Here is a 114,664-nt window from a genome sequence, read left to right as displayed (position 1 = left end):
CTGCTGGAGCCGCTGCCCGTCACCGGCAGCTACCACTGGGTCTTCGCCGTCGCCGACGGCGGGCTCTCCACCCCGGCCGTGTTCCGCGAGTGCGACCGCCTCCGCGAGGAGGCCGGGCTCGGCGCCACCGACACCGACATCCCCACCCCCGACGCCTCCCCGGCCCTCCTCGCCGCCCTCACCACCGGCGACCCGAAGGCCCTCGCCGAGACGCTCACCAACGACCTCCAGCCCGCCGCCCTCTCGCTGCGCCCCGCCCTCGCCGCGACCCTCGCCGCCGGCACGGCCGCCGGAGCCGTCGGCGCCCTGGTCTCCGGCTCCGGCCCGACCTGCGCCTTCCTCACCGACAGCGCCGAGGCCGCCGCCGCCCTGGCCGCCGCCCTCGAAGCCTCCGGCACCTGCCGCACGGCCCACCCGACGTACGGGCCCGTCCCGGGGGCCGCCGTCCTGCCTGGCTAGGCGCACTACTCTTGGGAGGTCGGGGCACTCCCCGAAGAGTCGATCCCAGGAGCGCTGCTGCAGTGGCCGTCAATCTCGCCACCATCGAGTCCGTCACGAAGATCTACGGCACTCGTGCCCTCCTGGACGGTGTCAGCCTCGGTGTCAGCGAGGGGGACCGGATCGGGGTGGTCGGGCGGAACGGCGACGGGAAGACCACGCTGATCCGGATGCTCGCCAAGCTGGAGGAGCCGGACAGCGGCCGGATCACGCACTCCGGCGGCCTCCAGATGGCCGTGCTGACCCAGCACGACTCGCTCGACCCGAAGGCGACCATCCGGCACGAGGTGATCGCCGACCGCGAGGACCACCAGTGGCTCGGCGACAGCCGGATCCGCGACATCATCCAGGGCCTGTTCGGCGGTCTCGACCTGCCCGGGTTCGACAAGGGTCTGGACACCGTGATCGGCCCGCTCTCCGGTGGCGAGCGCCGCCGGATCGCGCTGGCCCAGCTGCTGCTCGGCGAGCACGACCTGATCGTGCTCGACGAGCCCACCAACCACCTCGACGTCGAGGGCATCGCCTGGCTGGCCCAGCACCTCCAGCGCCGCCGCTCCGCGCTCGTCTGCGTCACCCACGACCGGTGGTTCCTCGACCAGGTCGCCAGCCGGATGTGGGACGTCCAGCGCGGCGAGGTGCACGAGTACGAGGGCGGCTACTCCGACTACGTCTTCGCCCGCGCCGAGCGCTCCCGGATCGAGGCCACGGAGGAGAGCAAGCGGCAGAACCTGGCCCGCAAGGAGCTCGCCTGGCTGCGCCGCGGCGCCCCCGCCCGGACTTCCAAGCCGCGCTACCGGATCGAGGCCGCCAACGCCCTGATCGCGGACGTGCCGGAGCCGCGCGACAAGAGCGAGCTGATGAAGTTCGCCAACGCCCGCCTGGGCCGCACCGTCTTCGAGCTGGAGGGCGTCACGGTCAAGGCCGGCCCGAAGCTGCTCCTGGAGAACCTCACCTGGAACCTCGGCCCCGGCGACCGGATCGGCCTGCTCGGCGTCAACGGCGCGGGCAAGACCTCGCTGTTGCGGGCCATGCAGGCCGCGTACGCGACCGACGGCGACGTGCAGCCGGCCTCCGGCGTGATCAAGGTCGGCAAGACCGTCCGGCTGGCGTACCTCTCCCAGGAGATCGCCGAGCTGGACCCGACGACCCGGGTGCTCCAGGCCGTCGAGCAGATCCGCGGCCGGGTCGACCTCGGCAAGGGCCGCGAGATGAGCGCGGGCCAGCTCTGCGAGCAGTTCGGCTTCACCAAGGACAAGCAGTGGACGCCGGTCGGCGACCTCTCCGGTGGTGAGCGCCGCCGGCTCCAGCTGCTGCGGCTGCTGATGGACGAGCCGAACGTGCTCTTCCTCGACGAGCCCACCAACGACCTGGACATCGAGACGCTCAACCAGCTGGAGGACCTGCTCGACGGCTGGCCGGGCTCGATGGTCGTGATCAGCCACGACCGGTTCTTCATCGAGCGCACCACGGACACCGTGCACGCCCTGCTCGGCGACCAGCGCCTGCGGATGCTGCCGAACGGCGTCGACGAGTACCTGGAGCGCCGGGCGCGGATGGTCGAGGCGGCGGTGCCCGCCTCGGCGACCCTGCCGGTGAAGCCGGTCGGTGACACCCGGGCGCTGAAGAAGGAGATGCAGAAGGTCGAGCGGCAGATCGCCAAGCTCGACCAGCAGGAGGCCAAGCTGCACAGCCAGCTCGCCGAGCACGCCGCCGACTTCTCCAGGATTGCGGAGCTGGACGCCCAGCTGCGCAAGGTCAGGGAGGAGAAGGAGGGGCTGGAGCTCGCCTGGATGGAGCTCGCCGAGCAGGCCGAGTAGCAGCTCCCGGCGTGCGCAGGGGGGAGCGCGGCTCCCTCCTTCGCGCCTGGTTCACCCGGGTGCGGGCTGTCGGGGCGGGGCGGTGGGTCAGCAGGCTGGGGGCATGAATGATGCTTCGGGTGCTGATCCTTCGACCACTGACGGCCCGTCGGGCGGGGCGCTGCGCAGGGTGGCGCTGGCCGCGTTCATCGGCACGGCGATCGAGTTCTACGACTTCTTCATCTACGGCACGGCAGCCGCTCTGGTCTTCGGGCGGGTGTTCTTCCCCGGGCTCGGGGCGGCGGGGGCGCTGCTGGCGGCGTTCTCGGTGTACGCGGTGGCGTTCCTGGCCCGGCCGGCGGGGGCGCTGCTGTTCGGGCACTTCGGTGACCGGCTGGGGCGGCGGTCGATGCTGGTGGTGTCGCTGCTGCTGATGGGTGTGTCGACGGCTGCGGTGGGGGTGCTGCCGGGGTTCGCGGCCTGGGGGTGGTGGGCGCCGGTGGCGCTGGTGGTGCTGCGGGCCTGCCAGGGGGTCGGGCTGGGCGGGGAGTGGGGCGGTGCGGCGCTGCTGATCGCCGAGCACGCGCCGCCGGGGCGTAGGGGAAGGTACGGGGCGTACCTGCAACTGGGGCCGTGCGCCGGGTTCCTGGTCGCGACGGGGGTGTTCCTCGGGCTGTCGGAGGGGCTCAGCGAGGCGGCGTTCCTGGGGTGGGGGTGGCGGGTGCCGTTCCTGGCGTCGACGGCGCTGGTGGCCGTCGGGCTGTTCGTCCGGCTGCGGATCGAGGAGAGCCCGCTGTTCGAGGGGCGGCCCGAGCCGGTCCGGGTGCCGGCCGTCACGGTGTTGCGGGAGCACGGGCGGGCGGTGGCGTTGGGCGGCGGCTCGATCATGGTGGGGTACGCGCTGTTCTACCTGACCACCACCTACGCGCTGGCGTACGCGACCACCGCGCTTGGGCTGCCGCGCTCGCTGGTGCTGGGCCTGCTGCTGGCCGGTGCGGTGCCGCAGGGGCTGGCGGCCTGGTGGACGGCCGGGTGCAGCGACCGCCTGGGGCGCCGCAGGGTGCTGCAACTCGCGGGCGCCGCCGCCGTGTTCTGGTCGTTGCTGCTGTTCCCGCTGCTGGAGACGGGGCGGCCGTCGCTGGTGGCACTCGGCATCGGCGGGGCGATGGCGGTGCTCGGCTGCCTCTTCGGCCCGATCGCCGCGTACCTGCCGGAGCTCTTCCCGACCCAGGTCCGGTACACGGGCGTGGCGTTGACGTACAACCTCGGCGGCGTGGTCGGCGGGGCGACGGCACCGCTGGTGGCGACCAGGCTGACGGCCGCGTACGGGACGGCCCAGCCGGTGGGCTGGTACCTGGCCGGGATCGGCCTGGTCTCGCTGCTCTGCCTGTGGGCGCTGCCGGAGACGCGGGGCAGCGATCTGGCCCTCGTGGCGGCTTAGGGCTGTCGGCGGGGGCCGATTTCACGTTCCGGCGGATGACCATGTAATGTCTTCCTCGTTCGACCGGTTCGCCCCTATAGCTCAGTCGGTAGAGCGTCTCCATGGTAAGGAGAAGGTCTGCGGTTCGATTCCGCATGGGGGCTCCACGGTATGTAGAAGGTCCTCGCCGGACGGCGAGGGCCTTCTTCGTTTTTCCGGTCCCGTTCGAGCGACCTGCCGCCCGCTACCTGGCGCCGGGGGCCGTGATGCGCTGTGATGGTGCGTCAACGGGGAGTGGAGGGCGCCGTGGGCGTTCGGCTCGTGGTGGTCGACGACCACCGGTTACTGGCTGAGGCTCTGGCGTCGGCCCTCCAGCAGCGCGGTCACCGGGTGGTCGGGCTGGGCTCTCCCGCGCGCGCGGTCTGCGAGGTGGTCGCCGGGCGGCGCCCCGAGGTCTGCCTGCTCGGGGTGGACGGCCCCGGCGGGCCGGACGCCTTCGACCCGGTACGGCGGCTGCGCCGGGAGCGCCCCGAGGTCGCGGTGGTGGTGCTCGGCCCGGCGGACGAACCCGGGCGGGCGGCCGCGGCGTTCGCGGCGGGGGCGGCGGGCTACGTCCGCAGTGACGAGCGGATCGAGGTGGTCGAGCGGGCCATCACCCGCGTCCGGGCGGGCGAGGCGGCGGTGGCCGTGGAGGTGCTCCAGCAGGCGTTCGACCGGCTGTTGAGACCGGTGGTCGAGCAGGACGGCGAGGCGCTGCGGCTGCTGCGGATGCTGACGCACCGTGAGGTGCAGGTGCTGGTGCGGATAGCCGAGGGCGAGGACACCACCGCCATCGCCGCCGGGATGGGGATCGCCCCGAGTACGGCCCGTACCCATGTCCAGCGGGTCCTGATGAAGCTCGGTGCCCGGACGCGGTTGGAGGCCGCCGCCGTCGCGGCCCGGACGGGGCTGTTGGAGCGCGTCGACCTCCGCTGAGGGTCCACAGAAGGTGCCACCGGGAGTGCCGCTGGGGCCGCCGTCGAGGCCTCGGTGCTGTCATGTTCGGCCATGGTGTTGACCTGTGGTGGATTCTGTTTGATTATGTTCCCGCTGGTAGACACGGAAGGCGGAGGGCGTGAAGAAGACCACGACCAAGCTCGCGGACGGCCGCGAGCTGATCTACTACGACGCGGACGAATCAGCGGTCCGCGACGCCGCCGATCCGCGACCACTGGAGACACCCGGCGCGCTGTCCGAGATCCGGCGGGACGCCGCCACGGGGGACTGGGTCACCATCGCCGCCCACCGGCAGGCCAGGACCTACCACCCGCCGGCCGACGAGTGCCCGCTCTGCCCCTCCCGCGAGGGCCGGACGAGCGAAGTCCCGGCGGCCGACTACGACGTCGTCGTCTTCGAGAACCGCTTCCCCTCGCTCTCGTCCCTCTCGGCGGACGCCGTCGGTCACATCACCGGCAGCCCCGCCCCGGACCCGGCCGCTCTTCGGGTCCGCGAGCCGGGCGTCGGCCGCTGCGAGGTGGTCTGCTTCACGGCCGAGCACGACACCTCCTTCGCCGGCCTCGGCGAGGCGAAGGCCCGGCTCGTCCTGGAGGCCTGGGCGGACCGCACCGCCGAACTCTCCACGCTCCCCGGCGTGCAGCAGGTGTTCTGCTTCGAGAACCGGGGCGCCGAGATCGGCGTCACCCTCGCCCACCCGCACGGCCAGATCTACGCCTTCCCGTTCATCGCGCCGCGCACGGCCAAGATGATCGCCGCCGCCGCCGACCACCGGAGGCGCACCGGCCGCAACCTCTTCGAGGACCTGCTCGACTCCGAACGCGCCGACCCCGAACGGGTGGTGCTGGCCGGGGAGCACTGGACGGCCTTCGTCCCGTACGCCGCCCGCTGGCCCTACGAGGTGCACCTCTACCCCAACCGCAGGGTCGCCGACCTGACCCGGCTCACCGAGGCCGAGCGCGCCGAGTTCGCCCCGGTCTATCTCGAACTGCTCCGCCGCTTCGACCGCCTCTTCGGGCCGGACGCCTCGCCGACCCCCTACATCGCCGCCTGGCACCAGGCGCCGGTGCTCGGCGGGGAGGAGCTGGCACTGCATCTGGAGCTGTTCACGATCCGACGTACGGTAGGCAAGCTCAAGTTCCTGGCCGGGGTCGAATCCGGCATGGACGCGTTCGTCAACGATGTGTCGCCCGAGGCGGCGGCGCAGCGCCTGCGGGAGGTCGCATCATGAGTAAGTTCCTGGTCACGGGTGGTGCCGGTTACGTCGGCAGTGTGGTCGCCGCACACCTGCTGGAGGCGGGACACCAGGTCACCGTGCTGGACGACCTCTCGACCGGCTTCCGCAAGGCCGTGCCCGCCGGGGCCGAGTTCGTGCAGGGCCGCATCCAGGACGCCGCCGACGTGCTCGACGGCAGCTACGAGGGCGTGCTGCACTTCGCCGCCTCCTCGCAGGTCGGCGAGTCCGTCGCCGACCCGGAGAAGTACTGGCGCAACAACGTCGCCGGCTCGCTCGAGCTCGTCGCCGCGATGCGCAAGGCCGACGTCCGCAAGCTGGTCTTCTCCTCCACCGCCGCCGTCTACGGCGAGCCCGAGCTGGTGCCGATCGCCGAGACCGCCCGCACCGCGCCGACCAGCGCCTACGGCTCCACCAAGCTCGCCGTCGACCACCTGATCACCAGTGAGGCGATCGCGCACGGCCTGGCCGCCGTCTCGCTGCGCTACTTCAACGTCGCGGGGGCGTACCGGAGCACCTCCGGCGTCACGTACGGCGAGCGGCACGAGCCCGAGTCGCACATCATCCCGCTGGTCTTCCAGGCCGCGCTGGGGCAGCGCCCGCACATCTCCGTCTACGGCGACGACTACCCGACCGAGGACGGCACCTGCATCCGCGACTACATCCACGTCGCGGACCTCGCCGAGGCCCACCTGCTGGCGCTGGGCGCCGCCAAGCCGGGCGAGCACCTGATCTGCAACCTCGGCAACGGCAGCGGCTTCTCCGTCCGCCAGGTCATCGAGTCCGTCCGCCGGGTCACCGGCCGGGAGATCACCGTCGTCACCACCGGGCGCCGCCCGGGTGACCCCGCCACCCTCGTCGCCTCCGCCCAGCGCGCCCACGACGCGCTGGGCTGGCGCCCCAGCCGCCCGGAGCTCGACGACATCGTCGCCGACGCCTGGCAGTTCACCCTGGAGAACCACGTTGACTGATCTGCCGGCCGTCTTCCGGTCCGCGTACGGCGCCGCCCCGACCGGGGTCTGGGCGGCGCCCGGCCGCGTCAACCTGATCGGTGAACACACCGACTACAACGACGGCTTCGTCCTCCCGCTGGCGATCCCGTACACCGCCAGGGCCGCCGCCCGGCGGCGCGACGACGGCGTGCTCCGGCTGCACAGCGAGCAGGGCGACGGCGCCGTCACCGAACTGCGGGTCGACGAGCTCGCCCCCGGCACCGTCACCGGCTGGGCCCAGTACCCGGCCGGGGTCGTCTGGGCGCTGCGCGAGGCCGGGCACGAGGTGGGCGGCGCGGACTTCTGCTTCGACAGCGACGTGCCCGTCGGCGCCGGGCTCTCCTCTTCCGCCGCGCTCGAGTGCGTGGTCGCGGCGGCCTACCGCGACCTGTACGACCTCCGGCTGGACGCCGCCGAGTTGGCACTGCTCGCGCAGCGGGCCGAGAACGCCTTCGCCGGGGTGCCCTGCGGCGTGATGGACCAGATGGCCTCGACGGCCTGCGCCGAGGGCGGCGCGCTCTTCCTGGACACCCGCGACCTCTCCAGCCGTCAGGTGCCGCTCGACCTCGCCGGTCAGGGCCTGCGGCTGCTGGTCATCGACACCCGGGTCAAGCACGACCTCGGCGACGGCGCGTACGCCGAACTGCGGGCCGGCTGCGAGCGGGCCGCCGCACTGCTCGGGCTGCCCGCCCTGCGCGACCTCGACCTGGCCGGCCTCCCCGCCGCACTCGACCGGCTTCCCGCCGAACTCCGGCCGCTGGTACGGCACGTGGTGACGGAGAACCTCCGGGTCGAGCAGGCCGTCGCCCACCTCGACGCGGGCGAGCTGGCCGCCATCGGCCCCATCCTGACCGCCGGGCACGCCTCGCTGCGCGACGACTACCGGGTCTCGTGCCCGGAGACCGACCTCGCGGCATCAGCCGCCGTCGAGGCAGGCGCGCTGGGAGCCCGGATGACCGGCGGTGGTTTCGGCGGGTCCGTCCTCGCCCTGGTGGAGGCCGAGGCCCTCCCCCAGGTCGCCGCCGCCGTCACCACCGCCTTCGCCCAGGCCGGCTACGCGACCCCCCGCACCTTCCCCGTCACCCCGGCCGCAGGTGCCCGTCGGCTGGCCTGACAGGACCCGCGCCCTCGCGGTTTGGTCAACTCCCCTGCCGGGCAGGCCCGCAGGCCGTACGCTGAAGCGGTACCGCCTGACCAGGGGGGAAGAGACGATGGGTCGGATTCGCGTCCTGGTGGTGGACAGCCACCGGATCTTTGCCGAGGCGCTCGCGGCGGCCCTCGCCGCCGAACCGGACATCGAGGTCGGTGCGGCGGGCAGTGCGGCCGCCGCCGAGCGGGCCCTGGAGCGTGCGCACGCCGAACACCGGCCGTTCCAGGTCGCGCTGATCGACGCCGATCTCGCCCCCGGCAGCCCGCCGGTGGCCCGCCGTCCGGTGGCGGCCGTCGCTGCCGTGCCGGCCGTCCCGGTGCAGCGGCAGCCCCCGACCGCCGGGCCGGCGCGGCCCCAGCCGCCGGTCGACGGCATCGCGCTGCTCGGGCGGGCCTGCCGGACGTACCCGGAGCTGCGGGCCGTCGTGCTCGCCGCCGAGGACGAACCCCGCCGGGCCGTCCGGGCGTTGCAGGCGGGCGCCTGCGGCTGGGTCGCCAAGGACAGCTCGCTGAGCTGCCTGCTGGGTGTCGTCCGGGGGGTGCTGCGGGAGGAGACTCATCTGCCGCCGGTGCTGCTCACCGGTGTCGTACGGGAGCTGACGGCCGCCCGGCGGGACCGGACGGAGAGCGAGCGACTGGTCGAGACCCTCACCCCGCGCGAGGAGGAGGTGCTCCGCTGCATGGTCGCCGGTCTCGGCCGGCAGGCGGTCGCCGAGCGGCTCTACCTCTCGCCGCACACCGTCCGCACCCACATGCAGAACGTGCTGGGCAAGTTGGGCGTCCACTCCACCCTCGCAGCCGTCGCCGTGGCCCGCCGGGCCGGCGTGAGCCCGCAAGCCTAGAGGGCCCGGAAGGCCCGGTAACTCGCCTGTACGAAACGGTTGTCGAGGCGCGGCCCGGTGTTGGTCAGGGCGGCCAGTGCGGTGCCGAGCTGGGGGCAGAAGGCGACGAAGGCGGTGCAGCCACGGGTGGCGCCCGCATGGAAGAGGAGATCCCGGCCGGGCAGCGGTCGCAGGTTCCAGACCAGGCAGAGCCGGTCCGTCGAGTGCGGTTTGACCAGCCGTGGCCGTTGGACGTCGCGCAGGGCGGCGGCCAGCGGGGTGCCTGCCGGGTCGAGGTGGGCGGTCAGATAGCGGAGCAGGTCGCGGGCGGTGGAGCGGACGGCTCCGGCGCCGGGCAGGGCGGGGACCTGCCAGGGCGGCATCGGGCGCCCGTGCCGGTGCCCGACGGCCTCGCCGGGCTCGCACCCCGTACCGGTGAGCCCGAGCGGCCCGCAGACCCGGGCGGTGAGCAGCTCCGGGTAGGTGGCTCCGGCCCGTTCGGCGAGCAGCTGCCCGAGCAGGCCGACGCCGTAGTTGGAGTACCGCAGGTGGCGGCCGGGCGGCCGCACCCGGGTGCGGTCGAGCGCCCGCCGCAACTCCTCGGCGGAGTACGCCGCGTACGGGTTGCTGTGCCAGGCGGGCAGGGCCGTGCGGAGCAGGCCGGGCGGCAGCCGGGGGAGCCCGGAGGTGTGGGTGGCCAGCTGCAGCAGGCTGACGGGCGTACCGGAGACGGTGACGGTGTCCTCGGGGCGGGCTTCGCCCAGGGCGGTCTGCTCGGCGAGCAGCAGGGCGGTGAACGTCTTGCTCACCGAGCCGAGTTCGAAGCCGGTGTCCGGGGTCACGGGCGGGCCGGCCCGGCCTGCCGTGCGGCCGTGGCAGAGCAGTCGGGTGCCTCCCGGGCCGGTCAGGGCGAGGGCGAGGGCCGCCTCGGGGGGCACGGTGCGGACGAGGGCCGCGAGGTGTCCGTTCACCGGAGGGCGCGGGCCAGGGTGAGGGTGCCGGCCAGCACGGTGACCACGGCGGTGTGCTCGTGGTCCTTGAAGGCCCGCGCCGGGTCCTCGTCGACCGGGTCCTGGTCGCGCGGCAGCAGGCCGTCCGGGCGCTGGGCGGCGGCGAGGCACTCCCAGCCCTGGGCGTCGCAGACCGGCTCGGGCAGGCAGGCGTCGACGATCAGCAGCTCGCCGAGCAGGTCCCACTGGCCGGTCTCCTGCCAGATGTCGACCCAGACCGGCAGCCAGGCCGCCAGGTAGTCCCGCAGCGGCTCGGGCAGCCGCTCGGGCAGGGCGCCCCAGTCGGTGAGGTGGAAGACCGTGTGGGTGACGTCGTAGCCGGTCATCCAGTCGATCGCCCACGGCTCGGGCCGGGCGCCGAGCCAGGTCGCCGCCGCGAGCGCCGCCCAGTCGGGCCGGTGCGCCAGCCCGGTCACCGAGCGGGCGTTGGCGACGGCCAGCCGCCGGTTGGGCACCGTCTCGACGGCGTGGGCGGCGCGCAGCCCGTCCAGGCCGCCGAGCAGCTCCAACAGGGCCGGGTGGCGGTACCCGGCCCGGTGGAAGTGCGCGTAGGTCTCCAGCGGGTCGCTGAGCAGCATGTGCCGGAACTGCCGCTCGTAGAGAAGGTCGCCGCCGCGCAGCTGCTGCCAGCCGAAGTCGAGCATCGTGCGGGCCCGCTCCCGCTCGGTGGGCCCGGAGACGGGCTCGCGCAGCACGAGCGTGGCGGCGAGGGCGCACTCGCCGATCGGCTTGTACGCGTTGTTGGGGTCGCCGAGGTCGATCCCGGCGTCCGGCGGGAGGGTGCCGTAGCCGCGCTGGTGGGCGGCGTGCAGCCACTCCAGCGAGCGGCCGGCCAGCCGGTGGGCGGTGGCGAGCACGGCGGGGTTCACGCGGCGGCCAGCCGTCGGGCGATGGCGAGGTCCAGGGCGCTGCGGGCGGTGCCGTCGCCGGTCAGGGCGAGGTGGCGCAGCAGCGGTGCGAGCTCCAGCGCGGGTGGGGTGCCGGTGCTCTGCAGCCAGGCGAGCCAGCGGGTGAGGCGGGTGGCGGTGCGGTGGTCGCGCCGCAGCACGGCGCGGGTGGTGCCGCGGGCGAGCGTGAGCGCGTGCTCCCGGGCGCGGGCGTGCACCTCGCCCTCCAGCGTCGGCAGGGCGAGCGAGCAGAGCTGGGACATCCGGACGGACCAGCGCTGCCAGCCGTCCTCGGCCGGGTCGGGCGCGGGCGGCGGCTCCGGTACGGGGACGGGGTGCCCGGCGCGGGCGAGCAACTCGGCGGTGGCGCGGTCGCGCCAGGTCAGGGCGGTGGGCTCGGCCGGGGCGAACAGGCGCAGCGCCTCGGCGGCGCGGGCGGCGGTCTCCGGCCGGGTGGGGCGGCCGGTGAGCAGGCCGGGGGCGAAGAGGTCGGGGCCGAGGATGCGGTCGGCGGCGACCAGCGCGCGGGGCTCCGGGGGCTCCCCGCCGGGGGGAGCCGCGCCCCCGGCGCCGGTCAGGGCGTCGAGGGCGCGGCCTGCCGCCCACTCGGTCGCGGCAGCGAACTCCTGCTGGGGCGAGGCTTCGGCGAACGGCATGGGTTCGGCTACTTCCTTCCGAGCCGACGCGGGGTCAGTGCCGCTCCTCCTTGGGCTCCTTCGGGGAGAGCAGCAGGCCGAGCAGCAGTGCGCCGACGGCCTCGGGACGGAACAGGGGTGCGTCGCTGACCGCCGACTCCTCCTCGGAGATCAGCGCAGCCACGGCGGCGAGTTCGGGCGTCGTCGCGTGGCGGGGAGCGAGGGCCACCCTCCTGGGCAGCATGGTCTGGGCAAGCATCGGATACGCCTCCTAGGGAAGGACGGACGTCATCGTCGGGTCGACAATGCCCTTCTGACCACGCTAGGGGGCGCACTCTCCGGCCCGCATCTGAGCCGTCGGGCAAGCGGGCGCACAACCGGGTCTCGTGCAATGGGCCAGCCCCTGCTGTGGTTGCCCTGAGCTGCCTGTCGGCGTTAAGCCTGGCCTGCCTGGTCAAAGGGGGCGACGAGCTGTCGCAGCAGGGCGGCGAGGTCGGTCTGCTGGCCGGTGGTGAGCTCGGCGAGGAGGGCGCGCTCGTGGGTGAGGAGGCCGGCCAGGGCCTGGTCGGCGCGGTCGCGGCCGTCGTCGGTGAGGCGGACGAGGACGCCGCGGCGGTCGTCCGGGTCGGGGAGGCGCTTGACCAGGCCCTTGCCGGTGAGGCGGTCGATCCGGTTGGTCATGGTGCCGGAGGTGACCAGCGTCTGGGTGAGGAGCTGGCCGGGGGAGAGCTGGTACGGGGAGCCGGCCCGGCGGAGGGCGGTCAGCACGTCGAACTCCCACGGCTCCAGGCCGTGCTCGGCGAAGGCGGTGCGGCGGGCGCGGTCGAGGTGGCGGGCGAGCCGGCTGACCCGGCTGAGCACCTCGAGCGGTTGCACGTCGAGGTCGGGGCGCTCGCGGCGCCATGCTGCGACCAGACGGTCGACCTCGTCCTCCATGTGGATCAGTGTATCGGGGGATGTGTCGATATGAAGCCTCTTGACGTCAAGAAAAACCGGGGGTGAACTACCGGCCCCCGGTGCCCCCGCCCGGCCGCGTCACTGCTGCCGCTCGCCGACCAGCCGGGGGTGCCGCTCCATGCCCTCCAGCCCGTGCCAGGCGAGGTTGACCAGGTGGGCGGCGACCTCGGCCTTCCCGGGCTTACGGACCTCCAGCCACCACTGCCCGGTCAGTGCGACCATCCCGACCAGCATCTGCGAGTACATCGGCGCGAGCCGGGCGTCGAAGCCGCGGGCCTTGAACTCCAGGCCGAGGATGTCCTCCACCTGCGTCGCGATGTCGCTGATCAGCGAGGCGAAGGTGCCGGTCGACTGGGCGACGGGGGAGTCCCGGACGAGGATCTTGAAGCCGTCCGTGGAGGTGTCGATGTAGTCCATCAACGCGAACGCGGCCTGCTCCAGCAGCTCCCGGGAGTGCCCGCCGGTCAGTGCGCCGGTGACCATGTCGAGCAGCAGCTGCATCTCGCGGTCGACGACCACCGCGTAGAGGCCCTCCTTGCCGCCGAAGTGCTCGTACACCACGGGCTTGGAGACGCCCGCGCGTTCGGCGATCTCCTCGACGGAGGTGCCGTCGTAGCCGCGTTCGGCGAAGACCGAGCGGCCGATGTCGAGCAGCTGCTCGCGCCGCTGCTTGCCGGTCATCCGGACCCTGCCGCCCTTGGCGGGGCGGGCCGGGGCAGCGGATCGCGGGCGGGGAGCCGGAGTGTCCGCGGCTCCCGCCCGTGCGGTCCGGTGGCCGTCTGCGGTGTCTCCGTTGCTCCCGTTCACCCCTACATCATGCTGCAGTGGCGGGCTTGTCCCCCACCGCTCCCCCGGCCGTCTGCCGGGGGAGGCCCTCTCGCGGCGGGGCGGCTTCGCCGCGCGCGCCGCGTCGCGACCTGGGCCGCCCTCGCTCATGCGGTGCGGCGGGCGGAGATCCGTGCGGCGTCCGGCCAACGGGCGTCGTTCGCCCAGCCGGCCAGTTCGAACCAGCGGATCAGCCGGGCGGAGGAGTCGACCTGGCCGCGCAGCACGCCGTGCCGGGCCGAGGTCGGGTCGGCGTGGTGCAGGTTGTGCCAGGACTCGCCGCAGGACAGCACCGCCAGCCACCAGACGTTGCCGGAGCGGTCGCGGGACTTGAACGGGCGCTCACCGATGGCGTGGCAGATCGAGTTGATCGACCAGGTCACGTGGTGCAGCAGGGCGACCCGGACGAGGGAGCCCCAGAAGAAGGCCGTCAGGGCGCCGTGCCAGGACATCGAGACCAGCCCGCCGACCAGCGGCGGCAGCAGCATCGAGATCAGCGTCCAGAGCCAGAAGAGCCGGGAGATGCCCCTTATGGCGCGGTCCTTGACCAGGTCGGGCGCGTACTTCGCCTGGGAGGTCTGCTCCTCGTCGAAGAGCCAGCCCATGTGGGCCCACCAGAGGCCCTTGAGCAGGGCGGGCACGCTCTCGCCGTAGCGCCAGGGGGAGTGCGGGTCGCCCTCCTTGTCGCTGAACCGGTGGTGCTTGCGATGGTCGGCCACCCAGCGCACCAGCGGGCCCTCGACGGCGAGGCTGCCCGCCACGGCGAGCGCGAGCGTCAGCGGCCGGTTGGCCTTGAACGAGCCGTGGGTGAAGAACCGGTGGTAGCCGACGGTGATGCCGTGGCAGGTGACGAAATACATCACCAGCGCGATCGTCAGATCGACCCAGCCGAGCCCCCAGCCCCAGGCCGCCGGCACGGCGGCGAGCAGAGCGGTGAACGGGATGCCGATGAAGAGCCCGAGGGCGATGCGCTCGGCCAGCCCCTGCTTCTCGCCGCCTCTGGTGGCGGAGATCTGGGAGAGCCGGAGGTCGGGGGCATCGACCTCGGGCGGCGCTTCGCTTGCCTGGATGGTCATGGCGGCGGTCCTCTTGAGGGCGGAGGGCGGACGGGCCGCCCGAGGAGCGGAGGGACTTACGTGTCCGTAACTTACGGCATCGTAGGTACTGCCGCCGCGCAAGGGAAGAGACCGTGTCGCCCAACGGGTCCCGGAATGGTGGTGGAGCTGCGGCGCCGCAACCCGTAGGCTGTGCCGAGAAACCGCCTGAGGCGTGTGCCGGCGGCCGGTTTGATGCTCGATCCGCCGTGGTGTAATGGCAGCACTGGGCCCTTTGGAGGCCTCTGTCTGGGTTCGAATCCTAGCGGCGGAGCTCATCCACCCCCAGTGATCGGTTCGGGTACGGCGCCGCTGCGCCGGTATTGTCGGGCCCAGCTCGGCGGGCTGTGCGGAGGGCCACCGGCCTGGGGCCCGGTCGGGCCGACTCCCTTACCCCAGGAACGACCGAGGAGCCTCCCGCGTGAGTGCCAACAACCCCGCTGCCGTGATCGTGCTCGCCGCTGGCGGCGGGACTCGGATGAAGTCCAAGCGCCTCCCCAAGGTCCTGCACGAGGTCTGCGGGCGCTCGCTGGTGGGGCACGCGGTCGCCGCTGCCCAGGAGTTGACGCCGCAGCAGCTGGTCGTGGTGGTCGGCCACATGCGTGAGCAGGTGCAGGCCCACCTCGCCGAGCGGTACGAGGGCGTCCGCACCGTCGTGCAGGAGGAACAGAACGGCACCGGGCACGCCGTCCGGATCGCCCTCACCGCGCTGGCCGCCGACGGCGTCGAGCTGGACGGCACCGTGGTGATCACCACCGGTGACGCGCCGCTGCTGACCGGCGGCACCCTCGCCGCGCTGGTCGCCGCCCACGCCGAGCAGGGCAACGGCGTCACCGTGCTGACGGCCGTCGTGCCGGACGCCTTCGGCTACGGCCGCATCCTGCGCGACGAGGCCGACAGCGTCGCGGCGATCGTCGAGGAGAAGGACGCCACCGAGGCGCAGCGCGCCATCGCCGAGATCAACTCCGGCGTCTTCGCCTTCGACGCCAAGCTGCTCGCCGAGGCGCTCGGCCGGGTCGGCACCGACAACGTGCAGGGCGAGGAGTACCTGACCGACACGCTCGCCATCCTGCGCACCGCCGGGCACCGCGTCGGCGCGGTCGTCGCGGGCGACTTCCGCGACATCGTCGGCATCAACGACCGGGTGCAGCTCGCCGAGGCCCGCCGGATGCTGAACGCCCGGCTGGTCGAGCGGGCGATGCGCGAGGGCGTCACCGTCGTCGACCCGGCGTCCACCTGGCTGGACGTCCAGGTCACGTACGAGCCGGACGCGGTGGTGCACCCCGGCACCCAGCTGCGCGGCACCACCCACCTCGGCGAGGGCTGCGAGGTCGGTCCGGGCACCACGCTGACCGACACGTCCGTCGGCGCGGACGCCAAGGTGAGCTACACCACCGCCTTCAGTGCCGAGATCGGCGAGCTGGCCTCCGTCGGCCCGTACGCCTACCTGCGGCCGGGGGCCAAGCTGGCCCGCAAGGCGAAGGTCGGCACGTACGTGGAGATCAAGAACTCCGAGCTGGGCGAGGGCGCCAAGGTGCCGCACCTCTCCTACATCGGGGACGCGACCATCGGGGAGGGCAGCAACATCGGTGCGGCGTCCGTCACAGTGAACTACGACGGCCAGCAGAAGTTCCGCACCACCATCGGGGCGCACTGCCGCACCGGCTCCGACAACATGTTCATCGCCCCGGTGACGATCGGGGACGGCGCCTACACGGCCGCCGGATCGGTCATCATCAGCGATGTTCCGGCCGGATCGCTGGGTGTGGCGCGGGCGCAGCAGCGCAACGTGGCCGGCTGGGTGCAGCGCAAGCGGCCCGGTTCGGCGTCGGCGCAGGCGGCCGAGGCGGCAGGGGCCGGGGAGGTCTGAACGGCCTAGCGAGGACCACCGGAGGTGTCCCCACCGGGGACGCTTCCGGGCCGGGCGCGTAACCTGGAGTACATACGTGCGCCATTGGGCTCTGCCCCGCGTCTGGGCGTACCTCCAATCCCCCGTTGACCACCGGCTCGGGCCACGCCCGGGTGCGGCGCGGCGGGTTCATGTGCGTCAGCAATACGAGGAGACGGTGCAGTGAGCGGGATCACGACGTCGGGTGAGAAGAAGCTGAAGCTCTTCTCCGGCCGTGCCCACCCCGAGCTGGCGAAGGAGGTGGCCGCTGCGCTCGGCACCGAACTCGTCCCGACCAAGGCCTACGACTTCGCCAACGGCGAGATCTACGTCCGCTTCCTGGACTCCGCGCGCGGTGCGGACTGCTTCGTCATGCAGAGCCACACGGCTCCGATCAATCAGTGGATCATGGAGCAGCTGATCATGATCGATGCTCTGAAGCGGGCCTCCGCCCGGAGCATCACCGCGATCCTGCCGTTCTACGGCTACGCCCGTCAGGACAAGAAGCACCTGGGCCGCGAGCCGATCTCGGCCCGCCTGGTCGCCGACCTGCTGGCCCAGGCCGGTGCCGACCGGATCATGGCCGTGGACCTGCACACCGCGCAGATCCAGGGCTTCTTCTCCGGCCCGGTGGACCACCTGTTCGCGCTGCCGATGCTCTGCGACTACGTCGGCGAGCGGGTCGACCGCTCGAAGCTGACGATCGTCTCGCCGGACGCCGGCCGGGTGAAGGTCGCCGACCAGTGGTGCGACCGCCTCGACGCCCCGCTGGCGATCATCCACAAGCGCCGCGACACCAGCCAGGCCAACACCATCCTGTCGGCCGAGGTCGTCGGTGACGTCAAGGGCCGGGTCTGCGTCCTGGTCGACGACATGATCGACACCGCCGGCACGATCTGTGCCGCCGCCGACGCGCTCTTCGAGAACGGCGCCTCGGACGTCATCGTGGCCGCCACCCACGGTGTCCTCTCCGGCCCGGCCGCCGACCGCCTGAAGAACTCCCGGGTCAGCGAGTTCGTCTTCACCAACACCCTGCCGACCCCGGCCTCGCTCCAGCTCGACAAGGTCACCACCCTGTCGATCGCCCCGTCGATCGCCGCCGCGATCCGCGAGGTCTTCGAGGAGGGCTCGGTCACGAGCCTCTTCGAGGGCGTGCACTGAGCCGAGTAGCTCATCGATCGGCCCCGGTGCGGCACACGCACCGGGGCCGATTTCTTGGTTGACGGGGCGTGCGGTTAGACTCGTGAGACTGCTCGGCGAGGGATGCCGTGCGCCTTTTCCGGGCGCCCGCCTCCGTGATCGACGCGCTGCCGCAGCCGACTTCGGCTGTCCGCAGTTCCGTCTGCCGCCGAGCGACCCCCGAACGTACTTGAGGGTGTGGTCCCGGCGGTTTTTTGTCGCCTGCACCCCGCGCCAGATTCTTACGAGGAGTGCAGTCGTGTCCGAGATCCGCCTTGCCGCTGAGACCCGCACCGAGTTCGGCAAGGGTGCCGCCCGTCGCGCCCGCGTCGCCGGCCTCGTCCCCGCCGTCGTGTACGGCCACGGCCACACCCCGGTCCACCTGAACCTGCCCGGCCACGCCCTGATGATGGCGCTGAAGACCCCGAACGCCCTGCTGGTCGTCCCGATCGAGGGCAAGGACGAGTACGTCCTGCCGAAGGCCGTCCAGCGTGCGGCCATCAAGCGCAACATCGAGCACGTCGACCTGCTGCTGGTGAAGCGCGGCGAGAAGGTCACCGTCGAGATCCCGGTCCTGACCGAGGGCGAGCTCGCCCCGGGCGGCAACCTGCTCGAGCACGTGCTGAACACCCTCCCGGTCGAGGCCGAGGCCACCCACCTGCCCGAGTCGGTCACCGTCTCGGTCCAGGGCCTGGAGGCCGGTGCCTCCGTCCTCGCCAAGGACATCACCCTCCCGGCCGGCACCACCCTGGCCGTCGACGGCGACACCGTCGTGCTCCAGGTCATCGGCGCCCAGGCCTCGCAGGCCGACGCCGACGCCGAGGCCGCTGCTGACGCCGCCTCCGCCTGAGCATCACGCACTGCTTGAACCGCTGCCCCGGCCCCTCCCGTTGCGGAGAGGCCGGGGCAGCGGTGTGTCCGGGATGATGAGGGGACTCGCGAGTTGAGGAGCGCTTGAGATGAGCGGCGAAGAGTACACAGGGCCCTGGCTGGTCGTCGGGCTCGGCAACCCGGGTGAGGGCTACGCCCGCAACCGGCACAACATCGGCTTCATGGTGGTCGACCTGCTGGCGCAGCGGATCGGCTCCAAGTTCAAGGCCCACAAGAGCCGGGCGCAGATCGCCGAGGGCCGGCTCGCCGGGCAGCGGGTGGTGCTGGCGAAGCCGATGACCTTCATGAACCTCTCGGGCGGCCCGACCACCGGGCTGCGCGACTTCTACAAGGCCCCGACCGCCTCGATCGTCGCCGTCCACGACGAGTTGGACATCGACTACGCCGCCCTGCGGCTGAAGCTCGGCGGCGGCGACAACGGGCACAACGGCCTCAAGTCGATCACCAAGTCGCTCGGCCCGGACTACCACCGGGTGCGCTGCGGGGTCGGCCGCCCGCCGGGGCGGATGGAGGTCGCCGACTTCGTGCTGAAGGACTTCTCCTCGACCGAGCGCAAGGAGCTGGACTGGTTCGTCGACCGGGCGGCCGACGCCGTCGAGGCGCTGCTGACCGACGGGCTGGAGCGAGCCCAGAGCACGTACAACTCCTGACCTTCCGTCAGCTGTCAACCCCCCCCGACCACAACAGTCGTACAACGCTTGGGCCCTGGCGCTGAATCCGTATGGGAACGACCGGCCGGATCCGCTACGGTCTTGCCCGTACACGCAGGGTTGAGGGGCTCGGGCTGGGGGTAGGAGACGTGATTCGGTCACAGCGTGTCCAGGTGGGACGGCTGATCGGCGGCACGGTGTTGCTGGCCTCCGCCGCCGTGCTGGGCGCACCCGCGGCGCAGGCCGCGACGCCGACCAGCTCGCCGGAGCCCGCCGCCGCACAGCTGAAGCCGCCGACGAGTCAGATCGGCGGCTCCGCCGGGCTCTACGCCGTGGGCGGCGGCCTGGTGGTCGTCGCGGGCGGCGCGGCGACCTGGCTCCGGCGGCGCCGCAGCGGGCGCTTGACGGCGCATTAGGCACCTGGTGAGCCACAGACAAGGGCGCGGGGCAAGAGCCCCGCGCCCCTGGTGGTTCCAGGGCTGAGGTCAGCCCGTGTTGCGGAGGCCGGCGGCGATGCCGTTGACGGTCAGGAGCAGGGCGCGGGCTCGCAGCGGGTCCTCCGGGCGGCCCTGGGCGACCAGCTCGCGCTGGCTGCGGAGCAGGGCGACCTGGAGGTAGGAGATCGGGTCGAGGTAGGCGTCGCGGACCACGAAGGTCTGCTTCAGGATCGGGTTGGACTCCAGCAGGGTGCTCTCACCGGTGAGGCGCAGCACCTCCTTGACGGTGCGGTCGTGCTCGGCGGTGATCTGGTCGAAGACGTGGTGCAGGTCGGCGGGGACGAGCTGCTCGACGTAGTGCCGGGCGATCCGCAGGTCGGTCTTGGCCAGCGTCATGGCGACGTTGGACAGGAAGTTCTGGAAGAAGTGCCACTCGCCGTGCATCTCGTCCAGCACGTCGCCGAGACCGGCCTCGCGGGCGGCGGCCAGGCCGGAGCCGACGCCGTACCAGCCGGGGACGATCTGCCGGGACTGCGTCCAGCCGAAGACCCACGGGATGGCCCGCAGGCCGTCCAGGCCCGCGCCGGAGTCCGGCCGCCGCGACGGGCGGGAGCCCAGGTGCAGCGAGGCCAGCTGGTCGACGGGGGTCGCGGCGAAGAAGTACTTCGGCAGGTCCTCCTGCTCGACCAGCGCGCGGTAGGAGGTGTGCGCGGCTGCGGAGACCTGGTCCATCGCCGCGTCCCAGCGGGCCAGCTCCTCGGGGGCCTGGCGCGGTGAGGTGTGCAGGGCGGAGGCGGCCAGCGTCGCGGAGACGGTGAGCTCCAGGTTCTCCCGGGCCAGCGAGGGGATCAGGTACTTGTCGGAGATCACCTCGCCCTGCTCGGTGACCTTGATCTCGCCTTCCAGGGTGCCCCAGGGCTGGGCGAGGATCGCCTCGTGCGAGGGGCCGCCGCCGCGCCCGACGGTGCCGCCGCGGCCGTGGAAGAGCCGCAGCCGGATGCCGTACCGGTGGGCGACGTCGCGCAGCCGGCGCTGGGCCCGGTGGATCTCCCACTGGGAGGTGGTGATGCCGCCGAACTTGGACGAGTCGGAGTAACCCAGCATCACTTCCTGGACGTCGCCCCGGAGGGAGACGAGCAGGCGGTAGGAGGGGTCGGAGAGCATCTCGTCCAGGATGCGGTCGGCCTCCTGGAGCTCGTCCGTGGTCTCCAGCAGCGGGACGATGCCGATCTTGGCGATGCCCGCGTGCAGATCGATCAGCCCGGCCTCGCGGGCCAGCACGGTCGCGGCGAAGACGTCGTCGGCGCCCTGGCACATCGAGATGATGTAGCTCTCGACGATCTCGTCGCCGAACCGCTCGAAGCCCTCACGGATGGTGTTGAAGACGCCCAGCGTCTTCGTCCCGGCGGCGTCCAGCGGCGCCGGGGTGGGGGCCAGCGGGCGGCGCGAGCGCAGCTCCTTGGCGAGCAGCTTCTGGCGGTACTCGCGCGGCATGTCCGAGTAGCGCCACGCCTCCTCGCCGAGCCGGTCGAAGAGCTGGCCGAGCGCGTGGTGGTGCGCCTCGGCGTGCTCGCGGACGTCCATCGTGGCCAGCTGGAGGCCGAACGCCTCGACGGTGCGGATCGCGCGGGCCAGGCGGCCGTCGGCGATCAGCTCGCCCCGGTGGGCGCGCAGCGAGTCCTGGACGAGCTTCAGGTCGGCGATCAGCTCACGGGTGCCGAGGTAGTCGCGGCCCTCGACGTGCTGGGTGCCGGTGGCCAGCCGCTCGCGGGTGTTCTCCAGCTTCAGCCGGACGCAGGTCGCCTTCAGCCGGTACGGCTCCTCGGCGTTCATCCGCTTGTAGCGCGGGCTCAGCTCGGGCAGCACCTTGAGGTCGGCGTCCAGCGACTCCAGCAGCTCGGCGGAGGCGCCGGCGAGGCGGACGGAGGTGGAGAGCGAACTCCGCAGGTCGTCCACGGCCGCCAGGGCGTCCTTGATGCCGTACTCGTGCTGGAGGTTGAGGACGTCCCAGGTGACCTGCGGGGTGACGTTCGGGTTGCCGTCGCGGTCGCCGCCGATCCAGGTGCCGAAGGTCAGCGGGCGGACGCCGTCGGGCAGCGTCAGGCCGACCCGGGCCAGCTCCTCGTGCAGCTCCTCCAGCACCTCGGGGACGGCCTCGCGGTACAGCTCGTCCAGGTAGTAGACGGCGTTGCGGGCCTCGTCGGTGGGCTCCGGGCGGGCGATCCGCAGCTCGTCGGTCTGCCAGAGCAGGTCGATCACCTCGGCGAGGCGGCGGTCGGCCTGACGCTTCGCCGAGTTGTGGCGGATCGGGTCGGTGGTGGAGAGGCCGGACGCGACGTGCTCGCGGTGGATGCGCTCGAGGAGTTCACCCACCCGGCGGAGCTTGTTCAGCACGCTGCGGCGGGCCGCCTCGGTCGGGTGCGCGGTGAAGACCGGGCGGACGGCGAGGTTGGCCAGGGTGTTGGCCAGGTGCTTCGGGTCCGCGTCGGCGAGCTGGTCGGCGGTCTGCGCCAGCAGCGAGCCCTCGCGGGCCCGGCGGCCGGCGAACTCGCGGCCGCGGTGCACCTGCTCGGTGACGTTCGCCAGGTGGAAGTAGGTGGAGAAGGCCCGGACGAGCTTGGCCGCCGTCTCGAGGTCGATCTCGGCGAGCAGCTGGGCCGTCGCCTCGCCGTCGGTGCGGCTGAGCAGGCGGACCTGCTCGACCAGCCCCAGCAGTGAGGGGCCCTCCTGACGTACCAGGGTCTCGCCGAGCAGGTCGCCGAGCCGGCGGATGTCCGCGCGCAGGGCGGCGTTCGCGGCTTCGGGGTCTGCGGTGATCGGGCTGGGGCTGTCCGCCGGAGTGGGGACCGGAGCGGTCACGGCTGGCTCCCTGAGATGGTGGGGTTCGGCAACGGCTCTCGTCACCGAGAGTGGTGGTGACGTGTGCGGACCGCGCTGTCCGACGCCCCCAGCATAGGTGGCACGGGGTGCCGTGACGGAGACCTGGCCGGATGCCGGACAGGCGCCGAAGGTATTGCCGGTAAGTCGCTGGGAGAGAGCAAACTGTCCCGCCTAGGCTGTGCCCCATGAGCAAGTCGCCTGAGGGGGGCGGGCCGGGCCGGTCACTGTGGTGGTGGGCGCGGCGCCGTAGCGCGGTGCTGGACGTGGGGTTGGCGGCCTTGGCCGCTCTGGAGTGCGCGGTCGGCGCGTACGCGGTCGTGGGGGACCGGCTGCACTGGGGGATACCGGTCGCTCTGACGGCGGCCGGGCTGGGCGCGTTGGCCGGGGCCACGCTGATCGTCCGGCGGCGCTGGCCGCTGGTGCCGGCGGTGACGGCGCTGGTCTTCGTCCCCGGGCTGTTCGGGGTCGTCCTGCTGGTCGTGTCGCTCTACAGCTTGGCGGCGACCTGGGAGTGGCCCACCCGGCGCTGGCGGGTGGTCGGGCTCTCGGTGCTGGCCTTCGTCGAGGCCCTGGGCATGCTGCTGATCAACTTCCTGAGCACCCGGGTGCCGCCCGGCGAGGCGACGCCGCCGGTGTGGGTCTTCCTGCTGCTGTCGGTGATGGTCGCCGTCGGCGTGACCGTGCCGCCCGTGGTCACCGGCCTGTACGTCGGCGCCCGGCGGCGGCTGATCGAGTCGCTCAAGGACCGCGCCCACGGCCTGGAGACCGAGCTCGACCTGCTCGCCGAGCAGGCCCAGGAGCGGGCCCGCCGGGCCCGGCTGGAGGAGCGGACCCGGATCGCCCGCGAGATGCACGACGTCGTCGCCCACCGGGTCAGCCTGATGGTGGTGCACGCCGGGGCATTGGAGCGGATCGTCGACCGCGACCCGGACAAGGCCCGGCAGAGCGCCCAGCTGATGGGCGAGGTCGGGCGGCAGGCCCTGAACGAGCTGCGGGAGATCCTCGGCGTGCTGCGGATGTCCGAGGAGACCGTCGAGCTGGCCCCCGGCCTGGCCGGGCTGCCGGGGCTGGTCGCGCAGTCGGAGGCGGCCGGGATGCGGGTGACGCTGACCGTCCGGGGCGAGTGCCGGGCGTTCGTGCCGGAGGCCGAGCAGACGGCGTACCGGGTCGTGCAGGAGGGCCTGACCAACGCACACAAGCACGCGGGCGGGGCGAAGGTCTGCGTGCTGCTCGCGTACGTGCCCAACGGCGTCCGGGTGCTGGTCGCCAACGACTGCCCCGGCGGCGGCGCAGCCGTCCGCCTGCCGAGCGGCGGCAACGGGCTGCTCGGCATGCGGGAGCGGGTGCTCGCCCTCGGCGGCACCTTCGCCGCAGGAGCCGACGGCGACGGGGGCTTCCGCGTCGAGGCCGTCCTGCCGTCCCGGCTGGCGCTGCACGAGAGCTGACGCACCTGGGGATGCCCAGCAGGGGCCTCGCGCCCCTGCTGTGGTTGCTCTGGGCTGTCAGGGAGTGCGGAGGCGGTCCGGGGTGAGGCCGAGGACGAGGGTGGCGACGGCCTGGTCGGTGGTGTGGCCGAGGAAGTACTCGCCGGTGTGGTCGAGGCTGTAGACGCGGGCCTCCTCGTCCACGGCCAGGAGGGCCTGGCCGTAGAGCTCCTCGCCGAGCGGGGCGACTCGGGAGCCGAGGGCGCGGCCGAGGTCGGCGAGGGTGCGGGCCTGGTGGAGGCCGCAGCGCGGGTCGAGGAGGAAGGGGGTGCGGGCCAGGTGCTGGCCGGCTCCGGAGAGGTCGAAGGAGAGGCCGCCGAACTCGGCCCAGGCCTCGATCGCGGCGGGGAAGACGGCGTGCTGCACGCCCGCCGCGTCGCCGTGCGCGACCAATTCGTCGGCCCACTCCTCGGCCTGGCGGATCTGCCAGCGGCCGGGGTGCCAGCCGGCCTGCTTGAGGGCGGCGGCGACATCGGCCGGGAACCGGGGCTTGGTGCGGGGCGCTGAGACGGCGGGCGGATTCAGGACGTACTCCGAGGGTGGTGGCAGGGCGGTGGCCGGGCGCTCAGCGGGTGGCAGGGCCGACGGCGACGCTCGTGACGTTCAGGTGGTCGAGCAGCGGCCCGCAGGAGCGGCACGGCGGCGCGTGCGTACCGTGCGCCGGATCGCCCTCCTCGCGGATGCGGACGGTGGTCAGCCGGGAGCCCTTGAGCGACTTGCGGGCCTCCTGGATGGTCAGCGGCTTGCGGACGGCACGCTTGGAGCGCCCCGAGTCCACCTCCGTCAGGTGCTGCGAGAGCAGCACCGCCTCGGGGCAGCGGCCGGTGAAGCGCTCGCGCTGCTCCAGCGGCAGCCCGGCGAGGAACTCGGCGACCAGGGGATGCAGCGTCGGGCGGGCGTCCGCCTTGTCGCCCGCCAGCGTGCGGACCTCGCCGCTGCGCAGCGAGAGCGCGGCCGCGACGGCGGGCAGCAGGCTGTCCCGGTGGTGGCGCAGCGCAGGGACGGCCGGTGCCGCGGCGAGCGGCTGCTCCGCGAGGTCCATGGCTGCTCCTTCGGCGCTGGTCGGTCGGGCTGTGCTGCTGACGGACGGTGAGTAGATGACGTAGGGACACGCTAAGGGCCCAAGCCTGCCAAACGCCTCCGACATTCGCCGAGCCGGGGTGCTGCTGTGTCGCCCACTCGGTCCAACTCGGGCGTTCGGTACCGGTTTTGCCGATTCGGCCCCCCGGGGGTGGCGGCGGCCGGTAGCGTTCCAGAAGTGGGGCCTGAGTGTTCGAACCGTGGGGGAGCGGATCGTGCCGGGCCCGGCACGCCGTGGGGGCAGCAGGGCGCGCAAGGGGGGTCTTGCGATGACGTACGGACACGTACGGGCGCGCCACGGCGACTGACACCCAACTGATCATCGCTCAGGAGAGGGCCGGCGCCCGATGAACGCAGTCGCCATTGAGGGTTCCCGCTGTCTGGTCACCGGCGGGGCCGGGACCATCGGTTCCACCGTGGTGGACCAGCTGATCGAGGGCGGGGCCCGCGAGGTCGTCGTCCTGGACAACTTCGTCCGTGGCCGGATGGAGAACCTCGCCCCCGCACAGGCCGCCGCCGCACCCGGCCAACTGCGGGTGGTGGACGGTGACATCCGTGACCGCGCGCTGCTGCGCGAGCTGCTCGGCGACGACACCGACCTGCTCTTCCACCTCGCCGCGATCCGGATCACCCAGTGCGCCTCCGAACCCCGGCTGGCCCTGGAGATCATGGTGGACGGCACCTTCGACGTGGTCGAGGCCGCCGCCGAGAAGGGCGTGAAGAAGGTCATCGCCTCCTCGACCGCCTCCGTCTACGGCCTCGCCGACACCTTCCCGACGCCGGAGACCCAGCACCCCTACAACAACGACACCCTCTACGGCGCCGCGAAGGTCTTCAACGAGGGCCTGCTGCGCAGCTTCCACGCGATGCACGGCCTGGACTACGTCGCGCTGCGCTACTTCAACGTGTACGGCCCCCGGATGGACGTGCACGGCCGCTACACCGAGGTCTTCATCCGCTGGATGGAGCGGATCGTCGCCGGGGAGCCCCCGCTGATCTTCGGCGACGGCGCCCAGACCATGGACTTCGTCTACACCGAGGACATCGCCAGGGCCAACCTGCTGGCCGCCGCCGCACCCGTGACGGACCGGGTCTACAACATCGCCAGCAGCACCGAGGTCTCCCTCCGGGGCCTCGCCGACGCCCTGCTGCACGCGATGGACCGCCCCGACCTGGACGTCGAGCACGGCCCGGCCCGGGGCACCGCGGGCGGTGTCGTCCGCCGCCTCGCCGACATCTCCGCCGCCCAGCGCGACCTGGGCTGGAAGCCCGAGCTCGGCCTCGACGACGGCCTGCGCAAGCTCGTCGCCTGGTGGCGCGAGCAGTGATGCGAGTAGTGACGGCGTAGCGGCGTAGAGCAACCACAGCAGAGTTTGGAGCACCTGTGTCCACGATCCCCGTCATGATCCCCTGGCTCGGCGAGGAGGAGGCCCAGGCCGCCGCCGAGGCCGTCCGCTCCGGCTGGGTCGCCCAGGGCCCCCGGGTCGCCGAGTTCGAGCGGGCCTTCGCCGAGTACGTCGGTGCCCCGCACGCCGTCGCCGTCTCCTCCTGCACCACCGCGCTGCACCTGGCCCTGATCGGCGCGGGCATCGGCCCCGGCGACGAGGTCGTGGTGCCCTCGCTGTCGTTCATCGCCACCGCCAACGCGGTCGCCTACCTCGGCGGCACGCCGGTCTTCGCCGACGTCGACCCGGCGAGCGGCAACCTCACCGCCGGGACGGTCGAGCCGGTGCTCACCGACCGCACGAAGGCCGTGATCGCCGTCGACCAGGGCGGGGTGCCCGTCGACCTGGACGCCCTGCGGGTCCTGGTCGAACCGCGCGGCGGAGTCGTCGTCGAGGACGCGGCGTGCGCGGCGGGCGCGCTGTACCGGGACCGCCCGGCCGGCGGGACGGCGCAGATCGCCGCGTACTCCTTCCATCCGCGCAAGCTGCTCACCACCGGCGAGGGCGGCATGCTCACCTGCCAGGACGGTGAACTCGCCGCCCGGCTACGGCGGTTGCGCGAGCACGGGATGAGCGTCTCGGCCGCCGACCGGCACGCCGCCGGGGGCGGGGCGAGCGTGGTCGAGACGTACGACGAGGTCGGCTACAACTACCGGATGACCGACATCCAGGCCGCGATCGGCCTGGTGCAGCTCGGCAAGCTGCCCGCGATGGTCGCCCGCCGCCGCGAACTCGCCGCCCGCTACCGCGCGTTGCTCGGCCCGCTGGCCGAGCGGATGGTCACCGACCCGGAGCACGGCAGCGGCAACTACCAGTCCTGCTGGCTGCTGCTGCCCGAGGGCGCCCCCGACCGCACGGAGGTGCTGGCCCGGCTCGCCGAGGCCGGGGTCTCCGCCCGTCGCGGCATCATGGCCGCCCACCTGGAGGCCCCCTACAAGGGCACCGCCCGGGTGCCGCTGCCCGCCACCGAGCTGATCACCCACCGCTCGCTGATCCTCCCGCTCTACCACTCGCTCACCGAGGAGCAGCAGGACCGCGTCATCGCGGCGCTGCGCGAGGCGCTCCGCTAGTCGCACCACCCAGACCGAGGGGCTTACCTGTATGACCGACATCCCGCTCGTTGATCTGCAAGCCGCGCACGCCGAGGTCGCCGAGGAGGTGCGCGCGGGGTTCGACCGGGTGCTGGCGACCGGTGCCTACATCAAGGGCCCGGACGTGGCCGAGTTCGAGGCCGAGTACGCGAGCTTCTGCGAAGCCCGGCACGCCGTCGGGACGGCGAACGGCACCGACGCGCTGGAGTTGGCCCTCCGGGCGCTCGAACTGCCGGACGGCGCAGGGGTGGTGCTGCCCGCCAACACCTTCGTCGCGACCGCCGAGGCCGTCGTCCGGGCAGGGCTGCGGCCGGTGCTGGTCGACTGCGACCCCGATTACCTCCTGATCGACCCCGCGCTCGCCGCCGAGGCGCTGCCGGGTGCGGCGGCCCTGATGCCCGTCCATCTGAACGGTCAACTCGCGCCGATGGAGCAGCTGTTGGAGATCGCGGGGGAGACCCCGGTGATCGAGGACGGCGCCCAGTCGCAGGGTGCGAAGCGGCACGGCCGGGCGTCCGGCTCCTGGGGCCGGATCTCCGCGACCAGCTTCTACCCCGGCAAGAACCTCGGCGCGTACGGCGACGCGGGTGCCGTCGTCACCGACGACGACCGGCTGGCCGCCGCCGTGCGGCTGATCGGCGACCACGGGTCGGGCCGCAAGTACGTGCACGAGCGCTTCGGCTTCAACTCCCGGATGGACACCCTCCAGGCCGTCGTGCTGCGGGCCAAGCTGCGCCGCCTGCCCGGCTGGAACGTCCTCCGCCGGGCCGCCGCCGCCCGCTACGACGAGCTGGTCGGCGGGCTGGACGGCCTGCGGCTGCCCGGCACGATGCCCGGCAACGAGCACGTCTGGCACCTCTACGCCGTCCGGATCGCGGACGGCCGCCGGGACGAGGTGCTGGGCAAGCTCCAGGCCGCCGGGGTCGGCGCGGGCGTCCACTACCCCGTCCCCGTCCACCTCCAGCCCGCCTTCCGCGAGCTGGGCCACGGCGTGGGCAGCTTCCCCGTGACCGAGCGGGCGGCGGGCGAGATCCTGACGCTGCCGCTCTTCCCGCAGATCACGGAGAGTCAGCAGAGCCGGGTCGCGGAGGTGCTGGCCAAGGCCCTCGCGGGCTGATCTCTGTTCGAAGGAACCTTCGGGTGGCGGCCGGGCGTCGGCTGCCACCCCCTAGGCTGGTGCCCACCAAGGACGGATGTACGGACGCACGCAGCCAGTGGGGGCACCCAGATGACGACAGGCCAGCCCGGCGCCCTGGCGCCCAACGGGGCGTACGCGGGCCAGGTGGTGAGCTTCCCGGACCCGGTCCGGGCCGCGAAGCACCCGCGCGGGGTGCTCATCGACGCGTACGGGCACCCGGATTTCGGCCCCTACGCGGCCGCCGCCGCCGAGGTCGCGGACCCGCCGCCGGGGCTTGGCGTGGACGAGCTGCGGCTCACCGACTACGTCTCGGCCAACGCCGCGCTGTTCACTCAGGGCCACGAACTCTGGGCCGACCTCGACACCGCCGTCGCCACCCCGCCGGGCTGGACGTGGCACCACGTCGCCGGGCGGACGGCCCCCGGCTGGCGCCGGATGGAGCTCGTTCCGGTCGAGGTCAAGGCGCTGCTCCGGCACCACGGCGGCCTGGCCCGCTCGCAGGCCGACCACGGCCGCCGCGGCACCAGCCCGATCCAGCAGCACCGCCCCGCGCACTTCTCGCTCGCCAAGGACGGCGGCGACCCGCTGAGCGTCACCGAGGACCTGGTGCAGCGAGCGGAGGAGCGGCTCGGCCACCCGCTGCCCGCCGCCTACCGCAGCTTCCTCAAGCTCGCCGGCGGCCGTGCCCCCGTCGGAGTCGCCCTGGACACCGGGCTCGGCCTGCTGCTCGACCAGCCCTTCCTGACGCTGAGTGAGGAGTACGGCGTCCAGGACCTGGTCTACGCGAACAAGTGCCTGCGCGACCACCTCACCAAGGACTACCTCGGCATCGCCTACGTGCAGGGCGGGCTGCTGGCCCTCAAGGTCCGCGGCGAGGGAACCGGCTCGGTCTGGTTCTGCCTCTACGACGACGCCCGGGACTCGGGCGGCACCGACGAGAGCCCGGACGACCGGGTGCGGCGGCTGCTGCTGCCGTGCGGCACGGACTTCGACGACTTCCTGCTGCGGCTGGCGGGCAGCCCGCCGGAGCTGGAGACCGTCGCGGGGATGATGGTGGACGGCGGGTTCGCCCGAGCCGTCCCGGTGAACTGACGCGGTGAGCAGCTGCGTGGAACTGATGCGTGGAACTGATGCGTGAGTGCGGGAGAGATGGGGTGGGCCGGGCGTGGTGACGTACGCGCAGGCGAAGGAGCTGGCCGAGGACTGGGTCAATGCCGGGGTGCCGAAGTCCGGGCTGCGCGAGGTCCGGGTGCGGGAGTTCGACATGGGTTTCGTCTGCTGGGCGGGCGAGCCCACCGACGGCGGCCCCCGGCTGGTGATCGCCCGTGAGGGCGGGGCCAGCACGCTCTGGCCGGCGCTGCCGGTCAACGAGGTCGTCCGGATCTTCGAGGAGACCTACGGCACACCCTCCGAGGCCAACCCCGCCGGAGCGGCCAAGCCCGTCGTGGGCGACGTCGAGGCGACCTCCTTCCGGCTCAGCCCGCCGGACTGGGTGAAGGAGGCGGGCGCAGCCGCGCTCGCCGCCGAGGCCGCACGCCTCGGAGCCCCGGAGCAGCCGTCGGCGGAGGCTGCTGAGCAGGACGAGCCGGAGGCACCGATGGTGTTCACCGCCCCGCCCGTCTCGGACCGCCCGGTCGTTGACGCCCCCACCATGCTCACCCCACCGGACGCCGAGCAGCCGGGCGGGGCTCCTACGCCGCCGCCGGTCGATTTCGCGAACGCGGTCTTCGTCGAGGCGTACAGCAACACGCCGCTGCCGGACGACCCGGAGGTGCCGGTGTTCGCCGTGCCGGTCGTCGTGCCGCCGCCGCCGGCTGACCCCGGCCTTGCGGTGTTCGCCGCGCCGACGCCGACGCCGACGCCGCCGCCGGCTGACCCCGGCCTTGCGGTGTTCGCCGCGCCCACGGTGGTGGCTCCGACGCCCACTCCGCCGCCGGTCGACCCGGGGCTCGCGGTGTTCGCCGCGCCTGCGGCCGAGCTGGCGTCCGCGCCTCCGCCGCCGCCCGGGGCGCAGGCCATGCCGCTGCCGCCGCCGCCCGGGTACGCCGCGACGCCCGACGGCCGGCACGTACGCCAGGGGGCCGGTGCGCCGCCGCCCCCGCCCCCGGTCGCGCTGCTGAACACCCCCGGCGGGCCCCCGGCGGTCGGGGCCCAGCGGGCGGACCCGGCTGCGCCGCCGCCCCCGCCGCCCGCCGTGCTGCGCGCGGAAGCCGGCCACACCCCTGCCGCCGGGATCGCCCATGAGGCGACGCAGCTCGCGCAGGCCGTACCGCCACCACCACCCGCCGCGTTTCCGCCTGCCGCTGGAACGCCTGCCGCCGGGATCGCCTACGAGGCGACGCAGCTCGCGCAGGCCGTACCGCCACCACCACCCGCCGCGATCCCTCCGGCCGGGTTCCCGCCTGCTGCCGGAATGCCCGCTGCCGGAATGCCTGCCGCCGGAATGCCCGCCGGGCCTCCTTCTGCGCCGCAGGTCGTGCCGCAGGCCGGGTACGCGTACCCGAACGTGCCGCAGCCGCCCGCTGCGCTGACGCCGCCCTCGGCCGTGCCGTCGATCGGCCCCGGCAGTGTCGCGGTGGTCAGCTACCGGGGGCCGGACGGCTCGGAGCAGAAGCTGATCCACCGCAGCGAGCCCGGCACCCCGCACCCGGAGTGGAAGGCCCTGCACGACCTGCGCCGTCTCAACGTGCCGCCGGACCAGGTGCTGGAGCTGCACACCGACCTGGAGTGCTGCGACCTGCCCGGCGGGTACTGCGGGCGGATGGTCCGGGCCTCCTGGCCGAACGTCCGGATCAGTCACACCGCCCCCTACGGCCGGGACCAGCCGGCCCGGCAGGCGGGCATGGCGCTGCTGCTCGAGCACCTCGACCAGCTGCACCAGCTGGCCGCCGCGCCGCAGCGTCCGCGTCCCGTCCGGGTGCCGCTGCCCGCACCGGGGATGGTGCCGCCGCTGCCGCCGCTCGCGCCGCAGCAGCTGGCGGCCGAGCTGGCGCAGTTCTTCGGGCAGGGGGTGTTCCGCTTCGAGCAGCGGGCGGTCTCCCGGCAGGGGGTGCCGGAGGCGGTGGCGCAGACCCTGATGTGGGCGGGGCTGCCGCGTGACTTCGCGCCGTTCTTCTGGGCCCAGGCCCAGGAGGGCCGCCCGATCCCGACGCTCGCCGAGCTGGCCACCGAGCGCGGCCTCCCGTCGGGCCCGGACTTCGGCGGCTACCTGGTGCTCGGCAACGACTACGGCCGTCAGCTGTGCGTGCAGTACGGGACGGGCGCGGTCGTCGCCGTGGACATGGAGAGCACCGCCGGGGAGCCGCCGCGCTTCGTCAACTCCGGGGTGCCGGAGTTCGTCCGCTGCCTGGCCGTCCTGGGCCGGATGTGGCCGCTGCGCTACGGGCTCACGCCCGAGCAGGCCGCCCGCTGGACGACGGACTTCCAGGCCCAGCTGGCCGCCGCCGACCCGGCGGCGCTGCAGACGCCCGAGACGTGGTGGGCGGTGCTGGTCGAGCAGTTCTGGGACGGGGTCATGTAGCTCAGGGCCACGCGTCCCCCGGCCTGTTGGTGGTGCCGGAGGGTGGATTTGTGCTGCCCGGCGGCGGTGCCTTGCTTGGGCTTTCGGGCTGATCTGCGCAAAATAGGTCAAGAGGATGGGATGACCCGTGCCCATCTCCGACACGTCCGACGAGGGGAAGAGCCCATGAGCGATGTCTCGCAGACCGGCTTCACCGCTGCCCGGCGGGGCTACGCACCCGAGCAGGTCGACCAGGCGCTGGCCGCGCTGACCGCCGAGCGTGACCACGCCTGGGAGCGACTGAGCGTGCTCGGTGCGGGCATTCGCGAGATGGAGAAGCGGCTCGCGGACGTCCAGCAGGCCGCCGCCGACGCACCCGAGCCGGACTACGGCGTGCTCAGCGAGCAGGCCGCCCGGCTGATGGCGATCGCCGAGGCCGAGTCGCTGGCCGTCCGGGAGGCCGCCGACCAGGCCGCCGAGCAGGCCCGGGACGACGCGTACGACGCCGGCCAGCAGCTCGACGCGCAGAGCAAGGAGTACGCCGTCACCACCCGCAGCGAGGCCGACCAGGCCGCGCGGCGGACGGACGAGCGGACGCGGGCCGAGGCCGAGAAGCTCCGGGCCGAGGCGGACGCCGACGCCCGGACGGCGCGGGACGCCGCCACGGCCGACGCGGCGAAGACCCGGGTCGGTGCGGCGGAGGCGGAGGAGCAGGCCGAGGGCAAGCTCGCCGAGCTGCGGCGCCGGGCGGACGAGATGTTCGCCGCCGCCGAGGTCAAGGCCGACGCCGAGGACGCGAAGATCGCGGCCACCGCCGAGCGCAGGCTCAAGGAGGCCGAGCAGCACCGCGAGACGGTGCTCGCCCAGATCAAGCAGTCCGACGCCGACGCCCAGGCCAAGGCCGACCAGCTGGTCGAGCAGGCGCGGCGGGAGGCCGAGAAGGTCCGGGCCGCGAGCGAGCGGGAGCAGCGGGAGTTCGCCACCCGGCAGGAGAAGGTGCAGCAGCACCTGGACCACATCAAGCAGACCCTCGCGGCCCTGACGGGCGCGGCGGTCGGCGCGATCGAACCGGCCGAGGCCCCCGCAGCCCCCGCAGCCCCCGCAGGTCAGGCAGTCCCGGCAGTCCCGGCAGCTCCGGAGCCTTCGGCAGCCCCGGCGGAGGCGAAGACGGAAGCACCGGTGGAATCCCCGGCGGAAGCACCGGCGAAGACCCCGGTCGAGGCGCCCCCGGCGGAGGCGCAGACCACCGTGCTGCCGAAGCTGCCCGCAGCCCCGGCGCTCCCGCCGAAGCCGGTCGCTCCGCCGGAGCCCGCTGCTCCGGTGGTGGAGGCCGAGACCCGGATCATCCCCAAGATCGTGATCGTGGACGACGGGTCGACGTACGACACCCTCCCGAACGCGGTGGTCCGCCGCCGCCGCTAGCGCGTCGGCAGCTACCGGTCGACTACCCGGCGGCGAGGAGTTTGGCCAGGCGGGCGGCGTCGTCCTTGAGGGCCTGTTGGTGGTCGCTCAGGGTGGTGGTGTTCCGGTCGATCTGCTGCTGCTGGTAGCCGGCCAGGACGGCGAAGTAGAGGCCGCCCAGGCCGGTGCCGGCGGTGCAGGTGGCGTCGGCGCCGGCGTCGGCGAGTTCGGCCGGGGTCGCGGCGGGGGCGCTGCGGTAGCGCCGGAGCAGGGTGGCCGGGTCGGTGGCGGGGCGGCCCGCCCGGCTCATGCAGTCGGACCAGGCCCTGGTCGCGGTGGTGACGCGGGTGTCCCGGTCGGTGGCCTGGAGGGATTCGGCGAAGAGCCGGTTGACCAGGTCGGTGCCGGGCTGGTCGACGGGCTTGAACTCGTCGGCCATCCGCCGGTCGCATTCGACCCGGGCGGTGACGTACGCGTCGGAGTTGTCGTCGGGCGTCCGGCTCGCCCCGGCCGACGGCCGGGTGGGCGGGTGGAAGCCCTGGGTGGCTGCGGCCCCGGCGTCCAGATAGCCCCAGGCTCCGGCGGGGAGGGTGTCGCTCTCCTCGGCCGGGGGGTCGGCGGTGAACGCGGCGAAGCCCGCGCGGTGCATGCAGGAGACGGCCAGCGAGGTACGCAGTTCGGCCAGCCGGCGGGCGGCCTCCGGGGCGGTCTGGTACGCGGCGAGCGGGAGCGCGGCCATCGCGGCCGGGCCGGATTCGGGGGCCTGAGGTGTGCCGGTGACGGCCGGTGGCGTCGGCCCGGCCGCCTCGGCCCGGTGGTCGGGCGCGCAGCCGGTGAGGAGTGCCGGGAGTGCGGCGGCGAGCACGGCAGCCGTCAGGAGACCTCGGCGGGCCGGGTGATCCACGCTGACGTTCCAATCCGCGCGGGCGTGGGTGGGGTTTGGCGCCGCGCCAGACCGGACACTAGCCGGGCCGTCCGGGCGCTTCCACCGGTTCGACGGCACCGGGGAGTGAGCTGTGTCACCCCGGTGTTCGACGGCGTACGAATATGCGCGGGGTTGGCATGCACGGGTAATATCCGGGATTTCGCTCCCCGATCCCGATGGAATCCCCCGCGCTCAGGTAATACCCCGCCCGTCGGGCCCGATCGGTCGCCGCCCGCATTGCCGCGCGGCCCGGGGATTGCCCGGAGAAAACCACGGCGACCTGACGGAGTCCGGCCGGCGCGCTCGTTCCTCGGTGACGGCCCGTGCGGGGCACAGGACCAGGTCAGCGGTGCCGCGAAGGGCCCGCCGGCACTCGTGACGCCCGCCAGGAATGGGCGCCACGAGCCCCGGCGAATGGGCACGGGCGCCCCCACCCAGGGCCGCCCGGCCGTTGTGCACTCCCGACCCCCATCGGGGTACACCTGCTCCGCTGCAGCCATCCCCCACGGTTGGGTGCGGCGGGCACGAACACCATCCTGCGCGCCGACTATGGACGGGCAGTGACAGGAGTATGTCCACTCCGTGTGATCTGCACTGCATCCGGAAACCCGCCGCCCGGGAGGCGACCGGACGGGCGCCGCACGGCGAGGCCGGGCCCGCTCTCCGCGTGTGTGTCGGTGCTGCGGCGTAGTCTGGAGGCCCCCGGACGCGCTGCGTGCCGGGCCGTTCGCGTTGCCCGGCCGGTCCGCCGGCGTCTGGGCACCACCAGCCACGGGACGAAGAAGAGACTCGATGAGCCTGTCCGGACTGCTCGACGTCGTCGTACGGGATACCGCCCTCGCTGAGGCGATCGAGGCGGCGGCCACCGGGCGGCGACAGCATCTCGACCTGGTGGGCCCGCCTGCCGCCCGGCCGTTCGCGATTGCCGCCCTGGCCCGCTCCCTCGTACGGGAGGCCGGTGAGCTCGGCCGCCCGGTGCTCGCCGTCACCGCCACCGGCCGGGAGGCCGAGGACTTGGCCGCCTCGCTGCGCTCCCTGCTGCCGCCCGACGTCGTCGCCGAGTACCCGGCGTGGGAGACGCTGCCGCACGAGCGGCTCTCGCCGCGCTCGGACACCGTCGGCCGCCGCCTCGCGGTGCTGCGCCGGATCGTCCACCCGCGCGCCGACGACGCCCAGGCCGGGCCCGTCCAGGTGATCGTCGCCCCCGTCCGCTCGGTGCTCCAGCCGCAGGTCAAGGGGCTGGCCGAGCTGGAGCCCGTCGCGCTGCTGCGCGGCGAGCAGCACGACCTGGACGAGATCGCCCGCCGCCTGGCCGCCGCCGCGTACGCGCGGGTCGAGCTGGTCGAGAAGCGCGGCGAGTTCGCCGTGCGCGGCGGCATCCTGGACGTCTTCCCGCCCACCGAGGAGCACCCGCTGCGGGTGGAGTTCTGGGGCGACGAGGTCGAGGAGATCCGGTACTTCAAGGTCGCCGACCAGCGTTCGCTGGAGATCGCCGACCACGGGGTCTGGGCGCCGCCCTGTCGGGAGCTGCTGCTCACCGAGGAGGTGCGGGCCCGCGCCGCCGCGCTCGCCGAGGACCATCCGGAGTTGCGGGAGATCCTCGACAAGATCGCCCAGGGCATCGCCGTCGAGGGCATGGAGTCACTGGCGCCCGTCCTGGTCGACGACATGGAACTGCTGATGGACGTGCTCCCGTCCGGGTCCGTCGCGGTGGTCTGCGACCCGGAGCGCGTCCGGGCACGGGCGACCGACCTGGTGGCGACCAGTCAGGAGTTCCTGCACGCCTCCTGGGTGGCGGCCGCCTCGGGCGGGGACCGGCCGATCGACATCGAGATGATTGATGTTTCGGCGGCCTCGCTGCGTTCGCTGGCGGACGTGCGTGAGCACGCCGCCGAGATCGGGCTGCCCTGGTGGTCCGTCAGCCCGTTCGCCACGAGTGACTCGGCCACGGACGGGGTGCTGGAGTTCGACTCGGGCACCCTGACGCTCGGCATGCACGCCGTCGAGGCCTACCGGGGTGACACCGCGCGGGCGATCGCCGACGCCAAGGAGCGCCTGGCCGCCGACTGGCGGGTCGTCATGGTGACGGAGGGCCACGGCCCGGCCGCCCGGCTCGCCGAGGTGCTCGGCAACGAGGGCATCCCGGCCCGGCTGGTCGCCGACCTGCCCCAGGCCCCGACCCGGGACGTGGTCTACGTCGCGACCGGCTCGATCGAGCACGGCTTCGTCGACGAGACGCTGAAGCTCACCGTCATCACCGAGACCGACCTCTCCGGCCAGAAGTCCTCCACCAAGGACATGCGCCGGATGCCCTCGCGCCGCCGCAACGCGATCGACCCGCTGGCCCTCCAGGCCGGTGACTACGTGGTGCACGAGGGGCACGGCGTCGGCCGGTACGTCGAGATGGTGCAGCGCACCGTGCAGGGCGCGACCCGCGAGTACCTGGTGCTGGAGTACGCCCCCGCGAAGAAGGGCCACCCCGGCGACCGGCTGTTCGTGCCGACCGACCAGCTCGACCAGGTCACCAAGTACGTCGGCGGCGAGGCCCCGACCCTGCACCGGCTCGGCGGGGCGGACTGGGCGAAGACCAAGCAGAAGGCCAAGAAGGCGGTCAAGGAGATCGCCGCCGACCTGATCAAGCTCTACTCGGCCCGGATGGCGGCCCCCGGCCACACCTTCGGCCCGGACACCCCCTGGCAGCGCGAGCTGGAGGACGCCTTCCCGTACGCGGAGACGCCGGACCAGCTGACCACCATCGCCGAGGTCAAGTCGGACATGGAGAAGTCCGTCCCGATGGACCGGCTGATCTGCGGCGACGTCGGCTACGGCAAGACCGAGATCGCGGTGCGGGCCGCCTTCAAGGCCGTCCAGGACGGCAAGCAGGTGGCCGTCCTGGTGCCGACCACGCTGCTGGTGCAGCAGCACTTCTCGACCTTCGCCGAGCGGTACGCCAACTTCCCCGTGGTGGTGAAGGCGCTCTCGCGCTTCCAGAGCGACTCGGAGGCCAAGGCCGTCCTGGAGGGGCTGACCGAGGGCTCGGTGGACGTCGTCATCGGCACCCACCGGCTGTTCTCCTCCGAGACCCGCTTCAAGGACCTCGGGCTCGTCATCGTCGACGAGGAGCAGCGCTTCGGCGTCGAGCACAAAGAGCAGCTGAAGAAGCTGCGGGCCAACGTCGACGTGCTGACGATGTCCGCGACGCCCATCCCACGCACGCTGGAGATGGCCGTCACCGGCATCCGCGAGATGTCGACCATCACCACCCCTCCGGAGGAGCGGCACCCGGTGCTGACCTTCGTCGGCCCGTACGACGAGAAGCAGATCTCGGCGGCGATCCGGCGTGAGCTGCTGCGCGAGGGCCAGGTCTTCTACATCCACAACCGGGTCGAGTCGATCGACAAGGCGGCGGCCCGGCTGAAGGACCTGGTGCCCGAGGCGCGGATCGCCACCGCGCACGGGCAGATGGGGGAGAACCTGCTGGAGAAGGTGGTGGTCGACTTCTGGGAGAAGGAGTTCGACGTGCTGGTCTCCACCACGATCGTCGAGTCCGGCATCGACATCTCCAACGCCAACACGCTCATCGTCGAGCGCGGTGACACCTTCGGCCTCTCCCAGCTGCACCAGCTGCGGGGCCGGGTCGGCCGTGGCCGCGAGCGCGGGTACGCGTACATGCTCTACCCGCCGGAGAAGCCGCTGACCGAGACGGCGCACGAGCGGCTCGCGACGATCGCCCAGCACACCGAGATGGGCGCCGGCATGTACGTCGCGATGAAGGACCTGGAGATCCGAGGAGCGGGCAACCTGCTCGGCGGCGAGCAGTCCGGGCACATCGCGGGCGTCGGCTTCGACCTCTACATGCGGATGGTCGGCGAGGCGGTGGCCGAGTTCCGTGACTCGCTGGCGAGCGGGGGCGCGGCGCCGGAGGAGGAGCCGCTGGAGGTGAAGATCGAGCTGCCCGTGGACGCCCACGTGCCGCACGACTACGCCCCCGGTGAGCGGCTGCGGCTCCAGGCGTACCGCTCGATCGCGGCGGTCAACTCCGAGGAGGACATCACGCAGGTCCGCGAGGAGCTCAAGGACCGCTACGGCAAGCTGCCCGACGCGGTGGAGAACCTGCTGATGGTGGCCGGGCTGCGGCTGTACGCGCGGCGCTGCGGGATCGCGGACATCACGCTGCAGGGCGCGAACATCCGCTTCGGGCCGGTCGAGCTGCGGGAGTCGCAGGAGCTGCGGCTCAACCGGCTCTACCCGCGCAGCCAGGTGAAGACGGCGGCCCGCCAGCTGCTGGTGCCCCGGCCGAGCACCGGCCGGATCGGCGGCAAGCCGCTGGTCGGGCGGGAGCTGCTGGCGTGGTGCGGCGAGTTCCTCGGGGCGATGTTCGACGACTTGGCGGGGTCGAAGAAGTAGCAGCCGCCGGTTGGTCGGTTGGTTGGTCGGTGTGAGCGGCGGTCTCGGGTCCTGTGCCCGGGGCCGCCGTTCTGCGCGCGACGGGTGTGGCAGGTGTTCACGCCAGCTTCCACTGGCCGGCCTGCTGGGCGAAGCCGCTGTCGAGGCCGAACTCGGCTCCGCCGCGCCGCCGGTGCGAACGATTCGGGCCATCTTCGCGCACACCCTGCTCCAGGAGCGGCAGTACCGGGCCGCACTGCCGGAGTACCGCCTGCTGGCGGCCGCCGCCGAGGCCGAACTCGGGCCGCAGCACCCGGCCGTGCTCGACCAGCGCCGCAACGTCGCCGCCTGCCTGGAGCACCTCGGCCAGGGCCGGGAGGCGCTCGCCGAGTACGGCGGGCTGCTCGCCGCGTACGGTGCCCGGCTCGCGGCGGGGCTGGACACCGACCCTGAGCGGGTGTTCGAACTCAGGGAGAAGATCGGCCTGTTGACGGCCTCCGCCGGAGATCTCGAAGGCGCCTGGCAGGGGCTCGTCCAGCTGCTCTTCGACCGTGAGCGGCGGCTCGGCCCGCACCACCCCGAGGTCCGTCGCCTCCGGCTGTCCCTCGACCAGCTGAACGGCCACCGATCGACCCGGACGGGCTCTCCCGTACCGGGTAATCCGTACACGACCGGCTGACAACTGCTGGTGGGCAGCGGCGCGTTGGGATGACCCGTTCGGGTCAAGGTCTGGGCAAGGCGCTCGGTTGCTCCCTATTGTCTGTTCCGATCAGGCCCACAACCCGGGAGGCCCCACGTGATCCGCACCAGCTCCGCCACCGCCCGCCGTCGCGGCTGCGCCGCCGCAGGCGTCCTGCTCGCCGTCGCCGCCCTCACCGCCTGCGGTGGCGGCGCGGCCCACCAGGGCTCGGCGGCGGTGGTCGGCGGCCAGCGGATCAGCATCGCCACCGTCGAGACCCGAGTCGCCCAGCTGCGGACGGCCGTCGCCTCCCAGCCCGGCGGCCCCCGGACCGAGCCCGCCGGGCTGACCAGGCGGATGGTCGCCGAGCTGGTGCTCGACCAGGTCGTCGACCGGGCGCTGGCCGACCGCCAACTGGAGGTCACCGCAGGGGAGATCGCCCAGGCCCGGGACGCGGACGCCAAGCTGGTCGGCGGTGCGGACGCGCTCGGCCGTGAGCTGCTGCTCAAGCAGGCCGTCCCGGCTGCCGACATCGACTCCTTCTACCGGCAGCAGCTCGGCATCCAGAAGCTGGCCGGCGCCTCCGGCAAGGACGCCCGCAGCTCGGAGGGCGACGCCGCCGTCCGAACCGCACTGGCCGCCGCCGGCACCGAACTGAACATCGAGGTCAACCCCCGCTACGGCCAGTGGAACCCGCAGCAGATCTCCCTGGTCGACGCCCCCGACGCCTGGCTGCCGCAGCCGGTGGCAGCGGCCTAACACGCCCTGGGCGGTCCACGGGCGGGGTAGGTTCGCACCGTGGAGACTTCGAAGCTGATTCTGCTGACCACCACCCACCGCGTCGCGCCGGGGCTGCTCTCGTGGCCGGCCTGGGAGGCGCTGCGGGGCGCCGACCGGGTGCTGGCGGGGGACGGGCTGCACCCGCAGCTCGCGGCCGTCCGGCAGGCGGGGGTGACGGTCGAGGTGGTCGAGCGGGGGAGTGCGCCCGCGCTGGCCAGGCTGCTGGTGGGGGCCGGGTCGGTGGTCTGGCTGGGCAGCCCGGACGGTGACCCGGGGCTGACGGACGCGCTGGCGCGGATCGCGGTCGAGGAGGCCGGGCAGGTGCCGGAGATCGAGGTGCTGCCGGGCTCGTACGACCTGCCGGGCTCGCGGCTGCTCGACCTGGTGTCGGTGATGGACCGGCTGCGCTCGCCCGGCGGCTGCCCGTGGGACGCCGAGCAGACGCACGAGAGCCTGGTGAAGTACCTGGTCGAGGAGGCCTACGAGCTGGTCGAGGCGATCGAGGAGGGCGACCGGGAGACGCTCCGCGAGGAGCTCGGCGACGTCCTGCTCCAGGTGATGTTCCACTCCCGGATCGCCGAGGAGCACCCGGAGGACCCGTTCACCGTCGACGACGTCGCGGGCGACATCGTAGAGAAGCTGATGTACCGGCACCCGCACGTGTTCGGCGACGTCGACGCGGCCGACGCCGCCCAGGTGGAGGCCAACTGGGAGCAGCTGAAGGCGGCGGAGAAGCAGCGCGAGTCGGCGCTGGACGGCGTCCCGGCGGGGCTGCCCGCGCTGGCGTACGCGGCGAAGCTGGTCTCGCGGGTGCGCCGGGCCGGGGTCGCGGGTGTGCCGGACGAGGCGTACGAGCTGCCCGCCGAGCTCACGGCGGAGTCGGCGGGGGCGTTGCTGCTGGCCGTGGTGCAGCGGGCGCACGACGCGGGCGTCGACGTGGACGCGGCGCTGCGGGCGGCCGCGCGCGACTACCGGAGCGCGGTGCGGGCGGCTGAGGGGCTGGCGGGCTGACGCTGGGCCGGGATGACCTCGCCGATCGCCTCGCCGACCACGGCGAGCAGTTCGGCGAGCGGGTCGAGGTGGCGGGGCAGCTCGTCCAGCGAGACGATCCGCTCGCCGTCCGGGCCGGTGACGCAGAAGAGGTCGATCGGGCCGAGGTGCTTGGCGGCGGTGTCGACCAGGGCGGCGACGTCGCTCGGCTGGTGGATGTCGCTGCACACGCCGACCACCGGGCAGCCCGGCCGGTCGAGCTCGGCGGCGAGGTCCTCGGCACTGCTGGGGTGCTGGTCGGCGATGAGCATGCCGGCGGCACCGGCGGCGGCGAACCGTCGGGCCAGATCGGCCCCCGAACCGCCGCGAAGTACCGCGATCACCACCACTGCCCCGGCTACGCGCATGGCCAGCTCCTCCCTGAGAGCAACAAAACCGTGGGCCGGCACCGCACGGCCGCCCAACGGCTATCGGAGGATCGTAGGCACGCCGCGACCCCCCGCAACAGGGATTACCCGCCAGGTGACCAGGCTCACTCCTCCTTGCAGCAGATACCTTCGTGACATGCCGGACAAGCCCGAAACCAGCCAGCCTGAACTCTTCACCTGGGAGTTCGCCGCCGACCCCTACCCCGCGTACGCGTGGCTGCGCGAGCACGCCCCGGTGCACCGCACCACGCTGCCGAGCGGGGTCGAGGCCTGGCTGGTGACCCGGTTCGCGGACGCCCGGCAGGCGCTGGCCGACGCGCGGCTCTCGAAGAACCCCGCGCACCACAGCCGCAGCACCGGCCGCACCGGCATCCCGGGGGAGCGGCAGGCGGAGCTGATGACGCACCTGCTCAACATCGACCCGCCGGACCACACCCGGCTGCGGCGGCTCGTCTCCAAGGCGTTCACCCCGCGCGGGGTGGCCGAGTTCGAGCCCCGGGTGCGGCAGCTCACCGACCGGCTGATCGACGGCTTCGCGGCGCGCGGCTCGGCCGACCTGATCCACGAGTTCGCCTTCCCGCTGCCGATCTACGCGATCTGCGACCTGCTCGGCGTGCCGGAGGAGGACCAGGACGACTTCCGCGACTGGGCCGGGATGATGATCCGGCACGCCAAGCCGGGGCAGAGCGGTGGGCCGCGCGGCGGCGTCGCGCGGGCGGTGAAGAAGATGCGGGCGTACCTGCTGGAGCTGATCCACCGCAAGCGCGCCGATCTCGGCGACGACCTGATCTCGGGGCTGATCCGGGCCAGTGACCACGGCGAGCACCTGACGGAGAACGAGGCCGCCGCGATGGCCTTCATCCTGCTCTTCGCCGGCTTCGAGACCACCGTGAACCTGATCGGGAACGGCCTGTACGCGCTGCTCGGGCACCCCGAGCAGCGGGCGCTGCTCCAGGATTCGCTGCGGCGCGGCGAGACGGAGCTGCTGGCCACCGCCGTCGAGGAACTGCTGCGCTACGACGGCCCGGTGGAGCTCGCCACCTGGCGGTACGCGACCCGGCCGCTGACCATCGGCGGGGTCGACATCCCGGCCGGTGACCCGGTGCTGGTGGTGCTCGCGGCGGCGGACCGCGACCCGGCGAGGTTCGCCGACGAGAACGTCCTCGACCTGGCGCGCAAGGACAACCCGCACCTGGGTTTCGGCCACGGCATCCACTACTGCATCGGCGCCCCGCTGGCCCGGTTGGAGGGGCAGGCGGCGCTGAGTGCACTGCTCACCCGGCTGCCGGATCTTCAACTGGCCGCCGATCCGGACGATCTGCGCTGGCGTGGTGGCCTGATCATGCGGGGGCTGCGGGAGTTGCCGGTGTCGTTCACCGCCGAATGACGGCGCGTCGCATCAACGGCCCTGGCAGCGGTCTGAATACGCATCAATCCGGACATACCTCCACGGTTTGTGGACAATCAATGACGGTCCGTAATTCCCGTGTGATGTCGGCGATATGAGCTTGTGATCTGTCAGTTGATCTGCCTATGGTCCCTGATGTCCGCAGCTGCGGACCCCGTGCGCGGTACGCCGAACCCTGCCCGCCGCGCTCCCGGGCACTCGACCAGACCCTTGGGCAGGGGCGGAGGACCCAGGTTTGGTGCCGTCCTCCACGGCTTGGGGTGAAGCCGCACCCGGCGGAGCGATCCGCCGGTACGCGGCCGGGCCACCTCCCGGTCCGAACCCGACAGCTCACTTCGTAGGCGTGCGGAGAGGGAATTCGTCATGCTCTTCACCGGTTCGGGCCGTCATCGTCGTCGTACGCAGACCGAGAAGGCGATCGCCGTCGCAGGTGTGGCGGGCGTCGGCCTCGCGCTCCCGCTGCTGGCCGCCTCCGGCGCCCACGCGGCCCCCGTCACGACCTGGGACAAGGTCGCCGACTGCGAGAGCGGCGGCGACTGGGGCATCAACACCGGCAACGGCTTCTACGGCGGTCTCCAGTTCACCTCCAGCACCTGGAAGGCCTTCGGCGGCGGCCAGTACGCCGGGCAGGCCAACCAGGCGACGAAGGGTCAGCAGATCGCCGTCGCCGAGCGGGTGCTCTCCTCGCAGGGGCCGGGCGCCTGGCCGGTCTGCTCGGTCAAGGCCGGTCTGGGCAAGGGCGGTTCGGCCGCCTCGGTCGACACCAGCTCGGACGTCGCCCCGACCGCCTCGACCCCCTCGGCGGGCAGCAAGAAGGCCGCCAAGCCGGCCCGGCCCGCCGCGCCGAGCGCCCCCGCCGCCGCCACCCCGGGCTTCCCGGGCAAGGCCGGGTACGACGCCGGCTCCGGCAAGTACTGGTACCAGAAGGACGGTGGCTGGTACTGGACCAGCCACCAGAGCATCTACAACCAGTTCGCCGCCCCGGCCCAGGCTCCGGCCCAGGCACCCGCAGCCACCCCGACCCCGGCTGCCAAGCCCGCTGCCAAGCCCGCAGTCTCCGGCCACGGCTACACCGTCAAGGCCGGTGACACCCTGTCGAGCATCGCCCAGGCGCAGGGCGTCTCCGGCGGCTGGCACACCCTCTACGACGGCAACAGGCAGACCGTCGGCGGCGACCCGGACCTGATCCTCCCGGGCCAGGTGCTCAACCTCGCCTGACGCTCCGGCCGGAACGCGGCAGGGGTCGACCCCTGCCGCGTTCCAGCGGGTTCCAGCAGGTCCCAGCAGGTGAACTACTGGCGAGTAGGCAGGCCACACGGTGAGACGGAGCCTGGGTCAGCACGGCTGGAGGCCCGGGTGAGGTTAGGCTCTGGTCGTAACGACTTCACATCCCGCTTCCGCAAGGAGATGCCTCGTGCCGTCCATTGATGTCGTCGTAGCCCGTGAGATTCTCGACTCGCGCGGCAACCCCACGGTCGAGGTCGAGGTCGGTCTCGACGACGGCAGCACCGGCCGTGCCGCCGTCCCGTCCGGCGCCTCCACCGGTGCCTTCGAGGCGGTCGAGTTGCGTGACGGCGACAAGAACCGCTACCTCGGCAAGGGCGTGGAGAAGGCCGTCCTGGCCGTCATCGAGCAGATCGGCCCGGAGCTGGTCGGCTACGACGCCACCGAGCAGCGGCTGATCGACCAGGCCATGATCGACCTGGACGCCACCGACAACAAGGGTTCGCTGGGCGCCAACGCGATCCTCGGCGTCTCCCTCGCCGTGGCGCACGCCGCCGCCGAGGCCGCCGACCTGCCGCTGTTCCGCTACCTCGGTGGCCCGAACGCGCACGTGCTGCCCGTCCCGATGATGAACATCCTCAACGGCGGTTCGCACGCGGACTCCAACGTCGACATCCAGGAGTTCATGATCGCTCCGATCGGCGCGGAGTCCTTCTCCGAGGCCGTCCGCTGGGGCGTCGAGGTCTACCACACCCTCAAGGGTGTCCTGAAGGAGCGCGGCCTCTCCACCGGCCTGGGCGACGAGGGCGGCTTCGCCCCGAACCTGGACTCCAACCGCGAGGCCCTCGACCTCATCACCGAGGCCATCAAGAAGGCCGGCTACGTGCCCGGCAAGGACGTCGCGCTCGCCCTGGACGTCGCCGCCTCCGAGTTCTACAAGGACGGCGCGTACCAGTTCGAGGGCAAGGCGCTCTCGGCGGAGGAGCTCATCGAGTACTACGCCGGTCTGGTCGAGGCGTACCCGCTGGTCTCCATCGAGGACCCGCTGGACGAGTCGGACTGGGACGGCTGGAAGGCCATGACCGACAAGCTCGGCGACAAGGTCCAGCTGGTCGGTGACGACCTGTTCGTCACCAACCCGGCCCGCCTGGCCCAGGGCATCGAGACCGGCACCGCCAACGCGCTGCTGGTGAAGGTCAACCAGATCGGTTCGCTGACCGAGACCCTGGACGCCGTCGAGCTGGCCCAGCGCAACGGCTACCGCTGCATGATGTCGCACCGCTCCGGCGAGACCGAGGACGTCACCATCGCCGACCTCGCCGTCGCCACCAACTGCGGCCAGATCAAGACCGGCGCCCCGGCCCGCTCCGAGCGCGTCGCCAAGTACAACCAGCTGCTGCGCATCGAGGAGATCCTCGACGACGCCGCCGAGTACGCGGGTCGCGGCGCCTTCCCGCGCTTCCGCTCTGCGGAGTAACCCGGCACAGCACGCCTGACCGATGCCCCGGCGCCCACCCCGTAGGGTGGGTGCCGGGGCATCGGCGCGACACAAGGAGGGGTGGGCGAGAGTGGCCAAGTGGAAGATCCCGGGGTTGGTGGCGCGGCCGCGCTTCACCAGCCGGGCGACCGTCCTCGTCCTGGTGCTCTGCTCGCTCGTCGCGATCCTTGCCTACCCGACGCGGCAGTTCATCGCGCAGCGCTCCGAGATCGCCGACCAGCGGGCCAGGGCCGAGCACGCCAGGCAGCAGGTCGAGCAGCTCGGCAAGGAGCGCGCCCGCTGGCAGGACCCGGCGTACGTGCGGACGCAGGCCCGCGAGCGGCTGCACTACGCGATGCCCGGGGAGACGCCGTTCGTCGCCGTCGACCTGGCCCCCCTCTCCTCCTCCCGGCCCTCCGCTGCCGACCCGGCGTCGGCTCCGAAGGCGAAGGCTGCCGCCCAGCCCTGGTACACCAGCGTCTGGGAGTCGGTCGACCAGGCCGACGCCGCCGTACCCCCTGCCCCCGCCCCCCGCTAGAGACAGCACCCCCATGACCTCTGAGAACTCCGTGTCCCCCGACGTCTCCGACACCGACGTCGCCGCCATCGCCGCCCAGCTCGGCCGTGTCCCGCGCGGCCTGCGCGGCGTCGCGCACCGCTGCCCGTGCGGCAACCCGGACGTCGTCGAGACGGCGCCCCGGCTGCCGGACGGTACGCCGTTCCCGACGCTGTACTACCTGACCTGCCCCAAGGCCGCCTCGCTGATCGGCACCCTGGAGGCCGCCGGCGTGATGAAGGACCAGACCGCGCGCCTCGCCGAGGACCCGGAGCTGGCCGACGCCTATCAGAAGGCGCACGAGGACTACATCGCCCGCCGGGACGCCATCGAGGTGCTGGAGGGCTTCCCGAGCGCCGGCGGCATGCCGGACCGGGTGAAGTGCCTGCACGTGCTGGTCGGCCACTCGCTGGCGGCCGGGCCCGGCGTCAACCCGCTGGGTGACGAGGCGATCGGCATGCTGGAGCAGTGGTGGGCCAAGGGCCCGTGCGTCAGCCCGGAGGCGGTCGAGGCGGGCGCTGAGACGGTGGCCGCCGAGCGCGCCGCGGCGGCCGACCACGCGGCGGTGATCGCCGCCAAGGAGCAGCTGACGGCCGAGCGCGCCGAGAAGAAGCGGCTTGCCGAGGAGGAGGGGCAGTGACCACCACCCGGGTCGCCGCGATCGACTGCGGCACCAACTCCATCCGCCTGCTGATCGCGGATCTGGACCCGGAGACGGGCAGCGTCACCGACCTCGACCGCCGGATGGTCATCAACCGGCTGGGCCAGGGCGTCGACCGGACCGGCCGCCTGCACCCGGACGCGCTGGAGCGCACCTTCGCGGCCTGCCGCGAGTACGCCGCCGTGATCGCCGGACACGGCGTCACCCCGGAGCGGATCCGCCTGGTCGCGACGTCCGCCTCGCGGGATGCGGAGAACGCCTCGGAGTTCACCGACGGCGTCCGGGAGATCCTCGGTGTCGAGCCCGAGGTGGTCAGCGGCGACGAGGAGGCCCGGCTCTCCTTCGTCGGTGCGACCAAGGAGCTGACCGGCGAGGCCGTGGAGCCCCCGTACCTGGTCTTCGACCTCGGTGGCGGCTCGACGGAGTTCGTCCGGGGCGCCGATCAGGTCGAGGCCGCCCGTTCGGTCGACATCGGCTGTGTCAGGTTGACGGAGCGCCACTTCGCGGGCACCGAGCTGCCGACGGCCGAACAGATCGAGGCCGCACGGGCCGATGTCCGGGCCGCGCTGGACGAGGCCGCCCTGGTGGTCGACCTGACCGCCCGTGCGACGCTGGTCGGCCTCGCGGGCACCGTGACGACCGTCGCCGGGATCGCCCTCGGGCTGCCCGCGTACGACTCCGCCACGATCCACCACTCGCGCATCCCGGTGGCGGACGTCCGTGCCGTGGCCGGGCGGCTGCTGGCCGCCACCCACGACGAGCGGGCGGCGATCCCGGTGATGCACCCGGGCCGGGTCGACGTGATCGCGGCCGGAGCACTGGTGCTGCTGGAGATCATGGAGCGGACGGGCGCCGCCGAGGTGGTCGTCAGCGAGCACGACATCCTGGACGGCATCGCCTGGAGCCTGCTGGGCTGAGCAGTCCGGCCGCGGCCCCGGTGTGCCCTGGTGGCACCCCGGGGTCGAGACGTTTCGGGGTGATTTGCACCGACCCCGGCGGGCGCCGCGGCGGGGGCCCCGAGAAAGTTCGTGAATTTCTTCACATGACAATCCCGCCATTCGTCGCCCTCCGGTAACCCGTCCGTCCGATATGCGGCACCGAAGGTGACTTTCCCGCTGGGGCCGCTGGATCGCAGGCTGAGGGCGGTCAAGGCCGGTGGATTCGAAAACCCCACGGGGAACCGGGACGGCAGAAGGATCGTTGCTGCTCAGCGAGGCCGTGCCACATCCGCCGCATCCGCCGCACGTCTGACGCACCCGGTGAGTCCCCCAGGTGGCGGTTGTGTGGGCGCGGAGTGTAGCAGAGGGTGTCCAGACTGCTGTGACGGGCCTCACGAAGAGTGCGCCGGACGGTGCTGGATACTTTCGGATATGAGCACCACGGAGCGTCCTCGCATCCTCATTGTCGGCGGTGGTTACGTCGGCCTGTATGCCGCGATGCGCATCCTCAAGAAGATGCGCTACGGGGAGGCGACCGTCACGGTCGTCGACCCGCGGTCGTACATGACGTACCTGCCCTTCCTCCCCGAGGCGGCCGGCGGCAACGTCGCGCCTCGCAACCTCGTCGCGCCGCTGCGCAGCGCCCTCAAGAACGCGGAGGTGCTCACCGGTCACGTGACCGGTGTGGACCACGCGCGCAAGGTCGCCACCATCGCGCCTGCGGCCGGCGGGTCCTACGAGCTGCCCTTCGACTACCTCGTCGTGGCGACCGGCTCGGTCTCCCGTACCTTCCCGATCCCCGGCCTCGCCGAGCACGGCATCGGCATGAAGACGGTTGAAGAGGCCATCAGCCTCCGCAACCACGTCATGGCGCAGCTGGACAAGGCCGAGTCCACGACGGACGTGGACGTCCGTCGCAAGGCCCTCACCTTCGTGGTCATCGGCGGCGGCTTCGCCGGCGTCGAGACCATCGCCGAGGTCGAGGACATGGCCCGGGACGCGGCGAAGATCTACAAGACCGTCAGCCGCGACGACATGCGCTTCATCCTGGTGGAGGCGGCCAACCGCATCCTCCCGGAGATGGGCCCGGACCTCGGTCTGTGGACCAAGGAGAAGCTCGAAGAGCGCAACATCGAGATCTACATCGAGACCTCGATGGACTCCTGCGTCGACCAGCACGTCGTGCTGAAGAACGGCGTCGAGGCCGATGCCTCGACGATCGTGTGGACGGCGGGCGTCAAGCCGAACCCGGTCCTGAACAACTTCGGCCTCCCGCTCGGCCCGCGTGGCCACGTGGACACCGCCGCGACGCTTCAGGTCCAGGGCTTCGACTACGTCTGGTCGGCCGGCGACAACGCCCAGGTGCCGGACCTCGCCGTCGGCGAGGGCGCCTGGTGCCCGCCGAACGCCCAGCACGCGGTGCGTCAGGCCGTCCAGCTGGCCGACAACGTGATCTCCGGCATGCGGGGCTTCCCGCAGGCGGAGTACAAGCACAAGAACCTCGGTGCGGTCGCCGGTCTGGGCCTGCACAAGGGCGTGGCGATCCTCTTCGGCAAGTACAAGCTGAAGGGCCGTCCGGCCTGGTGGTTCCACCGCCTGTACCACGGCAGCCGGGTGCCGACGATGAACCGCAAGGTCCGCGTCTTCACCGACTGGACGCTCGCGATGTTCCTCAAGCGCGAGACCGTCGGTCTGGCCCAGATGGAGAAGCCCTTCGAGGCCTTCCAGGAGGCCACGGCTCCGGCCCCCAAGCCGGTCCCCGCCGCAGAGCCCGCCAAGGAGCTCGCCAGCAAGTAGCAACGACGACCTGGCCCTGGCGTGGGAGCGCCGGGGTATGAGTCGGAGGCTCTCCGCCCGGCAGTGTCGCCGGACCACGACCTCCGTGGTGCTCAGCCGGTTGTGCGACCGGGCGGAGTACAAGAAGTAACAGCACTGGCAAACGAAGTAGGGCCCCGGCCTTCCCCCCTGACCCTCGGGGAGAAGGCCGGGGCCCTCTGTCGTACGTCGGCCGGCTGCGGTCAGTCGGTCTTGATGCTGGAGAGGATGTCCAGCTTCGAGGCCCGGCGGGCGGGCCAGAGCGCGGCGACCAGGCCGACCAGGCCGGCCAGGGCCAGGAAGAGCAGCATCGTGCCGTACGGGACGACGGTGGTCAGGCCGGTCAGGCTGTTCTTCAGGGTGCCGTTGACCGCCCAGGCGACGAAGCAGCCGAGCAGGACGCCGACCGTCGCGCCGAAGAGCGAGATCACCACCGACTCCAGACGGACCATCCGCTTGACGCCGCTGCGGTCCAGGCCGATCGCCCGCAGCATGCCGATCTCGCGCTTGCGCTCGAAGACGGACATCGCCAGCGTGTTGACCACACCGAGGATGGCGACCAGCACGGACATCGCCAGCAGGCCGTACATCATGTTCAGGGCGAAGGTGATCATCTTGCTGAACTCGTCCCGGATGTCCTGCTTGGTCTTGACCTCGATCACCGGGTTGCTGCCGGTGGCGTCCTTGATCGACTGCTGCAGCGTGGCCGTCGGGCCGTCGGCGCCCTTGACCAGGACCTCACGGAAGTCCACGTCCGGGTCGTGCTTGGTGATCTCGGTGTTGGACATCAGCACCGGGGCGAGCATCGCGTTGTCCTCGAAGACCCCGCCGACCGTCAGGGTGGTGGTGGCCCCGGGCCGGGGCGGGTTGCTGTACACGGCCGCCTTGACGGTGGAGCCGACCGTCAGGCCGGACTTCGTCGCGTAGTCGGCGGCGACCAGGATCTGACCCTTCGCCAGGGCGTCGGTCGAGCCGCTGGTCAGCTTCGGCTTCACCAGCTGGTCGACGGTGCCGGCGTCGATGCCGTTGACGGAGCGGCCGGTGCCGTCGAAGTCCCAGTAGACCTCGGTGAGCGGGCTGGCGGCGGCGACGCCGGGGGCCTTGGCGATCTGCTGGGCGACCTCCGGGGTCAGGCTCATCCCGTTGGCCGTCTTGACGTCGAAGTCGGCCTTCATGGCGCTGGTGACGGCCTTGTCGACGGCCCCGCCGACGGAGGCGCCGAGCACGGTCAGCGCACTGACCAGCGTCAGGCCGATGGTGAGGGCGGCGGCGGTGGCGGCCGTGCGGCGCGGGTTGCGCACCGCGTTCTGCCGGGCCAGCTTGCCCGGCGTACCGGCCAGCTTCGCCAGCAGCGGGCCGACCAGCGCGATCACCGGACGGGAGAGCAGCGGCAGCAGGACGAAGATGCCGATCAGCGCCAGCGCGGCACCGAGGCCGACCGGGAGCCGGCCGTCGCTGCTGCCCGTCGCCGCGCCCATGGCGACCAGCGCCAGGCCGCCACCGGCGATCACCGAGCCGATGATGTTGCGGATCAGCAGGCTCTTCTGGCTCGACGGCTGGTCACCGCTGCTCATCGCGGCCACCGGGGCGATCCGGGAGGCGCGCAGCGCCGGGACGACGGCGGAGAGCACCGTCACCAGGACGCCGACCAGGGGGGCGACGATCAGCGCGCTGGGCGAGACGACCAGCGCGCCGCTCGGCATGCCGGAGTTGAGCGAGACGACCAGCGACTGCATGCCCGCACCGATGCCGATGCCCGCGAGCACACCGGCGGCCGAGGCCAGCAGGCCGATCAGCAGGGCCTCGACCAGCACCGAGTTGGTGACCTGGCGGCGGCTGGCGCCGACGGCGCGCAGCAGGGCGAGCTCCTTCGTGCGCTGGGCGATCAGCATGGTGAAGGTGTTGGCGATGATGAAGATGCCGACGAAGAGCGAGATCCCGGCGAAGACCAGCAGCATCGTCTTCATGTTGCTGGTGCCGCTGGCGACCATCTTGGTCTGCTCGTCGGTGAGCTGCTGCCCGGTCTGGACGGTGAACTGGCTGCCGGTCGGCAGCTTCGGGAGGATCTCGTCCTGGAGGGCCGTCTCGGTGGTGCCGGGCTTGGCCTTCACCGTGATGCTGCTGTACTGACCGGGCGTCAGCATCAGCTTCTGGGCGCTGGCGGTGTCCAGCAGGGTGAGCGTGCCGCCCGAGCTGAGCTGCGGGTCGTCGCTGGTGAAGATGCCGGTCAGCACGGAGTCGGTGGCCGCGCCGGTCGCGGCGGTGCGGACGGTGTCGCCGACCTTGTAACCGCCCTTCGACGCGGTCTCCTTGTCGAGCGCGATCTCCCCGGCCTTCTGCGGCCCCCGGCCGTCCGTCATCGGGTAGCGGGAGTCCTTGCCGGAGGCGTCGGGGACGAAGTTGCCGCCACGGGCCGTCCAGGCCTCGCCGATCAGCTTGCCCTTGCGGTCCGCGACCCCGGTGAAGCCGGAGACGATGCCGTGGGCCTGCTCGGTGCCGGGCAGGGCCGCTATCTGGCGCACCGTCGCGTCGGTGAGCTGCGCGGTGCCGCGTGCGCTCTTCTCCTGGGCGGTGGCCCGGCCGCCGGCGGAGAAGTCGTTGATCTGGACGGAGACGTCGGAGAAGCTCTTGGAGTAGCTGTTCTTCATGGCCTGGCCGAGCGTGTCGGAGAAGACCATGGTGCCCGCCACGAAGGCGGTGCCGAGCATGATGGCGAGCGCCGTCATGAGCAGGCGGCCCTTGTGGGCCAGCACGTTGCGCAGTGCGGTGCGGAGCATGGATACGTCCTGGAGGAGTCGGATCGGGCGGTGGGCGCTGACCGGTGTGGGGTCAGCTCGTCCGACCCTTGGCGTCGAAGCGGCGCATCCGGTCCAGGACGCTGTCGGCCGTCGGGCCGTGCAGCTCGTCCACGATCCGGCCGTCGGCGAGGAAGACCACGCGGTCCGCGTACGAGGCGGCGACCGGGTCGTGGGTGACCATCACGACGGTCTGCCCGAGCTCGCGGACGGAGTTGCGGAGGAAGGAGAGGATCTCCGCGCCGGAGCGGGAGTCCAGGTTGCCGGTCGGCTCGTCGGCGAAGACGATGTCCGGCCTGCTGGCCAGCGCGCGGGCGCAGGCGACGCGCTGCTGCTGGCCGCCGGAGAGCTGGCTCGGCCGGTGCGAGAGGCGGCCGGAGAGGCCGACGGTCTCGACCACGCGGTCCAGCCACTGCTGGTCGACCTTGCGGCCGGCGATGTCCATCGGGAGCGTGATGTTCTCCAGTGCCGTCAGGGTCGGCAGCAGGTTGAACGCCTGGAAGACGAAGCCGATGTGGTCCCGGCGCAGCTGGGTGAGCTGCTTGTCCTTCAGCCCGACCAGCTCGGTGTCACCGATCATCGAGGAGCCGGAGGAGACGGTGTCCAGGCCCGCCATGCAGTGCATCAGGGTGGACTTGCCGGAGCCGGACGGGCCCATGATCGCGGTGTACTCCCCCTGCGGGAAGACCACGCTGACGTTGTCCAGGGCGACGACGCGCGTCTCGCCCTCGCCGTAGACCTTGTTGAGGCCGTTGGCGCGGGCGGCCGCCTGGCCGGTGCGGACGGCGGTTGCGGTCGTCGTGCTCACGGGTGACTCCTGTCGATCGGGCCGGGTGCTGGGCGGCCGGAGCACATGACACCGGCCGCCCCACCATCGTCTGGCACGGAATCAGCCGTTCCGTAGCTCCGGGGGACGGTTGGGCCCACCGCCGCGGGGTGTAGCGAGGGCGGTTTCCTCTCCTCCTGCGGTATGACACCGACCCTGAGGGAGCGGGGGCTGTCTTGTTCTGTTCCCGAGGTGGCCGAATCGCAGACAGTTCGTCAGATGGCAAGGAAACATGACAACTTCCCAAGCAGTGAACATGCGAAAGGGGCAGTCGGGCGACTACTCTCAGGGGTGGCCCGCAGGGGTCGTTTCCCTCCGGCCACGGCCGGGAGTTGTCCAGCACGCCCGGGTGGTGGAACGCAGACACGGGCAGCTTAAAACTGCTTGGCCGCGAGGCCGTGCCGGTTCGAGTCCGGCCCCGGGCACCAACTCCAACCGCAGGTGACTCATCCTTGCGGCGTAGACTCCTTCCTTTGCCAAGGCATTACCCTTGGAAAATGTGGGTGGTGCCGTGCCGCCCCGGAGGGAATGAGCATGAGGAGCAGCAACCCGGTCTTCTCGCGGGACGGGTCCTTCACCCGCGACACCGGATACGCCGGATTCGACACCTCCCAGCGGCAGCCCGTCGGCCCGCCGTACGCCAACAACCCCTACGCGCAGACGCCGCAGGGCGGCGGCCTGACGGACCAGCAACTCGCCGAGATGTACGAGGCGCCGTCCGCCGGCCCGCTCCGGACCGGCCGGATGACGATGGACGACGTGGTCGCCCGCACGGCGCTCACGCTGCTCACGCTGGTCGCCGGCGGGGCCGTCGCCTGGTTCGCGGTGCCGGTCGCCAACTACGGCATCGCGACGGTCGCGGCGCTGGCCGCGTTCGTGGTCGGCATGGTGATCAGCTTCAAGCGGAGCGTCAGCCCGCCGCTGATCCTCACCTACGCGGCGCTGGAGGGCTTCTTCCTCGGCGCGATCACCAACGTCTTCAACACCATCTGGCCGGGCATCGCGATCCAGGCCGTCCTGGGCACCGCGGCGGTCTTCGCGGGCATGCTGATCGCCTACAAGAGCGGGCGCATCCGGGTCACCCCGCGGTACACCCGGATCGGCCTGAGCATCGCGATGGGCTTCCTGCTGCTGATGCTTGTCAACATGGTCGCCTCGATGTTCGGCGCGAGCATGGGCCTCAACTCCGGGCCGCTCGGCATCCTGGTCGGCGTGCTCGGCATCGGCATCGGCGCCTTCTTCCTCTCGCTGGACTTCGCCGAGATCGAGGCCGGCATCCGCGGCGGCGCCCCGCAGCGGGAGGCCTGGCGCGCGGCCTTCGGGCTGACGCTCTCGCTGGTCTGGATCTACCTGGAGATGCTGCGCCTGATCGCCATCCTCCGCGGCGACGACTAACCCTCAGGGCCGGTGCACGACGTTCGACCAGGTGGCACCCCACTGCGCTCAGCGCGGCGGGGTGCCACTGGCCGTTAGGGTCGCGGGTATGGATACGTTGGTGGAGGCCGTCGAGAAGCTGGCCGACCGGTTCCGGTCGATGCCGCAGAGCCGGCTGCTGGGGGCGGTGCCCGGGTACGGGTCGCGGGCGGCGGCGGGGTTGGCGCTGGCGCGGGAGCTGGCGGCTGCGGCGCTGGCCGTGGCGGGGGAGCAGCCCCGGGAGTTCCCGGAGGTCGGGGCCTTCGCGGTGGGGGACCAGCTGGCGGTGGCCGGGCACGAGTTGGCGGCGGTCGCGGACGGAGCCGCCGTGGCCGCCGCACTCGCCGCGATCCGCGAGGTCGAGCGGCTGACGGCCTGAGCGCCTGAGGGCCTGACGCATGACGTATGACGTATGACACACGGCGAAGGCCGGTCGAGTCCGTAACCCCGAGGACTCGACCGGCCTTCGCCGTGTGCTGCGCGGCCGTGCGCTGCGCTGTGCCTGTTGCTGTTGCTGTCAGATGCTGGCGACGACGCGGTCGGCCAGCACGTAGACGGCCTCCTCGTCGGTGGAGAAGGTGAGCGAGTAGGAGCCGGAGAAGCGGGAGCCGCCGAGCAGGCGGACGTCCTCACCGGCCCGGACGGCGTCGATCAGGCGGTAGGCGGCCTCGCGGTCGCCGGGGGCCACGCAGAGGGTGGTGCCGTCGGCGAAGCCGTACACGTCGAGGGTGCCGAGCGGGCCGGGGCGGACGTCGGTGAGGGCGATCCGCTCGTCGGCGAGGGTGGCGAGGCGGGTGTCCGTCCACTCGCGGGAGGGCGTCTGGCTCGGCACGAAGTCGGGGTGCGAGGGGTGCCGGCGCGGGTCGGGGGCGGCGGCGGGCTCGGCGTCGGTGTCGAGCAGCCCGGCCTCCAGGCCGGTGGCGAGCAGATCGGCCTCGCGGCGGGCCTTGGCCTCGCCGGCGCTCTCGCCGGTGGCGCTGACCCCGCCCCCGCCGCCGCCCGCCGGGTGGCTCGGGCGGAGGCCGCCGCCACCGGTGCCGGTGGCGCCGCCCTCGTCGTTGATCAGGTCCTCGAGCGCGGAGCGCAGCGCCTCGCCGAACTCCGGGTCCATCGTCCCGGCGTTGTCGACGGCGTCCTGCGGCCCGGTCGGGCGGGGGAAGAAGAGCGGCCACTCCTCGGCGGCCGTCAGCCCGGTGCTGGTGAAGGGTGCGGGGCCGGTGTACGGCGTGGTCCCGGCGAAGGGGGTGTCGAAGAGCGGGGAGTCCTCCGCCGCCCGTGCCTCCTGCTCGGCCCAGAAGGCGCGCGCCTCGGCGATTTCGCGCTCGCGGTCGGCGGCGAGCGCGTCGACGACCGCCCGGCGTATGACGTCTTCGTCAACCACGGCCTGGGCGGCGGCGGTTGAGCCTGTGCGGTGCTCGTCCAGGCGGCGGGAGAGCCCGCGCACGTGGAGCAGGACGGCGGTGCACACGGCGATCAGGATCAGCAGCAGGGCGGTGTAGACGACGCTCACGGAACGTACTCCTAGCGAGGAGTGGAACGGGGTTACGTCTCCACAGTGCCGCATGGACGGCAGTTACTGCAGTGGCAGATGTCCGATTTGTCCGTGACTTTCGTCCTTGTCCCCAAATTGTTAAGTAGTGCCGTTCTACGCAGCGCAGTTGACCGACTTCGGGGCGTCGACAAAAGGGCGTTTTCGGCACCGAAAGAGGGCCGCATCGCACCGGCGGTGTGATGCGGCCCTCAATTACGTACGGTCACCCCGAACGGGTCAGCTGAGGCGCTCGGCCGTCCTGGCCGCTTGGTGAGCTGCTCCTTCGCTGCGGGCGGGTGCCGCCTCGTTCCTCGGCGACCCCCACCCTTCGCTGCGTCTCAGCTCAGTCGCTCGGCTGCCCTGGCCGCTTGGTGAGCTGCTCCTTCGCTGCGGGCGGGTGCCGCCTCGTTCCTCGGCGACCCCCACCCTTCGCTGCGTCTCAGCTCAGTCGCTCGATGACCATCGCCATGCCCTGGCCGCCGCCGACGCACATGGTCTCCAGACCGAACTGCTTGTCGTGCCACTGGAGGGAGTTGATCAGCGTGGTGGTGAGCCGGGCGCCGGTCATGCCGAAGGGGTGGCCGACGGCGATCGCGCCGCCGTTGACGTTCAGGCGGTCCAGGTCGATGCCCAGGGCCTGGTAGGACGGGATGACCTGGGCGGCGAAGGCCTCGTTGATCTCGACCAGGTCGATGTCGCCGATGGTCAGCCCGGCGCGCTTGAGCGCCTGCTTGCTGGCCTCGACCGGGCCGTAGCCCATGATCTCGGGGGAGAGGCCGCTGACGCCGGTCGAGACGACGCGGGCGAGCGGGGTGATGCCCAGCTCGCGGGCCTTGGTGTCGGACATGATGACCAGCGCGGCGGCGCCGTCGTTGAGCGGGCAGCAGTTACCCGCGGTAACGGTGCCGTCCGGGCGGAACACCGGCTTGAGGCCCGAGACGGCCTCCAGCGTCACCCCGGCGCGCGGGCCGTCGTCGGCCGAGACCACGGTGCCGTCGGGGGTGGTGACCGGGGTGATCTCGCGGGCCCAGAAGCCGGACTTCACGGCCGCCTCGGCGAGGTTCTGCGAGCGCACGCCGAACTCGTCCTGCTCGGCGCGCGAGATGCCCTTGAGCGCCGCCAGGTTCTCCGCGGTCTGGCCCATCGCGATGTACGCGTCCGGGGCGAGCCCGTCCTCGCGCGGGTCGTGCCACTCGCCGCCGCCCTTGGCCGCGCGGTCGGCGGTGCGGGCGACCGCGTCCGCGAACAGCGGGTTCTGGGTGTTCGGCATGCCGTCCGAGGTGCCGTTGATCGAACGCGAGACCGTCTCGACACCGGCCGAGATGAAGACGTCGCCCTCGCCGGCCTTGATCGCGTGCAGCGCCATCCGGGTGGTCTGCAGCGAGGAGGAGCAGTAGCGGGTGATGGTCGCGCCGGGCAGGTAGTCCATGCCCATCTGCACCGCGATGATCCGGGCCAGGTTGTGGCCCTGCTCGCCGCCGGGCAGGCCGCAGCCGAGCATCAGGTCGTCGATGTCGCGCGGGTCGAGCTGTGGCACCTTGGCGAGCGCGGTGGCGATCATCTGGGCCGTGAGGTCGTCCGGGCGGACGTCCTTCAGCGAGCCCTTGAAGGCCCGGCCGATCGGCGAACGGGCGGCGCTGACGATGACGGCTTCGGGCATTTCGGGCTCCTCGCTGAGTGACCGGACGGCCGGTATGGCTAGTGAGCATTCACTTAGCAGTATGCCTCGGCCAAGTAGGACGCTCGGGAGGAAAGTTACCGCTAAGTAAGGTCAGGAGTCACCCGGCCCCGGGTGTGAGTTCGCCGACGCGGCCTCCGGCTGCCCCGGCAGGCCGAGCCGCAGCCGGTGCCGCAGCTGCGCCCAACGCCACACGCCGGACTCCTGGCCGACCGCCGCGACCTCGGTGCCCGACTGCCCGGCGGCGGCCGCCGCCGCCACCGCGACCGGGAGCACCACGTCGGCGGGCCGCTCCTCGTCCTCCGGGCGGGCGTCCTGCGGCCAGAGGTCCAGCGCCGCGCAGAGCGAGGGCAGCATGGCCATCGCCGCTGTCGCGTACCCCTGGGTGGAGGGGTGGTAGCGGTCGGCCGCGAACATCTCCGGCCGGGCCGCGAACTCCGGCCCGAGCAGCGAGCCCAGCGAGACCGTACGGCCGCCGTTCCCCACCACTGCGATGGTCTGCGCGGCCGCCAGCTGGCGGCTCAGCCGGCGGGCCACCCAGCGCAGCGGCGGCCGGACGGGCTTGATCGTGCCCAGATCCGGGCAGGTGCCGACGACCACCTCGCACCCCGCCAGCCGCAGCTCCCGGACGGCCTCGCCGAGCTGGCGCACGGACTGCGCGGCCGGGGCGTGCCGGGTGACGTCGTTGGCGCCGATCATGATCACGGCCAGCGCCGGGCGGTGCGGCAGCGCCAGCGCGGTCTGCTGTGCGAGGTCGCAGGAGCGCGCCCCCGACTTCGCCACGTTGACCAGCCGCACCCGCTGCTCGGCGACGGCGGCCAGCCCGGCCGCCAGCAGCGCCCCCGGCGTCTCCTGCCCGCGCGTCACGCCCAGCCCGGCCGCCGTGGAGTCGCCCAGGAAGGCGAGCACCAGCGGCGTCGTGCCCGCCCCGGCGGCCGGGTCGGCGAAGGCCTCCCCGTAGACGCCGTCGGCCTTCGGCGGGTCTCCGTCCAGCAGCCCCACCGCCCGGACGGCCAGCTTGCTCTCGGTGAGCAGCACCCCCACCAGGCCGACCCCCAGCAGGCCGATCCCGCCGCCCCCGTACGCGGCCGCCGTGGCGATCCGCCGGGCCACCCGGGCCCGCGACTCCTGTGCTCCAGTCACCTGGACCCCCTCTGTCATCGCCCCTCGTGAGGGCCTCTTCTCAGCTAGGTACCCCCGGACGTGACGCGTTACCGGTGCACATCCGCCATCCGTGGGGCCGAAGTGTCCCCAGGGAATAGGCTTTGGACACCCTTAAGTGCATTTGCAACGCCACAGACCGGGAGGATCCCCGTGCGGTACAGCAATTCGATCATCGAGCTGGTCGGCAACACGCCTTTGGTGAAGCTGAACAAGGTCACCGAAGGCATCAGTGCGACCGTCCTGGCGAAGGTCGAGTACTTCAACCCCGGCGGGTCGGTGAAGGACCGCATCGCGATGCGCATGATCGAGGCGGCCGAGGCCTCCGGCGCCCTGAAGCCCGGCGGCACCATCGTCGAGCCGACCTCCGGCAACACCGGTGTCGGTCTGGCGATCGTGGCCCAGCAGAAGGGCTACAAGTGCATCTTCGTCTGTCCGGACAAGGTGTCGACCGACAAGATCAACACGCTGCGCGCGTACGGCGCCGAGGTCGTGGTCTGCCCGACCGCCGTCGCGCCGGAGCACCCGGAGTCGTACTACAACGTCTCGGACCGCCTCGTCCGGGAGACCCCGAACGCCTGGAAGCCGGACCAGTACTCCAACCCGGACAACCCGGCCTCGCACTACCACTCCACCGGCCCGGAGCTGTGGGAGCAGACGGACGGGAAGATCACCCACTTCGTCGCGGGCGTCGGCACCGGCGGCACCATCTCCGGCACCGGCCGGTACCTGAAGGACGCCTCGGGCGGCAAGGTGCAGGTCGTCGGCGCCGACCCGGAAGGCTCGGTCTACTCGGGCGGCACCGGGCGTCCGTACCTGGTCGAGGGTGTCGGTGAGGACTTCTGGCCGACCGCCTACGACCGCGAGGTGGCCGACGAGATCGTCGCGGTCTCCGACAAGGACTCCTTCCAGATGACCCGCCGCCTCGCCAAGGAGGAGGGCCTGCTGGTCGGCGGCTCCTGCGGGATGGCCGTCGTCGCCGCGCTGGAGGTCGCCAAGCGGCTCGGCCCGGACGACGTCGTCGTGGTGCTGCTGCCGGACGGCGGCCGCGGCTACCTCTCGAAGATCTTCAACGACGACTGGATGGCCGACTACGGCTTCCTGCCGTCCAGCACCGACGAGGCGCACATCGGCGAGGTGCTGGCCCGCAAGGACGCCATCGAGCACGAGGGCATCCCGCAGTTCGTCCACATGCACCCCAGCGAGACCGTCGCCGAGGCCGTCCAGGTGCTCCGCGACTTCGGCGTCTCGCAGATGCCGATCGTCTCCCCCGGCGCCGGGCACCCGGACATCATGGCGGGCGAGGTGATCGGCTCGGTGGTCGAGCGCGAGATCCTGGAGGGCCTCTTCGCCAAGTCCATCGCGCTGACCGACAAGCTGGAGGCGGTCATGTCCAAGCCGCTGCCGGTTGTCGGCTCGGGCGAGACGGTGACCAGCCTGATGACCGTGCTGGAGAAGGCCGACGCGGCCGTCGTCCTGGTCGAGGGCAAGCCCCAGGGCATCGTCACCCGCCAGGACCTGCTGGCCTTCCTCGCCCGCCACTGAGGCCCGGCCCCTGAGGCCGTCCGCCTGAGCTCGCGTCAGTTCTGTTACGGGAAGCGACTCGTACCGGCACGAAGTGGTACACCGGCGTCATGTCCACGCATCATCCGGTTAACAACGGTCGGGCATCGTTGTGAGCACGGCAAGACGCCGAGCATGGTGACGGTGCAGGGCGGGAGCGGCTCCCTTCCCTCACGGTCGCCGCGGGCACCCGGCCGGCCCTGACCCGGCCGCCGGTGCCCGCCCTCCCGGCCCGTCAGGGGCGGGAGGGGCCCCTCGTAGGGGCTGCCGTCGTCCCGCCCCTGCGGCCGGCTCCGGCCGGCGTGCAGGGTGCGGCGGCTCCTGCGGCACCAGCGCGCCGTCAGGCGCGTCTCCGTGGCTCCCGGGTGGGGGAGCCCTGCGGAGACGGTAGGGCTGCCTTCGGGTGCCTCCTTCGGGAGGTGGCCGGAGGCAGCCCGCACCGCTCCGTCCCGCCCCTGCGGCCTGCGCGGTTCGGCAATGGCACCCCTGCTCGCCTACGCTCGCACACATGACCAGCACTGACCTGCCCGAGCAGGACGTTCCCCGCTACGTACGCCTCACCATCGAGCTCATCGCCGAGATCACCGACGAGCAGGCCCTCAAGGCCGCCGCCCTCGCCCAGGTCCAGGAGGACGAGTACCTGGACGACGAGGAGCGCGCCCAGTCCGTCGATGCCATCGAGGTGGACCCGTCCGGCTCGCTCGCCCACTTCATCGACCCGGTCGCGATGCTCGCCGACGTCCCCGGCATCGAGCTCGCCTCGGCCACCTGGGAGTCCGCCCAGACCGAGTTCGAGGCCTCCGAAGAGGGCTGGGACGAGTACACCGTCGAGTAAGGCCCTCCAGCCTCCACGCTCTGCCGCAGCCGCCCGCTCCGAGACCTCTCGGGGTGGGCGGTTTGTCCATTTATGGCACTGTCTCCAGTACTCTCGTACGATCTCAACCGGTTGATGATGGAACCGCTTCGTCCTGGACTGCGTTGTTTGTCCGTAGTACGTAGTACCGCAGGTGGAGAGCAGGGAGACACGAAGTGACGGCATCCGAGAACCAGCACCGCCCGACCGGTGGCAACTGGAGCCGCCGTGGCGTGCTCACCGGGCTGCTGGGGGCGCCCGTGCTGCTCGTGGCGGCCTGCAGCGGCTCCTCCTCCACCGACAAGGGCGGCAGTGGCGGCGGTGGGGGCGGGGGCACCCCGAAGACGTCCACCGCCAGGATCACCGTCTCCCCGGCGGACGGCGTGACGGACGCCTCGTTCACCGAGCCGGTCAAGGTCACCGTCGCCGACGGCAAGCTCGGCACCGTCAAGGTCGCCGACTCGACCGGCAAGGCGATAGCCGGGCAGCTCGCGCCCGACGGCACGAGCTGGGCCTCCACCGACACCCTCACCAGCGGCACCAAGTACACCGTCTCCGCCGTCGCCACCGACGGCTCCAAGCTGGAGGCGGACGCCAACACCAGCTTCGCCACCGCCTCGCCCGCCAACACCTTCGTCGGGTACTTCACCCCGGAGGACGGCTCGACCGTCGGCGTCGGGATGCCGGTCTCGATCAACTTCAACAAGCCCGTCACCGACAAGAAGGCCGTCGAGCAGGCGATCACCGTCGTGGCCGCGCCCGGCGTCGAGATCGTCGGCCACTGGTTCTCCAGCACCCGGCTCGACTTCCGGCCCGAGAAGTACTGGGCGAAGGGCACCAAGGTCACCCTCAAGCTCCGGCTGAAGGACGTCGAGGGGGCGACGGGCGTCTACGGCACCCAGTCCAAGGACGTGAACTTCACCATCGGCCGCAGTCAGACCAGCGTTGCCGACCTCGCCACCGACACCCTCACCGTCACCACCGACGGCCAGGTCACCGCGACGTACCCGGTGATCGGCGGCGCCCCCGACCACAAGACCTGGGCGGGCAAGCTGGTCATCGCGGAGCAGTACACCCAGACCAAGATGGACTCGCAGACCGTCGGCCTCGGCGACGAGTACAACATCCCCGACGTGCCGCACGCTCAGCGCCTGACCACCTCCGGCACCTTCATCCACGGCAACTACTGGTCGCCCGCCTCCGCCTTCGGCAGCGCCAACACCAGCCACGGCTGCATAGCCCTGCGAGACGTCAAGGGCGCCGGTGACCCGGGCACCAACGCGGCCAAGTTCTACGCCAGTTCGATGACCGGCGACGTCGTCGAGGTGGTCAACTCCGGCGACAGGACGGTCTCCCCGTCGAACGGCCTGAACGGCTGGAACATGACCTGGGCGGAGTGGAAGGCCGGCAGCGCGGCGTAGGGCCGGTCGGTCCGAGGCCCTGCCGGTCGGGTGGGATGCCTAGGCTTGAGTCTCCAGCGACGGGAGGCTGCAAGGTGGCGGACATGGACGACGACACCCTCCGCACCATCGGCGAACTGGCCCGGCTGACCGGCCTCTCGGTCAAGACGATCCGGTTCTGGTCCGATGCCGGGGTGGTGCCGCCGACCGACCGCACACCCGCCGGCTACCGGCTCTACGACCGCGACGCCCTGGCCCGCCTCGACCTCGTCCGTACGCTGCGCGACCTCGGCGTGGATCTCGCCACCATCCAGCGGGTGCTGGAACGCGAGATCACCGTTGCCGAGGTCGCCGCGGTGCACGCCGAGGCGCTCGACGTGCAGATCCGCACGCTGAGGCTGCGCCGGGCCGTCTTGCGAGCGGTGGCCAGACGCGGGTCGACACCCGAGGAGCTGGAACTCATGCACAAGCTCGCCAGGCTCTCCGACCAGGAGCGCCGCAGTCTGATCAACGACTTCATCGACGAAGCCTTCGAAGGGCTCGACGTGGGGCCCGACTTCGTCGCCAAGATGCGGGCCGCCATGCCAGAGCTGCCCGAGGACCCGACCCCCGAGCAGGCCGACGCCTGGGTCGAGCTGGCCGAGCTCGTGCAGGACGGGGACTTCCGGGCCGGCATCCGCCGGGCCGCTGCCTACCAGGCGCGGGAGTACGCCGAGGGTGTACAGCTCGACCCCGGGGCCAGCCAGGAGATGGCTGAGCTGGTCCGGGAGCGGGCGGAGGCGGCGCTGGCCGCCGGTGTACTGCCCGGTAGTGCCGCTGCGGTGCCGGTGGTCGGCCAACTCGCGGGTGCTTTCGCCGAGTTCTTCCAGCGCACGGACGACCCCGAGTTCCGCGCCTGGCTGCTGGACCGGCTGGAGCACGGCAATGACCCGCGCTACGAGCGCTACTGGCAGCTGATCGGCGTCATCAACGGCTGGCCCGCTGCCCCCAGCCTCGGCCCGGCCTTCGCCTGGCTCGTCGCGGGGCTGCACACCGCCGCCTGAGCGGATGGTTTCTGTACGAGATTCGTAGGTTCTGACCCACTGGCACGGGTTGTCGGCCCTCTGGGCTAATTTGGGGGCCGACTCCCTGCCGGAGGGAGGCCGAAAAACCAGGCGCTTTTGTGTGCGATCTGTGTTTGCCTGTGTGGGTCCGTCACACCGGCAGTGCTGCAAGTTCGGCCGAGGCCGAGCGCCCTCTTCAGGAGACAACAACCCTCATGTCCATACGTCGTACTGCCCGTGTCGCCCTTGCCGCCACCGTCTGCACCGGTGTCCTCGCCGTGGGCCTGACCGCCTGCGGGACGGTCAAGGAGCTGACGGCCGCCCAGAAGGTGTCCGACGCCTTCGGCAAGCTCCAGGAGGGCAAGACCTTCAAGGCCGAGCTGTCGCTGGACGTGACGGCCGACCAACTGCTCGCCTTCGACAAGGCGGCCGGCGACAAGTCGGACAAGAAGCTGGACCAGAAGACGGCCGCCGCCGTCGCCGGGCTGAGCCTCGCGGTGTCGGTCAGCTCCGACAAGCCGCTCAAGGAGCTCGACGCGCTGAAGAGCCAGGGCGCCACCGGCTCCGACCCGCTGGCCGCGGTGAAGGGCTTCAACCTGGAGTACGTCCTCGCGGGCAAGGACGGCAAGACCTACGCGGACATCCGCACCATCGACGCGAAGCCGTACCTGAAGGTCGACGTCGACGGCATCGCCGCGCTGGCGGGCCAGGACCCGGCCGAGATCCACGCCTTCGCCGACGAGGCCCCGGCCGAGCTCAAGATCGTCAAGGACGCGCTCGGCGGCAAGTGGGTCTCCCTCGACCCGAAGCTGCTCACCGACCTGGCGAAGGCCAACCCCGGTGCCGCCGCCGGTGCCAAGCCCTCGGCGGTGCCCTCGATCGACCCGAAGACCGCCCAGTCGATCGCCGACGCGGTCAAGAGCGTGTTCTCCCGCAACGTCACCTTCGAGGACAAGGGCAGCAAGGACGGCCTCGACCACATCGTGGCGAGCGCCCCCGCCCGCGCGCTGGCCGACGGCCTGCTCGGCGCCGTCAAGCCGCTCGCCAAGGACGTGCCCGGCCTCAAGGACCTGCCCAGCGCGGCCCCGACGGACGTCCCCGACCGCAAGATCGGCATCGACCTCTACCTCAAGGACGGCGCGCTCTCCTCGGTCGCCTTCGACCTCGCCCAGATCGACGACAAGCTGCCCAAGGACGCCCACCTGCCGGTGAAGCTCGCCTTCGGCAAGGACGTCGCCCCGATCCAGGCGCCCACCGGCGCCACCGAGTTCGGCATGTCGGACATCACCGGCCTGATGGGCATGTTCACCAAGAACATCGCGGGCGGACTGGGCGGCGGGGCCTCCCTCCCCGGCCTCCCCGGCGCTAAGCCGGGCACCAAGCCGGGCGCCGGCACCGCTGCTCCGCTGACCGACGCCCAGCTCAAGGAGCTGGCGCAGAACGGCGTCACCGAGGCGCAGCTCAAGCTGCTCAACCAGAGCGGCCTCGGCTACGACCAGATCAAGAGCCTGATGACCGGCGCCGAGGGCTGACCCTCGACGCACGCAGCGGGCCCCGCCGGTTCTCCGGCGGGGCCCGCTGTTTCGTGCTGCTGCTTCGTGCCGTGTTTCTTCTCGGGTCAGTTGGCGGTGAAGTACCCCGAGAGGTCGGCGACCAGGTCGACATTCCCGGCGAAGTTGAAGAAGTTGACGCCGCCGTCGGCCCCCGAGACGGCGGCGTTCGGGATGGTCTGGCCCTTGGTGAAGTTGAGGTTGGAGGCGGTCGGCTTGCTGTCCTTGCCGCCGAAGACGGTGACGTAGCCGCCGGTGGTGGCCTGGGTGGCGGTCACGTTGAGGGCGACGCTGGTGGCGCCGATCGGCGGCACGCCGTTCTTCCAGCTGTTCACCGCGACGGTGGTCGTGCGGCCGGCCCAGAGGGTCGAGCTGCCGAAGCCGGCGCGGGTGTCCATCACCCGGGTCGGGCCGGTCGGCACGAAGACCGAGCCGGTGGCCGAGTAGTACCCGGCGACGTCGGCGACCAGGTCGGTGGTGCCGAGGAAGTTGTAGAGGTTGACCTTGCCGTCGACGACCGGGACGGTGACCAGGTTCGGGATGGTCTGGCCCTTGGTGAAGTTGAGGTTGGAGGCGGTCGGGCGGTCCTGGCCGTGCGGGTAGACGGTGACGTACCCGCCGGTGCTGGGGTTGGTGGCCGTGACGTTGAGGACGACGGCCGTGACGCCCGTCGCCGGGACACCGCCCGCGCCCGCGACCTGGAGGGTGACAGTGCCCTGCTGGCCGGCCGGGGCCTTGGCCGCGCCGGTGCCGTTGCGGGTGTCGAGCAGCCGGTTCGGGCCCTTCGGGGTGAAGCGCGAGCCGGAGCCGTCGGAGGTGTAGTAGCCGCTGATGTCGGCGACCAGGTCGGTGGTGCCGAGGAAGTTGTAGAGGTTGACCTTGCCGTCGATCACCGGGACGGTGACCAGGTTCGGGATGGTCTGACCGGCGGTGAAGTTGAGGTTGGAAGCGGTCGGGCGGGCCTGGCCGTGCGGGTAGACGGTGACGTACCCGCCCTTGGTCGCGTTGGTGGCCGTGACGTTCAGGACGACGGCGGTGACGCCCTTGTCCGGGATGCCGTTGGCGCCCGCGATCTGGAGCGCGATGCTGCTGTCCTGGCCGACCGGGGCCTTCGTCGCACCGATGCCGGAGCGGGTGTCGAGCGCGCGGACGGGCGTGACCGGCTTGAACGTACCGGCGGTGCCGATCGGGACGTCACGGCCGTCGGCGACGTAGTTGAGCGAGACGGTCGAGGCGACCGTGCCGCCCTGGCCGTCAGCGACCGTCAGCTGCGCCTCCAGCAGCGCAGACCTGAGCGTCGACGAGCCGGTGGTCAGGAAGTTGAGCTGGCCGAACGCGACGGTCTGCCCGCCGACGCTGACCGGCATGATGTCGAAGGCCGGGATGTCCAGCGTGAGCGAGCCGTCCGGGTTGACGATCCACTGGCGGGCCGCCAGCACGCCACCGGTGGTCGGCAGGTCCAGGTTGGTCTGGATCTGGAGCATCCGGGACAGCTGGGTCGCGGAGTAGCCGCTCATGGCGATCGTCTTCGCGGACAGCGTGAAGGCGGCCTTGATCCCCTTCAGGCCCTCCGCCGGCACCCCGGTGATCTTCACGCGGCAGAACGGCGCCGCGTCCTGCCCGGCCTGCACGGCCACCGGGTTCCCCACCCAGGAGGGCGAGTTCGCCCCCGAGTCGCACGTCGGCGTCAGCTGCAACGGCGAGACGGGCGCGGCGGCAAAGGCCTGGAAAGGCAGCAGGCCGGACGCGAGCACGACCCCGGCGGCGAGCAGGCCGGTACGACGGAACTTCTGCATGACGGTGTTCTCCCCCTGCCGCGTAGGACGCGGCGATTCATCGAACGTGGGCGCGATCGTACCGGTCCGAACTCACCGCGCACGCACCGCCCTGCCCGCATGAACACCCGCTGTACACAGGGTTGTTGACGGACGAACGGCCCACCGTCAGAGGTTGATCCGCTCCGGCGGAGGCCAGCTCGTGGCGCGGGTGTCGAGGAAGGTGTAGATCTCCAGCAGAGAGAGGTACCCGTCCTCCAGGAAGAGCATGACGCCACCCGCCACCGAGCCGTTCTCGGCGGTGTACGACGCGTCCGCCGCCGGGAACTGCGCCACCACGGCAGGACCCGCCGCCGAGCGGTCCACCACGAGGTCGACCGTCGCGCAGCCACAGCTGCAGCGGCGGCCGAGCGTCGTGTACGGCAGCTGCCCGAGCAGTTCCTCCCGCCCCGGCGCACCGGGCGGCAGCAGGGCGTGCAGCGTCGCGACGACGTCAGCGGGCAGCGCCGCCCGATCCTGGGACATGCGGTACCTCCGGTGCGCCCCGAAAACGCCAGCGTACCGACCGTGGTCCATCGCCTGACCGTCGCAGGACGGGACGGAGTCGGACACACAGCTGTGGATTTCGGTGTAGCGGACCGTGGCCTGACGGGACCGCCTCGAGGTGCTGAGGGCGACGCCGATCGGGTAGGTGGCGTCCGTGCCGCCGAGCCTGCGTTTCCTGGGTCAGCGCGCGATACCAGGGATGAAGGCCACGACCCCGGACAAGAAGCTTCCTACTCCTGCCAGGGTGACGACGGTTGCCTTGCCGTCCGAGAACAGCCCCGAGCAGAACTGTCGGAGCTGACGGCGGAGGATGAGCATCTTCAGCTTCTGCCACCGGTGCTGTCGGATGTGACATCCCAGGAGAAGCCCTGCCGCGTTGTTGCGGCAGCCGTCGGGGTGGCCTCGTACCGGGGCGCCGCAAGTCACCGGGGCCTGAAAGAAGCACCAGGCCGCCGTGGCGGCAGAGAGAATGATCACGACTGCCGGGCCGGCAGCAGAGTTGATCCATGCGGCTATCAACAGAGCGCCAGCCAGAAGCCCCCACCACTGCCTCAGTCCGCCGAGCCTTCTCGTTCTTGCCGGGCTACTCATGGAGTGGATTGTTTCGTTCTGCGAACAGCACTATGCCGTTGTCAAGTGACAATGGCCGGATCAGCGCCCAGGCTGGCTCGTAGCGTTCGGCTACGCACAGAGCGACTCCTCCCGAGCCGAAACGCGGCTTGAAGGAGCCCCCGGGATCAACGGGCCGTTCTCGGGGTTGCAGGAGCAATAGTCAAGAGTTGTGGGTGAGGCCCTTCGACTCGACGGCGGTGATCTCGGCGACTGCGAGCTGGGCCTCCTCGCGCACCTCGGAGTCGGGGTGACGGAGGAAGGGTTCGATCAGCGGCCGGGCCTTCGGGTCGTGCGTGACCCCGAAGATGTAGAGCGCATGAACGACGAGTTGGCGTTCCATCGTCGGCGTGGCTGCCGCCAGCGGTTCGACGAGCCTCAGCGGCAGGCGGTAGTGGTCGAACGCCTCGCTGATCGAGTTCAGAGCGGACTCGCGCACCTTGGTCACCGGTTCGTTGACGGCCACGCTGACCAGACGTCCGACGACCAGAGAAGCGGAGTCCGCGTCGAGCGCGGCGCCGCGCAGGCGGTCCCCGAGGATGTCGGCGGCAACGTCCCGACGGTTCGGATCGCAGTTGCTCAGCGCTTCAAGAACCTCGAACATGTCGTTCATGCCGCCACCTCGGACCGCTCGACCAGGACCTGTATCTCGAAGATGACAACGGGCTTGAAGACGGTTCAGTCAGCCTGATCCTGGAGCGAGACGACGAGGTGCAAGACCCGCAACATGCCACCCGAGCAGTACCTCGGTCGCTGCAGCCGCAGTGATGTGCCCAGCAACCGTGCCAGTCGCTGCTGACCGTCATCAACTGGCCTCCCCTGGTTGACAAAGGACGGGAGACCGCAGCGACCGAGCAGCCGGTGGTTCGCACTGAGGAGCGCGCCCGTGCCGCAGCTCTGCCAGATCGGATGGTACGTGACGGGCAATCAGGGATATCAACAGGACAGAGTCGGGCGAAGGCCCGCGAGCGGCAAGGCCGAGGTCAGAGCAGGTGCCGCTCGCCAAGCCTTGTAAAGCAGGGATCTGCGCGGTCGGCGCTGGCTGGCGTCACTCTTGGCCATCGACAGAGCCTGGCCGTCGGTTGGGTCCCGAGCTTGATCTCGGGCCGCCCCCGGACAGAGCCAGGGATGCAACTGCACTACAGAGCTGGATGCCTCGGATGCCGACCGCGCCCAGCGACCCTAGCGGTCGGCCCTGACATGAGGGTTTCCCTTGGCCGGCCGGGGGCGCACAAAAGGCCCGCTGTCAGCTGCTCTCAGGTCGCCGGTGGGGTGAGTGTCTGACTGTGCTGCAACGACGCCGCACGTCAGTGGACGGTGACGGATGCTCGGGGCTGTCTATGCAGGTCAGCGATATACCTAATTGGTGCCCTGGGGCGGTCGGCACCGGGTTCGAACCCACCGGACCACCCTCACCCGCCAAGGAAATGGGTGGTCCGGCAAGTCTTCAGTTGTCCCCCGCCCCTGCCGGTCACCAGATCGGTTGGGGCGGCCGCGCGCCAGGGGAGTGACGCAGTCCGGCCCGCTATCGGGCACAACAGCCAGAGCAAGTCATCGGCCGGAAGCGGACCCGGGTTCGGCGAGATGTACGTGTACCGAGTGGGTGCGCCCCGACATGGTGAACGTCGGGTCCAACCGGCCGGAGCGCTCCAGGAACTCGGAGACCCTCTCGACCGCGTCCGGTCCGCCGAGCAGCACCTTGTATGCCTCGAACTGCTCCGAGCCGAGCGGCAGTACCCGCAGCGACTGCCACAACGCCCCGACCGCCGCCGCCAGGTCCGGGAAAGTCGCCGGGCCCGTGACCCCCTCGATCTCGACCGTCACCGGCCCGGTCACGCCGACCGTGCCGCTCGTGCTCTTTCCCGCTCTCATCGACGTGCCTTTCCCGGGGGCGCCCCCAGGGCGCGACGAATGGACGCCTGCACCGAGACAGTGCGGTGCGGGCGGTGGTGAAGGTCTTCAGCAGGTCCCGCGCAGCGCCGGGCACCGGGCCGCTTCGGGCTCTGCGAGGCGTATCCGCACCCGGTGCCTGTGCCCGTTCATCCCGAAGGGGAGTTCGCACGAGCCGTCGGGCTCCAGGAACCCGGCCACGATCTCCACCCGGTCCGGCCGCGTCAGCAGCAGCTCGTAGGCGTTCGCCTCCACCGAGCGCAGCGGTAGCACCCGCAGCGCCTCCCACAGCGCCGTCAGCGCGTCGGAGAGGTGGTCAAAGGTCACCGGGTCGAGCACGCCCTCGACCTCGACCGTGATGCGCCCGGCCGCGATGGCGTTGGGGCAGATGTGCTGGCGGGTCGTCACCGGCGGTCCTTTCGCAGGGGCGGCCCGGGGGGACGCGGTTGGACGCCGGCGCGGCGGAGGGCAGCGCGAATCGTGTTGATGCTGATCCTGAAGCGCTCCGCGAGAGCCCGGATCGGCACCCGTTCGCCGACGTAGAGCTGGACGATTTCCTCCTCCGCCACCGGCAACGATGGTGGGGGTGCCGCGCCGTGGCGCTCCAGCAGTGCGGCGATCGACCCCTGGGGGATGCCGTGCTTCCTGCTGATCTCGGCCCACGTCAGCCCCGCCCGGTAGTCGGCGATCACCCCCGGTGCCACCGCGTCCCACTTGCTCATGCCGACACCTCACCCGTACGACGGTGAACAGCAACCGCCTTGCGGTTGACGACGACGAACCGTGCCTGCGCCGTCCGCAGCCCCACCTCGCAGTAGTGGCACTGCGACACGGCCACCTCGGACGGCTGCCCGGCCCACGTCATGACTCGCTCCCAACAGGCCCCACCACGGCCCACACGAACTTCCCGATCCCACCGGCACGCGGGCAGCAACCCCACGACGACGAAACCGCCTCGACCAGCCGCAGTCCACGCCCCGACACCGCGTCACCGTCCACCGGCCGTAGTACCGGCTGCTCGGTAGCCGCATCGTGCACCTCGACCCGCAGCAACCCACCCACAAACTCGAACCGCACCGCGATCAACCGCCCACGCGGCGAACCCGCATGCTCCACCGCATTCGCCACCAACTCCGATACCACCAACTCACCACCACCAATCAACCGTTCACTACCATCGCGACCGGACAGGAACGACCGCAACAGCTCTCGAGCCTCCCCCGCCGACTTCCGATGGCGCGACAGCCAGCAGAAGAGCGCTCCCGATGTCGTATCGACGGGGGACGTCGTCGAATCGAAGCCGATCATCCTCACGCTCCCTCAGCGCCGACACACGAAGTCGCCCGCCACCTGTGCTTGATGGCAAGTCAGAACGTTAGAAGGATGGGAAGAGGGGACCCCGGAAAAATCTTCTGGGGTCGTGAATCCGGGCAGCGCCAAGGTGGGGGCATGCGTGGGATGACAGAGACTCTGAGCGTCGGCGAGCGCGTGGCCTGGTACCGCCGCCGACGGGGCATGCCGCAAGAGGTGCTCGCCGGCCTTGTGGGGCGGACCTCCGACTGGCTGAGCAAGGTGGAGAACGGCCGCATCGAGTTGGACCGGCTCTCCGTGATCAAGGCGCTGGCCGACGCCCTCGACATCCACCTTGGTGACCTGCTGGCTGAGCCCTCACTCTTGGAATGGACAGCCGATACCCAAGGCAGCACGGTGCCGAAACTGCGCGAAGCGCTCATGGACTACCGGCAGCTGTCCCCGCTGCTTGCGCCCGAATCGGCTGACGTGCCGCCGGACCTCGTCGTCGTCCGGGCAGAGGTCGGGTCCGCGTGGTCGGCCTATCAGGACGGCAAGTACGCGCGCGCCACCTGTCTGATCCCCAAGACCCTCACCGAGGCCCAGCGAGCCGCTCGCGCCTACGACGGTGACGAGCAGCTCCAGGCCAAGGCGTTGCTCGCCATGGCCTACCAGGGCGCAGCGATGGTGCTGACGAAGATCGGTGAACCCGATCTGGCGTGGATGGCTGCCGATCGAGGCTTGGCTGCCGCTCAGGAGTCAGGCGATCTGGTGGTGATCGGTTCGCTCTTCAGGTCGGTATCGCACTGTCTGTTGGCCAACGGGCGTCCTGCGGCAGCCAGGGATCTTGTTGCTGACTCAACCGCCTACTTGGAGAGCGGGATTGCGAGAGCTTCACCGTCCTACCTCTCGATCTACGGAACTCTGTTCCTCGTCGGCTCCATGGCTGCCGCGCGGCTTGATGACCGTGAGACCGTCCGCGGCTTCCTCGCGGAAGCCGAACGGGTCGCTCATCGCCTCGGTCACGATGCCAATCACATGTGGACGGCGTTCGGGCCCACCAACGTGGCTATCCACCGGGTCTCAACCGCCATGGAACTCGGGGATGTTCAGATCGCTGTCGATCTCGGTCCTCGCATAGACCCCTCAGCGCTCCCCGTCGAACGGCGGGTGCGCCACACCCTCGAACTTGCCCGCGCATACAACGCGCAGAACCGTATGGGCGAGGCGCTCGCCCTTGTGCTGGACGCAGAGGAACTGGCGCCCGAGCAGGTGCGGTACCACCCGATCCCACGGGATCTGGTGACCACGTGGGTACGCCAGCAGCGTGGAAGGCCAGACCACTTGCTCGCAGGTATTGCCCAACGCCTGCACGTCGTGGGATGACCGTCCCGGGCGACTACAGTCATCCGCATGAGCGACTCCACAGTCAGTGAGGCCGTGGCGCAGCCTCGTACCGCCGCAGGCGTGCTGTTCTTCGACGAAGGCGGCCGGGTGCTTCTGGTCAAGCCAACTTATAAGCGGGGCTGGGAGATCCCCGGCGGCTACCTGCACCCCGGCGAGACCCCGAGCCAAGGCGCCGCCCGCGAGGTCGAGGAGGAACTTGGCATCGCGCCGCCGATCGGCCGGCTTCTCGTCGCCGACTGGGCACCTCACCCGGTTGAGGGGGACAAGCTCCTCTTCGTCTTCGACGGCGGGAGGCTGGCCCCGGAGCAGTTTGAGGCCATCACTCTCGACGGTGTCGAGATCGGCGAGTACGCCTTCCATGAGCTCGACCAGGTGGACACCCTCCTCATCCCCCGGCTCGCCCATCGAGTGCGAGCGGCATTCGATGCTCGTGCGGACTCAGCGACTGCGTATCTGGAGTACGGCACGCCGCTCTCCTGACCACCAAGTAATTTGAGCCCTCGCCAGACGCCGCAGAGGGCTCAAAGCGGTCCAATGCCAGCAGTCAGCAATGGGTTGACCTGAGCCCTCCGGGGGGCAGCTGTCCGTCTTGGCGACGCTGAGCGGGCGGGCGTTGCCCCACTCCGAAGGGGCGCCCAGCTTGACGCCCGTACCTTCGAGAGTCCTGTGCCAGGTGAGCGGTTGTGCGAGCGTGCCTGACTGTCGGTCAAGTGCCGGGACCGCCGGCGCGCAAGTTCCGCGAAGCCTCTTTACGGGCGGCGAGGAACCGGGTCAGCCGCCACAACCCGTAGAGGGCCGCACCTGCGAACGCAATGAAGCTGACCGCTGACCCGACGCGGTCGCCCCACCCATGCGTCCTGTCGGCGAGGATCTTTGGCGCTACTCCGCTAACAATGATGATCACGAAGTAGAAGGCGACACGCGCGAGCGATGCTTCCCAGGATCTCAACGGTATCAGGAGGGCGGCTACCCGGATGCGTGGCCAGAGCCCCGGCCGCGCGATTCTGGGGCGAGGCTCGGACAACATGGTCTGCAAGGTGTGGAACACGCCGTCGAGAGAGTCGGCAGCTAGTCGGCGCGGTTCATCGAACTGGGCGTGGGGCTGAATTTCCTGATAGGCCGAGAACCACATGGATAGGAAGGCGACATATGCCTGAGCGTCGTCCAGTGCGTGTCGGCGACGGACATCGTCCCGCCGTCGTCGATGCCAGTCCTGGAACGATGCTCCGAAAGCCCCCACAACTGCCGTGACGGCCGCTGCTAGTAGCGGGACGGCGAGGTTGGAGAGAAGTCCTTCGGCATTCTGAGCCATCTGCGACGCCTCCACCTCGCCCAGCCACTATGCGTATCCCGATCGTCACCGTCGCAGGATCCTGGTTGGTGTGCGCGCTGTGATCGTCCATCGGCGTGGTGCGCCGGAGCCGACCCGTTCATCGGGCAGGTCGGCTACAGAGAGCGCTCATTGGTGGACGTGGGTGGGGCTTATGCGCCGTCGTCGGTCTTGGCGACGCCGATCGGGCAAGTAGCGCCCGTGCCGCCGAGCCTGTTGTGCCATGTGACCGTCCCCGGACCAGCGCAGGGAAAAGCCGTCGCCGGAACGCTGGGTGGGTGCTAGGAGTTCGGGGTGACTGTTTTCGTATGCGCTGCCTGTGGCACCCCGATCACCGGAGTGCTGACCGAGCTGGCCGAAGTGCCCGGCCGTCCGGAGTTCGACGGCCGGGTCCAGGCTGACGGGTACCGCCGAGCGCCCTCGACCCTGGCCCTCGGGTTCTTCGCCCTCGAATCCGAGCCGTGGGGTGCCCCGTTCGTGCCGACCGATGAGTGCCGAGCGGCCTTCCCCGGCGGGCCCTGTATCGGTGATCCTTACGGTGACGGGTTCCTGGTGTCCGCAGGGCCGCGTAACACGGTGGTCCTCCACCCCGATGATGCGCCCCATCTTCAACGGAGCCCCGACGCCAAGCATGTCGGGTGCTGCGGCTGCCACGGGCAGGAAGGCAAGAACCGGACCTGCCCGTGCGGGGCCGAGGTGGGCACGGTGATCAGCGAGTGCTACACCGCCTACGAGCTGCACCTCGACCCCGGCCAGATCCGCGCGGTCGCCGGTTGATCATGCGAATCGCTGCTCAGTCGTCTGTCTTGGCGACGCCGATCGGGCAGGAGTTGCCCCATTCGGAAGGGTCACCCAGCTTGACGCCCGTGCCGCCGAGGCCGCAGTAGCCGTTAATGTTGCGCGAAAGGTACTGCTGGTGGTAGGGCTCGGCGGGGTAGAACGGGCCGGCGGGGGCGATCTCGGTGGTGATGGGGCCGTGGCCGAGGGCGGAGAGGGCGGGCTGGAAGGCGTCGCGGGAGGCTTCGGCGGTGGCCAGCTGGGCGGGGGAGTGGGTGTAGGCGGCGGAGCGGTACTGGGTGCCGACGTCGTTGCCCTGGCGGTTGCCCTGGGTGGGGTTGTGGGCCTCCCAGAAGGTCTTCAGGAGGGTCTCGTACGGGAGGATGGCGGGGTCGTAGACGACTCGGACGGCCTCGGTGTGGCCGGTGCGGCCGCTGCACACCTCTTCGTACGTGGGGTTGGGGGTGTGGCCGCCCTGGTAGCCGACCAGGGTGGTCCAGACGCCGGGCAGCTGCCAGAACGTGCGCTCGGCGCCCCAGAAGCAGCCCAGGCCGAAGTCCGCGACCTCCAGGCCGGCCGGGTAGGGCGCGGTGAGGGGGTGGCCGAGGACGGTGTGCGGCTCGGTGAGGGTGAACGGCGCCGAGGCCCGGCCGGGCAGGGCCTGGTCTGCGGTGACGAGCTCGGTCTTCGGGTGGCGGAACAGCACGGTCGGCTCCTGTAGGGCTCGGGGGACGCGAACGGTGCAACGCCCGGAGCGGGCGTGGGATTCCGCGCCGGACCTGACGGACGGTCGGGCTGCTGCCCGCTGTACCCGCCGGGAGGGCGAAATCGCACTAGGCTCGGGGCATGACCGAGCACCAGCTTCCCCAGGGCTTCGAGACTCTCGCCATCCACGCGGGTCAGGAAGCAGACCCCCAGACCGGGGCCGTCGTCACGCCGATCTACCAGGTGTCCACCTACAAGCAGGACGGCGTCGGCGGCCTCCGCAACGGCTACGAGTACAGCCGTTCCGCCAACCCGACCCGTACCGCGCTGGAGGAGTGCCTCGCGGCACTGGAGGGCGGCAGCCGCGGCCTCGCCTTCGCCTCCGGCCTGGCCGCCGAGGACACCCTGCTTCGCACCATCCTGAAGCCGGGTGACCACATCGTCATCCCCAACGACGCGTACGGCGGCACCTTCCGCCTGTTCGCGAAGGTGCTGACCCGCTGGGGCATCACCTTCGACGTCGCCAACATGCAGGACCTGGCGAGCGTCCGGGCCGCCCTCAAGCCCGAGACCCGCGCGGTGTGGGTGGAGACCCCCTCCAACCCGCTGCTCGGCATCGCCGACATCGCCGGCCTGGCCGAGATCGCGCACGGCGCGAGCGCCCTGCTGGTGGTGGACAACACCTTCGCCAGCCCGTACCTCCAGCAGCCGCTCTCGCTCGGCGCGGACGTCGTGGTGCACTCGACCACCAAGTACATGGGCGGTCACTCCGACGTCGTCGGCGGTGCGCTGGTCGCGGCCGACGCCGGGCTGGGCGAGGAGATCGCGTACCACCAGAACGCGATGGGCGCCGTCTCCGGCCCGTTCGACGCCTGGCTGGTGATGCGCGGCATCAAGACGCTGGGTGTCCGGATGGACCGCCACAGCTCGAACGCCGAGAAGATCGTCGAGCTGCTGACGGGCCACCCGAAGGTCAGCCAGGTGCTCTACCCGGGCCTGGCCGAGCACCCGGGCCACGACATCGCCGCCAAGCAGATGAAGGCGTTCGGCGGCATGGTCTCCTTCCGCGTCAACGGCGGCGAGGAGGCGGCGGTCGAGGTCTGCAACCGGGCGCAGCTCTTCACCCTGGGCGAGTCCCTCGGCGGCGTCGAGTCGCTGATCGAGCACCCGGGCCGGATGACGCACGCCTCGGTGGTCGGCTCCGCCCTGGAGGTGCCCGCCGACCTGGTGCGCGTCTCGGTCGGCATCGAGTCGATCGACGACCTGCTGGCCGACCTGCAGCGCGCGCTGGGCTAGCGCGCTGGGCCGGTAGCGACCCGGGGGCGCGGCGAACCGCGCCCCCGGCTGCGCCGGTCGTGGCGGCCGTAGGGTGGCCGTATGCAGAGCTGGCCGATCACCATGGACGACGTACGCGGCGCCCACAAGATGCTCGCCGGGGTCGCCCGGGTCACCCCGATGGAGAGCAGCCGGCACCTCTCGGCGCTGATCGGCTCCCCGGTGCACCTGAAGTGCGAGAACCTCCAGCGCACCGGCTCGTTCAAGCTGCGCGGCGCGTACGTGCGGATCGCCGGGCTGTCGCCGGTGCAGCGGGCCGGCGGGGTGGTCGCCGCGAGTGCGGGCAACCACGCGCAGGGGGTGGCGCTGGCCGCCGCGCTGCTGGGGGTGCGTTCGACCGTGTTCATGCCGGTCGCGGCGCCGCTGCCGAAGGTCGCGGCGACCCGGGAGTACGGCGCCGAGGTGCGGCTGCACGGCGCGACGGTGGACGAGGCGCTGCGGGCCGCGCAGCGGTACTCGGAGGCGACGGGGGCGGTCTTCATCCACCCGTTCGACCACTGGGACATCATTACCGGCCAGGCGACCGTAGGCCTGGAGATCCTGGAGCAGTGCCCGGAGGTCCGGACGATCCTGGTCGGCGTCGGGGGCGGCGGGCTGCTCGCCGGGATCGCCTCGGCGGTGAAGCCGCTCCGGCCGGACGTGCGGGTGGTCGGGGTGCAGGCGGCGTCGGCTGCGGCCTACCCGCCCTCGCTCGCCGCCGGCCGGCCGGTCTCGCTGGAGCACTTCGCGACGATGGCGGACGGCATCATGGTCGGCCGCCCGGGGGACATCCCGTTCGAGGTGGTCAACACCCTCGCCGACGGCGTGCTGACGGTCTCGGAGGACTCGCTCTCGCGGGCCCTGCTGCTGAGCCTGGAGCGGCTCAAGCTGGTCGTCGAACCGGCCGGGGTGAGCCCGGTCGCGGCGCTGCTGGAGCACCCCGGGCAGTTCGAGGGCCCGGTCGTCGCGGTGCTCTCCGGCGGCAACATCGACCCGCAGCTGATGCAGCGGGTGCTGCGGCACGGCCTGGCGGCGGCGGGCCGCTACCTCTCGCTCCGGGTGCGGCTGGCGGACAAGCCGGGTGCGCTGGCCGACCTGCTGGCCGTCCTGACCCAGGTGGACGCCAACGTGCTGGACATCGCCCACGTCCGGGTCGACCCCCGGCTCGGCCTGACGGAGGTCGAGGTCGACCTGCACCTGGAGACCAAGGGGCCGGAGCACTGTGCGCTGGTGGTGGGGGAGTTGCGGGACGCGGGGTACGTCGTCTCGCAGTAGGTGGGCCGACGTGAACAGTAGGTGGGTGGGGCGTAAATGGGTGGGCGGATGTCAGTGGGGTCTGACAGGGTGTCGCATTCGGTACTGCGATCACCTTGACGCGATATATCGCGAGCTGACATTCTCGCGATGTATCGCGACAGGACCCACCCCCGACGTGCATGGAAGCCGGGTCGCCGGGGTACCCCTATCGGGTCAAAGTGGGACATACCACCCGCCTTCCAGAGGAGATGAGGCAGGCCCATGGCGCCAGCCATCCAAGCCGAGAACCTGGTCAAGACCTTTGGTGACGTACGTGCCCTCGACGGCGTCAGCCTCGACGTCCCCGAGGGCACGGTGCTCGGGCTGCTCGGCCCGAACGGCGCCGGCAAGACCACCACCGTCCGCGTCCTCACCACCCTGCTCCGCCCCGACTCCGGCCGCGCCGTCGTAGCCGGGGTCGACGTGCTCAAGCACCCGAACCAGGTGCGCAGCCTGATCGGCCTCTCCGGTCAGTATGCCGCCGTCGACGAGTACCTGACGGGCCGTGAGAACCTCCAGATGGTCGGCGAGCTCTACCAGATGTCCAGCCGCGACGCGAAGGCCCGCGCGCTGGAGCTGCTGGAGTGGTTCAACCTGAGCGAGGCGATGGACCGCACCGCGAAGACGTACTCCGGCGGCATGCGCCGTCGGCTCGACCTCGCCGCCGCGCTCGTCGTCCGCCCGCCGGTGATGTTCCTGGACGAGCCGACCACCGGGCTCGACCCCCGCAACCGGCTCGCGCTCTGGGAGGTCATCGAGACCCTGGTCGACCAGGGCACCACCCTGCTGCTCACCACCCAGTACCTGGAGGAGGCCGACCGCCTCGCCCACGACATCGCGGTGGTCGACCACGGCAAGGTGATCGCCCGCGGCACCGCCGACGAGCTCAAGGCGCAGATCGGCGGCGAGCGGGTCGAGGTCGTCGTGCACCGGCGCGACGACGTCAGCGAGGCGCTCGCCGCGCTGGCCCCGTACGCCAAGGGCGACCCGGCGGTCGAGAAGAACACCCGGAAGATCACCGTGCCGGTCAGCGGCGGTGCCAAGGTGCTCGCCGACGTCATCCGCGAGCTGGACTCGCGCTCGATAGAGATCGACGACATCGGTCTGCGCCGCCCGACCCTGGACGACGTCTTCCTCTCGCTGACCGGCCACGCCACGATCGCCGAGGAGAACGGCGACGAGGGCAGCGGCAAGGGCAGTGACAAGGGCGCGGCGGCCAAGGGTCGCAAGAGCCACGGAAAGGAGGCCTGAGATGACCACGGCCACCGAGCACGCGATCGGCGGCGCGATGCCGCGCCAGCGCCACGGCCTCGCCGCGATGGTGCACGACTCCTGGGTCGTGGCCAAGCGGAACCTGCGCCGGATGACCCGCATCCCCGAGATCGTGGTCTTCGGGCTCATGCAGCCGGTGATGTTCGTGCTGCTGTTCAGCTACGTCATGGGCGGCGCGATCCAGATCCCCGGGACGCAGGCCAGCTCCACGGCGTACACGCAGTTCCTGATGGCGGGCATCTTCGCCCAGACGGTGACCTTCGCGGTCGCCGGGGCCTCCGCAGGCATCGCGGAGGACATGACCAAGGGCCTGGTCGACCGCTTCCGCTCACTGCCGATGACCCGCTCGGCGGTGCTGGTCGGCCGGACGATCGCCGACCTGGTGCAGACCGCGTTCACCGTGCTGGTGCTGATGGCCGTCGCGGTGCTGGTCGGGTGGCGCATCCACGAGGGCTTCCTGAAGGCGCTCGGCGCGTTCGCGCTGCTGCTCCTGCTGGGTTACGCCTTCTCCTGGATCGGCGCGCTGATCGGCCTCTCGGTGCGCAGCCCCGAGGCGGCCACCTCGGCCGGTCTGATCTGGCTCTTCCCGCTGACCTTCATCTCGAACGCCTTCGTGCCGGTCAGCAGCATGCCGAGCTGGCTCCAGCAGGTCGCCTACTGGAACCCGTTCAGCGCGACGGTGCAGGCCTGCCGTGACCTCTTCGGCAACCAGGTCGGCCCGGTGGACTCCGCCTGGCCGATGCAGCACGCGGTGCTGGTGTCGGTGCTCTGGTCGCTGGTGATCACGGCGTTGTTCTCCTGGCTGTCCGTCCGGAAGTACCGCTCCGCGGTGGGCTGACGGCGACGCCGCAGGTTGACGGAACGCGAGAGGCGGCCGTGGCACGGATGCCACGGCCGCCTCTCGCGTCGGTCGGGTCAGCCGCTGTGCGGCTTGACCTCCATGATCTTCACGGCGGCCTTGCGACCGTTCGGCAGCTCGTACGTGGCGTCCTCGCCGATCTTCTTGCCGTCGATGGCGCGGCCGAGCGGCGACTGCGGCGAGTAGATCTCCAGGTCGTCGCCGGCCACCTCGCGGGAGCCGAGCAGGAAGACCATGGTGTCGTCCGGGTCGCCGTCGAAGGCGACCGTGACGACCATGCCGGGGGCCACCACACCGGAGTCGGTGGGGGCCTCGCCGACCTTGGCGCGCTCCAGCAGCTGGGTCAGCTGGCGGACCCGCAGCTCGCCCTTGCCCTGCTCCTCCTTGGCCGCGTGGTAGCCCGCGTTCTCCTTGAGGTCACCCTCCTCGCGCGCGGCCTCGATCTTCTGGGCGATCTCGACCCGCCAGGGGCCGGTGAGCTGCTCGAGCTCAGCCTTCAGCTGGTCGTATCCGGCCTGAGTGAGCCAGGTCACGTTCTCGCTGGTCTGGGTCACGGGGGTGCTCCTCGTCGGTGCTGGCAGTGCTGAGGGTGGGACTCGTCAGCAGGTGGCGATTTCCGTCGTACTACAAAGCAACGCCCGCTCCCGGGCCGGTCGGCTCGGAAGGGGCGAAACCACGAGCCTAACAACTTCCTGCCCCGAGTGGGAGTGCCCTACCGCTGCTTCGGCTGCCGGAGGCGGACCGGAGGCGGTCTGGAGGGCCGGGGCCTACTTCGAAGGAGTGCAGCCCAGCAGCTCGGCCGTGGTGCCCCGGGCGGTCGTCCGCAGCGTGAGCACCTGGTCGTAGCTGCTGCCCGCCGCCGGGACGGGGAAGTCCGTCAGGCCGACGACCGAGCCGTCGGGGGCCTGCGAACGGACGGTGCAGACGCCCGCCGTTCCGTCCGTCTTGCTGACCTGGAGCTGGAGCTGCACCGCGCTGTCCGAGACCACCTCGAAGGCCGTCACGGCGCCGTTCATCTTCGTCTCGCGCAGCAGGTACGAACCGCCGAGCCAGGCGATCAGGCCGAGGAAGAGCACGCTGCAGACCACGGCCGCCACCTTGAGGCGGCGGTCCGCCTCGCCGTCGCCGCGCCGCCCGTACCGGTCCGCCGGGGGCTGAGCCGCGGGCTGAGAGGTGGGCTGAGGCGTGGCGGGGGAGGTCGTAGTGCTGGAGTCCATGAGTAGGCTCAGTCCTTTCGCCGAGGGGCAGTCGGCCGTCGGGGGGAATGGACGAGCCCTTCGGTCAGTCACTATAGGAGGGGCAGGTCCGCGCCGTTGGCGGCGGGGGAGCCGCCCGAGCTACCGGACATTTCCCGGAAGGAACCAGGCGTTGACTGAGCAGCTGAGACTTATGGCGGTGCATGCCCACCCGGACGACGAGTCCAGCAAGGGTGCCGCCAGCATGGCCATGTACATCGCCCAGGGGGTCGACGTACTGGTTGCCACCTGTACGGGCGGCGAGCGGGGGTCGGTCCTCAACCCCAAGCTGCAGGGGAAGCCGGAGATCGAGGACAACATCCTCGAGGTGCGGCGCAAGGAGATGGACGCCGCCCGCGAGATCCTCGGCATCAAGCAGGCCTGGCTGGGCTTCGTCGACTCCGGGCTGCCCGAGGGCGACCCGCTGCCGCCGCTGCCGGACGGCTGCTTCGCGCTGGAGGACGTCGCCGCCGCGGCCGAGCCGCTGGTCCGGCTGATCCGCGAGTTCCGTCCGCACGTCATCACGACGTACGACGAGAACGGCGGTTACCCGCACCCCGACCACATCATGACCCACAAGATCAGCGTGGCCGCCTTCGACGCAGCCGGTGACCCGGATGCGTACCCGGGGACGGGCGAGCCCTGGCAGCCGTCCAAGCTCTACTACAACCACGGCTTCCCGATGAGCCGGATCCGGGCGATGCACCTCTACCTGGTCGAGCACGGCGTCGAGTCGCCCTACGGCGAGTGGATCGAGAGCTGGGACAAGAGCGGGCGCAAGGAGCGCGAGATCACCACCCAGGTCGAGTGCGCCGACTGGTTCGAGACGCGGGACCGCGCGCTGATCGCGCACGCCACCCAGATCGACCCCGAGGGCCCGTGGTTCCGGGTGCCGCTCGACGTCCAGAAGGCGGTCTGGCCGACCGAGGACTACGAGCTCGCCCGCTCGCTGGTCGACACCGACCTGCCCGAGAGCGACCTCTTCGCGGGCCTGCGGGTCGCTGCCGCGGCCGCGCCGTAAGGCAGCCGGCCACCCGGTAGGGCAGCTGCCGACCCGACACGCACCACCCCGGTGACCCGCGCCGCGTAAGGGCGGGTCACCATGGAGAGATGAGCACCCCCGTGACCCTCACCCACCTCGCCACCGGTCTCGCCGAACTCGACAACAACAAGGTGACCCCCGGTCTCCTGGGCTTCGTGGTCTTCGCCGCCCTCGCGGTGGCGACCTGGTTCCTGGTCAAGTCGATGAACCGCCAGTTCAAGCGGGTCGACTTCGTCGAGCAGCCGGAGCACCCGGCGGAGGAGGGCACGGGCGCGGCCAAGCTGTCCTGACCCGCCCCCCGGGGGGGCGCGTCAGCGCAGCCAGCCCCGGGCCGCGGCGCGGGCTCCGGCCTGGAAGCGGCTGCGCGCGCCGAGCCGCTCGGTCAGGTCGGCGATCAGCCGCCGCACGGTGCGGTCGGAGACGCCGAGCCGGCGGGCGGCAGAGTCGTCCGTGTCGCCCTGCGCGAGCAGGTCGAGCAGGGCCCGCTCCTGGGTGGAGAGCCCCTGCTCGTCGCGCGGGCGGGGCAGGCCCAGGGGCGTCGCGGCGGCCCAGGTCTGGTCGAACAGCGCGCACATCGCCGCCACCGCGCCCCGGCTGCGCAGCACGGCCGCGCCCTGCCGGGAGTCGTCCGGGTCGAGGGGGACGAGGGCGGTCTCCCGGTCCACGACGATCAGGCGCAGCGGCAGGGTGGCGATCGTCCGCACCTGCCCGCCGTGTTCGGTGAGCCAGTGCGCGTACGCGGCTGCCGGCGGGTCGTTGCGGACGGACTCCAGGTGCACCGTCCGGACGGCGACTCCGCGCGCCAGCAGCGCCTGGTCCAGCGGTCGGCTGGTGGTGCGGGCGGCCGCCGTCCGTGAACCGGCCGTGACGAAGGACAGCACCTCGGAGCGGGCCCGGGTGGAGAGCTGCTCCAGCCGCTCGCGGACGCTGTCGAGCCCGCTGAGCTCCTCGATCTCCGTCCGGGCGCCGCCGCGCGCGCCGCCGCCCTCGGCGAGCAGCGCGGTCAGTGCAGCCCTGCCCTGCTCCAGCTGGTGACGCCGGGTCAGCAGGTCGGCCTGCTGACGGGCCAGCAGGTGCTCCAGGCCGATCTCCGGGCTGACCGGCCGCAGCGCCGCCGGGTGCTCCCAGGACGGCCGCACCAGCGCCAGCCGGGTCAGTTCGTCGAGCGCCGCACGTAGTGCCTCGCCGTCCAGCCCGAGCAGCGCCGCCAGCTCGTCCGGCCCCGCGCCCGGGTGTTCCAACATCGCGAAGTAGACCCGCTCGGGCTCCGCCGCGACCCCGAAGGCCGCAAGCACCCCGCTGCCCGGTCCGGCCATGGTCCGTCCCCCCGTCCCCTCGTGACGTCCTTCTCGTAACAGTGCCGACCTGCCCTCACAGGTGGCTCACATCGCGGTCACGCGCCCTGCCAGGGGCCTTGCGGAAGGTCGGCGGAGGGCCTGTCCGGAACCGGTCACGCCCCTACCGGACAGGCCGGAGGCCTGGTCCGGGGCGGTGGGTGCGGAGAGTGTTGGCGAGGCGGCGGTCGGTGTCCGGCCGTCACCCCCCCCCGATCCAGCCTGCCGGGCTCACGCCTGCGGCTGACCATCCGTCAAGGAAGGAACGAGTGTGAGGAAGTCTGCAGCCGCCGTCGTCACCGCGGCACTTCTCGCCAGTGGGGCAGCCGTGGCCGGCCCGGCCCAGGCGGCGACCGCCGCCTCGCCGGACCATGTGCTCGACTGGAACCAGGTCCTGCGCACCCAGTTCACGCTGGTCTGCGGCGCGGACGGAGCACCGGGGCCGCTGACGCGGGCCGGAGCGATGATGCACACCGCGATCTGGGACGCGGTCAACTCCATCTCCGGCGGCAGCAACCCGGCCTACGGCTTCTACCTGGGACGGGTGTCCGCCCCCGCCGGGGCCTCGGTCGAGGCCGCGATCGACCAGGCTGCGCACGACACCCTGGTCGCGGCCTTCCCCGGTCAGCAGGCGAGCTTCTACAAGGGCATCGACGACGCGCGGGACAAGGAGCTGGCGTACATCCCGGACGGCCAGCAGAAGACGGACGGCAGGGCTGTGGGGGTGCTGGCGGCCAAGGCGGTCGTCAATGCCAGGGCCGGGGACTTCACCAAGGGCTACGGCGGCACCTACCCCGCCGACGCGGACCAGACGCTCGGCCGGTGGCGGCCCACCGACACCAGTTGGGCTGCGGCGACGCCCAACTGGGGCCTTCTCCAGCCGTTCGCCCTGACCTCCGGCAACCAGTTCCAGCCCCAGCTGCCGGCCGGCTACAGCTCCTACTCGGCGCTGCTGGCCAGCCCCGAGTACGCGGCCCAGGTCAACGAGGTCAAGGCGATCGGCTCGCTCGGCAGCACCACGCGCTTGCCCGACCAGACCGAGGCCGCGCAGTTCTGGGCGAACGACCTGGGGCCGGACTGCGGGATCAACCACAACACCTTCGTCAGCGCGGGCTCGTACAAGCCGCCGGGCCAGCTGTTCGAGACGACCGCGGCCGTCGCCCAGGTCCAGAACCTGGGCGAGTTCGCCAACGCACGCCTGTTCGCGCTGGTCGGCGTCGCGCTGGCGGACGCAAGCATCACCGCCTGGGACGCGAAGTACGACACCCCCATCCAGCTGTGGCGGCCGGTGACCGCGATCCAGCTGGCCGGTCAGGTCGGCAACTCGGCCGTCACCGCCGACCCGACCTGGGCGCCGCTGTCCCACGACACGAAGAACGTGCCGTTCACGCCGCCGTTCCCGTCCTACGTCTCCGGGCACGCGACCTTCGCCGGGGCCTGGGGCAGCGTGATGCGCGACTACTTCGGCGACAACGTCAGCTTCACCGCCCACACCGACCCGCAGCTGTCCAGCACGATGACCCGCAGCTACACCAGCATCAGCAGCGCGGCCACCGAGGACGCCTTCAGTCGCCTGTGGCTGGGTGTCCACTACCGCTTCGACACCGAGCAGGGCCTCGCCGCAGGGTCCTCGGTGGGCGACTGGGCCTACCACAACGCGCTGAAGCCCACCGGCGCCATCGCCTACCAGGGATCGGTCGCCACCTCGGCGGCGGCGACGAGCGGCACCAGCGTGACCCTGCCCGTCACCCGGGCGGTTCGCGGCGGTGACACCCTGCTGGTCTCGGCGATGCTCACCAACACCCACTCCGGCGCGATCACCGCCACCGACACCCAGGGCAACGTCTACAGCATCGTGCAGCCGAGCAACCGGACCGACGGGTCCAGCGACCGCACTCTCGTGCTGACCTCGATCGGGGTCAAGCCGCTGAGCACCTCGGACACCATCACCCTGACCTACCCGACCACTGGTGAGCACCACGTCTCGGTCCAGGAGTTCAGCGGCGTCACCGCCGTCGACCAGAGCACCTCGGCCACCGGCGCGGCCGGTACCGCGTTCAACTCCGGCAGCACCGCCACGACGACCGCCGCCAACGAGCTCGTCTTCGGCGTCGCCGGAGTCCAGGGTGGCGAGAACGTCGCCTGGGGCGCCGGCTTCACCGCCCAGCCCACCCTGTTCGTCTCCGAGGACCAGCTCGCCACCGCCTACCAGATCGTCAACAGCACCGGCAGCTACGCGGCCACCGGCACCGCCACCCACCAGTGGACGTCCGCCGTCGTGACCCTCCGCTAGCAGTAACCCCTTCCGGACTGCGGGGCCCCTCGGCGGAGGGGCCCCGCACCCGTGTGCCCGGTGCCCGTGTGTCCGGTGACAGGGGGTCAGCGTCAGTACGGGGTGTCGACGCAGTAGGTCTCGGTCCAGGCGGAGGGGCCGTACTGGTTGGCCGCGCGCAGGGCGACGCAGATGCGGTCGCCGGAGATCGGGCCGTTGATCGTGTAGGTGGTGTTCGCGGTCGAGTAGACGGCGCTCACGTGCGTGGTCTGGTTGGTGTACTGGATGTCGTAGCGGGTCGCGTCCGGCTCCGCGCTCCAGAACAGGGTGAGTGGCATGTAGCAGGAGCCGATGCAGGAGTTGTTGAACCTCGCGTTGAAGCTCGTCATGGCCGAGGGCGGAGCGCCCTTGGGTGAGGGCGACGGCGAAGGTGACGGCAAGGGCGCTGGAGGGGTCGGGGTCGGGGTCCGGACCGGCGTCGGGGTCGAAGGGGAGCCGCCCCCGGTGCCCCCGGCGGCACCACCTGAGGTACCGCCGGGAGCATGTGACGAACCGCCGGTACTTCCGCCCCCGGTGCTCTTGGTGCCGGAGGTACCGGAGGTGCCGGCTGACGAGCCGCCGCTGCCGCTGCCACCGTTGCCGCCCCCCGGCGGCTCGGTGGAGGGCGCGGCGTTCGCCGTCGAGGGTGCCGCCGAGCTGGGCGGCGGCGAGGGCGGCGGCGTGGAGCCGGGCCCACCGGGCGGAGAGCTGCTCGGGGCGGCGGAAGTCGCCGACGCGGTGGGCGCTCCCGTCGTGGACGAGCCGGTGGGGCCGCCGCTCGGGGGCCCCTGGCCCAGGGTGTCCGCCGGAGTGCCCGGGGCCAGGGCCACGACGACGGTGACGACCACGCCGAGGACGACTGCGGCCGCCAAGCCGACCAGCGCCGGGCGTCGCCGGGGCGGCCGGGTGGGGCTGTTGGGCTCCGTCCGCGGCGGCGGGAGCGGGATCGCGCTGTCGCTCGCGTGCCGGACCAGGTCGGCCAGGCCGGTCCGGTCGACGGTCGCGTCGCCGGAGTCCAGCGCCGTGGCCAGCTCCTCGGGCGTCGGTCTCTCGTCAGGGTCCTTGGCCAGGCAGCGCCGGACCAGATCTACCAGCTCGGCCGGGACGTCGTCGAGGTCGGGCTCCTCGTACACGATCCGGAAGCCGAAACCGAAGGAGTCCGTCCGGCCGAACGGGTGCTTCCCGGTGGCCGCGAAGGCCAGCACCAGCCCCAGCGCGAACACGTCGGCCGCCGGCCCGACCCGGCCCCGCGCCTGTAACTGCTCCGGCGCCATGAACTGGGGCGTGCCCAGCACCACCCCGGTCTGCGTCAGGGTGGTCACCGCCTCGCCCCGCGCGATCCCGAAGTCGATCAGCTTGGGCCCGTCCGGCCCCAGCAGGATGTTGCCGGGCTTGACGTCCCGGTGCACCAGGCCGGCCGCGTGGATCGCGCCCAGCGCCTCGGCCAGGCGCACACCCAACGCCCGTACGGGCACCGTCCCGAGGGCACCGTGCTCGGTGATGACCTCGTGCAGCGAAGGGCCGGGCACGTACTCGGTCGCCAGCCAGGGCTGTTCGCCGTCCACGTCGTGGTCGACGACGGCGGCGACGTACGGCCCCGACACGGCCCTGGTCGCGGTCACCTCGCGACGGAACCGGGCGATGAAGCCGGCGTCCTGCGTCAGCTCCTCGTTGATGACCTTGACGGCGACCACGACGTCGTCGCGCCGCCCGAGGTAGACCCGGCCCATGCCGCCCGAGCCGAGCACACCGAGCACCTCGTACGGGCCGACCCGCAGCGGATCGCCGTCCTGGAGCGCCTTCAACGCGCCACCCCCGGCGGAGTCGCCGCAGGTATGGGAAGCCGGTCGGGCAGCACAGTCAGCATGTCTCTCTCAGCTTCGACGGGGCCAGGGGTTCGCAGGGTCGTTGTCGCGATGATGGCGGTCCGGCCGCCCGCAGCGTCAGGTCACGGCACCGGTCATTCATGACCGGTCGTGCCGTGACCTGATGACGGCGGTTCAGCCCGGGAGCAGGCGGGCCGCCGTGTCGCGGAGCCAGGTGTGTTCGGTGGACACGAAGCGGTGCAGGTTACGAGAGGCGAAGGCGATGCGTTGGGCGCTGCGACGGCGTTCGCGGTCGTACGCGCGCAGGGCGTCCGGGAGGCGGGTGCGGCCGTGCCGGCCGACGGCGCGGGCCAGGGCCTCGGCGTCCAGGATCGCCGTGCAAGCCCCCTGCCCCAGGTTGGGTGTCATGGCGTGGGCCGCATCGCCGACCAGGGCGACCCTTCCGTCGTGGACGAAGGTCGGCAGGGCGGGGTACAGGTGCCGCATCTCGTAGCGGATCCAGGAGGCGGGGTCGGTGTCGGTGAGGATTCGAGGGATCGGGTCGTGCCAGCCCGCGAAGCAGTCGCGCAGTCCGGCGGCGGTGGTGCCCTCGGGCACGGCGGCGTACCAGTTGGTGCGGCCCGGCTCGACGGGGGTCATGCCGAAGAAGCGGCCCTTGCCCCAGGTCTCGCCGTGGACGCCGCCCTCGAAGTCCGCGGTACCGATCCAGGCGACGGAACCCACCTTCCGTGGGCCGCTGTCGGTGCCTGAGCAGGCCGTCCGCACGGCGCTCCGCAGGCCGTCGGCTCCGACGAGCAGGTCGTGCCCGGCCGACAGTGCGGCGGTGTCGGCGGCGTCCTCCCCGAGCGTGACGGTGACGTCCCCGAAGGTGTCCAGCGCGGCCAGCAGCGCATCGATCAGGTAGGGGCGGGAGATCAGCAGTTCGGGTCGGCCCGCCTTGCGCTCGACGCGCTCCAGCGGCAGCTGGGCCAGCACCCGCCCGTCAGGGGTACGGACCTGCGCGGACCGGTACGGCACCGCGCGGCGGCGCACCGCCTCGCCGACCCCGAGACGGTCAAGGGCGTCCTGCGCGGTCGGGTGGAGGGCGAACGCGGCGCCGTACCGCTCGAGTTCCGTGCGGCGCTCCAGGACCGACACCTGCCACCCCGCCCGGCGCAGCCCGATCGCGGTGGCTAACCCGCCGACTCCCGCCCCCACCACAACGGCCGTTCCCGCCATCGCTCCCCCTGTCAGCGCGCCCACCGATTCGAGCACCGATCCGCACCACCACAGATGTGGTACCACGGCTGGGGTACTCTGAGCAACGCCCCAGGAGCAAGGAGTGCTGACGGTGAGTGGGAACCGGCGGGATCTGCTGCGCGACGCCGCGATCCAGGTCCTGGCCTCCGCAGGCGGACGAGGCCTGACGCACCGGGCCGTCGATGCGGCGGCCGAGGTGCCCCTGGGCACGGCGAAGAACTACTTCCCGACCAGGGACGCCCTGCTGCGCGCGGCAGCCGAGCGAATCGCGGAGCAGTACCACCGGATCACGGTTGAGCTGATGGCCGGCGGAGCCGCACCCGTGGACCGCGAGAGCCTGCTCGCCCTGCTCCGAGGCCTGCTCCAGAACGTCGCCGGCCCCGGCCGCCCGCGCATGCTCGCCTACCTGGAACTACAGTCCGAGGCAGGCCGCAGGAGCTGGCTCTCCGCCATCCTCGACCCGATCGCGGCCGCCGACTTCGCAGGCTTCGAACACGCCCAGCGCACCGCCGGACTGCCCGTGACCCCCAAGCGGGCCGCCACCGTCACCCTCGCCCTGCACGCCGCCATCCCCCACCTGCTCACCGGTGGCCCCCACACCCGGACCAACGCCGGCCTGGACGACCTCGACCGCTTCACCCGCGACCTCCTGGAAGCTGTGTACCCGACCGACCGCCAGTGACGGCCCGCCCCGCGACCCCGGCGACCTGGGCGGGCTGCGGTGGCGGTGTCAGACTGGGTACCGAGGGTTGGAGGCTGTGATGGGTTTCTACGCCAGACAGATCGTTCCCCGGATGGTCAATGTCGCGTGCGGCATGAAGGAGTCCGAGCCGCTGCGGCGCCGGGTCTGTGAGGGCCTGGAGGGCGAAGTCCTGGAGATCGGCTTCGGCTCCGGGCACAATGTGCCGTTCTATCCGGCGGCCGTGACGCGGGTGGCTGCGGTCGACCCGTCCGACGTGGGGTGGAAGCTGGCCGAGAAGCGGCTCGGTGCGGCCACCATGCCGGTCGAGCGGGCCGGGCTGGACGGGCAGCACCTGCCCTTCCCGGACAGCAGCTTCGACGCGGCGCTCTCCACCTGGACGCTCTGCACCGTGCCGGACGCCGACGCGGCGCTGCACGAGGTGCGGCGCGTCCTCAAGCCCGGCGGGACGCTGCACTTCGTCGAACACGGCCTGGCCCCGGACGAGGACGTACGCCGCTGGCAGCGCCGCCTCGACCCGCTGGAGCAGCGGATCTTCGACGGCTGCCACCTGACCCGGCCGATCGTCGACCTGCTCACCACGGCGGGCTTCGTCATCACCGAACTCGACGTCTTCTACGAGAAGGGCGCTCCGAAGGCGATGGGTGCCGACTCCCTCGGCGTCGCCATGTCGCCGGGCTGAGCGGACGAGCCGTCAACTCTCTTCCCGGTGAGGCACAGTCGCCGGGGCCACGAAGTTTGGACACGTTCAACCGGGTCTCTTGAACTCTACGCGCGTCGAACCTAGTCTCTGGACATGCCGGACCCTTCAACTACAGTCACGGAGTACGTGCCCCTCGGAGTGCTGAGGCCGGGCCATTCGCCCCGGCTCGCGGGCGAGGACGAGGCCCATGTCCGCCTGCTCGCGGAGTGCGGTGTGCAGCTGCCGCCGATTCTCGTGCAGCGGAGCACCATGCTGGTGGTCGACGGTATGCACCGGCTGCGTGCGGCCGAGTCCCGCGGCGATGCCGAGATCGAGGTGGCCTATGTCGAGGGCCCCGACGACGAGATCTTCGTCCGCGCCGTCCGGGAGAACATCGCACACGGCCTTCCGCTGTCGCTGAGCGACCGCAAGGCCGCCGCGGCCCGGATCCTGACGGTGCATCCGGAGTGGTCGGACCGGATGGTCGCCAAGATCGTGGGGCTCTCCCCGAAGACGGCGGGCGCGGTGCGACGGCGTGCAGCCGAGGAGATTCCCCAGCTGCACGCCCGGATCGGCCAGGACGGGCGGAGCCATCCGGTGTGCTCGGTCGAGCCGAGACGGGCGGCGCTCGAACTGATCACCAACCACCCCGAGACCTCGCTGCGCGAGGTCGCCAGGCTGAGCGGCGTCTCGGTGGGGACGGCCCGCCGGGTGCGCCAGGAGGTGGCCGGTACCCGGCAGTCGCCGCCTCCCGTGCGGGTGTCCGCCCGGGACGAGCGGACGGTGATCCAGGCGTTGGCCAGCGACCCGTCCCTGAAGTTCTCCGAGCACGGCAGGGGGCTGCTCCGCAGGCTCTCCGCCAATGCCATCGAGCCCGCCGAGTGGCAGGAGCTGCTGGCCGCCGTCCCGCCGCACTGCGTCGAATTGGTGTCGGAAATCGCCATTTCCTACAGCCGCTCCTGGGATCAGTTCGCGAAGAGCCTGAAAAGCATTGCCGGGCAGTCGAGGATCGGCGCCTGAGCCGGTAAACACCTGCCGGTCCGGCGTCGAGGTCGATAGATTGTTCAAATCGACGAGGCGGGCGCCCGATCATCCGAACCGAGGATGTTCTGTTCGTCCGCCACCTGTGAAATGGGGTGCGGAGAAATGGGTATCAAGCTCGCGATGGTCAAGGCCAAGGCTGCTCACGGCGTCAGCTGACGTCAGTGCGGTGGAAGGCGGGCGTGGTGGCTGGACCACCACGCCCGCCAGTACGCCCGCACCGCTGAGTTCCGCTGAATTCCGCCTGGACGAGGAGGGCACGAGATGACGAAGAAATACGTTCCCCGATTCCCCGAGGAGCTCGATCGGGCGCGCGGGGCGGTTCTCTCGCTGGCCCAGGCGGAAGGGGTGACGGCGGCCTACATAGGCGGCGCGCTCGCCGCCGGGCTCGGGACTCCGATGTCCGATGTGGACGTCTACTTCGTGGTCGCCGACGGCACGCCGTCCGCGGCTCGGCAGATATTCGTCGACGGGCGCCGGTACGACATCGCGTACCAGACCGCCGGGTCGCTCCGGGCGCTGGTCGCGGAACTCTCCGACTATCGCGCGGACCGCGACGACCTCGGAATTCTCACGGCGGTCGGGCGGAAGTCGCTGGACCCGCTGGTGCGCTTCCTGCTGGGCGTGACCGTCGTCGACGACGGCACCCTCAAGGCGCTGGAGGACCTCGCCGAGGAGACGGCCCCCGAGATCGTCAGGACCATGGTCGGCGTCATGTCCTTCGAGATCCACAACGCCCTGGAGGACGCGCACGGCTTCCACGCCGTCGGCGATCTGGACGCCGCGTCCTGGGCCGTGCGGTCTGCCGCGCTCTCCGCCGCCGAGGCCCTGCTGGCGTCGCGCGGGGACATCTACCTCGGGCACAAGTGGGTCTGGGCCCGGTGGGCGCGGACCTTCGGCTCGCCGATCCCGCTGCCGTCCCCCGACGCGGCGCCGGCCGATCCGGTGGCCTTCGGGGAGTCCCTGGCGGTCTGCCAGGACCTGCTGATCCAGGCGATCACCGGCCGGGCCTACCCGCTGCGGCGCAGCGTCGCCCCCGGCGCACTCGCCCGCGCGCCGATGGCCTGCGCCGTCCCGCTGCGCGACTCGGTGCTGGTCTACGTCGGCGTCGGCGACGCGGCCGAGATCAGCCGAGAGGGCCTGCTGCTGCTCGGGCTGGCCCACGGCCGCACCCGCGCCGAGGCCGTCACCCTGACGGCCGATCAGCTGCGCTTGGCCGGTACGGAGGTCACCGAGGCCGAGGTGGCCGCGTACCTCGACGACTTCGTCGGCGCCGGCCTGCTCACGGTCAAGCGGTAGGTCCCGGTGTCCCAGACGGCCACCCCTGTCCGGCGGACGGCGGCGGAGCGGCGGGTGGCCTTTCGTCCGCTGTGGATCGCGACCTTCGTCTCCGCCGTCGGCACGGGGCTCGTGTACCCGGTCACCGCGATCCACGTCGCGACGGACCTGGGGCTCGGCGTCCCGGCGGTGGCGCTCTTCTACGGGACGTTCGCGGTGGCCGCCGGCCTCTTCGGGCCGCTCGGGGGCTCGCTGGCCACCCGGTTCGGAGCGCGGCTGACGGCCGTGGTCGGCGGGTCCTGCCAGATCGCGGCCTGGACGACCATGGCGTGCGTCGGGGGCCTGCCTCAGGTCATGGTCGTCGCCGCGCTGTCCGGTCTGGGCGGCGCGCTCTTCTTCCCCGCGCTGTTCAGCACGATCCTGAGCGGCATCCCGGAGGAGCTGCGCAAGCGCACCTTCGGGTTCCGGTACACCGTGATCAACCTCGGCATCGCCGCCGGGGCCGGTCTGGCGGGCCTGCTGGCCGTACGGGTGGCGCCCGCCGCCCTCTTCCTGGCGAACGCGGCGAGCTTCGTCCCGGTGATCCTCTGGGTCTGGCGGCACGGCGACGGCGGGGAGACGGCAGAACCCCAGGTGGCGGAGAGCGCCGGGCGCCCGTCCGTCTGGTCGCGGGCGTTCGGGATCGCGCTGGCAGTGACGTTCCTGATGTCGGCCTTCGGCGCGGTGCAGCTGGAGTCCACCGTCCCCCTGATCCTGCGGCGGCTGGCCCACGAGAGCCTGTCCGTGGTGACCGTCGTGACGGTGGTGAACGCCGTCGCGGTCGTCCTGCTGCAGCGCCTCCTGCGCGGGTGGGTGGACCGGTGCAGCAACGCCGGGGCGGTGGCGCTCGGCGCCGGGCTCTGGGTGGCCGCGTACGCGCTCGGGCTGCTGGCGACCACCCTGTCCGACAGCCATTCCTGGTGCGGCAAGGGCCTGTTGATGTGCTTCGCGGGGGTCTTCGCCGCAGGGGAGGTGGTGGCGGCCTCCTCGCTGACCCCGCTGATCGCCGGCCTGGTCGCCCCAGGCGCGGCCGCGCGGGCGACCGGGACCTCCGGCTCGGCCTGGAGCCTGGGGACGTTGGCCGGTCCGGCGGTCGGCAGTACGGCGGTGGCGCTGGCCGGGCCGATGGGCAGTTGGGGAGTCCTCGCGGCGGGCGGGGCCGGTGCGCTGCTGCTCGGGCTCTGGCTGCGCGCACACGAGACCGGACGACGACGAAACGAAGGGGAGCAGCATGGGTGTTGAGAGAGAGCGCAAGTTCCTGGTGCCCGGCGACGAGTGGCGGGCCGAGGTCGTCTCGGTGCACCGCATCCGCCAGGGTTTCCTCTCCATGGACCTCCAGCGGGTGGTCCGGGTCCGCGTGGTCGACGACAGCGCCGGCTACCTGACGGTGAAGGGCGCCCGGCACGGCATCAGCCGCTCGGAGTACGAGTACCCCGTCCCGGTGGCCGACGCGGTCGAGATGCTGGAGCGGCTCTGCCTGCCGGGCCGGATCGACAAGCTGCGGCACGTCTGCGGGGCCGAGCACTACCAGCTGATCGTCGACGAGTTCGGCGGCGACCACCGGGGGCTCGTCCTCGCGGAGGTCGAGTACCACGGCGAGTCGACCGATGCCGCGCTGCCCGACTGGCTCGGCACCGAGGTCACCGGCGACGACCGGTACGCCAACGCGGCCCTGGCCGCCCACCCGGGAACCGACCTAGGGAGCACACCATGAGCGAGCAGCGCGTCGCCCTGGTGACCGGCACCAACCGTGGCGCGGGCAACGGCATCGCGCGGGCGCTCCACGCTGCGGGCTACCGCGTCATCTCGCTGAACCGGACACCCGGCGGTGCCCCGGAGCTCGGCGAGATCGTCTGTGACCTGACCGACCCGGCCGCGATCGCGGAGGCGCTCGCCGAGGTGCGCCGACGCACCGACCGGCTGGATCTGTGCGTCTGGAACGCGGCGGTCCGCCGGCTGGGGGCGATGGCGGAGCTGGACGAGGAGTCGTGGGCGGCCAGCGTGTCCACCAACCTGCTCGCCCCGGCGCTGCTGACCCGAGGCACGCTCCCGATGCTGCGCGAGTCCGGCGGCATGTACGTCTTCGTCGGCAGCCACGCGGCGACCCGGTACTTCGAGGGCGGCGCCGCCTACAGCGCGACAAAGGCAGGCCTCAAGGCGCTGGTGGAGGTCCTGCTGCTGGAGGAGCGCGGGAACGGCGTACGCGCCGTGCTCGTCTCGCCCGGGGCGATCGCCAACCGGGCCTGGGACGACTCGCCGACCAAGATCTCCACCGACTCGTTCGGCTCGCTCGTCGTCGGCCTGGTCGACCGGATGCCGGCCGATCTCGCGGTCGGCGAGATCGAGGTGCGACCCGCCGCGCTGGAGCCGGAGCAGGGGCAGGAGCACGGGATCGCGCGCCTGCAGCGGGTCTGACCGGGCAACACCGATGGGGTTGTTGCCGAAACGAAGGAGACAGAGATGATCACGGGACGCCGGTACGCGGCTCTGGACGGACACGACGGTTGCGGGAAGTCGACCCTGGCGCGCGCGGTGGCCGACCGCGTCGGCGCGCAGGTCGTCAAGCCCTACCCCGACAGCCTGGGGGACCACATCGCCTGGCTGTGGGGCGGCAAGCGCTTCGAGGAGGCCGACGTGCTGGCCCGCTCCAGCATCGAACGGGTGCTGGAGCGGACCGACCCGGAGCGCCCGGTGCTGTTCGACCGGTGCTGGAGCACGATGTTCACGGTGCTCCCCGAGAGCCACTGGCAGGCCTGGTACCCGCTGTGCCCGACCGTGCTCTGCCATGCCGACACCCGGGTGGTCATGGAGCGGCTCGCCGAGCGCGGCGAGGACCCGGGCGACTTCGAGGAGCACGAGTACTACCAGCGGCTGTACCGGTCCCACGTGGAGCTCTCGCCCGACACGCTGCTGCTCGACACGACGAGCCGACCGATGGCCGACTGCGTGACGGACATCCTGGACTTCCTGTCGTGGTAGCGGGCAGCGTCGCCGTGACCGCGCCGGTGCACTGGGCCCCCCAGGAGCGCTCCCTCGTGGTGGGCGAGCCCTGCGACGAACACGCGGACGGCGTCACCCTGTTGAGCTTCCGGGGGCAGGTCTGGCTCACCTTCGACAGCGACGGTCGCCTGATGTCGGTCGATCTCAACGACGTGCCCGACGAGCTGGCGGTGGTCGTACCCCGCGCCCTGCGCCCCCGTTACTCGTGGAACAGCACGGAGCGCGACAGCGGGAGCTCCTGGCTGCTCGACACCGACAGCGGCTGGGTCTGGATCCGGCTCACCTCGGGCATGGCCCACCACCGGCTGATCGGGGCGGCGGACGTCCGGGTGTGGCTGCGGGACGGCGCCGTGGCGGCGCTGCGGCTGGTCCTCGACGAGGAGTCGGCCGCAGGAGCCCGGACCGACGGGCAGGGCTGAGAGCGCGGGCTGACGGAACGGGCTGGGAGGGGGCGGTGGCCACGGCCGCCGCCCCCTCGCCGTGCGCACCGAACACCCTTGAGATCTACGCGCGTCGATCCTAGGCTCTCGTCATGTCACTTACGAACTCAGCTGTGGGAACGTCGATTTCGGCCCAGATCCGTCGCGCACCGAAGGTGCTGCTGCACGACCATCTGGACGGCGGGCTGAGGCCGCTGACGGTGGTCGAGCTGGCGCGGGAGTGCGGGTACGACGATCTGCCGACGACCGACGCCGAGGAGCTGGGCACCTGGTTCCAGGCCGCCGCCGACTCCGGCTCGCTGGAGCGCTACCTGGAGACCTTCCGGCACACCGTCGGCGTCACCCAGACCCGCGAGGCCCTGCACCGGGTCGCGGCGGAGTGCGCCGAGGACCTGGCGGCCGACGGCGTCGTCTACGCCGAGGTCAGGTTCGCCCCGGAGCTGCACGTCGAGCGCGGCCTGACCCTCGGTCAGGTGGTGCAGGCGGTGCTGGAGGGCTTCCGCGAAGGGGAGCGCCGGGCCGCCGCCGCCGGACACGGCATCCGGGTGGGCGCCCTGCTCGCCGCCATGCGGCACGCCGACCGCGCCCAGGAGGTCGCCGAGTTGGTCGTGCTGAACCGGCACGAGGGCGTCGTCGGGTTCGACATCGCGGGTGCCGAGGCCGGGTTCCGGCCGTCCCGGCAGCTCTCCTCGTTCGAGTACCTGCAGCGGGAGAACGCGCACTTCACCATCCACGCGGGCGAGGGCTTCGGCCTGCCGTCCATCTGGGAGGCGCTGCAACTCTGCGGCGCCGAGCGGCTCGGCCACGGCGTGCGCATCATCGACGACATCAAGATGGCCGAGGACGGCACCGCGACGCTCGGGGAGCTCGCCGCCTACGTGCGCGACCGGCGGATCCCGCTGGAGCTGTGCCCGACGTCCAACCTGCAGACCGGCGCGGCCCCCTCGTACGCCGAACACCCCGTCGGGGTGCTGCGCGAGCTCGGCTTCCGGGTGACGGTCAACACCGACAACCGGCTGATGAGCGGTACGAGCGTGAGCCGTGAGTTCGAGGAGCTGAGCGCGGCCTTCGGCTACACCCTCGACGACGTGCAGTGGTTCACCATCAACGCGATGAAGTCCTCGTTCCTGCCGTTCGACGAGCGGCTGGCGATGATCAACGACGTGATCAAGCCGGGCTTCGCCGCGCTGAAGTCCGAGGCAGCACAGGCGGCGCAGGCTGTGGCAGTCCAGGAGCAGCCGACCGACGGGCGGGGCGCCCCGGACATCGTCGGGCGCAGCAAGCGGCTGTGGCGCCGGGGGGACGGCACCTGCGAGATCGAGATCATCCCCAGCCTGCGCAGCTTCACCTACGACCGGGACGAGCTGATCCCGGCGACCGCCAAGCTGCGGCTGGACTTCTACCAGGCGGCGGCCGCGCGGCTGGCGGAGCGGGGGATCAGGACGGTCTTCCGGGAGCGACTGAGCGACAACTCCTACCTCGCCGACTACGTGCCGGGGCCGCCGTTCGAGGTCATCGTCAAGAACCTCGCGACCGGGTCCACCACCGTCAAGTACCCCGGCCTGTTCGCCGAGGGGCACCGCTTCGACCCGCCGGTGGTGAAGTTCGACTTCCGGGTGGACCCGGAGGACCAGCCGATCGGCGAGGACTACCTCAAGGCCCTGGGCGTCGACACCGACGCGTACCGCCGCACGGCGCTGGCCACCAACGAGGCGCTCCGCGACTGGCTCTCCCCGCTCGACCTGTGGGACTTCTGCCTGGTCATCGGCGACGGCCCGGACGGGCAGCCGGTGATCAACTCCGAGATCTCCCCCGACTGCATGCGCCTGCGCGACCCCCAGGGCAGGCCGCTGGACAAGGACTTGTTCCGCCAGGGTGCCTCCGCGCACGAGATAGTGGCGGCCTGGACCGACCTGGTGCGCAGGATCACCGGATGACCTCATCCCGGTGACGCCACGTCGGCCGCCACGGTGACGAGGTGCTCGACCGTTCGGCCGAGCAGAGGGACGGGAGTGTTCGTGGACCTGGTTCAGCTCATCTGCACGGATCTGGACGGCACACTGCTCGACTCCCGGGGTGAACTGAGCCCCGGGAGCATCGAGGCCATCGAGACTGCGCACCGTTCAGGGCTCGCCGTCGTCTGCGTCACCGGCCGACCGGTGCGCGACGCCCTGCCACTCACCCGCAGGTACGGGCTGACCGGCCCGCTGGTGTGCAGCAACGGCGCCGTGGTGGTCGACGCCGAAACCGGCTCGGCGCTGCTGAACCGGGGCTTCGACCCGGCCGAGTGCTCCTCGGTGGTCTCCGCGCTGCAGGGCGCGATCCCGGGCCTGGTCATGGGGGTCGAGTCGAACGGCGGCCTCTACCTGGAGAAGGGGTTCGCCGACCTCGTCCCGTACTGCTGGCCGCACGAGCCGGTGAGCGCGGCGCGGGCGGCGATCCACCCCGGTGATCCGGTGGTGAAGCTCCTGGCGATCCACGGCGAGCTGACGCCGGAGGAGCTGGAACGCGCCGTCGTCGACCTGGTCGGCGACCGGCTGGAGGTCACCCGCTCCACCAGCCGATTCGTTGAGCTCTCCGCCCGGGGGGTGGACAAGGGACAGGCCCTGCACTGGCTCGCCGAGCACCTGTCCGTGCCCGTCGCCCGGACCGCCGCGGTGGGGGACATGCCCAACGACATACCGATGCTCCGCGCCGCAGGGCTCGCCGCCGCCGTGGCCAACGCCCACCCCCAGGTGCGGGACGCCGCTCAGCTCGTGCTGCCGAGCAACGACGAGGACGGTGTCGCCGCGCTGATCCACCGCTCACTGCGCTGAGCCTCAACACCGAAGGAGACCACCACCCATGCCCTACCTCGCCCTCCTGGGCCGGCCTCATGTCGTCAGACTGCTCTCCAGCTCGCTGGTCGGACGGCTGCCCGGGGCGATGGCCGCCCTCGGCATCGCCCTGACGCTCCGCCACGCGGGGTACGGCTACCAGCTGGTGGGCCTGACGACCGGAGTGTTCGCCGCAGCGGGCGCGATCGGCGGCCCGCTGCTGGGCCGGCTGGTGGACCGTACCGGGCAGCCCCGGACGCTGCTGTTCTCCTCCTGCCTGGCGGCGGCCGGGTTCGCCCTGCTGGCGGCCGCCCCCGGGACACGGTGGGCGGCCGTGCTCGGGGCGGCGGTGGCCGGGGCTGCCGCCCCGCCGCTGGAGCCCTGCCTGCGCACCCTGTGGCCCGAGCTGGTCGAGCCGGACGAGGTCGAGCAGGCCTACGCCGTCGACGCCGGCGCGCAGGAACTCCTCTTCATCGCGGGCCCGTTGGTCGTCGCGGGGGTAGTCGCACTGGCCCCGGCCCGGGACACCCTGTGGGCCGCCGCCGTCCTCGGCCTGGCCGGCTCCGTCGGGATGGCCACCGCCGCCCCCTCCCGCGCCTGGGCACCGGCCGCCACGCCCGCCGCGCGGCACTGGCTCGGCCCCCTGCGCAGCACCGGGCTGCTGCTCCTGCTGGTCGCCCTGGGTGGCTCCGGAGTGGCCGTCGGGGCCTTCAACGTCTTCACCGTGGCGTACGCCGAGAAGCACCACCTGGTGGGCGGCGCGGGCACCCTGCTTGCCCTGTCGGCTCTCGGGGCACTCGTCGGAGCGCTGACCTACGGCGCGGTCGGCACGGCCAGCTGGAAGGCGTCGGCCCCGGACAAGGCTGTCCTTCTGGCGGCGGGCATGGCAGGGTCGTACTGGCTGGTGGCGCTGGTCCCGGGCCCGGCGGGAAGCTGTCTGCTGGCCGTGCTGACCGGGGTCTTCTTCGCCCCGCTGCTGACGGTCTCCTTCGGCCTCGTCGGCGAGTTGGCACCGGCGGGGGCCGTCACCGAGGCCTTCGCCTGGCTGGTGACCTTCATCGGCGTCGGCATCGCGCTGGGCGCGGCCGTCGCCGGGGTCGTCCTCTCCGACGGGACGCTGCGCACCGCCGCGGCCTGCGGCGCCCTCGGTGTCACCCTCGGCGCGGCGACCCTGCTGGCCGCCAGGACCCGGCTGACCCCGGTAGCTGCTGACGAGCCGTCGGCTCTGCCCGAGGCGTCCCGGAACAGCACCTGACTCGCCCCACCGTCCGGTGGGGTGCCGCACCAGCACGGGAGGGGGTGTTCACGATGGGTACGACTCCGAAGCCGGTGGCGCGCGGCCTCGCCGAGTAGGCGACGCCCCCGCGAGACAGCGGGGGCCGGGGGCGCCGGCACCCCCTGGTGCCGGCGCCCCGCACAGGGAGAAGCAGTGGCGACGAGAGAGGGAACGTGGCTTCGAACGACCTTGGCCTGCCGGAGACTTCGCGCAGGGCCCTCCAGGAGATCACCGAGCGCGGCCGTCGGGCGGCCCACTGGCTGGAGAGCGAGCGCGGCTACCGGCGGATCTACATGGGCGGAGCGCCCACCGCAGGCCTCGGCTCACCGAAGTCCGACATCGACATCTTCGTGGTGCTGGACTCCCGCGCTCCGGCCTCCTCCGAGCAACTGGCCTTCGAGGGGGCCCGGGTGGACATCGAGTACCTCGAACTCACCTCGCTCCGCCGCCTGGTGGACACCTGCACGACCTTCCGCAGCACGGCCGAGGACCTGGAACAGATCGGGTACGCCACCCGGAGCCGGTTGGATTCGCTGACCCGGTTCCTGCTCGGCGAGATCGTCGTGGACGAGGACGGCGCGTTGGGCGCCCTGCTCGACCGCCTGGCGGACCGGTGCGAGGAGTACCAGCGGCTGCTGGTGGCACGGCATGCGACGGACGTCGAGAACATCGGGGACGACGTGACCGGCGCGCTTCTCAACGGTGATCTCCCGGGCGCCGAGTACCAGTCCCGCGAGGCGCTCTACCGCGCCGCCGAGGCCTACCTCGCCGGTCGCGGCGACTACTACCTGAACACCAAGTGGCTCTGGGCCAAGTGGGCCCGCACGGCGGGCTCCGGGCTCGGTGACGGGCCCGACGCCGTGGTCGGCGCGATCCTGCGCGACCCGCACCTGCCCTCGCCGGGGGACGCGGTCCACCGCAATCTCTGGCTGGCCCAGGACCTGCTCGCGATGGCGACGACCGGCTACCGCTACCGGCCGGTGCCGACCGCCCACCCGGCGCACTGCCGAAGGCAGCCGACGGACTCGCTCCTGCGGACCAGTGACAGCTACCTGGTGACGCAGCAGACGGCGTCCCAGGCCGCCTCGCAGGCCGTGGCGCTCAGCGGCCCGGGGGTCCTGCTCTGGGGTGTCGCCCACGGCCGGACCGAGCGGGAGGCACTCCGGCTGGTCCAGGCGCAGTTGGCCGAGGACGGGGTCAGCGTCCCGCTCGACGAGATCAGCGGCTACTACCGGCTCCTGCGGGACCACCGGCTCATCACGTGAGCGGTTCCGGCACGCCTCGGAGCATCTACCGGCACCGGGGCTTCCTGTCGCTCTGGAGCGCCGTCACGGTCTCCGGCATCGGCTCGCAGGTGACGGTCGTCGCCCTGCCCCTGACGGCGATGCTGACGCTGGGCGCCGACCCCCTGCAGATCGGCACCCTGGCCATGGTCCAGACGCTGCCGGTGCTGTTCGTCACCCCGGTGGCCGGGGTCGTGGTGGACCGCTTCCCCGTCAAACTGGTCAACTCCCTGTGCGACGCCGCCCGAGGGGTCCTGCTGCTGGCGGTGCCCGTCCTCGCCGCGTTGGACCGGCTCTCGCTGCTCTGGCTGTATGTGCTGGGGCTGCTGCTGGGCTGCTTCAAGGCGATGGCCGACGTCGCCCACCACTCGATCCTGCCGCACGTGGTCGAGGAGGACCGGATCCTCGCGGGCAACGCCGCCGTCAACACCAGCTATTCGGTGACGGACGTGGCCGGCCCGGGGCTCGGCGGCGTCCTGACGCAGCTGCTGGGCGCCCCGACGGCGCTGATCGCCGACTCGGTCAGCTTCTTCCTCTCCGGCGGGCTGATCGCCTCGCTGCGGATGCGGCCCACCGAGCGCGCGCCCAGGCAGCGCTGGTCGACCATGGCCCGCGAGGGCTTCGGCTACCTGTTCCGGGAGAAGGGCCTGCTGACGCTCGCTCTGTGCAGCGGGGTCGCCAATCTCTTCCTCCAGGCCTACGGCACAGTGCTGGTGGTCTTCATCGTCGGGTCGCTGGCCCTGCCACCCTCCGTGGTCGGCGCCGTCTACGCCTGCGGGGCCCTGGGCGGGGTCGCCGGATCTGTGCTGGCCGAGCGGATCGGCCGGGTGGCCCGCCCGACGACCGCGATGATGGGCGGCCTGGTAGTCACCGGCCTCGGGATGGCGGGCCTGGCCGCCGCCGGGCTGGCCGCCGAGCCGTGGGCGAGGATCGCGATCCTGATCGCCGGAACTGCGGCTTGCACCGCCGGTCTGGGCGTCTACAACGTCCACGCGATGAGCACCCGTCAGCGGCTGGTCCGACGCGACATGCTGGGCCGGGTGACCGCCGGGTACCGCCTGCTCTCGCACGGCGCGCTGCCGCTCGGCTCCCTGCTCGGCGGCCTCGGCGCCCAGTACCTCGGGGCGTCGGCCGCCGTCGCGCTCTCGGGGGCCGCCGTCGTGGGCTGGGTCGGCGTCCTGCTGCTGACGCCGTTCCGCCGCCTCCACCAGGAGGGAGTGCAGCCGGGTTCCGGCGCGGCAATGCGCCGTACCCTGGCCTGATTTGCTAAGACGAATACGTTCTGGCGGCGTATTTGCAGCAATCGAGGAATACCGTGTCGAGATTTCAGCGTCTCCGTCTTCCTTTGGCTGCTTCAGCCCTCGCCGCCGGTTTTCTGTGGGCAGGTGTGCCCGCCGTGGCGGCCGGGGATGCACAGCCCGGCCTGGCCGTCAGCCTGAACGGGCCGGCAGGCCAGGTCCGGGAGGGGGAGCAGGCCGCCTACACGATCGAGGTGCGCAACACCTCGGACACGGCGTACCCGGCTGCGGTGATCACGCAGTTGCTGCCGCCGGGTCTGTCGCTGGCGGCATCGGAACCGGCCGGGACCGTCGGCGGGTCGCAGGTGCAGTGGGTCGTGGCGGTGCCGGCGCGGGGCACGGCCGTGGTGCGGACCACCGGCACGGTCGGCCGGATCGCCGATGCGCGGGCGGTGGACTCGGTGGTGGTGCAGCAGAAGAGCCCGTCGAAGGTCGCGGGCCCGACGCTGGTCACCACGGCATGCGTACAGGCCGACGGCGGCAGCGGCGTTGCCGGGTGCGCCTCGGCCACCGAGCGGCTGGTCTCGGCTTCCGGCGACGCGGGTTGGTTCGGTGGCTCCGGCGCGGTCTGGGGGGTTTCGGTGGCGTCCGGTGTGTTGGTCGCCGTCGCGACGGGCGTGGGTGTGGTGCTGGTCCGGCGTCGCCGGGGCAGTCGTGGCGACGAGCCCGTGACGGAATATCAGCACACTGCTCCGTAACGGTGATTCCGGCCAGGTGATGTGCTTATTTGACTGGAGATTCGCAACCGGATGGATACATATGCTTTAAAGCTTCGATCCGAGTATTCGGACGAGCACACTCGTCCGGTTGGAGGATCGTCGTGGTCGGGCTGGGTGCTTGGTTTGCTGGCGTGTCGATGCGGCGCCTGCCGCGGCTGCTTCGGATCCTGGTGTCCGGGGCGCTGGTGGCTTCGAGTGCCAGTACGGGGACGCTGGCTGCTGTCACGTGGGCTTCGGCGGCACAACCGGGCGACCGGGCCTTGACGCCGTGCACTCCGACCACGGGCTTCGACCTGTGCCGTCGGATCACCTTCAGCGGCGGTGACCAGACGTTCACCGTACCGGCGGGCGTTACGTCGTTGGACGTCCGGTTGTGGGGTGCCGGGGGCGGAGGGCACGCCGGCACTGCCAGCGACGCCTGGAACTCGGCGGGCGGAGGCGGCTACACGACGGGGCGGGTCGCTGTCACGCCTGGGCAGCTGTTGACCGTGACGGTCGGCCGGGGCGGGGTGGCGAAGAGTACGGCGGCCACCTACGGCGGAGGCGGCACCTCCCTTTTCGGAGCCAGCGGCGGCGGGATGAGCGCCCTGTGGTCGGGGAGTGCCGGGACGGCCGCGAACGCCCTGTTGATCGCGGGCGGGGGTGGCGGAGCCCCGGCGGCCAGCCGTCAAGCGGGCGGTAGCGGCGGAGGCGGAGGGGCTTGCGGTCCCGGCACCGTTCCGGACACCGACAGCGGCGGCGGTGGCGGGTCCGGCTACATCGGCGGCGCCGGGGTCAGCAACGGTGCCACCACCGCCGGCGGCGCCGGCACCCAGTCCGGACCGGGGGCATCGGCGGGAAAGACCGATCCGCTGTACACCGCGAAGATCGGTGACGGCGGCGCCAGCACCGCGAGCGGCGGCAACGGAGAAGCAGTGATCCAGTGGGTCGGGGACCGGATTCTCGTCTCCAAGACCGCCGGTGCCGGCCCGAGCGGGGTCAACGCCGGGTCGGCCCTCACCTACCAGGTGACCGCGGTCAACGCCGATACGGTCGCCGCCACCGTCAACCTGTCCGACGACCTCTCCGGCGTGCTGGGCAACGCGACCTACAACAACGACGCGAGTGCGGCTCTGTGGACCGGGACCACGAGCAATACCGGGGCGGCCCAGCCGACCTACGCCGCATCGAAAGTCTCGTGGTCGGGCACGCTGAATCCCGGGCAACGCGTCGTGCTCGTGTACTCGGTCGCGGTCAACCGCAGTGCGCCGGTGGGCACCGCTCTGACCAACCAGGTCAGCGCCGCCGCCTCGAACTGCCGGCAGGGTTCGGCCGATACGGCGTGCACGACCTCGACGAAGATCGCGTCCCCGGCCGCCACCTGCGACGGAATCGCGTACGTCGTCAACGGCGGAAGCATGTACGCACTCAACCTGGCGACAGGTGTCCAGACCCGGATCGGGGCCACCTCCGCGAGCAGCATCGGCTACAGCCGCCTGACGGGGACCGTCTGGGGGGTCAAGAGCGGGACGGCGGGGACCCTCTACGAGTACAACCCGACCACCAACCGGGAGACCTCGGTCCCGGTGAAAACGAACCCGGTGACCGGCGCGTCCAACGGCGCGGGTGAGGCCGGCACGGTGTCGCTGGACGGGCGGCTCTACTACGACCTGAGCAACTTCGGCAAGGACGTCACGGTCATCGACATCGACCGTTCGAGCCCCCTGTTCGCCACCGTGGTGAGCAAATTCAGCCTCAACGACTGGCTGGCCTGGGGCGACGACGCGGACTTCCACCCCGTGGACGGATACCTCTGCGGAACCTACGACACCGACATCCGCCGGATCGACATCACCCGTGGCGGCCGCACGATCGAGAAGGTGAGCACCGGGACCGTCCTTCGCAGCGGTTCGGTGCTGTTCGACAGCGTGGGCGACCTGTACACGATCGCCGGCAGCGACCTGTACGAGGTTGACCTGTCGGCGTCCCGGCCGGACCGTCCGATCCCGGGAGCGGAGATTCCGGCCCAGCGGAAGGTGACGCCGTCAGCCGTCGCGACCGACGCCGCGGGCTGTCTGAAGGCACAGAACTACGGCGACGCACCCGACACGTACAAGACGCTCGCTGCCAGCGGCGGCCCGGTCCACGACACGGTGGCGGGGCTGCGGTGGGTGCGTCGAAGTCGTGGGTGTTCACGGTGAAGTTGGACCCGGCTTACACGGGGAACGGTTCGGATCTGAAGAATGTGGCGACGTCGTCCTCGGACACGATCACCACCAAGCCCGACCCGGGCAACGACCCGGTACTACCGCCTGGTCCGATCGGCGCGCAGGCGAACCTGACGACCACCAAGGCGCCGACCTCGGCGACGCCGGTCAAGCCTGGCGCCACGTTCGACTACCGGGTGACGACCACGAACAACGGTCCCTCCGTGGCGAGGAACGCCAAGGTGACCGACCCGCTCCCCGCAGGGTTGTCGTTCGTGTCCTCGGTCGATGGATGCACCGCGTCCGGTCAGACGGTGACCTGCGGCCCGGTGGCGTCCTTGGCCGTCGGCGCGTCGAAGGCGTGGGTGTTCACGGTGAAGTTGGACCCGGCTTACACCGGCGACGGCTCCGACCTGAAGAACGTGGCGACGTCGTCCTCGGACACGATCACCATCAAGCCCGACCCGGGCAATGACCCGGTGACGCCGCCGGGTCCGATCACCCCCGAGGCCAACCTCACCACGACCAAGGCGGCCACGACGACCACACCGGTGTCGCCGGGGGAGACCTTCGACTACAAGGTCACCGTGACGAACAACGGTCCGTCGGTGGCGAAGAACGTGACGGCCCCGGACCCACTCCCGGCAAGTCTGTCGTTCGTGTCGTCGGTGGACGGCTGCACCGGCCCGGTCGGCGTGAACGGCGCGACGGTGACCTGTGGTCCGGTGCCGTCGCTGGCGCCGGGGACGTCCAAGACATGGGTGTTCACGGTACGGCTGGATCCTGCCTACGTCGGCGACGGTTCGGATGTCGCCAACGTGGTGACTCCCACCTCGGACACTGAGGGAACGAAGCTGCCGAACGATCCCGCAGGCGGGCTGCCTGGCAGTAAGCCGGCACCGGCCGTCGCCGACCTGCAACTGACCGCCTCCACCCCGACACCGCTGATCGCCCGGGGTCAGGTGGCCACCGCGGTGTTCACCGCCAAGAACAAGGGCCCGTCGGTCGCCCAGCACGCCAAGGTGACGATCACGCTGCCGGTCGGCGTCGGGTTCGTCGTCGCCGGATCGGACCCGGCCTGCACCGGTACCGGCCGGACCGTGGTCTGCACCCGGCACCCGTTCGAGGTGACCGACCCGGACTACACCGTGAACCTGTCCACCGGAGCCGAGACCCCGACGGCCTTCACCGTGCCCGGCGTGATCAGTTCGGAGACGGCCGACTCGATCCCGGCCAACAACCAGGCCGAGGTGACGATCCGGCTGGAGGTGCCGCCGCCGGTGCCGGCGCCGACGCCGTTGGCCAGGACCGGCGCCGGGAACCTGATCGAGGCGGGCGAGACGGCCGTACTGCTGGTGCTGTCCGGTGCGGGAGCCCTGGCAGTCGCGAGGCGGCGCCGCGCACTGCTGACCCGCTGACCCGCAGCGCTGCACGACGAACGGAACCTGGGGCGCCAAGGCCGGAAGGCCATGGCGCCCCAGGCGTGGACCAGCAGGCGAGGCGATGATCGAGAGCGGTGACTAGGCGTCCCTGCTGGGTCGGGTCGATCTGCGTGAGCTGCACGGGCGCGGCGACGGCGTACTTGTGTCCGTACAGCCCGCCTTCGTTGCCCCGTCCCGAGGCCGACGCCCGCTGACGCACGGCACCGGCTTGCAGGTGTGATCGTCCGGCCCTCCGCCGGTCGGGTCGGACGATCACACCTGCAAGCCGGGCGCACAGGCGGACAACTCGTCAGGCGTGCGGTCGCAGCCTCATCGGGAGGTCAGACGTAGGTCAGACCATGCGCGGCGGCAAGTGTCCAGACGACGAGCACACCCCAGATTCCTGCGGAGGGGCGTTTCTGCCGTCCGGCCCCGATGAGGATCCCCAGCAGGATGAAGGCCAGGGCCACACCCTGGAGGATCCACGCCCACATCAGGTAGTCGGTGTGGTCGCCGGAGGCCATCCGCAGGATTCCGGCCGGTAGCACCAGGAGCGTGCCGAATACGGCGACACCGTCCTCGGCGGAGGTGCTGCGGGTGGAGTCGGGGTCGGACATGGGAGAAACCTTCCGTACGGCCTGCGACCGGAGTACGGCGACAGGCGAAACAGGGCTCAGTGAATCAGCTTGACGATCTCGTCGAAGACCCAGCTCTGGACACCCCCGCTGAGCGCCCACCATGCGGTCTTGACCGCCCAGTTCTGCTTGCCCATCCAGCTGTTGAAAGCGGCACGACCGGCCTTGGCCGCCTCGATGGCGCCCTTGAGGAGCGCCGGGGACTTCTTGAGCACGGTGATCAGCGCCTTGCCGGCACTGGAGGCCGCGCTCAGCATCTGCGGGACGTCCTCGCCGGTCCCGGCCTCGTGGGCCGCCTCCTGGGCGATCCGCTGGAACTCGGCGATCTCGGCTGTCGTGAGCTCCACGGTCTCGGGGGACGACGTGTCGACGGCGGTCGCCGAAGCGGCCGTTGCGGGGCGCTCGATCTCCGCTGCCGACGCCGCCGTCGGGCCGACGACTCCGATCGTGATGGCAGCCACGGCAGCCGCCGAGATGAAACGCACACTCTTACGCATAGAGATATCTCCTTGAACGCCACGGAACGGCAGGCCGCGCCTCAGGTGAGCGGGCAGCTTCCGGATCCACCGGTGTTTCCGGTCGGCGGGACAAGATCCTCATGCGGCGGAGCGTGCGCGAACAGTGGACCTTGGTGAGGTGTACTCAAGGGGGGTTCCCGGAAGGACACCAACCACCGCAGAGCAGGTCATGGTGGTCCACCGCCAGCAGGGCGGCTTCCAGCCGGGACCCCACGCCCAACTTCTCCAGGATGTTGGAGACATGCTTCTTGGCAGTGCGCTCCCCGATGCCCAGACGGTGCGCGATGCGCAGGTTGCTCGCGGCCCCGCCGAGCAGAAGGATCACCTCCCGTTCGCGTTCGGTGAGCTTCCACAGCTGTGCCGGGACCGGGCTCCCGAGGCGGAAGAGGCCGCAGCAGGAGCCCTTCGCCGTACGCTGCTCCGCCGTGCGGCCCGATGTGATGTCCATGGTGTCGAACTTCCAGTGCGTCGCTCGACCGTCGATCTTCGTCGGCCGTCCCTGATCCGGACAATCCCCTGGCCGGACAGTCGATCGTCGTCACCGTGAGCGTCCCGGACAACCCCCGGTCCGTCGGTCCCGACCCACCGGGTGGCGGGAGATGGGCTCCTCCGCCTCGGCCGGCCGCGCGGGCCCTGGCTCGAAAGGCGGGAAACGCGTCCTTGCCGCTGTCGGCCCGCTGCTGAAGCCTGGTAGCCGCGGGCCCCGTTCGTGCGGACGGTGCGTGCCACCTGCTGTGTCGTGCTGTTCGGCAGGTGCCGGTCAGGGCGAGGAAGAGGTGTTCGAGTGCTGTTCTCGGCGTGCACCCCGCTGCGGGTGATGGTCGTCGACGACGAGAACCTGCTGCGGAGCGGAGTGGCGGCGATCCTCGGCGCCGCCCCCGATCTCGACGTGGTCGCCGCTTGCGGCGGCGCCGAGGCGGTGGGCCTGGCCCAGGCTCGTCGGGCGGAGGTCGTCCTGCTCGACGTGCGGATGCCGGACGTCGACGGACTGACGGTGCTGCGCCGTCTGCGTCGCCTGGCCGAGCCGCCGCAGGTGGCGATGCTCACCACGTTCGACGCGGACGAGTACCTGGACGACGCGCTGCGCGCCGGGGCGAAGGGTTTCCTGCTCAAGGACACCGGCCCGCGCGAACTGGTCAGCGCCGTACGGGCACTGGGCACCGGCGGTGGCTGCCTCTCGCCGCCGGTGGTACGGCGGCTGCTGCACGGCCTGCTCGGCTCCGTCGGGCCGGCCACCGATCTGGCAGGGCTGTCGGAGCGTGAGCGGCAGGTCCTGGCCTTGGTGGCCGAGGGGTTGTCGAACCCCAGGATCGGCGAACGGCTCCACCTGAGTGCGGCCACGGTCAAGGATCACCTCAGCTCGGTGCTGATCAAGCTCAGGGTCACCACCCGGGTCCAGGCGGCGGTCATCGCCACCCGGGGCGGCCTGACGGTGCATCGGCCCGGCCGGGGCACGGCGGCGTGACGGCGTTCGACCGAGCCGGGAGCAGGCTCTACGACCTGCTCTTCGTCGCGCCGCCGACTGCCGTTCTGCGCTGGACGGGCGATCTCGTCCTGGCACTCGCGGCGGTCCTCGACTCCCTGCCGCAGATCGCCCACCACGGCTGGCCGCTCCGGGCCATGATCGTGCCGGCCGTCGGAGCGCTCTTCATCCGTCACCGCCGACCCGCCGCGGCGTTCCTCCTGACCGTCCCGGCGCTGGTGACCACCCACGCCTTGCCGGCCAGTCTCTTCACCCTGACTGCGCTGGTCCATCGTCGCGCGCCGCGCTGGGCCTTGCTGGGAGCGGGCGCCCTGGTCGGGCTGGGCACCACCCTGCGCTGGGACCCCAGCCGTTCCTGGACCCAGGTCGTGCCCGAGCACTGGTCGACCGCCGAGCTGGCACGCCACGGGACCTACGGGATGTTGTTCGCCATGGCGCCGGTCCTGCTGGGCCTGCTCCACCTGGCGCATCGTGAGCTGGCGGTTCGGATCACCGAGCTGGACGGGTTGCGGGCGCAGGAGCGGCAGTTGCACGAGCAGCGGGTCGTCAACCTCGAACGGGCCCGGATCAGCCGGGAGATGCACGATGTCGTCTCCCACAAGGCAGGGCTGATCGCGGTACAGGCCGGCGCACTCGAAGTGACCACCGACGACGAACACGTGCGTCAGACCGCCGCGACGCTACGGGGGCTGGCCGTGGCCACCCTGGAGGAGCTGCGGGCGATCCTGCTGGTGCTCCGCACCGCGGGACCGGACCGGACCGGCCTGCTGCCCCAACCCCGCCTCACCGATCTGCCGGCCTTGGTGGTCGAGGCCGGTGTCGACACCACGCTGAGCGTCGCACCAGCTCTCACCGGCAGGCTGCTGCCTGAACCGGTCGGCCGCACCATCTACCGCACGGTGCAGGAGAGTCTGACCAACATCCGCAAGCACGCGCCCGGCGCCACCACCACGGTCCGGCTCGACACCGACGAGGAGCACCTCTACCTGCGGATCCGGAACGGCCCCGGAGCCGGCCCGCCGTGCGACCTGCCCAGCGGCGGACAAGGACTGATCGGCCTGCGCGAACGAGCCGGGATGCTGCACGGCAGCCTCGCCGTCGGCCCGACTTCGGACGGCGGCTTCCAGGTCCGCCTCACGCTACCGTTCACCGTCGGTGACTCCGACGGCTGCGGACGTCGTGACGCGGCACCCACCGGCGCGGTGGCGTAGAGGGGTGGATCGGCGTATTGCGGACGTCGACCACACCGAGCAGGCTGGTCGTATGAGGACACGCACCGGCGGGACACCGGTGTACAGTCCCAGTGGTCTGACCCTCGCCCTCGCCCGCCACCTGGTCGTCTTCCTGCGTCGCCCGGGGACTCAACGCCAGTTCAGTACGCACCTGCGGGTGCAACTGGCCGAGCGCGACTGCCTGCGCGATGCCCAGGACTGGATCGCCACGCATCCGGCGGCGGACCTCAGCGGACGGTCAGATCCGTCGCCTGTCGGGCCGAGCCTGGAACGGTCGGTCGGTCAGCAGAGTCAGCACGTCTCTCACACGGGGTTGGCGGGCGCGGTGGCCGGTCATTGCGAGCGCGGCGGCCCGCCCGCCCCCGTCGACTACTTGAGCGTCACCACCCCGGCCATCCACTGCCTGTCAGCCGTGCCGGTGGCCGAGTAGGCGCCGGTCGCGGTGACCGGCTGGTAGGCGGTGGCGAGCTGGTCGCTGGAGACGAAGAGCTCCGGCAGCGGGGTGAAGCCCGCCGACCAGGTCACGTTGCTGCCGCCCTGGACCCCGGCCGCGCCGACCAGCAGCTCCGTTGCAGCGGTGGTGGTCGCGGTCGCCCCGGAGCTGAACGCGGCGGCGGTGCCTGCTGCGGAGGCATGCTGGTCGACCGCGGTCACGCCGGCGTACTCGTCGACGGCCAGGTGCTGCTCGGTGGTGGCGGGGAAGGTGAGTGTGATGGTGTCGGTGGCGCTGAGCGCCTTGACCCCTGTCGCGACCAGCAGGACGGTGGCGTCGCCCGCGCCGTCCGACTGGTTCACCGTCAGGCCGTAGTGGTTGCCCTGGGTGTCGCTCGCGGACACCGTGCCCGCCTTGGTGTTGGTGAGCATGGCCGAGACCACCAGGGCGTCGCCCGCCTTGACGCCGGCGGTGCCCGGGTGGAGCGTCAGCGTGGTGGCGCCGGCGGTGCCGGTGGCCCCGCCGACCCGGCCCACGTAGGCGGGGCCGGTGCCCGAGCCGCCGCCGCTGGGGGCGCTGACGGTGACCGACCCGGTGGTGGTGGCCGTGGCGCCGGTCGCGTCGGTGACGGTGAGGGTCACGGTGTAGGTGCCCGCGGCGGGGTAGCTGTGGGTCAGCTGCGGCGTGCTCTGGGTGGTGCTGCCGGTGCCGTCGCCGAAGGTGAAGGTGTAGCCGGAGATGGTGGAGCCGATGTCCGTCGAGGCGCTCGCGTCGGCGGTGACCGTGACCGGGGCGGTGCCGGAGCCCGGTGTCAGGCTCAGCGCCGCGGTGGGCACGGACGGCGGCGGGCCGGCCTGCCCGGCGAACTCATAGGCACCGCGGTCGTCGTACGCGCGGCTGCCCGCCCCGGTGTTCACCGTGGCCGGGTCATCGGCGCGGGTCGCGCCGTTCGCGTCGGTGGACGGCTCGTCGGGCGCACCGGAGTTGGCGGAGTCGATGGCGGGGGAGCCCGTGGTCAGGCGCAGGTCGCCACTGGCGGCGGCCGCGTACTTCGGGTCGGCCAGCAGCTCGTGCGCGCCCTGCCCGGTGGCCTGGAAGCCGCTGAGGGTGGAGTAGCCGGTGCCGCCCCACTGGTAGAGCTTGGCCCCGGCGACCGAGGAGTGGGTCAGGTTCCAGTCGACGGTGGTACCGCTGGTGGCGGTGTCGTAGATGCCGATCTCCCCGGCGCGACCGGCGCCGTCCCTGCCGGCCGGGCCGTGCGCGCAGGCGGTGTTGATCGCGTTGTCGGTGGCGATGTTGTTCTCGACGGTGAAGTTCGAGGAGCTGCCCTCGACGTTGATCCCGTCGGTGCAGTTGCCGTGCACCGTGTTGCCGACGAGCACCCCGCCGGAGACGCCGTTGTTGTCGATGCCGTGGTCGCCGTTGTCGTAGAGCACGTTGTCCACGGCGACGTTGTTGTCGCCGCCGCTGTAGTACTGCAGCCCGGAGTCCTCGTTGTCGTGGAAGACGTTGTCCTCGACGAGGTTGCCGGGGGAGACCACGTCCAGGCCGTTGGCGTTGCGCTGCCAGCCTTCGGCGTTGTACGACGCCTCGTTGGACTGGACGGTGTCGCCGGTGGAGCCGCCGCCCAGGCGGAAGCCGTGGAAGGAGTTGTGGTCGGAGACGTTGCCCAGCAGCAGCGAGTCCCTGACGTTGGTCAGGTCGACGCCGATGGCGTTCTGGCCGGAGACCGGCTGGCCCGCGTAGCTGACCGTGTTGTGGCTGACGGTGAGGTGGTCGGAGCTGCTGAGCGCGATCCCGGTGCCGGTGGTGCGGGTGACGGTGAAGCCGTCGATGGTGACGTAGCTGCGGCCGGTGACGACGAAGCCACTCGCCCCGCCGGTGACGACGGGCCCGCCCGCGGTGGCGGCCTTGATGGTCACCGGCGCGCCGGGGGCGCCCGAGTTGGGGACGGTGACCTTCTCGGCATAGGTGCCGGAGGCGACCAGCACCGTCGCCCCCGCGGTCGCGACCGAGGCACCCTTGGAGATGGTGCAGAAGGGCTGTGAGCCACTCCCGGGCCCGGAGTCGGAGCAGCCCGCCCCACCCACGAAGTACGTCGTCCCGACCGCGTGCGCCGGTGCCGCGCCGGCCAGCGCGGCGACCGTCACGGCCAGCGCGGTGACGGCAGCGCGGCCTGGATGAGGGGTAGTTCTCACGGTGCTCCTTCGACAGCCACGGATCGTTGTGGAGCGGAGCCTCACGGATCCGGCTCACAGGGCGATCCCATGGCGGTCACAGCACCGCTGAGCTGGGTCTTCAGCGGTGCAGCAGCACGGCGAGTGCCTCCCACTGGGCCGTGGTGGTACCGGTCGCCGCGCACTTCTCCGTCGTGGTGACGAACCGGTACGCGGTGGTCTGCCGGTAGGAGGAGAGTCGCAGCTCCGGCAGCGCCTGCCAGTCGGCCGAGAACTGCGGCTTCGGGCCGGTGTTGGTCGCGACCACGCTGACCAGCAGGTCCCCTGCCGTGCAGGTGAGCGGAGCCGCGCTGGTGCTGAACGCCGTGGTGTTGTGGTCGTAGACGTTGGAGCCGCCGGCCTGGCCGGTCGCTGCGCTGACGCCCGAGAAGACGTCGGCCGCCAGGTGGTACTTACTGGCCTTGGGGTAGCTCGCACTGATCTGGTCGGCCGTGTC

Annotated in this window: 104 protein-coding genes, 3 tRNA genes, 2 pseudogenes and 1 riboswitch (2 of these 110 cut by a window edge); of the genes and pseudogenes, 72 read left to right on the top strand and 37 right to left on the bottom strand. The window is 71.8% G+C overall.

Translation table 11 applies throughout. The features are described from left to right. The 9 genes from ACR68M_RS12860 to ACR68M_RS12820 all read left to right on the top strand — a co-directional run. Positions 1–459: the end of a 4-(cytidine 5'-diphospho)-2-C-methyl-D-erythritol kinase gene (locus ACR68M_RS12860; RefSeq protein ID WP_441250603.1), read on the top strand. It extends 468 nt beyond the left edge of the window; 459 of the gene's 927 nt are visible here — the last part of the coding sequence; its start codon lies beyond the left edge, outside the window; it ends in the stop codon at positions 457–459. A 62-nt stretch (positions 460–521) separates the two neighbouring features. After that, positions 522–2,315, top strand: a complete 1,794-nt coding sequence (locus ACR68M_RS12855; protein WP_441250602.1) for an ABC-F family ATP-binding cassette domain-containing protein — start codon at positions 522–524, stop codon at positions 2,313–2,315. Positions 2,316–2,418: 103 nt separating this feature from the next. Continuing rightward, positions 2,419–3,735, top strand: coding sequence for an MFS transporter (locus tag ACR68M_RS12850; RefSeq protein ID WP_441250601.1), 1,317 nt, complete (start codon positions 2,419–2,421; stop codon positions 3,733–3,735). A gap of 70 nt (positions 3,736–3,805) precedes the next feature. Next, positions 3,806–3,881, top strand: a tRNA-Thr gene (locus tag ACR68M_RS12845). Between the two features lie 139 nt (positions 3,882–4,020). Beyond that, positions 4,021–4,689: a LuxR C-terminal-related transcriptional regulator gene (locus ACR68M_RS12840; protein WP_441250600.1), complete on the top strand. Its 669-nt coding sequence runs from the start codon at positions 4,021–4,023 to the stop codon at positions 4,687–4,689. 139 nt (positions 4,690–4,828) lie between these two features. Continuing rightward, complete coding sequence (galT, locus tag ACR68M_RS12835) at positions 4,829–5,938, top strand: galactose-1-phosphate uridylyltransferase (RefSeq protein WP_441250599.1); 1,110 nt, start codon at positions 4,829–4,831, stop codon at positions 5,936–5,938. Then, positions 5,935–6,912 (top strand): UDP-glucose 4-epimerase GalE, encoded by a 978-nt coding sequence (gene galE / locus ACR68M_RS12830; protein ID WP_441250598.1) that lies wholly within the window; start codon positions 5,935–5,937, stop codon positions 6,910–6,912. The genes galT and galE overlap by 4 nt, the downstream gene beginning before the upstream one ends. Then, positions 6,905–8,047: a galactokinase gene (gene galK / locus ACR68M_RS12825; RefSeq protein WP_441250597.1), complete on the top strand. Its 1,143-nt coding sequence runs from the start codon at positions 6,905–6,907 to the stop codon at positions 8,045–8,047. The genes galE and galK overlap by 8 nt, the downstream gene beginning before the upstream one ends. Before the next feature lie 97 nt (positions 8,048–8,144). Next, on the top strand, positions 8,145–8,924 hold the full coding sequence (locus ACR68M_RS12820) for a LuxR C-terminal-related transcriptional regulator (RefSeq protein WP_441250596.1): 780 nt from the start codon (positions 8,145–8,147) through the stop codon (positions 8,922–8,924). On the opposite strand, the gene ACR68M_RS12815 is transcribed toward ACR68M_RS12820, so the two are convergent. From ACR68M_RS12815 to ACR68M_RS12785, 7 genes are all read right to left on the bottom strand, one after another. Then, positions 8,921–9,874 (bottom strand): serine hydrolase domain-containing protein, encoded by a 954-nt coding sequence (locus ACR68M_RS12815; protein ID WP_441250595.1) that lies wholly within the window; start codon positions 9,872–9,874, stop codon positions 8,921–8,923. The genes ACR68M_RS12820 and ACR68M_RS12815 overlap by 4 nt on opposite strands. Then, a complete protein-coding gene (locus ACR68M_RS12810) occupies positions 9,871–10,782 on the bottom strand; it encodes a DUF6895 family protein (RefSeq protein ID WP_441250594.1) in 912 nt (303 codons plus the stop codon). The genes ACR68M_RS12815 and ACR68M_RS12810 overlap by 4 nt, the downstream gene beginning before the upstream one ends. Beyond that, positions 10,779–11,456, bottom strand: coding sequence for a hypothetical protein (locus tag ACR68M_RS12805; RefSeq protein WP_441250593.1), 678 nt, complete (start codon positions 11,454–11,456; stop codon positions 10,779–10,781). Before ACR68M_RS12805 ends, ACR68M_RS12810 begins: the two co-directional genes overlap by 4 nt. A gap of 34 nt (positions 11,457–11,490) precedes the next feature. Continuing rightward, positions 11,491–11,694 (bottom strand): hypothetical protein, encoded by a 204-nt coding sequence (locus tag ACR68M_RS12800; RefSeq protein ID WP_441250592.1) that lies wholly within the window; start codon positions 11,692–11,694, stop codon positions 11,491–11,493. Positions 11,695–11,870: 176 nt separating this feature from the next. Further along, positions 11,871–12,371, bottom strand: a complete 501-nt coding sequence (locus ACR68M_RS12795; RefSeq protein WP_441250591.1) for a MarR family winged helix-turn-helix transcriptional regulator — start codon at positions 12,369–12,371, stop codon at positions 11,871–11,873. Positions 12,372–12,470: 99 nt separating this feature from the next. Continuing rightward, positions 12,471–13,073: a TetR family transcriptional regulator gene (locus ACR68M_RS12790; RefSeq protein WP_441250590.1), complete on the bottom strand. Its 603-nt coding sequence runs from the start codon at positions 13,071–13,073 to the stop codon at positions 12,471–12,473. A gap of 251 nt (positions 13,074–13,324) precedes the next feature. Further along, the gene (locus tag ACR68M_RS12785) at positions 13,325–14,293 is read right to left on the bottom strand and encodes an acyl-CoA desaturase (RefSeq protein WP_441250589.1); all 969 of its coding nucleotides are present in this window, start codon (positions 14,291–14,293) and stop codon (positions 13,325–13,327) included. A gap of 221 nt (positions 14,294–14,514) precedes the next feature. On the opposite strand from ACR68M_RS12785, the gene ACR68M_RS12780 reads away from it, so the two are divergent. The 6 genes from ACR68M_RS12780 (at position 14,515) to ACR68M_RS12755 (ending at position 19,335) form a co-directional block, all read left to right on the top strand. Beyond that, positions 14,515–14,585: transfer RNA gene (locus ACR68M_RS12780), tRNA-Gln, on the top strand. A 147-nt stretch (positions 14,586–14,732) separates the two neighbouring features. Continuing rightward, the gene (glmU, locus tag ACR68M_RS12775) at positions 14,733–16,181 is read left to right on the top strand and encodes a bifunctional UDP-N-acetylglucosamine diphosphorylase/glucosamine-1-phosphate N-acetyltransferase GlmU (RefSeq protein WP_441250588.1); all 1,449 of its coding nucleotides are present in this window, start codon (positions 14,733–14,735) and stop codon (positions 16,179–16,181) included. A 201-nt stretch (positions 16,182–16,382) separates the two neighbouring features. Further along, positions 16,383–17,360, top strand: coding sequence for a ribose-phosphate diphosphokinase (locus ACR68M_RS12770; RefSeq protein ID WP_441250587.1), 978 nt, complete (start codon positions 16,383–16,385; stop codon positions 17,358–17,360). Between the two features lie 277 nt (positions 17,361–17,637). Continuing rightward, on the top strand, positions 17,638–18,228 hold the full coding sequence (locus ACR68M_RS12765) for a 50S ribosomal protein L25/general stress protein Ctc (RefSeq protein WP_441250586.1): 591 nt from the start codon (positions 17,638–17,640) through the stop codon (positions 18,226–18,228). 109 nt (positions 18,229–18,337) lie between these two features. Next, complete coding sequence (pth, locus tag ACR68M_RS12760; RefSeq protein WP_441250585.1) at positions 18,338–18,919, top strand: aminoacyl-tRNA hydrolase; 582 nt, start codon at positions 18,338–18,340, stop codon at positions 18,917–18,919. Between the two features lie 173 nt (positions 18,920–19,092). Next, positions 19,093–19,335: a hypothetical protein gene (locus ACR68M_RS12755; RefSeq protein ID WP_441250584.1), complete on the top strand. Its 243-nt coding sequence runs from the start codon at positions 19,093–19,095 to the stop codon at positions 19,333–19,335. A gap of 69 nt (positions 19,336–19,404) precedes the next feature. Here ACR68M_RS12755 and ppc read toward each other — a convergent pair whose 3' ends face one another. Beyond that, the gene (gene ppc, locus ACR68M_RS12750) at positions 19,405–22,173 is read right to left on the bottom strand and encodes a phosphoenolpyruvate carboxylase (RefSeq protein WP_441251596.1); all 2,769 of its coding nucleotides are present in this window, start codon (positions 22,171–22,173) and stop codon (positions 19,405–19,407) included. Between the two features lie 248 nt (positions 22,174–22,421). Here ppc and ACR68M_RS12745 point away from each other — a divergent pair, with 248 nt between their 5' ends. Next, complete coding sequence (locus ACR68M_RS12745; protein WP_441250583.1) at positions 22,422–23,681, top strand: sensor histidine kinase; 1,260 nt, start codon at positions 22,422–22,424, stop codon at positions 23,679–23,681. Positions 23,682–23,738: 57 nt separating this feature from the next. On the opposite strand, the gene ACR68M_RS12740 is transcribed toward ACR68M_RS12745, so the two are convergent. Both ACR68M_RS12740 and ACR68M_RS12735 read right to left on the bottom strand, forming a co-directional pair. Beyond that, positions 23,739–24,245 (bottom strand): SUKH-3 domain-containing protein, encoded by a 507-nt coding sequence (locus ACR68M_RS12740; protein WP_441251595.1) that lies wholly within the window; start codon positions 24,243–24,245, stop codon positions 23,739–23,741. Between the two features lie 40 nt (positions 24,246–24,285). Further along, the gene (locus ACR68M_RS12735) at positions 24,286–24,762 is read right to left on the bottom strand and encodes a YwqJ-related putative deaminase (protein ID WP_441250582.1); all 477 of its coding nucleotides are present in this window, start codon (positions 24,760–24,762) and stop codon (positions 24,286–24,288) included. 385 nt (positions 24,763–25,147) lie between these two features. Between ACR68M_RS12735 and ACR68M_RS12730 the strand changes: the two genes are divergently transcribed. The 6 genes from ACR68M_RS12730 (at position 25,148) to ACR68M_RS12705 (ending at position 33,395) form a co-directional block, all read left to right on the top strand. Further along, positions 25,148–26,128: an NAD-dependent epimerase/dehydratase family protein gene (locus tag ACR68M_RS12730; protein WP_441250581.1), complete on the top strand. Its 981-nt coding sequence runs from the start codon at positions 25,148–25,150 to the stop codon at positions 26,126–26,128. A gap of 56 nt (positions 26,129–26,184) precedes the next feature. Next, positions 26,185–27,315: a DegT/DnrJ/EryC1/StrS family aminotransferase gene (locus tag ACR68M_RS12725; RefSeq protein WP_441250580.1), complete on the top strand. Its 1,131-nt coding sequence runs from the start codon at positions 26,185–26,187 to the stop codon at positions 27,313–27,315. A 31-nt stretch (positions 27,316–27,346) separates the two neighbouring features. Further along, on the top strand, positions 27,347–28,453 hold the full coding sequence (locus tag ACR68M_RS12720) for a DegT/DnrJ/EryC1/StrS family aminotransferase (protein WP_441250579.1): 1,107 nt from the start codon (positions 27,347–27,349) through the stop codon (positions 28,451–28,453). A gap of 111 nt (positions 28,454–28,564) precedes the next feature. Beyond that, complete coding sequence (locus tag ACR68M_RS12715; protein ID WP_441250578.1) at positions 28,565–29,566, top strand: SMI1/KNR4 family protein; 1,002 nt, start codon at positions 28,565–28,567, stop codon at positions 29,564–29,566. A 76-nt stretch (positions 29,567–29,642) separates the two neighbouring features. Continuing rightward, positions 29,643–31,994: an SUKH-4 family immunity protein gene (locus tag ACR68M_RS12710; protein WP_441250577.1), complete on the top strand. Its 2,352-nt coding sequence runs from the start codon at positions 29,643–29,645 to the stop codon at positions 31,992–31,994. A 165-nt stretch (positions 31,995–32,159) separates the two neighbouring features. Next, on the top strand, positions 32,160–33,395 hold the full coding sequence (locus ACR68M_RS12705) for a hypothetical protein (protein ID WP_441250576.1): 1,236 nt from the start codon (positions 32,160–32,162) through the stop codon (positions 33,393–33,395). A gap of 22 nt (positions 33,396–33,417) precedes the next feature. Here ACR68M_RS12705 and ACR68M_RS12700 read toward each other — a convergent pair whose 3' ends face one another. Then, positions 33,418–34,278, bottom strand: a complete 861-nt coding sequence (locus ACR68M_RS12700) for a hypothetical protein (protein WP_441250575.1) — start codon at positions 34,276–34,278, stop codon at positions 33,418–33,420. A gap of 813 nt (positions 34,279–35,091) precedes the next feature. On the opposite strand from ACR68M_RS12700, the gene mfd reads away from it, so the two are divergent. The 4 genes from mfd to ACR68M_RS12680 all read left to right on the top strand — a co-directional run bounded on the left by mfd (position 35,092) and on the right by ACR68M_RS12680 (position 41,155). Next, the gene (mfd, locus tag ACR68M_RS12695) at positions 35,092–38,706 is read left to right on the top strand and encodes a transcription-repair coupling factor (protein WP_441250574.1); all 3,615 of its coding nucleotides are present in this window, start codon (positions 35,092–35,094) and stop codon (positions 38,704–38,706) included. A 172-nt stretch (positions 38,707–38,878) separates the two neighbouring features. Next, the gene (locus tag ACR68M_RS12690) at positions 38,879–39,364 is read left to right on the top strand and encodes a hypothetical protein (protein WP_441250573.1); all 486 of its coding nucleotides are present in this window, start codon (positions 38,879–38,881) and stop codon (positions 39,362–39,364) included. A 117-nt stretch (positions 39,365–39,481) separates the two neighbouring features. Beyond that, on the top strand, positions 39,482–40,123 hold the full coding sequence (locus ACR68M_RS12685) for a SurA N-terminal domain-containing protein (protein ID WP_441250572.1): 642 nt from the start codon (positions 39,482–39,484) through the stop codon (positions 40,121–40,123). 39 nt (positions 40,124–40,162) lie between these two features. Then, positions 40,163–41,155, top strand: a complete 993-nt coding sequence (locus ACR68M_RS12680) for a MazG family protein (RefSeq protein ID WP_441250571.1) — start codon at positions 40,163–40,165, stop codon at positions 41,153–41,155. On the opposite strand, the gene ACR68M_RS12675 is transcribed toward ACR68M_RS12680, so the two are convergent. Beyond that, positions 41,113–41,541 carry an SDR family NAD(P)-dependent oxidoreductase gene (locus tag ACR68M_RS12675; RefSeq protein ID WP_441250570.1) on the bottom strand — a complete coding sequence of 143 codons (429 nt, stop codon included), beginning with the start codon at positions 41,539–41,541 and terminating at the stop codon, positions 41,113–41,115. The two genes, ACR68M_RS12680 and ACR68M_RS12675, sit on opposite strands and share 43 nt — an antisense overlap. Positions 41,542–41,698: 157 nt before the next feature. On the opposite strand from ACR68M_RS12675, the gene ACR68M_RS12670 reads away from it, so the two are divergent. The 7 genes from ACR68M_RS12670 (at position 41,699) to ACR68M_RS12640 (ending at position 49,623) form a co-directional block, all read left to right on the top strand. Next, positions 41,699–42,949 (top strand): cytochrome P450 family protein, encoded by a 1,251-nt coding sequence (locus tag ACR68M_RS12670; protein ID WP_441250569.1) that lies wholly within the window; start codon positions 41,699–41,701, stop codon positions 42,947–42,949. A 211-nt stretch (positions 42,950–43,160) separates the two neighbouring features. After that, positions 43,161–43,330, top strand: a riboswitch (cyclic di-AMP (ydaO/yuaA leader). Between the two features lie 3 nt (positions 43,331–43,333). Beyond that, entirely contained in the window at positions 43,334–44,188 is an 855-nt protein-coding gene (locus ACR68M_RS12665) for a transglycosylase family protein (RefSeq protein ID WP_441250568.1), read from the top strand. Positions 44,189–44,384: 196 nt separating this feature from the next. Beyond that, positions 44,385–45,671: a phosphopyruvate hydratase gene (eno, locus tag ACR68M_RS12660; RefSeq protein ID WP_441250567.1), complete on the top strand. Its 1,287-nt coding sequence runs from the start codon at positions 44,385–44,387 to the stop codon at positions 45,669–45,671. A 91-nt stretch (positions 45,672–45,762) separates the two neighbouring features. Further along, positions 45,763–46,209, top strand: a complete 447-nt coding sequence (locus tag ACR68M_RS12655; RefSeq protein WP_441250566.1) for an FtsB family cell division protein — start codon at positions 45,763–45,765, stop codon at positions 46,207–46,209. Positions 46,210–46,222: 13 nt separating this feature from the next. Further along, a complete protein-coding gene (locus tag ACR68M_RS12650) occupies positions 46,223–46,867 on the top strand; it encodes a DUF501 domain-containing protein (protein WP_441250565.1) in 645 nt (214 codons plus the stop codon). After that, positions 46,864–47,805, top strand: a complete 942-nt coding sequence (locus tag ACR68M_RS12645) for a Ppx/GppA phosphatase family protein (protein ID WP_441250564.1) — start codon at positions 46,864–46,866, stop codon at positions 47,803–47,805. Before ACR68M_RS12650 ends, ACR68M_RS12645 begins: the two co-directional genes overlap by 4 nt. Positions 47,806–48,258: 453 nt before the next feature. Beyond that, positions 48,259–49,623 carry an NAD(P)/FAD-dependent oxidoreductase gene (locus ACR68M_RS12640; RefSeq protein WP_441250563.1) on the top strand — a complete coding sequence of 455 codons (1,365 nt, stop codon included), beginning with the start codon at positions 48,259–48,261 and terminating at the stop codon, positions 49,621–49,623. A gap of 221 nt (positions 49,624–49,844) precedes the next feature. Here ACR68M_RS12640 and ACR68M_RS12635 read toward each other — a convergent pair whose 3' ends face one another. Further along, complete coding sequence (locus ACR68M_RS12635) at positions 49,845–52,418, bottom strand: ABC transporter permease (RefSeq protein ID WP_441250562.1); 2,574 nt, start codon at positions 52,416–52,418, stop codon at positions 49,845–49,847. A gap of 52 nt (positions 52,419–52,470) precedes the next feature. After that, the gene (locus ACR68M_RS12630) at positions 52,471–53,244 is read right to left on the bottom strand and encodes an ABC transporter ATP-binding protein (RefSeq protein ID WP_441250561.1); all 774 of its coding nucleotides are present in this window, start codon (positions 53,242–53,244) and stop codon (positions 52,471–52,473) included. A 361-nt stretch (positions 53,245–53,605) separates the two neighbouring features. On the opposite strand from ACR68M_RS12630, the gene ACR68M_RS12625 reads away from it, so the two are divergent. From ACR68M_RS12625 to ACR68M_RS12615, 3 genes are all read left to right on the top strand, one after another. After that, positions 53,606–53,690, top strand: a tRNA-Leu gene (locus tag ACR68M_RS12625). 106 nt (positions 53,691–53,796) lie between these two features. Continuing rightward, positions 53,797–54,657, top strand: coding sequence for a Bax inhibitor-1/YccA family protein (locus ACR68M_RS12620; RefSeq protein ID WP_441250560.1), 861 nt, complete (start codon positions 53,797–53,799; stop codon positions 54,655–54,657). An 88-nt stretch (positions 54,658–54,745) separates the two neighbouring features. Continuing rightward, positions 54,746–55,054 (top strand): hypothetical protein, encoded by a 309-nt coding sequence (locus ACR68M_RS12615; RefSeq protein ID WP_441250559.1) that lies wholly within the window; start codon positions 54,746–54,748, stop codon positions 55,052–55,054. A gap of 138 nt (positions 55,055–55,192) precedes the next feature. Here ACR68M_RS12615 and ACR68M_RS12610 read toward each other — a convergent pair whose 3' ends face one another. From ACR68M_RS12610 to ACR68M_RS12600, 3 genes are all read right to left on the bottom strand, one after another. Continuing rightward, positions 55,193–56,185 (bottom strand): hypothetical protein, encoded by a 993-nt coding sequence (locus ACR68M_RS12610; RefSeq protein ID WP_441250558.1) that lies wholly within the window; start codon positions 56,183–56,185, stop codon positions 55,193–55,195. A 460-nt stretch (positions 56,186–56,645) separates the two neighbouring features. Beyond that, complete coding sequence (locus tag ACR68M_RS12605; protein ID WP_441250557.1) at positions 56,646–57,866, bottom strand: acetyl-CoA C-acetyltransferase; 1,221 nt, start codon at positions 57,864–57,866, stop codon at positions 56,646–56,648. Positions 57,867–57,977: 111 nt separating this feature from the next. After that, positions 57,978–59,027 carry an SGNH/GDSL hydrolase family protein gene (locus ACR68M_RS12600; protein WP_441250556.1) on the bottom strand — a complete coding sequence of 350 codons (1,050 nt, stop codon included), beginning with the start codon at positions 59,025–59,027 and terminating at the stop codon, positions 57,978–57,980. A gap of 171 nt (positions 59,028–59,198) precedes the next feature. Between ACR68M_RS12600 and ACR68M_RS12595 the strand changes: the two genes are divergently transcribed. From ACR68M_RS12595 to ACR68M_RS12575, 5 genes are all read left to right on the top strand, one after another. Further along, complete coding sequence (locus ACR68M_RS12595; protein ID WP_441250555.1) at positions 59,199–60,590, top strand: cystathionine beta-synthase; 1,392 nt, start codon at positions 59,199–59,201, stop codon at positions 60,588–60,590. Between the two features lie 526 nt (positions 60,591–61,116). Next, positions 61,117–61,443 (top strand): hypothetical protein, encoded by a 327-nt coding sequence (locus ACR68M_RS12590; RefSeq protein ID WP_441250554.1) that lies wholly within the window; start codon positions 61,117–61,119, stop codon positions 61,441–61,443. Positions 61,444–61,637: 194 nt separating this feature from the next. Beyond that, positions 61,638–62,882: a L,D-transpeptidase gene (locus tag ACR68M_RS12585; RefSeq protein ID WP_441250553.1), complete on the top strand. Its 1,245-nt coding sequence runs from the start codon at positions 61,638–61,640 to the stop codon at positions 62,880–62,882. Positions 62,883–62,965: 83 nt separating this feature from the next. Continuing rightward, positions 62,966–63,904: a helix-turn-helix domain-containing protein gene (locus ACR68M_RS12580; RefSeq protein WP_441250552.1), complete on the top strand. Its 939-nt coding sequence runs from the start codon at positions 62,966–62,968 to the stop codon at positions 63,902–63,904. 215 nt (positions 63,905–64,119) lie between these two features. Then, positions 64,120–65,436, top strand: coding sequence for a hypothetical protein (locus ACR68M_RS12575; RefSeq protein WP_441250551.1), 1,317 nt, complete (start codon positions 64,120–64,122; stop codon positions 65,434–65,436). A gap of 86 nt (positions 65,437–65,522) precedes the next feature. On the opposite strand, the gene ACR68M_RS12570 is transcribed toward ACR68M_RS12575, so the two are convergent. The 8 genes from ACR68M_RS12570 to ACR68M_RS12535 form a co-directional block, all read right to left on the bottom strand. Beyond that, a complete protein-coding gene (locus tag ACR68M_RS12570) occupies positions 65,523–67,250 on the bottom strand; it encodes a hypothetical protein (protein WP_441250550.1) in 1,728 nt (575 codons plus the stop codon). 147 nt (positions 67,251–67,397) lie between these two features. Beyond that, on the bottom strand, positions 67,398–67,754 hold the full coding sequence (locus ACR68M_RS12565; protein WP_441250549.1) for a hypothetical protein: 357 nt from the start codon (positions 67,752–67,754) through the stop codon (positions 67,398–67,400). Between the two features lie 793 nt (positions 67,755–68,547). Next, positions 68,548–68,997, bottom strand: a complete 450-nt coding sequence (locus tag ACR68M_RS12560; RefSeq protein WP_441250548.1) for a HEAT repeat domain-containing protein — start codon at positions 68,995–68,997, stop codon at positions 68,548–68,550. 938 nt (positions 68,998–69,935) lie between these two features. Then, a complete protein-coding gene (locus ACR68M_RS12555; RefSeq protein WP_441250547.1) occupies positions 69,936–70,256 on the bottom strand; it encodes a hypothetical protein in 321 nt (106 codons plus the stop codon). An 87-nt stretch (positions 70,257–70,343) separates the two neighbouring features. Further along, a complete protein-coding gene (locus tag ACR68M_RS12550) occupies positions 70,344–70,682 on the bottom strand; it encodes a hypothetical protein (protein WP_441250546.1) in 339 nt (112 codons plus the stop codon). After that, entirely contained in the window at positions 70,679–70,996 is a 318-nt protein-coding gene (locus tag ACR68M_RS12545; RefSeq protein WP_441250545.1) for a hypothetical protein, read from the bottom strand. The genes ACR68M_RS12550 and ACR68M_RS12545 overlap by 4 nt, the downstream gene beginning before the upstream one ends. Next, positions 70,993–71,139, bottom strand: a complete 147-nt coding sequence (locus tag ACR68M_RS12540; protein ID WP_441250544.1) for a hypothetical protein — start codon at positions 71,137–71,139, stop codon at positions 70,993–70,995. Before ACR68M_RS12540 ends, ACR68M_RS12545 begins: the two co-directional genes overlap by 4 nt. Beyond that, positions 71,136–71,582 (bottom strand): ATP-binding protein, encoded by a 447-nt coding sequence (locus ACR68M_RS12535; protein WP_441250543.1) that lies wholly within the window; start codon positions 71,580–71,582, stop codon positions 71,136–71,138. Before ACR68M_RS12535 ends, ACR68M_RS12540 begins: the two co-directional genes overlap by 4 nt. Positions 71,583–71,732: 150 nt before the next feature. Here ACR68M_RS12535 and ACR68M_RS12530 point away from each other — a divergent pair, with 150 nt between their 5' ends. After that, positions 71,733–72,950, top strand: coding sequence for a helix-turn-helix domain-containing protein (locus ACR68M_RS12530; RefSeq protein WP_441250542.1), 1,218 nt, complete (start codon positions 71,733–71,735; stop codon positions 72,948–72,950). Positions 72,951–72,977: 27 nt separating this feature from the next. After that, positions 72,978–73,451: an NUDIX domain-containing protein gene (locus ACR68M_RS12525; protein ID WP_441250541.1), complete on the top strand. Its 474-nt coding sequence runs from the start codon at positions 72,978–72,980 to the stop codon at positions 73,449–73,451. Positions 73,452–73,677: 226 nt separating this feature from the next. Here the strand turns inward: ACR68M_RS12525 and ACR68M_RS12520 are convergent, their stop codons facing one another. Further along, the gene (locus tag ACR68M_RS12520) at positions 73,678–74,283 is read right to left on the bottom strand and encodes a hypothetical protein (RefSeq protein WP_441250540.1); all 606 of its coding nucleotides are present in this window, start codon (positions 74,281–74,283) and stop codon (positions 73,678–73,680) included. Positions 74,284–74,595: 312 nt separating this feature from the next. Between ACR68M_RS12520 and ACR68M_RS12515 the strand changes: the two genes are divergently transcribed. Continuing rightward, positions 74,596–75,078, top strand: coding sequence for a hypothetical protein (locus tag ACR68M_RS12515; RefSeq protein ID WP_441250539.1), 483 nt, complete (start codon positions 74,596–74,598; stop codon positions 75,076–75,078). 16 nt (positions 75,079–75,094) lie between these two features. Here ACR68M_RS12515 and msrA read toward each other — a convergent pair whose 3' ends face one another. Further along, entirely contained in the window at positions 75,095–75,784 is a 690-nt protein-coding gene (msrA, locus tag ACR68M_RS12510) for a peptide-methionine (S)-S-oxide reductase MsrA (RefSeq protein ID WP_441250538.1), read from the bottom strand. Positions 75,785–75,924: 140 nt separating this feature from the next. Here msrA and ACR68M_RS12505 point away from each other — a divergent pair, with 140 nt between their 5' ends. From ACR68M_RS12505 to ACR68M_RS12490, 4 genes are all read left to right on the top strand, one after another. Continuing rightward, a complete protein-coding gene (locus ACR68M_RS12505; protein ID WP_441250537.1) occupies positions 75,925–77,079 on the top strand; it encodes a cystathionine gamma-synthase in 1,155 nt (384 codons plus the stop codon). A gap of 81 nt (positions 77,080–77,160) precedes the next feature. After that, positions 77,161–78,372, top strand: a complete 1,212-nt coding sequence (gene ilvA / locus ACR68M_RS12500; protein ID WP_441250536.1) for a threonine ammonia-lyase — start codon at positions 77,161–77,163, stop codon at positions 78,370–78,372. Between the two features lie 243 nt (positions 78,373–78,615). Next, entirely contained in the window at positions 78,616–79,644 is a 1,029-nt protein-coding gene (locus ACR68M_RS12495; RefSeq protein ID WP_441250535.1) for an ATP-binding cassette domain-containing protein, read from the top strand. A gap of 1 nt (position 79,645) precedes the next feature. Continuing rightward, the gene (locus ACR68M_RS12490) at positions 79,646–80,503 is read left to right on the top strand and encodes an ABC transporter permease (RefSeq protein WP_441250534.1); all 858 of its coding nucleotides are present in this window, start codon (positions 79,646–79,648) and stop codon (positions 80,501–80,503) included. 77 nt (positions 80,504–80,580) lie between these two features. On the opposite strand, the gene greA is transcribed toward ACR68M_RS12490, so the two are convergent. Both greA and ACR68M_RS12480 read right to left on the bottom strand, forming a co-directional pair. Then, a complete protein-coding gene (gene greA / locus ACR68M_RS12485) occupies positions 80,581–81,078 on the bottom strand; it encodes a transcription elongation factor GreA (protein ID WP_441250533.1) in 498 nt (165 codons plus the stop codon). A 213-nt stretch (positions 81,079–81,291) separates the two neighbouring features. After that, on the bottom strand, positions 81,292–81,741 hold the full coding sequence (locus ACR68M_RS12480; protein WP_441250532.1) for a DUF4307 domain-containing protein: 450 nt from the start codon (positions 81,739–81,741) through the stop codon (positions 81,292–81,294). A 151-nt stretch (positions 81,742–81,892) separates the two neighbouring features. On the opposite strand from ACR68M_RS12480, the gene mca reads away from it, so the two are divergent. Further along, on the top strand, positions 81,893–82,780 hold the full coding sequence (gene mca / locus ACR68M_RS12475; RefSeq protein WP_441250531.1) for a mycothiol conjugate amidase Mca: 888 nt from the start codon (positions 81,893–81,895) through the stop codon (positions 82,778–82,780). 89 nt (positions 82,781–82,869) lie between these two features. Then, positions 82,870–83,091, top strand: a complete 222-nt coding sequence (locus tag ACR68M_RS12470; RefSeq protein WP_441250530.1) for a hypothetical protein — start codon at positions 82,870–82,872, stop codon at positions 83,089–83,091. Positions 83,092–83,112: 21 nt separating this feature from the next. On the opposite strand, the gene ACR68M_RS12465 is transcribed toward ACR68M_RS12470, so the two are convergent. Then, a complete protein-coding gene (locus ACR68M_RS12465) occupies positions 83,113–84,117 on the bottom strand; it encodes a LuxR C-terminal-related transcriptional regulator (protein ID WP_441250529.1) in 1,005 nt (334 codons plus the stop codon). A gap of 289 nt (positions 84,118–84,406) precedes the next feature. Here ACR68M_RS12465 and ACR68M_RS12460 point away from each other — a divergent pair, with 289 nt between their 5' ends. Continuing rightward, a complete protein-coding gene (locus ACR68M_RS12460; RefSeq protein WP_441250528.1) occupies positions 84,407–86,428 on the top strand; it encodes a vanadium-dependent haloperoxidase in 2,022 nt (673 codons plus the stop codon). A gap of 92 nt (positions 86,429–86,520) precedes the next feature. On the opposite strand, the gene ACR68M_RS12455 is transcribed toward ACR68M_RS12460, so the two are convergent. Both ACR68M_RS12455 and ACR68M_RS12450 read right to left on the bottom strand, forming a co-directional pair. Further along, positions 86,521–88,251, bottom strand: coding sequence for a serine/threonine-protein kinase (locus tag ACR68M_RS12455; protein WP_441250527.1), 1,731 nt, complete (start codon positions 88,249–88,251; stop codon positions 86,521–86,523). A 195-nt stretch (positions 88,252–88,446) separates the two neighbouring features. Continuing rightward, positions 88,447–89,490: an FAD-dependent oxidoreductase gene (locus tag ACR68M_RS12450; RefSeq protein WP_441250526.1), complete on the bottom strand. Its 1,044-nt coding sequence runs from the start codon at positions 89,488–89,490 to the stop codon at positions 88,447–88,449. Positions 89,491–89,602: 112 nt separating this feature from the next. On the opposite strand from ACR68M_RS12450, the gene ACR68M_RS12445 reads away from it, so the two are divergent. The 18 genes and pseudogenes from ACR68M_RS12445 (at position 89,603) to ACR68M_RS12360 (ending at position 107,687) form a co-directional block, all read left to right on the top strand. Further along, complete coding sequence (locus ACR68M_RS12445) at positions 89,603–90,193, top strand: TetR/AcrR family transcriptional regulator (protein WP_441250525.1); 591 nt, start codon at positions 89,603–89,605, stop codon at positions 90,191–90,193. A 112-nt stretch (positions 90,194–90,305) separates the two neighbouring features. Beyond that, entirely contained in the window at positions 90,306–90,893 is a 588-nt protein-coding gene (locus ACR68M_RS12440) for a class I SAM-dependent methyltransferase (protein ID WP_441250524.1), read from the top strand. A gap of 147 nt (positions 90,894–91,040) precedes the next feature. Further along, positions 91,041–91,913 (top strand): ParB N-terminal domain-containing protein, encoded by an 873-nt coding sequence (locus tag ACR68M_RS12435; RefSeq protein ID WP_441250523.1) that lies wholly within the window; start codon positions 91,041–91,043, stop codon positions 91,911–91,913. A 285-nt stretch (positions 91,914–92,198) separates the two neighbouring features. After that, a complete protein-coding gene (locus ACR68M_RS12430; RefSeq protein ID WP_441250522.1) occupies positions 92,199–93,233 on the top strand; it encodes a hypothetical protein in 1,035 nt (344 codons plus the stop codon). A 54-nt stretch (positions 93,234–93,287) separates the two neighbouring features. Beyond that, positions 93,288–94,493 carry an MFS transporter gene (locus tag ACR68M_RS12425; RefSeq protein ID WP_441250521.1) on the top strand — a complete coding sequence of 402 codons (1,206 nt, stop codon included), beginning with the start codon at positions 93,288–93,290 and terminating at the stop codon, positions 94,491–94,493. Then, on the top strand, positions 94,483–94,965 hold the full coding sequence (locus ACR68M_RS12420; protein WP_441250520.1) for a CYTH domain-containing protein: 483 nt from the start codon (positions 94,483–94,485) through the stop codon (positions 94,963–94,965). The genes ACR68M_RS12425 and ACR68M_RS12420 overlap by 11 nt, the downstream gene beginning before the upstream one ends. Continuing rightward, a complete protein-coding gene (locus ACR68M_RS12415; protein ID WP_441250519.1) occupies positions 94,962–95,666 on the top strand; it encodes an SDR family oxidoreductase in 705 nt (234 codons plus the stop codon). The genes ACR68M_RS12420 and ACR68M_RS12415 overlap by 4 nt, the downstream gene beginning before the upstream one ends. Positions 95,667–95,711: 45 nt before the next feature. Beyond that, positions 95,712–96,230, top strand: a complete 519-nt coding sequence (locus ACR68M_RS12410; protein ID WP_441250518.1) for a hypothetical protein — start codon at positions 95,712–95,714, stop codon at positions 96,228–96,230. Beyond that, positions 96,224–96,670 (top strand): hypothetical protein, encoded by a 447-nt coding sequence (locus tag ACR68M_RS12405; RefSeq protein WP_441250517.1) that lies wholly within the window; start codon positions 96,224–96,226, stop codon positions 96,668–96,670. The genes ACR68M_RS12410 and ACR68M_RS12405 overlap by 7 nt, the downstream gene beginning before the upstream one ends. 113 nt (positions 96,671–96,783) lie before the next feature. Further along, a pseudogene (locus tag ACR68M_RS12400) lies at positions 96,784–97,890 on the top strand (adenosine deaminase); the annotation flags it as partial. Positions 97,891–97,911: 21 nt separating this feature from the next. Next, positions 97,912–98,628 (top strand): phosphoribosylaminoimidazolesuccinocarboxamide synthase, encoded by a 717-nt coding sequence (locus ACR68M_RS12395; RefSeq protein ID WP_441251594.1) that lies wholly within the window; start codon positions 97,912–97,914, stop codon positions 98,626–98,628. An 81-nt stretch (positions 98,629–98,709) separates the two neighbouring features. Further along, positions 98,710–99,507: a Cof-type HAD-IIB family hydrolase gene (locus tag ACR68M_RS12390; RefSeq protein WP_441250516.1), complete on the top strand. Its 798-nt coding sequence runs from the start codon at positions 98,710–98,712 to the stop codon at positions 99,505–99,507. Positions 99,508–99,535: 28 nt separating this feature from the next. Continuing rightward, positions 99,536–100,762, top strand: coding sequence for an MFS transporter (locus ACR68M_RS12385; protein WP_441250515.1), 1,227 nt, complete (start codon positions 99,536–99,538; stop codon positions 100,760–100,762). Between the two features lie 194 nt (positions 100,763–100,956). Then, entirely contained in the window at positions 100,957–102,048 is a 1,092-nt protein-coding gene (locus ACR68M_RS12380; protein WP_441250514.1) for a hypothetical protein, read from the top strand. Beyond that, positions 102,045–103,328, top strand: coding sequence for an MFS transporter (locus tag ACR68M_RS12375; RefSeq protein ID WP_441250513.1), 1,284 nt, complete (start codon positions 102,045–102,047; stop codon positions 103,326–103,328). The genes ACR68M_RS12380 and ACR68M_RS12375 overlap by 4 nt, the downstream gene beginning before the upstream one ends. 134 nt (positions 103,329–103,462) lie before the next feature. Then, on the top strand, positions 103,463–104,062 hold the full coding sequence (locus ACR68M_RS12370; RefSeq protein ID WP_441250512.1) for a hypothetical protein: 600 nt from the start codon (positions 103,463–103,465) through the stop codon (positions 104,060–104,062). Between the two features lie 122 nt (positions 104,063–104,184). Further along, on the top strand, positions 104,185–106,263 hold the full coding sequence (locus ACR68M_RS12365; RefSeq protein ID WP_441250511.1) for a hypothetical protein: 2,079 nt from the start codon (positions 104,185–104,187) through the stop codon (positions 106,261–106,263). Between the two features lie 44 nt (positions 106,264–106,307). After that, positions 106,308–107,687, top strand: a complete 1,380-nt coding sequence (locus ACR68M_RS12360; protein ID WP_441250510.1) for a hypothetical protein — start codon at positions 106,308–106,310, stop codon at positions 107,685–107,687. Between the two features lie 344 nt (positions 107,688–108,031). On the opposite strand, the gene ACR68M_RS12355 is transcribed toward ACR68M_RS12360, so the two are convergent. From ACR68M_RS12355 to ACR68M_RS12345, 3 genes are all read right to left on the bottom strand, one after another. Next, positions 108,032–108,307 carry a hypothetical protein gene (locus tag ACR68M_RS12355; RefSeq protein ID WP_441250509.1) on the bottom strand — a complete coding sequence of 92 codons (276 nt, stop codon included), beginning with the start codon at positions 108,305–108,307 and terminating at the stop codon, positions 108,032–108,034. Between the two features lie 56 nt (positions 108,308–108,363). Continuing rightward, on the bottom strand, positions 108,364–108,822 hold the full coding sequence (locus tag ACR68M_RS12350; protein WP_441250508.1) for a hypothetical protein: 459 nt from the start codon (positions 108,820–108,822) through the stop codon (positions 108,364–108,366). Positions 108,823–108,967: 145 nt separating this feature from the next. Further along, entirely contained in the window at positions 108,968–109,291 is a 324-nt protein-coding gene (locus ACR68M_RS12345) for a response regulator transcription factor (protein ID WP_441250507.1), read from the bottom strand. 336 nt (positions 109,292–109,627) lie between these two features. On the opposite strand from ACR68M_RS12345, the gene ACR68M_RS12340 reads away from it, so the two are divergent. The 3 genes and pseudogenes from ACR68M_RS12340 to ACR68M_RS12330 form a co-directional block, all read left to right on the top strand. Beyond that, positions 109,628–110,308, top strand: coding sequence for a response regulator (locus tag ACR68M_RS12340; RefSeq protein WP_441250506.1), 681 nt, complete (start codon positions 109,628–109,630; stop codon positions 110,306–110,308). Continuing rightward, positions 110,305–111,537: a sensor histidine kinase gene (locus tag ACR68M_RS12335; RefSeq protein WP_441250505.1), complete on the top strand. Its 1,233-nt coding sequence runs from the start codon at positions 110,305–110,307 to the stop codon at positions 111,535–111,537. Before ACR68M_RS12340 ends, ACR68M_RS12335 begins: the two co-directional genes overlap by 4 nt. 97 nt (positions 111,538–111,634) lie before the next feature. Further along, positions 111,635–111,790: pseudogene (locus ACR68M_RS12330) on the top strand (GlxA family transcriptional regulator); the annotation flags it as partial. 137 nt (positions 111,791–111,927) lie between these two features. On the opposite strand, the gene ACR68M_RS12325 reads toward ACR68M_RS12330, so the two are convergent. Together ACR68M_RS12325 and ACR68M_RS12320 are read right to left on the bottom strand one after the other, a co-directional pair. Beyond that, the gene (locus ACR68M_RS12325; RefSeq protein ID WP_441250504.1) at positions 111,928–114,189 is read right to left on the bottom strand and encodes a right-handed parallel beta-helix repeat-containing protein; all 2,262 of its coding nucleotides are present in this window, start codon (positions 114,187–114,189) and stop codon (positions 111,928–111,930) included. 100 nt (positions 114,190–114,289) lie between these two features. Further along, positions 114,290–114,664 carry the end of an AfsR/SARP family transcriptional regulator gene (locus ACR68M_RS12320; protein WP_441250503.1) on the bottom strand. 1,410 nt of this gene lie beyond the right edge of the window, so 375 of the gene's 1,785 nt are visible here — the last part of the coding sequence; its start codon lies off the right edge, out of view — the gene reads right to left on this strand; the stop codon is at positions 114,290–114,292.

It is taken from the genome of Kitasatospora sp. McL0602 (genome assembly GCF_052076145.1).
Taxonomy (GTDB): domain Bacteria; phylum Actinomycetota; class Actinomycetes; order Streptomycetales; family Streptomycetaceae; genus Kitasatospora.
Note: the sequence above shows the minus strand (reverse complement) of the source record. Positions and strands in the feature narration are given on the sequence as shown.

What these genes read in the sequence shown, in the direction of transcription:
- ACR68M_RS12495 (WP_441250535.1), top strand. Translation starts at nt 78,616, where the DNA reads ATGGCGCCAGCCATCCAAGCCGAGAACCTGGTCAAGACCTTTGGTGAC.
- ACR68M_RS12745 (WP_441250583.1), top strand. Translation starts at nt 22,422, where the DNA reads ATGAGCAAGTCGCCTGAGGGGGGCGGGCCGGGCCGGTCACTGTGGTGG.
- ACR68M_RS12450 (WP_441250526.1), bottom strand. Translation starts at nt 89,490, where the DNA reads ATGGCGGGAACGGCCGTTGTGGTGGGGGCGGGAGTCGGCGGGTTAGCC.
- ACR68M_RS12795 (WP_441250591.1), bottom strand. Translation starts at nt 12,371, where the DNA reads ATGGAGGACGAGGTCGACCGTCTGGTCGCAGCATGGCGCCGCGAGCGC.
- ACR68M_RS12540 (WP_441250544.1), bottom strand. Translation starts at nt 71,139, where the DNA reads ATGACGTGGGCCGGGCAGCCGTCCGAGGTGGCCGTGTCGCAGTGCCAC.
- ACR68M_RS12580 (WP_441250552.1), top strand. Translation starts at nt 62,966, where the DNA reads ATGGACGACGACACCCTCCGCACCATCGGCGAACTGGCCCGGCTGACC.
- ACR68M_RS12785 (WP_441250589.1), bottom strand. Translation starts at nt 14,293, where the DNA reads ATGACCATCCAGGCAAGCGAAGCGCCGCCCGAGGTCGATGCCCCCGAC.
- galE (WP_441250598.1), top strand. Translation starts at nt 5,935, where the DNA reads ATGAGTAAGTTCCTGGTCACGGGTGGTGCCGGTTACGTCGGCAGTGTG.
- ACR68M_RS12385 (WP_441250515.1), top strand. Translation starts at nt 99,536, where the DNA reads ATGCCCTACCTCGCCCTCCTGGGCCGGCCTCATGTCGTCAGACTGCTC.
- ACR68M_RS12355 (WP_441250509.1), bottom strand. Translation starts at nt 108,307, where the DNA reads ATGTCCGACCCCGACTCCACCCGCAGCACCTCCGCCGAGGACGGTGTC.
- ACR68M_RS12490 (WP_441250534.1), top strand. Translation starts at nt 79,646, where the DNA reads ATGACCACGGCCACCGAGCACGCGATCGGCGGCGCGATGCCGCGCCAG.
- ACR68M_RS12570 (WP_441250550.1), bottom strand. Translation starts at nt 67,250, where the DNA reads ATGCAGAAGTTCCGTCGTACCGGCCTGCTCGCCGCCGGGGTCGTGCTC.
- ACR68M_RS12520 (WP_441250540.1), bottom strand. Translation starts at nt 74,283, where the DNA reads ATGGCTCAGAATGCCGAAGGACTTCTCTCCAACCTCGCCGTCCCGCTA.
- ACR68M_RS12820 (WP_441250596.1), top strand. Translation starts at nt 8,145, where the DNA reads ATGGGTCGGATTCGCGTCCTGGTGGTGGACAGCCACCGGATCTTTGCC.
- ACR68M_RS12715 (WP_441250578.1), top strand. Translation starts at nt 28,565, where the DNA reads ATGACGACAGGCCAGCCCGGCGCCCTGGCGCCCAACGGGGCGTACGCG.
- ACR68M_RS12590 (WP_441250554.1), top strand. Translation starts at nt 61,117, where the DNA reads ATGACCAGCACTGACCTGCCCGAGCAGGACGTTCCCCGCTACGTACGC.
- ACR68M_RS12535 (WP_441250543.1), bottom strand. Translation starts at nt 71,582, where the DNA reads ATGATCGGCTTCGATTCGACGACGTCCCCCGTCGATACGACATCGGGA.
- ACR68M_RS12465 (WP_441250529.1), bottom strand. Translation starts at nt 84,117, where the DNA reads ATGGCCGGACCGGGCAGCGGGGTGCTTGCGGCCTTCGGGGTCGCGGCG.
- ACR68M_RS12640 (WP_441250563.1), top strand. Translation starts at nt 48,259, where the DNA reads ATGAGCACCACGGAGCGTCCTCGCATCCTCATTGTCGGCGGTGGTTAC.
- ilvA (WP_441250536.1), top strand. Translation starts at nt 77,161, where the DNA reads ATGCAGAGCTGGCCGATCACCATGGACGACGTACGCGGCGCCCACAAG.
- ACR68M_RS12545 (WP_441250545.1), bottom strand. Translation starts at nt 70,996, where the DNA reads ATGAGCAAGTGGGACGCGGTGGCACCGGGGGTGATCGCCGACTACCGG.
- ACR68M_RS12730 (WP_441250581.1), top strand. Translation starts at nt 25,148, where the DNA reads ATGAACGCAGTCGCCATTGAGGGTTCCCGCTGTCTGGTCACCGGCGGG.
- ACR68M_RS12560 (WP_441250548.1), bottom strand. Translation starts at nt 68,997, where the DNA reads ATGAACGACATGTTCGAGGTTCTTGAAGCGCTGAGCAACTGCGATCCG.
- ACR68M_RS12705 (WP_441250576.1), top strand. Translation starts at nt 32,160, where the DNA reads ATGAGCGATGTCTCGCAGACCGGCTTCACCGCTGCCCGGCGGGGCTAC.
- ACR68M_RS12530 (WP_441250542.1), top strand. Translation starts at nt 71,733, where the DNA reads ATGACAGAGACTCTGAGCGTCGGCGAGCGCGTGGCCTGGTACCGCCGC.
- ACR68M_RS12615 (WP_441250559.1), top strand. Translation starts at nt 54,746, where the DNA reads ATGGATACGTTGGTGGAGGCCGTCGAGAAGCTGGCCGACCGGTTCCGG.
- ACR68M_RS12555 (WP_441250547.1), bottom strand. Translation starts at nt 70,256, where the DNA reads ATGAGAGCGGGAAAGAGCACGAGCGGCACGGTCGGCGTGACCGGGCCG.
- ACR68M_RS12480 (WP_441250532.1), bottom strand. Translation starts at nt 81,741, where the DNA reads ATGGACTCCAGCACTACGACCTCCCCCGCCACGCCTCAGCCCACCTCT.
- ACR68M_RS12415 (WP_441250519.1), top strand. Translation starts at nt 94,962, where the DNA reads ATGAGCGAGCAGCGCGTCGCCCTGGTGACCGGCACCAACCGTGGCGCG.
- ACR68M_RS12800 (WP_441250592.1), bottom strand. Translation starts at nt 11,694, where the DNA reads ATGCTTGCCCAGACCATGCTGCCCAGGAGGGTGGCCCTCGCTCCCCGC.
- mfd (WP_441250574.1), top strand. Translation starts at nt 35,092, where the DNA reads ATGAGCCTGTCCGGACTGCTCGACGTCGTCGTACGGGATACCGCCCTC.
- ACR68M_RS12505 (WP_441250537.1), top strand. Translation starts at nt 75,925, where the DNA reads ATGACCGAGCACCAGCTTCCCCAGGGCTTCGAGACTCTCGCCATCCAC.
- ACR68M_RS12665 (WP_441250568.1), top strand. Translation starts at nt 43,334, where the DNA reads ATGCTCTTCACCGGTTCGGGCCGTCATCGTCGTCGTACGCAGACCGAG.
- ACR68M_RS12735 (WP_441250582.1), bottom strand. Translation starts at nt 24,762, where the DNA reads ATGGACCTCGCGGAGCAGCCGCTCGCCGCGGCACCGGCCGTCCCTGCG.
- ACR68M_RS12790 (WP_441250590.1), bottom strand. Translation starts at nt 13,073, where the DNA reads ATGACCGGCAAGCAGCGGCGCGAGCAGCTGCTCGACATCGGCCGCTCG.
- ACR68M_RS12620 (WP_441250560.1), top strand. Translation starts at nt 53,797, where the DNA reads ATGAGGAGCAGCAACCCGGTCTTCTCGCGGGACGGGTCCTTCACCCGC.
- ACR68M_RS12440 (WP_441250524.1), top strand. Translation starts at nt 90,306, where the DNA reads ATGGTCAATGTCGCGTGCGGCATGAAGGAGTCCGAGCCGCTGCGGCGC.
- ACR68M_RS12410 (WP_441250518.1), top strand. Translation starts at nt 95,712, where the DNA reads ATGATCACGGGACGCCGGTACGCGGCTCTGGACGGACACGACGGTTGC.
- ACR68M_RS12565 (WP_441250549.1), bottom strand. Translation starts at nt 67,754, where the DNA reads ATGTCCCAGGATCGGGCGGCGCTGCCCGCTGACGTCGTCGCGACGCTG.
- ACR68M_RS12850 (WP_441250601.1), top strand. Translation starts at nt 2,419, where the DNA reads ATGAATGATGCTTCGGGTGCTGATCCTTCGACCACTGACGGCCCGTCG.
- ACR68M_RS12635 (WP_441250562.1), bottom strand. Translation starts at nt 52,418, where the DNA reads ATGCTCCGCACCGCACTGCGCAACGTGCTGGCCCACAAGGGCCGCCTG.
- ACR68M_RS12420 (WP_441250520.1), top strand. Translation starts at nt 94,483, where the DNA reads ATGGGTGTTGAGAGAGAGCGCAAGTTCCTGGTGCCCGGCGACGAGTGG.
- ACR68M_RS12470 (WP_441250530.1), top strand. Translation starts at nt 82,870, where the DNA reads ATGAGCACCCCCGTGACCCTCACCCACCTCGCCACCGGTCTCGCCGAA.
- ACR68M_RS12720 (WP_441250579.1), top strand. Translation starts at nt 27,347, where the DNA reads ATGACCGACATCCCGCTCGTTGATCTGCAAGCCGCGCACGCCGAGGTC.
- ACR68M_RS12675 (WP_441250570.1), bottom strand. Translation starts at nt 41,541, where the DNA reads ATGCGCGTAGCCGGGGCAGTGGTGGTGATCGCGGTACTTCGCGGCGGT.
- ACR68M_RS12575 (WP_441250551.1), top strand. Translation starts at nt 64,120, where the DNA reads ATGTCCATACGTCGTACTGCCCGTGTCGCCCTTGCCGCCACCGTCTGC.
- pth (WP_441250585.1), top strand. Translation starts at nt 18,338, where the DNA reads ATGAGCGGCGAAGAGTACACAGGGCCCTGGCTGGTCGTCGGGCTCGGC.
- ACR68M_RS12605 (WP_441250557.1), bottom strand. Translation starts at nt 57,866, where the DNA reads ATGCCCGAAGCCGTCATCGTCAGCGCCGCCCGTTCGCCGATCGGCCGG.
- ACR68M_RS12430 (WP_441250522.1), top strand. Translation starts at nt 92,199, where the DNA reads ATGACGAAGAAATACGTTCCCCGATTCCCCGAGGAGCTCGATCGGGCG.
- ACR68M_RS12345 (WP_441250507.1), bottom strand. Translation starts at nt 109,291, where the DNA reads ATGGACATCACATCGGGCCGCACGGCGGAGCAGCGTACGGCGAAGGGC.
- ACR68M_RS12650 (WP_441250565.1), top strand. Translation starts at nt 46,223, where the DNA reads ATGACCTCTGAGAACTCCGTGTCCCCCGACGTCTCCGACACCGACGTC.
- ACR68M_RS12805 (WP_441250593.1), bottom strand. Translation starts at nt 11,456, where the DNA reads ATGCCGTTCGCCGAAGCCTCGCCCCAGCAGGAGTTCGCTGCCGCGACC.
- ACR68M_RS12350 (WP_441250508.1), bottom strand. Translation starts at nt 108,822, where the DNA reads ATGCGTAAGAGTGTGCGTTTCATCTCGGCGGCTGCCGTGGCTGCCATC.
- ACR68M_RS12670 (WP_441250569.1), top strand. Translation starts at nt 41,699, where the DNA reads ATGCCGGACAAGCCCGAAACCAGCCAGCCTGAACTCTTCACCTGGGAG.
- ACR68M_RS12525 (WP_441250541.1), top strand. Translation starts at nt 72,978, where the DNA reads ATGAGCGACTCCACAGTCAGTGAGGCCGTGGCGCAGCCTCGTACCGCC.